The organism is Geomonas diazotrophica, assembly GCF_018919385.1.
GTDB classification, from domain to species: domain Bacteria; phylum Desulfobacterota; class Desulfuromonadia; order Geobacterales; family Geobacteraceae; genus Geomonas; species Geomonas diazotrophica.
Window position 1 is genome coordinate 1 of the sequence record NZ_JAHLMF010000014.1, and the last position, 114900, is coordinate 114900.

Consider the following 114900-nt stretch of genomic DNA (forward strand, 5'->3'; position numbering starts at 1 on the left):
GCTTCCTTCAGACCCCTCCTCGCGGAGACGCCCTTGCCGTCGGCTAGTACTTCGTTGACGCCGTCTCGCGACGGTGTTGGATTCTACGTACAGGGGACTTACACCCCATAAGTTCACGCCCATGCCGGGCGTACACAACGTCCTTGGACGCGGACGGCTAGCGCCGCCGGTCAAGAACGCCCCCGTTGGGCCGAATAAAACAGGAAGAAGGAGCGGAGGAGGTTTTATAAGTAATGTACGTTGAGTTTGAACTACCCGCAATTCCTGAGCATGCGTCTGATTTCGCGCAATATTGGCTCAAATCTTTGTTCATACAGTTTCCATCGAATAGATATCAGATTAATGCGTTGACCAGCACGTATGTTCGGCTAGTTGAGGCAGCGATCATTGAGTATCAGCTTGGAGCCATAAAGCTGGGAGAGTTTTGGGGCACACATTCGTCTTTTAACGTTGGGGCAATGCATAGGTCGGTGTCTCACTTTGAGACATGCATATCGAACATGTACCGTGCGACAAACTGCTTCCGCCGACTCAGGCGCGACAAGAACCCTTTGTCTCAGATGCTGAACGCCGAAAAGGCAAATTTCGCGACCGATTCAATTGCCGACAGATTTCGCATGATTCGCAATGAAATTCATCACCTTGAAGAATTGGTCATGAAGGAGCAGATCGCAGATGGACAACCATTTGCCCTCAAACCAGACGGCCCAGAAACTCCACATCCGACTGAGCCAAACCAGACCATAAAGACAATTGACAGGCTTGTTATTGGTACACGCGAAGTGCGGTTTGGTGAACTTACCGAATGGCTCTCAGAGATGGCGAACTTCGCAGTGAAGATTGCCGATTTCCTTCCCAGCAGTTGATCATATTCTGATAAAGCATAAACAGGGGCGGTATCGGGTCTTGAATTATAATGGGGACCGAGGGGACGTTGTTAGTATTTTCACTTTTGTCCTGGTTTCGTCACTATCAAATGTCAACATAACAACAACGTCAAACGGTCACAAGTGCGAAGGAGGCTTTTGCAACCGCAGGAGGCTTCACTCCGCCATCAGGCCACAAATGTCAAAAAATCAAGAACGTCCTCCCCTCTTCCTCTTTCCTTTCTTCCCCCCTCGTCACCCCTCTTCCTTGCATTGTGAAAGGTCTTCCGTTGACTTGTCCCAACCAACCACTAAACTCATAAGAATTACAAAAGACCAGCCGCAGCAAGGGTAATTGCGGCAATGCCATGAGGAGGTGTGAGATGAACAGACGGGCTTTTCTGAAAACCACTGTTGCAGGCTCCTTTGTCGTTGGCTTCGCTGGAACGGTTGCTGCGGCCGAGCGCTATTTTCCAGACCAAGTGGACACGAGGCTCTTCGAGACGATCAACAGGGTAAAGGACCCAACTAAAAAGACCCCGCTTGAGAAAAGCCATGCGCCTGTCATTACCGCGCCAGCCTCAGTGATGGCCGGCAAGCCTTTCACCGTGGAAGTATCTGTCGGTGAAGTGCTCCACGGCATGATGCCGGCCCACTGGATAGGCTTTATCGAACTCAGCCTTGGCAACGAGCCATGTGGAAGAGTGGACCTGCAGCCGAGGGGATACCTGGCACCGAAAGTCGCCTTCAACGTTGTGGTCCCCAAAGAGGCCGCACCGAGCGGGAAGGTGACCCTGGTGGCGAAACAGCAGTGCAACCTCCACGGTCTATGGGAAGGTACCCTCGATATCGCAGTGACCTGATCCCAGCCGACGCGAGGTGCACACCTCCATCTCATACCTGCCGGTTGTAGCGCGCGGGGATGATGTGGGTGATGAGGCCAAGCGGCATGCCAATTCAAGCGGGGAGCACACGGGAATTCTGGTGCCTGTCATGTCCAAAATTCCTGTTTGCTTTTTTAGCGGATAGGCAGATAATGACTCTTACCTGCTATGAAGACCATCGTACCGAAGGGATGCTAATCAACATCTCTATTGAATGCGCCAGCCTCCAGAAGCAGGGAAAAGCTCCCGCTCCACCAGCCATCGGTCCTGAAAAAGCCGACCGCTGAGCGTAGACAGTGCTAGCATTAAAAACGCTACGCTGCCGCCGGGAGCCATCACCGAAACTGCTTTGGTCAGAGACCGCACTCAGACTTGCCAAAAACAAGTCCAAGAACAGCGGCAACCTCCCAAAGCAGTTTCTTTTTTGTGCCCCCGTCGTTCGTTATCCCAGCGCATCCATATCCCTCAAGGCCTTTCCCATCTCAACTTGAATAGAAGCGCTCAACCTCCATCCATGCCTCATCTCCCCCCGGTGATAGATAGGGCCTGATCTCGGCACCGGTGGAAACTGCCATGCATCCCCCCACCGCCTCGCACCAAGAACCGCCTCCGACAGCTCCAACTGTTCGTTTTATAACCGATGACTCGTTTATCGCGATTGATGACTCGTCTATCGCGATTGATGACTCGTTTACCGCGATCGATGACTCTTCTACCGCGATCGATGACTCGTCTACCGCGTTTGATGACTCGTTTACCGCAGTTGGTGACTCGTGTATCGCGATCGACGACTCGTATATCACGATCGACGACTCGCATACCGCGATCGATGACTCGTGTAGCACGATCGACGACTCGTGAACCGCGATCGACGACTCGTGTACCGCGTTCGACGACTCGTGTACCGCGTTCGACGACTCGTGTATCGCGTTCGACGACTCGTGTATCGCGTTCCACGACTCGTGTATCGCGATCGACGACTCGTGTAGCACGATCGATGACTCGTGTAGCACGATCGATGACTCGTCTATCGCAGTTGATGACTCATTTATCGCGAGAAGTGACTCGAGAGGCTCGATGGGATTAGATTTCGGGGACAGGGAGGCGAAGTTTTTTGGAGAGCATATGACTTGTTGGAGGTGAGAGGACGATCTGGGGAAAACATGGGGGATGCTGGCGGCATCCCCCATGTTGGTTGTTGGATCATGATGGAGTGCCGCTGTCTCCATCTGCCGACTCAGCATCCCCTGCGATGCGAGCTGCGGCAGTTGCCTTGGCCCTGGCGTGACCTCTTCTTTCCTTGGTGAGATCGAATCCGGAGGCGATGAGGATCCCGGGATTGCACACCGCCATCATGTCCAGCAGAGCCGCGATCTGGTCCAGGTAGACCACAAGTTGTGCCTGGAGCCCCTCGCGTTCCGCTATCACCAGTTTACTGCCCAGCATCGACTCGTGGTACACCGCGTCGTGCTTGTCCGATGCCGAGAAATACGCTACGACAAGCGGTAGATTGTTCCCCCAAAATGAGTCGGGAAACCTCGTTTGGTCAGCCAGGGAAGCTCTCGTCCTCTGGTTGAACTCGTGGAACCTTGTTGCGGACAGGTTCCGGTAATCACGCAGTATTCGCTGACACTGACCTGTTGTCACTTGCACCTCCTTTCTTCGCAATTACGAAGTATGGTTGTTAATTAACCGCCACCAATTTAAACATTCTCTAGACTACAAGGTTGTGCAGGCAATGCAAGCTTTGCGGCGAAGAAAAATAAAAATCGGAGTAAGCAAATCCCCTGCGTCCCGCTTTGGTAAAGGGGGAGCAGGAGTTTACGTTCGGCGCTTGGCGGATAGCTTACGTGCGTTTATACAGCGTCGTTACCGGCCTGGTACCGAAAAAGGGAAACTCCGTGACGAGGTTTATCGGGGCTGACACTTGGGTGCGGGTGTGCCACTTGATCTATGGGGATTGGCAGATCAGTCGGGGTATGAGACCATTTGCAGAGTACGCAGTCGACTTTCGTGAAGTTTGCCTTCCAAACACGTAAATAACATAAATATAATGTATTACAATCTGCATTGTGTATACTTTTTTTCTCTGTTTATTCCTCACCTTATAGATCCTAAAGAAGCTCACCTCTCCTCTTATACCGCTCCCCTTCACCAAAGCTAATCGTTTTTCCCTTCATTTATTCACGTCTCCCACCGAAAGCAACACCAGCTTTCAACGCAAAATGAAGAATCTTCAGACGCATTCTACTAAAAAACCGCGCCGGGCTAATTTCTAAATGCCGCCCTCCCCTTCTCTTCGGTGGCGGCCCAAAGTCACGATACACGCGTCGGGGTGACGCCACCACTAAACCAGAAACAAGGACAGGAAGGTATGGAAATGAAACTCAAGGTAAAGGTAATGGTTGTTGTCACTGCCGCGGCGGTTCTGGGTGCCGCAGGTTCTCTCGCGACGGTGCGTGTATCCACGTCAGTCGGATTAGGCACCGGCGCAGTTGCATTCACTCTCATCCTCGCCCTCGGCGGGTACCTGGCGCGCACGGTTGCAGCAGAATGGGACCGAATCGTGGAGAACAGCGCCCGGACAATCGAGACGATGACGGGGGAGCTCGAAGCAGAGCGTGATCAACTCGTAGCAAACAACACGCAGACGGTGGAGAAATTGACGAGGGAGTTCGAAGCAGAACGGGCCTGCCTCATCGAGAAGAACGACTGGTTCCGCGCCATCATCGACGCGGTTCCGTTCCCGGTGCATGTGACCGACAACGACATGAACTGGACCTTCATGAACAAGCCGTTCGAGACGCTGCTGGTCCGCGAGGGGCGCATAAAGGACCGTGATTCCGCAGTGGGGCTTGCCTGCAGTAACGCGGCCGCCAATATCTGCAACAACGAGGGGTGCGGCATCAAGCAGCTCCACAAGGGGGTGAACGAGAGCTTCTTCACCTGGTGCGGCTCCGAATGCAAGCAGGACACTGCATTCCTGTTGAACGGCAAAGGGGAGAAGATCGGATTCGTCGAGACGGTGACGGATCTCACGGCGATCATCAGGAACCGCGACTACACCCAGGCGGAGGTGGAGCGCATGGCGGGGAACCTCACCAGGCTCGCGCTGGGGAACCTGGACCTCGACCTGAAGGTTGCGGAGGCGGACCAGCACACCGTGGTGGCGCGCGAAAACTTCGTGAAGATCAACGACAGTCTCTCCAAGGTGAAGGACGCTGTGGGTGCCATGATCGTCGACACGGAAACACTTGTGAACGCCGCCCTGGCCGGCGACTTCCAGACCCGCTCCGACGCATCCAAGCACCAGGGTGAATTCCGCGCGATCGTTGACGGGGTGAACCGTACCCTGGACGTGGTGGTGGAGAAGAACGACTGGTACGAGGCCATCATCGATGCGGTCCCCTTCCCGATTCACGTCACCGACAACGACATGAACTGGACCTTCCTCAACAAGCCTTTCGAGGCGCTGCTGGTCAAGGAAGGACGCATCAGGGACCGGCGCACCGCGCTGGGGCTTCCCTGCAGCAACGCGGCCGCCAACATCTGCAACACCGAGGGGTGCGGCATCAAGCAGCTGCACAGGGGGGTGCCCGAGAGCTACTTCGACTGGTGCGGCTCCGGGTGCAAGCAGGACACGACGTACCTCATGAACCGCAAAGGGGAGAAAATCGGCTACGTCGAGGTGGTCCAGGACCTGACGGCGATCATCAGGAACCGCGACTACACCAAGACCGAGATCGAGCGCATGGCTACCAACCTCCACCTCCTCTCGCAGGGGGACCTGGATCTCGATTTCGCCCTCACGCAGCCCGACCAGCATACCAAGGAGGCCCACTCCGACTTCATACGTATCAACGACAGCCTAAAAAGCGTGAAACTTGCCATGGATCGCGTCATCGGCATCACCAAGGAAATCGCCGACGGGAACCTGAGCGTTGAAGTCACGCCGCGCTCGGAAAAGGACGAGCTGCTCAAAGACTTGGCGGCAATGGTGCAGAAGCTCTCGGACGTGGTACTCGACGTGAAGCAGGCGGCGGACAACGTGAGCCTTGGGAGCAAGGAGCTTGCCGAGAACGCGGAGAACACGTCGCAGGGGGCTACCGAGCAGGCGGCCTCGGCCGAGCAGGCATCCTGCTCCATGGAAGAGATGAGCGCCAACATCAGGCAGACTGCGGACAACGCGATGCAGACCGAGAAGATCGCGGTGAAGTCGGCGGCCGACGCGCAGGAAGGTGGCAAGGCCGTTGCCGAGACGCTCGCCGCCATGAAGGAGATCGCAGGGAAGATATCCATCGTGGAGGAGATCGCGCGGCAGACCAACATGCTGGCGCTCAATGCGGCCATCGAGGCGGCCCGCGCCGGGGAGCACGGCAAGGGGTTCGCGGTGGTAGCCGCCGAGGTGAGAAAGCTCGCCGAGCGAAGCCAGAAGGCGGCGGGAGAGATCTCGACCCTCTCCACCTCCAGTGTCGAGATCGCCGAGAAGGCGGAAGCTCTCCTGGGCGAGATCCTGCCGAACATCCAGAGAACGGCGGAACTGGTCCAGGAGATCAGCGCGGCCAGCACGGAACAGGACGGCGGCGCCCAGCAGATCAACCAGGCGATACAGGTGCTGGACCAGGTGATCCAGAAGAACGCGACGGTGGCCGAAGAGATGGCCTCCACCGCCGAGGAGCTCTCCTCCCAGGCCGCCCAGTTGCAGAGCACCGTCTCCTTCTTCCAGGTCAGGGACAACGATGCCCCAGCGGGTCGGCTCGCGGAGGGAGTGAAGCGGCAAAGCGGCCGCGCCGCCGCGTCGATGACCTATGCGGCCACAGCCACCAAGGGTAGTCCCAAGGCGCGCGGCAAGCAGGCCGCCATCGACAAGGGAGTGGCACTGAACCTGGACCACAACGACTTCGAACGCTTCTAGGCGCGACCAAACGTAAGCGGCGCAGGCCCGGTGAAACGGACCTGCGCCGTTAAAATAAATATTTATTAATTACAATTGACATACGTAGATCTTATTCTATACTGCACAACTCCTACTCAACGAGCCACGACGTGCCGCAGCACGGAAGGAGTTATGCAATGGCAACCTGTAACGACTGCAGAGGTAAAAAGATCGTAACCTGTCCGGAGTGCGGCGGCACCGGCAATCTGTACTATGTCCCGGTGCTCGATATCTGGGAATCCGATTGCAGTGTCTGTCTCGGCAGCGGTACGATCAGTTGCCCTGCTTGCGAGGTGAGCCCGTTAGGTTCAGGGCTATCCAGGCCGCCTGCAGCCTGGCCCCCGCCCCCTGCCCCACCGGGGCTGTAACCTCCCCCAGAGCAAACGCAAAAGGGCCGGCAGATATTGCCGGCCCTTTTACATTGGAGTTGGATTGAACGTGCCTGTAAGTGGTCACCCCTCTCCGATTTCCCCTTTCGCCGTCCCCTCGCCTGAATTCTTGCAGATAGCATCCCCCTCACCCGCCTTTTCCCCTCTCCCGGAGGGCGAGGGGAAAAGGCGGGTGACAGGAGAAACAGCTTGGTCAGAGCGCCCAACGTCATGGTCTCGCGTGCGCGCACCAGGATTTAAACGTTGAACGTCGACCGGATTTACTGATGTATGGAGAGCTTCTTCATCAGATCGTAGAGGGTGGGGCGGCTCACGCCCAGCTCCTCGGCGGCCTTGAGGATGTTGCCGGACTGCCGCTCTATCGCGCTCAGGATCATCTCCCGCTCCATCCGCTCGCGCGCCTCCCTGAGGGAAAGGCTGTCGTTGCTGGGAGCCGGTATCGGCGGAGGCTCGAAATCGCAGCCAAGGTCAAGCGGGCCGATGCTGGAACCGTCGCACATGATGACGGCCCGCTGGATGCGGTTTCTCAACTCGCGCACGTTGCCGGGCCAGTCGTGCCGCTTCAGGAAGGCGACGGCGGCAGGCGACAGCCGCACCTTTTTCTTGTTCTCCTTGCAATAGAACTTAAGGAAATTGTCCGCCAACAGGAGCACGTCGTCGCCGCGATCCCTCAGCGGGGGGAGTTTGATGGTAACAACGCCGATCCGGTAGTAGAGATCCTCGCGGAAACGCCCCTCCTCGATCGCCTTCTGGATGTCTATGTTGGTGGCGCAGGTGGTACGGGCGTCGATAGGAATTTCCTCCCTTCCGCCTACCCGCTGGATGGTCCCTTCCTGCAGGAAGCGGAGCAGCTTCACCTGCAGGTTCACCGGGAGCTCGCCGATCTCGTCCAGGAAGAGGGTCCCCTTGTGGGCGTATTGGAGTTTGCCCCTCACCGCGGTATGGGCGCCGGTAAAGGCGCCTTTCTCATGACCGAAGAGCTCGCTCTCCAGGAGGTTCTCCGGGATGGCGCCGCAGTTGATCGCCACCAGGGGCCCCTTGCGGCGCAGGCTCGCCTCATGGATCGCGGCCGCCACCAGCTCCTTGCCCGTGCCGCTCTCACCGACGATCAGGATCGGCGCGTTGGAGGCTGCGACCTTCCGGATGGTGGTGTAGACTGCCTGCATCTCGGCGCATTTGCCGGTCATGCCCCATTGCTCTTCCGCTTCGCCGAGCGAGGAGAGCGCGCTGTTTTGCTCCTCGATGTTGGCGATGTGGAAGGCGCGCCCGATCATCACCTTCAACTCGGACAGGACCGGGGGCTTCGCGTAGAAATCGAAGGCGCCCATGCGCATCGCCTTCAGCGCGTTTTCCCGCTCGTTGTTGCCGGTCAGCATGATGACCTTGGTTACCGGGTTCAACCCCAGCATTTCGTCAAGGCAGCGAAACCCCTCTACCGAGCTGTCCGGGTACGGGGGAAGCCCCAGGTCGAGCACCACCACCGGGGGGTGCTCGCTCTTGAAAAGGGACAGAGCCTCCCGGGCATCGGCCGCCAAAAGCACCTGGTACTCCTGGGTCAAGCCCCATTTCAACTGCTGCCTGATATCCTCATTGTCATCGACAATTAGAAGCTTTCTCACCAACTCCTCCTTCACGCGGCCTTGATGACGCCGCCGGCCGAATCCTCCTCGGCAACGGGCAGGTGGACGGTGAATACGGTCCCCTCCCCTTCCACGCTGGAAACATCGATCCTGCCGCCATGGGCCGTCACGATCTGACGCGATTGGTACAGCCCGATACCGAGACCGGTCTGCTTGGAACTGCGGAACGGCACGAACAGGTCGTTTCTGATAAAGCGCGGTGACATGCCGCAGCCCTGGTCGGTTACCTTCACAAACGGGGTGCCGTTGCAGCCCACTTCCACCGCTATGGGAGCCTCGGGGGACGACGCCTCCACCGCGTTCAGGAACAGGTTCAATAGCACCTTCTGCAACTCCTCCCGGTCCCCCAGGACGATCTGCTGGCTTCCCTGCACAGAGATCACCCTCCCCTGCATCATCCCGGCACAACTCTGGGTGAGGGCAAAGAGATCCACCGGGCGCCTCTGCAAAAGCTCGCTCTCGCCCAGGTTGCGCAGCCGCCCGATCAGGTGGTGCATCTTCTTGGTGGTGTTACCCAGGCTGGTCAGCATGTCCTGCTGGAATTCCGGGTTGTCGATATGCTCCCGTGCGTTTTCGAGCACCAGCGAAATGGTCGCCGCCAGGTTCTTCAGGTCGTGCACCACGAAGGTCGCCAAGCCTCCCACGGCCTGCATGGCCTTGGACTGGGTGAGCTGTTCGGTGAGGCGCTGATGCTGCATGGCCACCGACACCTGCCGCGCGATGGTCTTCATAAGGTCGAAATCTTCATAGCGGTACTGCTCGTCGGGCACGACCTGCGCACCGAGCACGATGAAGCCGGAAAGCGCCTCCCCCTCGAAAAGTGGAACCACGAACGAGATGCCGTAGCGTTGGAGAAAGTCCCACTCCTGCTCGGTCAGGTCACGGTTGGGGTCGCTGCTGCAAAAGACCCATTGCCTCTCGCGCAGCGAAGTCAGGATCGGGTTGTCATCGCTGATGGTTTCCCGAAGCGGCTCCAGTTCCAGGTTCGAGGCCACGCAGTACCAACCACACCCCTGCTGGTGCTGGTAAAGGGCAGCGCCATGAACCCCGAAGATCTCGCAGTACGCGAGGAGCACCCTCCTGACCAGATCGTCTCCGTTTTCGAAGGTGGACAGCCTCTCGGTCAGCCCCAGCCACTGTGCCCGGTAGTCGTACTTGCTCTGGTAAAAGTGCTTGTGCAGCAGCACTTTCAGCTCCCGCTTGGCGCGGTCCGAGAGGAGGAGCAGCAGCAGCAGGATGCCCCCGATGAACCCCAGGGACAGGGTGAGCACCCGCGGGAACTGCGGTCCGAAATACTTCATCCCCTCGCCAAGCAGACCGAGCATGAGCAGGTAAGCGGAGACCGTCGCCACGACCACCGATTTCAGCACGACCGCCTGGGAGATCTTGACACGGGCGCTGCCGCGCCAGTGGGAACGGGCGTAGAGCATCATAACCGCGGCGATCGAGAAAAGCAGGGAGCGCAGCGGCGCAAGCTCAAGGTTGAGGGAGCGGTACAGCAGGGCGTTCGAATAGTAGAAGATGAGCACGGCGAGCATCGAGCCGAGCGCTACGATATCGAGCTTCACGCGCCACAGGGCCTCCGAGGAGGCGTTAACCAGGGTGGACTCGAAGTTGATCAGGGCCACGACCAGCAGCACCAGGATGGCGACATAGAAGTAATAGCCGACGTCGCCCAGAAACAGCACCGGTTCGGCGGGAAAATCCGGCGCGTAGTAGAAGGAAGCCGACGGCAGGAACGCGGGGACCAGCACCAGCAGTAAGCTGGCGCCGACCAGCAAGCGGTTCTTCAACGAGAGTCCCCGCTCCGGGATCTCTCGGGCGTAGGTGACGCTCAGCAGGAGCCAAAGAGACGGCAAGAGCGCCTCGACGAACAGGGCACACCGCTTCCACTCTATTTCCGGCCAGAAATTGTTCAGGGCGAAGAAGTCGAAAAGTTCCAGGACCGCTATGGTGAAAAAGGGGGCGGCAATATAGCTGAGCGTTCCGCTTCGTCTCTCCAGCAGCACGATGCGCAGCACGGATACCAGCAGCAGAAAGACTGAAATCAGCATAAGAGCCATCGTTGTCCCTCGGGCAAGGCCGGCAGCAAAGTTCTCCCCGGAGGCCCTCCCATCTGCTCCGACGGGTGAAGAATTAACTCAAAGCCCGTGCCGATGTCATTGGCGCTCGCTACGCGCCTGCCAGCAAGGGCCAACCGCCGGCAGCACAGGCAGAAAATACAGGCCAATGCCTGCTATACCTATACAGCCTAAGGCATAAATTGACAAGTGCTAATTGTTTGTGTTAAACACTCGAATGGCTGAGGTAAAATGTGAGCCGGAGGCACTGTGATGACTTGTCCTACATCGTCGAGAAATAAGCACGAATCGAATATCATTAGCAGCATTCCTTTCTTCTCATCTCTGACGCCTGACGAGGTGGACCAGGTGGAAAAACTGTTCAGAAAGAAGAATTACGAGAAGGAACAGATAGTGCTCTATGAGGAGGACACCTCCAGCTACATGTACCTGATCTATTCCGGCAAGGTGCGGGTAGTGAAAATGAACGACGAGGGGAAGGAGCAGATCATCACCATCCACAAGAAGAACGACTTCTTCGGAGAGATGTCGCTGCTGGACAACAAGACTTCCCCGGCCACCATCATAGCCCACGAGGACTCGGTGATCGGGCTCTTGCACAAGAGCGATTTCGAGCAGCACCTGATCCGCAACGACGAGATCCGAAGAAAGATCATCGAGCTGCTCTGCAGCCGGCTGCGCGAATCATGGGAGATGATCAAGATCCTCAGCTTCAACGCCGAAAACGCCCAGGACCGGGTGCTGTCCCTGCTGGACCGGCTGGGGGAGCTGTACGGAGTCCGGGACGACCGCGGCGTTATCATCGACGTGAAGATGACCCACCAGCAGATGGCCAGCTACGCCTCGGTCACCCGCGAAACCATGAGCCGGGTGCTGCGCAGCCTTGAGAAGTCGGATGTGATCAGCATCCTGGACAGCAAGGCGATCCTGCTCAACAAGAACTTCTTCGATACACGCAGCAACAGCAAGAGGCATTAAAACCCAGAAGACGTTCTACGTTCTGCGTTCAACTCCGCCTGCAACCGATGCTCCTTCGGTCGCAACGACGCCCCCATTTCCCTGCCCGGGCGCTACTTTTCTCCTGCAAATCCTATTGAATCTGGTTGCCGCTACCGTCGTACACCGCCGACAGTGCTACGCCGAACTCGCTCGCTTGAGCACCCACCGGCAGATTGGCGAAGGTCACGGTCATGATCTCGCCGGAGGCTATATTGCTGCTGGCGAGGATGAGGCTGTTGGCACCCGCGATGCTGGCGAGACCGCTGCCCGCGTAAGGCCCCGAGGTGCTGACCGCCGACAGGGTGGCGCCGGCAGGCATGGTCACCACGAAGTTCAGGCCGTAAGGGGCGGCAACCGGCAGCCCAGCCAGGGCCACGGTACCTACCGCGCCGGTGCCGCTCACCACGGTAGTCATGGTCGCGTAGACCGGGACCGTAACCGTTACGCCCGCGGATTGCCGCTCGTTATTGGCGGCGTCATAGGCCTTGGCGGTCCAGGTGTAACTTCCCCTGGCAAGAGTCGAGGGATCCCAGAGGTAGGTATAGGGAGCCGTACCGTCGCTCCCCTGCTTGACGCCGTTGAGGTAGAAGTCGACCCTGGTCACCCCGACGTCGTCGCTTGCGTCTGCGGTGACGGCGGTGATGCCGGTAACGGTCGAGCCGTTGGCCGGACCGGAGAGGAAGACGGTGGGAGCGGAGCTGTCCACATTTCCAGGGGGGGTCCCCCCTCCCCCGCCTCCGCAGGACGTAATCAGGAGCATGATCCCGCACAGCAGCAATCGTTTCAAAATCTCCATGGCTCCTCCTTCAGCTCCTGGTGCAGATCTGGCCACCTTTGAGCCGGTAGGTTCATCACTTGTTCCTCTCACAGCTTTCCGGTCAGTTTGGCGAGGATGACCACGACATCGCCGGTGTCGACCTTGCCGTTGGGCTGTGACTGGCCGTTCACGTAGGGTGCCAGGTCCAGGCGTTGAGTCTGCTCGACGGTGGGACTTAGCTGACCAGAGGCGACCTGCAGGGCAAGCTGCGCGTCTGCCAACGTAAGCGGAACCGCTGTCGAGGTGGAGGTGGAGGTGGAGGTCGAGGTCGAGGTCGAGGTCGAGGTCGAGGTGGAGGCCGAGGCGGTCTGGCTGGTACCATTATCTACTAGGACCGTCGCCGACGCAACGCTGCTGTTTCCGGCTGCATCGTAGGCTCGGGCACTGATGAGGTGGCTGCCGTTGGCAAAGCCGGTGGTATTCCAGGTATAGCTTACCGGGCTCTGGTTGCTGCTCAGCAAAAGCGTGCCGTCGATGGACAATTCGAGTTTGGCAACACCGAGATTGTCGCTGGCGGTTGCCGATACGTTGATCGTCCCGGCTACTGCAGCATCGGAAGGGGGCGCCGCCAGTGAAACGGTGGGCGAGATCACGTCCCCGACTACCGAAACGTTCACCGCTTTGGAGACAGCCTCATTACCCGACAGGTCAACCGCCCTGGCTGCAATGGCGTAGCTGCCAGGGGGGAGTGCCGCAGCGTTCCAAGTGTAGGTGTAGGGAGCGGTGCTGGTTTCATAGACCTGGGTGCCGTTCACCAGGAACTGCACCTTTGCGATGCCGACGTTGTCGGTCGCTGCAGCGCTGATGGCGATGGTTGTGGCTACGGAGGTGTTGTCGGCGGGCGAGGTTACGCTGACCACGGGGGGCAGTGTTTCGGGGATCTGTACGATGTTGGAGTAGACGCTCTCCTGTCCACCCGAATTGTAAGCGGTTACCGCGAAGTAATAGGAGTTGGCGGGGTCGAGCCCGCTGATGCTCGCCACGGTGACTTTACCGCTATCCACGGGGGCACTTCCTTCAACGGCTCCGGTTCCCTGGAAGGGAAGAGAGCTATTGTTGGCCTGGTAGTAAATGCGGTATCCCGCGAGATCGGCGTCCGGGCTGGGATCCCATGCCAGCGTCACCGCGGCGGCAAGGCTTGTATGAGGGGTGGCCAACAGCAATAACAAAAACAACGCGGACAGAGACAAAAAAACCGCCCTTCCAGATACTTCCATCGTTGACTCCCAAGGATCGGTCTGGGCCCTGTGCGTTTCTCGCCGGGAAGGAGGGAAAAAGAAAAGCCGGGACCGCAGCACCAGTACTTGGCATTTCGGCGACCCGGCTGTCTCAGAGAGACCCTGTAGGCTTTCCGTCCCACCCTCGCGGATGGTTTAGTATTATCGTCTACCTGTATTCGGTTGGATGGAGCACCCCACCGTCGGGTGGGCATAATATTTGATTTATAGTGAAAATCAACTCATCTGTTCCCATAAAACCGAGCACAGGATCTCATCCCGTGCCCGCTTCGTTCTCTGTCTACAAGCGGAACTACCTGGACACGGAGACCGCCTTGCTCCCCTTGTTTCCCGCAGCATCATACGCGTTGACGGTGACGGTATGGGTGCCGGCACCGACCTTGGCCGTTGCGCTGATGGAGCCCGAGTTGGTGCCCAACAGCAGCGCCCCATCCAGGAAGACCTCCATCCTGACCACGGCCACGTTGTCCTGGGCCGAAGCGGCGACCTTCAGGTTGGCGTTGTTGAGTACCAGTGAGGAAGGGGAGATGATTTTGACGCTTGGGGGGACAAGATCGTTGGCCACGTTTACGATCACGCTGGCGGAGCCGGCGTTTCCGGCAGCATCGGAGGCTATGGCGACGAGGGTATGGCTCCCGTTTCCGGCGCTGGCCGTATTCCAGTTGTAGTTGAGTGTCCCCTGGTTGGCGGCGTAGATAAGGGTCGAGTTGTCGTAAAGGGCGAAACCGGTCACTCCGACGTTGTCGGTGGCGCTGGCCGTCACTGCCACGGTGCCGCTTACCTGCTTGTTGTTGGTCGGCCCGGTTATGGTGACGGTCGGGACCACCGTATCACCGGCAACATAGACAACTTCCTCGGCGGTGCCCACGTTACCGGCTGCATCGTACGCCTTTGCTGTGAGGGTATACTGGCCCGGGGCAAGTGAGGCAGTAGGCCAGTTGAACGCATAGGGGGCGGAATTGCCGCTGGCCAGGAGGTTCCCGTTCACGTACAACTCCACGTTGCTCACCCCGACGTTGTCGACGGCGCTGACCCAGACCGCAACAGAGCCGGTCACGGTCGCACTCGCCGAAGGTGACGTGATCCCCACAACCGGAGGGACCATCTCTTTCACCTGTACGACGTTCGAGTAGACACTCTCGACGCCGCTGGAATTGTATGCGGTTACTGCAAAATAGTAGGAGCTGCCGGGATCGAGGCCGCTAATGGAAGCCGTGGTAGTGGTGGAGACATCGACAGGGGCCGCCCCTTCCACGGCGCCGCTGCCGATGAAAGGCTGGGACGAAGAGTTGGCCTGGTAGTAAATCCGGTACCCGGCGAGGTCGGGGTCGGAGGAAGGGTCCCACTGAAGGTTCACGCTGGAGGAGAAAGCTGCGACAGGAACAAGAACGAGAAAAAAGGCAATAACAAGCAACTGCAGAACATGCTGTGCTTTCAACACGGACCTCCACGAGAGGCGGAGCCCGTGCTCAAGACACAAAAAAACCGGGCACCAAGACCTGTAGTGCAGGCATTTCGGCGACCCGGCTGTCTCAGAGAGACCCTATAGGCTTTCCGTCCCACCCTCGCGGATGGTTTAGTATTGTCGTGTACCCAAATTGTAGGTTTCCTTTTATCAGAGCAGCGCAACAAAGTTGGTGATTTGAATCACAATCGAGGAAAATTATGTCCGTTTTTTAATCGATTAAACGGTTAGATGCCGTCACGCAGCCCCTGCTTGACCCCTCTCGGATATCGGATACGCTATTGCGGTGCAACAGATTATAAATAACCAACAAACCATCCTGTGCTTCCGTCCACCGACTCCCCGCCCCCGGAACTCGGTCGCGCTCAGGTTCCGCCCCCAGTAACAGCGATGCACACCGTTCCAATAAGCGGCATGACTCGAGTGAACAGCCGGTGGACCAATTCGGGCAGGGTCATGACCGGTACTGACAGAGCGCATATCTCTCTTTAGGAGAACGCCATTAGTGCGCTCACAACGGCAGGCTCTAACCAGCTAAACCCTTGACAAATAGAGAATAAAAGTCAAGAATTGTGTCAACCATCACCGGGCAGATTGCATTTTGTCTTTGTAAGATACAGCAGTTAGAAAAGGGAGAAGACCAGCCGCACTCGATCGACGCCACTTCATATCAGCCATGTTGATCCAGGCCACTGTCGACCACAAGCCGCTATGGGACGCATTTATGTCCCGCAGGAAGGAGCTGATCATGCGGAGCTTTTTTAGACGCGCCCTCGGGCAGATTCTGATAGACGGGAAATTCGTATCGAGGCGCGCCCTCAACCGCGCCCTGGAGCAGCAGAAACAGACCCACGAACTTCTCGGCGGGGTCCTGGTCAGGATGGGCGTCTTGAGTCCGAGCGACATCGGTGCCCCCCTTATGGTCCAGGAACACCTGACCAGCCTGGAAGACGCGGTCAAGCTCGCAGCCGGGCAAAGACAGCTTTTGGGCGCCCTGCTGGTGCAATCCGGAAAGATCACGGCCAGACAGCTTGACGAGGCGATAGCGGAGCAGCATCGAAGCGGCGAGAGACTGGGCCAGGTCTTCGTCCGCCTGGGCATGCTCACCGAGTTGCAGTTGAAAGGTCTATTGGACCTGCAGCACAACCAGGAAAGCCCGGCAAGCAACCCGCTGCGCTTGGGCGAATTGCTGGTGGCAACCGGCCAGATCAGCCGGCAACAGTTGGATCAGGCCCTGGCCAGACAGAAACAGACCGGCCAGCGGCTCGGTGAAGTCATCGTATCCGAAGGCTTCGCCCGCAAAAGCCAAATCAACCACGTGGTGCGGCTGCAAAAGCTCTGCGTCAACTCGGTGCTCGCCGCCATACTCTCCATGGGCGCGATGACGGCAACCGCCTCCGCTTCCACGGTTTCACTGCAGTGGGACCCCTCGGCCGACGCCTCGGTGGTGGGTTACAAGGTCCACTACCAGGCCGACTCCCAGACGACCCCATTTCTGGGGCCCGCCCCGATCGACGTGCAGACAGCAACCACGGCAAGCGTTGCCAACCTCGACCCGTCCCATTCCTACAGCTTCGCGGTGACCGCCTACGATGCCAGCGGCATCGAAAGCACATACTCCAACATAGTATCGGTGCCGGAGATGCAGCCCCCTGTCACCTCCATCACCTACCCCGCCACTTCAACCACGGTAGCCGGAGTCGTCTCGGTAACCGCGGATGCTACGGACAACGTCGGGGTGACCAAGATAGAGTTCTATGTCAACGGTGTCCTGAAGGCCACCGACACGGCGTCCCCGTATGTCTTTTCCTGGGACACCACCGCGCTTGCGCCGGGAAGCTACACCCTCATGACCAAGGCCTATGATGCGGCAGGCAACGTCGGCCAGTCCCAGAGCGTGACGGTAACCGTCGCCAACGACACCCAGGCACCCACAGTCTCTGTGACCTCGCCCAGCAACAACCTCACAGTAAGCGGTTCAGTGAGCATTGCCGCCTCCGCCACGGACAACGTGGGGGTGAGCCGGGTCGACTTCTACGTGAACAATGCTCTTCTGGGCAGCACCAATATGGCGCCCTATACCTATAACTGGAACACGAAGACCGTCGCGAACGGCGTGTACAACATCACCGCAAAGGCCTACGATGCCGCGGGGAACATTGGGCAATCGCAGATAACCACGGTCAACGTCTTCAACGACGTCACAGCCCCGGTCGTCACCCTCACCTCTCCGGCTGGTGGCTCAACGGTAAGCGGCACCGTGGCGCTGACAGCCAGCGCTACGGACAACGTGGGGGTGAGCAAGGTCGAGTTCTACCAGAGCAACACCCTCATCGGCACAAGCAGCGCAGCTCCCTACAGCTTCAGCTGGAACACCGCTCTGGTCGCCAACGGCACCTACACCATCACCGCGAAGGCTTACGACGCCGCAGGCAACGTGGGGGCGTCGCAAAGTGCAACGGTCACCGTCTCCAACGTCACAAGCGACACCATCGCCCCTTTGGCGTGGCTCACCTCGCCGGCTAACAACTCGATCGTCTCCGGCACTGTCACCATAAGCGGGGGGGGGACCGACAACGTGGGCATAACCAGGATGGAGTTCTACCAAAACGGCAAGCTGATGGGATCCAGCAGCACGGCACCCTATTCCTACAGCTGGAACACGACCGCCTACCCGGACGGAAGCTACACCCTGACCGCTAAGACCTACGACGCCGCAGGCAACGTGGGGCAATCGGCGAGCACGTACGTGACGGTGAAGAACACTACTAGAACGGGAAAGAAAAAATGAGCAGATGGTTGCGGCAACGGCATTTACCCGTTCCGTCCCCCCAAAATAGGAAATGATACCGTCCAGAGTGATGGGATAGGGAGAACAAAATGAGACCTAATCGTGTTGAGGCAATGCCCTCCAATCGACTCTACATTAATAAAAAATTCTGCCGGGTGATGACGTTTCTGGTGCTAGTCCTGATAGCCTCAAGCATAGATGTTCGTAGCCCGGTGTACTCAGCAGTTTTAAACCCGCCGAACGTTACCTCCATCACTGGCGAGCTAAAACATGACACTCTGGCAACCATCAACGGGATCTACTTCGGCCAGAAAGCGACACCTGCACCACTGGTTAGGGATGACTTTTCCGTTGGAAACAATGGTGACCTCCTCAGTGCCAGGGGGTGGTTGGTCGACAGCGACAATCCCGACTATGACAAGCCCCAGTTGAGCTCTGCAAAGCTCAGACACAGCAACAGCGTAAACTCCGCGAAATTCCATTTCACCAGGGCCACCTCTCCATTGCAGGATCTGGCATACAAGCAGGGCCTCCCGGTAACCGGCACAAAACGTTATGTGGACTACTGGATGTGGTACCAGATGCCTGTGCAGACATCGGGGCAACCCCAACACCAGCTCAAACTCCTTAAAGTCCAGACGGGAAACGGTTCCGCCGCCTCTGCGACTGGTGGGCCGGGGGTGGACGGGTACCCGTTGATCGACACCTACGCCTGGAGATATACAACTGGAAACAGAAGCACATATTTTCCGGTATTTGCAGCACCGTCGGTGGGCCCGTCCCTGTATTCTCCCATAAACTTTACCGATGGTGCATGGGTACACGTCCGGATGGCCATCGATGTAGGCACGGAAGGGGCGGCCAACGGAACGCTGAAGGTGTGGTTTGACGACACCCTGGTTATCAATAGAAGCGACGTGATGATGGTGGCCGCTGGATATGGGGCTCTCCCCTGGTTTAACAACTTACAGATCGGCAAGTACCTGGGAAACACCGACTACGACCCCCAAAGCGAAACCACCATATATTACTCTGAAGTCTACTACGATACGACGTGGTCCCGTGTGGAGATAGGCGACAACGCAGTGTACGACAGCTGCAAGCATAGGGAAATACAGGTGCCGCAGGGATGGAGCGACGGACAGATAACTTTCAAGGTGAATCAAGGCTCTTTCAGTAGCACTGAACCGGCCTATCTCTTCGTTATAGACGCTTTGGGGAATGTCAGTAATCCAATATCAGTGTCATTTAGCGGGCTGCCACCTGCACCGGCGAACCTTAAAGGGACCGTGATTCAGAAGTAAGGGTGTGGTCAGCGAGGAGGCTACGTTGGCGTTTAAAGCTCTTCAACGTTGAGCAAAAGAGTTGTTGACCAGCAAGTCGTAATGCCTGAACTCCTGCAGGACCGACGCATGTCTCAATATCGGGCCATAGCTTTGCTCGAGAGCAACGTTGTCATGCAAAGGGTTGATTTCTATCACAACTGGACCGGTGGCAGTGACCCCTATGTCGAGTCCCATGAACCTGAAAAATGGAAAAAACAGCTGTACCTCCTTAGCTAAGGCAGTCACTTTATCCCAGAACGGGATCTTGATGCTGTTGAACGGCTCTCCGGTTGCCGGATGTGTGTAGTAGACCCTACAATTGAAATCATTGGCGCGCTCCATGAGCGTTCCATCTTCTATATTGACTCCCACTGCAATTCCACCGGATGATAGATTGTCAACGTAAGCATCGCCAAGTCCAAAACGTATAAACGCCCCTACGATTATCACAGAGTTATCGTGGGCTAGAAGTGTTGCGACCCTGATGGTATTGAAAGCATTCGAAAGACGGTTAAACGATTCATGCTGTGCCAGGTACTCCTGAACGACGCATCTGGTCTTGATGACGTATTCTCCTACGGGAACTTTTCTTTCTTTGTCGGCAATGACGATCTCGCCATTGTCCTGAGAAGCCAGCAAGATACCGTGACCTCCGCTGCCTGCTACCGGTTTGATGATCATCCTTTCTCCCCCGCCGCAGGAGAACATCTCTCTCAACTTGGTGGCAAGGTCTTCCGTTGGATCGATGCAGCCGTACTGCCGAGGCAAGGGGAAGCCGCCCGCTTTGCAAAGCAGGTAGCAGACTTCCTTGTCCTCGAATAGGACTGAATATTCCGGCCTCTGGACGTGTCTGCTGAGCCGTTGTTTCTGGTAGGGATCGTAGATGGAACCGTAATATAACTTCCACTGCGATCTATCCAGTTCCCACAGTCGGCACAAGGAGTAATTGTCAGGATAGTATTTGAGCTTGAAAAATATGTAGAGCAGGTCGTAGGCCACTAAAAGCTTCGAACGCCGGCATTCCTCCCAACTGATCTTGAAGAAATAGTAGTACGGCAGTGCTGCAAACCTGATCAGGCGCCGTATATAGGGCGTCACCACCCCGGGCAACGATTTTATAGACTTGTAGCAGAAGTCGTAGAAGGATTCCAAGAGGTTAGCCGCTTTCATCACTGCACCTCCAGAGCCGCCTGGACGGACTGGAAAGAACTCTGCCACTTCACTTCGATCTCGTCTTTCATGACTTGGACCTCCCTTTGGCAGGCAGGAAGATTGTCCCGCACGAAGCGGATCCCGGCGGCGATCCCGTCTGTTGAATTCTCCACCAGTACGGCCCGATCGAAATAATCCGCAAGCACCGCCTTGTTGGACGTGATCAGTGGTTTAGCTGCCGACACAGCTTCATAGCAACCGCAGAGCATGCAATGATCGGCGGTGGTCAAGACCATAACGGCATTGACAGCATTGAGCATGTTTATGAATTCTTGTTCCGGGAGGAACCCGGTGAATCTGACGTTGGGAGGCAACGCTTCCGTCAGTTCGGGGAACAACTTCTTGAAGTTCCCCGTCACGTAAAGCGTAATGTCTTCACCGACGAGGCTTTGCATAGCCTGAAAGATCAGCCCGATCGGCTCATCACCCCCAAAGGATGAAATTGCAAGAACAGAGAATCCCTCTTGGAGCTCTGGACGTGCAGTAGGTGCCACATCAGGAAGTTTGTCCGGCAGGATTAAAGGACGACCGCCTGCATCGGTAACGAGTTGCGCAAGAAAGGTGTTGGTCACGATAGTAAAGTCGGCATGTTTCAAGGTGAAACGGTGCAGCAACAGGAACACCAGGTAATCTAAAGAAAACTCCCGTCCCCTGTTAAGGCGGAAAGTGGTATGCCTGTCGACAACAACCCTCCTTCCCGTGAAAATCCGATACAGACAAGCTACGGCTGCCAGGATCATCGAGGGATTTTGGACAAAGAGCAAAGACGGCCGAGATATCATCAGCAGCCGTATTGTCTTGAGACAGCAGGCGAGGTGCCTGAATGCCCCTGCCCCAGCGATCACGTGCAACTCGCATTGGAAAGCTCTCGCGAGTTCCACTGATCTTCTCTGATTCTCCCATGTTATCCAAAGGCGCGTCTCCAAAAGTACTCCCTCCTGTAGAGAGTCATATCAATCAATCATCTCAAAGTAGCTGAACTTCCTGCCCTCATCCAAAGGAATAGAGCCGAAAACCAGATCATAGCCGATCTCACCGTTTAGAATCTTGTCGAGCGGCGGCCGTATAGCTGCGACGAACTTTGCTTCATCGCCTACCAAGTCAACCTTTATCTCCAATCGGCCCTTGCTGTAGTAGATCTTGAAGCGCCTCACGTCAAAACCGCGCTGGCAGACCTCCTCGATGGCATAAGCCACGTAAACGGCGTGTAACCCTCCCCCCGTCGTTGGGATCAGCTGATTGATAGACCGTCCCTGCAAGGACCTAATAACGGGAAGAGCGCGTCCGCACTGGCAAAGACTGGCTTCGATGGTGGCAACATCACCGAGACGGTAATTGATCAACGGCATGACGCGGTTGTTGAGATCGGTGTAAATCACCTCGCCTTCGTGCCCGGGACCCACGTCCTGCCGCACTACGGAGTTGACGGAGACGAGATGCAGGGATCCCTGTTCGCACTGGAAGGCAAGAATATCCGACTCTGAGCATCCGTACTCGACAACGACCGGGCAGCCGAAGACCCTCTCGATGAACTCAGTCTGGAAGGTATGTATGGTCTCCGCGGTACAGATGACAGCCTTTAGTGGGAGTTTGGGCAGTTTTTCTTGATCGAAGAAAATGGCAGCCTGCAAAATCAAAGACGAATATCCATAGAAGTAACTGGGCTGATACTTTAACAGTGCCTCATACTCGGACATGTTTTGCTGCCTGTCCTTATGGTGGAAGCAAAAACGCTTTCGATTCAAAAGGAAATCCTTCAGCATGTAAGAAGAACTTGTTACGGGCCGCCCCCAGAATCGCGCCTCCTTGTCGCCAAGATCAATACCATGCCAGCCATACAAGTGATATCTCGTTGCCACTTGCCATGACAAGGCGTCGACGTCTACCCGCACCTTGACGGGATGACCAGTTGTCCCCGCAGTATCTCTTACCGCCAAAGTCCGGTCACCTGCGCTGCAGCGGTACAGTTGGTCGAGTTCCTGTTTTTCGAGGACTGGCAGCGACGCCAAGAAATCGGTGCCGGTCTTCTGTGCATCGCCCCCGTCTGTCAGTCGGCCAATATAAAATGGATTGCGATTGGCCGCGGAAATGATCGATGCGAGTTTAGCCTTTTGGATCTCGCCGACATTGCGGTATCCATCCTGCTCCTGAACTTTCAACAAGGCTGCAACTTCTTTATAGCGGATTCCCTTGGCCAAAAACACAGCAGGGAAGATTACGTACCTGTGCAAATAGCTGAACATAACATAGCACTCCAAATGAACCGGCTTCGATCACACATCATTTAGTATCTTATTCCAACCCTGTCATACGCGGACAGATGTCTGGCCATATTGGCCAAGGCTATGGTCACCCCAATGGCGAACCACCAGTAGATTTCGTAGAGATCCATGCCAAACATACCAAGCGCTAGCCGAATGGCTATGAAACAACTCGTTGCCAAGGCCACTTGCTTTATCAGCATCAGGTCCTGGTAAAGCTGCGAACTGGGATCGGGCAGAAGATGCAGGTTCGCGGCAGCCCAAACATGGATGCCACGCAGAGTCTTAAACAGGGAGAAAAGTAGCAAACAAAACACGATAAAGCCCTGGATGCCGAGATTGGTAGCTACTTCGAGATATAAGTTATGGGTATCCTGAAAACGCCCGAACTTCTCCATTCTGACCTTTGGAAACGCCGAGATGCCTATCCCCAGAGGGTGCTCCGCGAACACCTGGACTGCATCCTTTATGATCATGATCCTCGCCTCGGCCGAGTGCCCCTCTTTTTCTTGCTGGGTGAAGATGCTTTGGAACCTCTCGTAGTAATCTGCAGGCACGAGGGGCGCGCAAATGATCATTGCAGCGAAGGTGAATAACAATACCCTTTTCTTGTTTTCTGAAGCGAAAAGGACAAAAAGGAGGAAGATGATGAGACCGACATATCCGGTCCTGGAGCCCGTGTATAGTACGATGTTGAGAGAGAAAAGATAAAGAACCGCCAGGAGGGCCTTTACCTTCTTGTTCGACAAAGGCCAAAGAAAATGTACGAAAGGCAAGGTCCCCAAGGCCATTCCAGCCAGGGAGTTCGGGTGCGTGTAGAGCGGTGTTGTGCCGTGAAGTCTCATGATACCCTGGTTCTCCCACACCAGTGAACCCGTTACCCGCCCCAACAGCCCTTCCTGGCCCATCTTGAAACAGGCAAGCAGGAAAGCGGCCAAGAAAAATTTGAGGTGCCTAGGGCTTCTCACAAAACAAACGATGAAGAAAGCCAAGGCCGAAAACTTCAAAATGCGATCAACGAAGATGTCGTATGAGCGGTTAAAGTCGTGCGAGAACGGTAGTTGCACCAGCAATATCAAGAAATAAAGGAGGACATAGAACACCAGCTTATGATTCAGCTCAATTTTTGGGGTGAACACCACGGCAACGATGCCAAGAACAAAGGCATACCAGAATTCAAAACGAATAGCTCCCAACGCAGCAATGCGGTAACCTATCTGCAAATACCAGATAAGGACGTAACCGCAGAAAAAAGCGACAATAGGTGTGCCGATCCTGGGATATATTTCTTCACCGTAGACTGACGTTGTGCCTGTGTTATAAGATGTGAGCACCATCACCGTCGTACCTCACAAATCGAAAAACGATATTTGCCAGAAGATTCCGGCGGGATTGTCTCCAGTTCCACAAACCTGATATTTATATTTCCAAAGGTATTACAAAGAAATTCGGCAAGCTGCTTCTGAACCTCCGGTTCATAGCCGTGCCCGGTAACAAGATTGACCGTGAAAGAATCGATTGAGTGCTGAACTATCTGCATCTGGTCAAGCCCCTTGTACTTCGTCAAGGTATTCTCTATCAATGAAATGCCGGCGACACGGGAACCATCGGGTTTGACCAGGAAGTCCGCTGTCCGTCCCACCACTTGCTCCATCAGGGGAAATCCCCTGCCGCAGGAGCACTTGCGTCCGGAAGGAACCCCGACATCTTCAACCCTGTACCTTACAAAGGGCATCGCATAGTTGATGAGGTCGGTGATCACCAGGTTCCCTGCCTCCCCCCCCCCCGCAGCGGTACCGTCTTCCTTCAAAAATTCAACGAACAGATGGTCCGTATTCAGGTGCATTCCCTGGTGCTCCTCACACTCACACCCGATCAGGCTCACCTCTTCACAACCATAGCGGTCGGTCACCTTTACCTGGAAGACGTCCTCGATGTACTGCCGCTCGTGCGGGAGCAGCATCATCGATGTGGAAAGGATCCCCTTGGGCCTCAGATGCTCGATTTTCAACTGACGCAGGTATCTCGCCAGCAAAAAGATGGAATGCGCGTGGCCAAAGAGCAAGGTCGGCTTGACGGCCTCCCACTCGCGAACAAAGGCGGTCACTGATGCGTTGTTCACACACATTGTGTCGAGATAGATAACCGGGCCCAGCAAAGTGTCCTTAATCCTTTCCTTCAGGGTGGTGGGAAGCTGAGGGTTGCCCCAAACTGCAGCTATCGGCTCTCCTACTTCCCATCCCGTCCACCTGTCATGACGTCTGGCGCAGGCATTTCGCAACTCGCTGCACTCTTCGGTGATATAGATATCCAGGCTTTTGCCCGTGGACCCCCCTGTTTTGAAGTGCATCAGCCGGTCAATGTCATATCCGTTACTGATCATTCTAGCGGAGTTCTCACGAATTTCTTTTTTGGTGAGAACGGGAATTCTTTTAAAGTCGTCCAAGGTCCAGGGTCTGCCGGTCGAAAAACCTGCCTTCTCGAAGCGTTGACTGTAAAAGGCGTTTTCCTTGCCGGCAAATTCGACAAGTCTTTTCAGCTTTTCTTGCTGACGGTCCTGGAGCTCTTTCTCAGTCAGGAATTGTGACTTTTCCAGTTCCCGCCAGTAAGAGCGACGCGGACTCCTCGTATAGTGGCAGTACAAGGGGTCGAAAACGTTCTTCCTCAGGAAGTTCATGAAGCTCATACTCTCCCCCCTCCCCCCTGAACCAGTCGCCGGTAAAGAGCGAGGTGTTCGTCCGCCATCTTTTTGATGCTGAACCGGTCGGCAAACAGCCGCGCCCCGTTCTGGCCGAGTTCCCGTGCATGGTCCCGCTGGGACAAGAGAAGCCTCAGTTTTTCCGCCAGCCCGGTGACGTCTCCCACGTCCACCAGGTACCCGTTGACGCCCTCCGCAACAAGCTCAGGGTTGCCTCCGGTCCTGGTACAGATCACGGGCTTGCCGCACCCCATGCACTCGATTATGGCATTGGAAAGCCCCTCGGATTCGGAACACAACACCGCGACGTCGAGGTCGGCTATCACGGGCAAGACGTCGCGGACGCTTCCCAGGAAATGGATCCTCGAGGTCATCCCCAACTCCCCAGCCAGCTTCCTCAGCGATGATTCCTCAGGTCCGTGCCCGGCAAGAACCAGATGCGCCGCCGGGAATTCCCCCGCCACCAGGTGAAAGGCCCGGATCAGGTCCTGGTGCCGCTTTATCCCGTCGAGGTTTGCTACCATCCCCACGATCGCGTCACCTGCGCCAAGCCCCAGCGAGCCCCTCAGACCGCCCCCCATGGCGGCTGCAAAGCGCCCCATGTCGATCCCGTTATAGATTACGTGAACCTTCGCCAACGGGTACCTTTCCCTTTGATTGACGTTCGCCTTCACCGCATTGCTGTTTGCAACCATGCCGTCGACGAACAGATTGCTCAGAAACAGGCACGCGAGTTTCGCCGGGGTGTACCAAAACCCCATGTCACGCCGGGACGAAACGACTCTGCCCCCCCCCAACCTGGCGAACAATGGCGCGAGGATCGATGCATCGTTGAAGAAGATATGCACTACATCGACCTTTTCGCTGCGCAGCTGTCGCGAGAAGGAGAGCATCGCCGCCAGTGCCTTCACTGAAAAGATCTTTTTGATATCCAGACAGCTTATCTTGAATGGATAGTCTTTGAGGTTGCGTGTGTAGGAGGTTTCCCTCAGAACGACAACCTGGGGATCGATCTCGTCACGACTGAGGGAATTGATCAGGTTGATGAACTGAACCTCGGTCCCTCCACCGGACGGGCCTCTGAAGTCATCCAGTATAAAAACAATTCTGAGTCGTCTAGGTATCATAGCGCCTTTAGTGGCTGTAGAGTTGGTTGGCAAGCTTGTTCACGGAGTCGTATCTGCCAACGCCGGTTCGCGGTATCTCGAAGACCGGTTCGTTGGTCCACGGCTTCGCCTTGGTTGTCACGCAGCTCCTGAATCCGAGGCCTTGAATGACTTCGATGGCTTCGTTGTCATAGTCCCCGTTGGGGAACGCGAAGTGCTCGACGGCTGCCGAGGTCCAGTTTTCCAACAGCTCCCTGCATTGGGAGACGGTCGCCCCGATTTGGTCGCGGGAGAGCGACGGCAACAGGCTGTGACAGTGAGTGTGCGCACCTATGGTCACCAACGGCGAGCGCGACATCTCCTTAACCTGCGCCGGCGTGAGATGCCTCAACACCCGTTCCGGTGCCGCATCCGCCTGCGTCAGAAGCGACTTGACGGCAGGCTCCAGGTCGGTGCGGGGTAGTTTCTTCAAGTCCTGAAGCAGGCCCTGTATGTGGTCCCACTTGCGCTCCCCCTTGGCATGACGGCTGACACGATACTGCTTCCCCGTGAACGCGGACAGGTCTACCCGATACTCCTTCGGAGCCTGAAGCGACTCAATGACATCGTTGAACCAGTAATTTCCGTTGCCCTGGCACCCCCTGGTCGCCACATACACCGTTACGGGGAACTGATATGCCTGGACAATGGGGAAGACCACCTCGTAGTTTCCGGCGTATCCGTCATCGAAGGTCACCACCATGAAGTCCTCGCGCAGCGGGTTTCCCGAGGCTTGCAGGGAGAGGGCGTCGTCCAGTGCTATGACGGTGAAGTTCTCCTTGAGGAACTTGACCTGCTTGGCAAACTCCTCTTCCCGCACCACGGTCCAGGCCTCGATGGCGCAAGCAGCCGGCAGTACCTCGTGGTACATGAGCAGGTTGATCGAACCGCGGCTGCCCTTCAGCCTGTTGATCCCGGCAGCCGCCTTGTATAGGAGATCCTTCAAGGTCTCACCTCTGCCCACTACATGATCTCCGCATCACCGAAGGTGATGTTCCATTTGGAGATGTCATAGAGCCCCTCAGGGGCCACTCTCCCCGATCTGACCAGCAATCCTTGCCCCTGGTGGCCGGACCTCATCCGGTTGGTGATGAACTGCCCCGTGACGCTCCCCGGGTAGGTGTGCCACATTTTCAGCTTGAAGTCGCACCCCAGGCTGCGCAGATGGCAAAACAGAAAATCCAGGGTCGGCTGCACATCATCCAACCACAGAAAGTCGCAAAGGACGAACTCGCGGCTGCGGCTGTCGATCCTGATAATGGCGACCTTGGTCACCCGCCCATCGGCCCGGGCGCCTATGTACCGGTACTGGTTGAAAGGATGACGCTGGTAACGCCATTGCAGGTACCCGAAGCTGCGCTCCACGGTGAAACCGCACCGGCTCAAGGCGCTGAGGCTAAAGGGGAGATCCCGCAGATCCTCGAACTCGAGCTCGACAGCAGGCTCCGCCTTTGCGGCGCGGTAATGGCACCTGCTCAGGAGGTAAAGCGCCGCCTGCCTGGAAAAGAGCCGGGTCCAGCCGACCTGGTACACGTAATCCCTGAGCGTCCCGATCTGCCGCCACCCGTTCCTTATGAAGCCCCCCCTGGACAAGTCGTTGGCAAAGTTGAAATAGAAGTCTATGTCCTTGAAACTCTCCAGCCCGTGCTTCAGAAGGCCCGAGAAGACCCCTTTTCCCCTGAAATCGGGATGCACGACCGGATCGACATCGCGGCCGGCGACATAGGAGCAGTCGCCGAACAGCGCCTTTTTCCTGATCACCGCGTACATCCCCACGATGCGGTCGCCGCACTCGGCAACGGCGATCCGGGACGGCGCGAGCAGGTTTTCCAGGTGCAGCCACCCAAAGCGCCTGGCATCGAACTCGTCGGTATGGCCGGTTCGCAGCAGTTCGAGGCAGTTGCCGAAATCCGCAGGGGCATAGTCGCGATATATCAGGTCAGACATGCCACACCTCTGATCATCCACCAGTTAAAGACTCCCCGCCGTAGAGCTTCCACAAGAAGTCTTCCCGGTCCTCGGTCACCCCCATGCGTGGCAGCATGTGACGGTCCCACCGCTTCAGGTCGATGCCGAAGACGGCGCCGGCATAGTGCTGGCGCACGCTGCCGAGAACGGCTTCGTTGATGTCATGCGGGCTGCTGTTGGGATAGCAAAAGGTGCTGACCTCGCAGCCCAGTTGTTCTTCCAACCGCCTCTTTGACAGCCTCACTTCCCGGTCCAGTTCCTCCAGCGGCACCCGGGACAGGATGGGGTGGCTCACGGTGTGGGAGCCGATCTCGATCCCGTGAGAGCCGATGTCACGAAGCTGGTCCCAGGTCACCGCCTCATACTCGGATGGGGGGTGCGGCGGCAGCACCACGCCAAGCTGTGCCAGGACCGAACCGATAAGCGCCTTTCGCTCGTGGTCGGCCACCTTCAGGCAATGGGAGCTTACCGCGCTCCACGCCTGCCTCTTCGCGTCACCACCATGCAGAGGGAAGCTCGCGACTCCGTCGCCGAGATCGAGTGTCAGGCTATCGGCATGGGTCACGGAAAAGGCATGTTCCAGCATATCCGGCCACAGCCACACGTGCCGGTCGATGAACCCGGTCGTGACATAAAAGGTGGCGGGCAAGCCCCGCTTTGCCAGCTCGGGGAAGGCGATGTCATAGAAGTCCCGGTAGCCGTCGTCTACCGTCACTATGGCGCTTTGCTTCGGCCATCGTCCGTGCCGCTCGAAATGCCCCAGGCACGCGGCCACCGTCATGACATCGAACCCGCTCCTCAACTGCTCCAGCTGCCAGATGAACTCGTCAACAGCAAGAGCATCGCTTCCCGGCTGCCGGGAGCGGGCGAACCTGTGGTAGACGAAGATCTTGGGGAAGTCGCCCGTGGCGCTGTTCAGCAAGCCCCGAAGCATCCTGTTGCCGACGATGGCCGTCTTGATACTGTTTTTAACCTGCCGCATCACTGTCTCGGAGCCCCATTCTCTTTTCGTCGAAGACGATGAAATCCCGGCTCGATCCATAATGGATAATCTTTGCGGGAATACCGACTGCTACCGCGTTGTCGGGCAAGTCCTTGGTGACGACTGCGTTGGCACCGATGGCGACGTTGTTGCCTATGTTGAGCTTGCCGAAGATCTTGGCGCCCGGAGCTATGTAGACGCGGTTACCGATGACCGGGGTGTGCTGTTCGCCTCCGCGGCCGGCCTGGCCGATGGTCACCCCCTGGGAGATGTTGCAGAATTCCCCCATGACGGTGCGAGTGGAGAGAATGACCTGCCCGAAGTGCCCGATGTAGAGGCCTCTGCCGATTCTCGCGGTAAAGGGGACCTCCATGCCCGTCGCCACTTCGGCGAACTTTTGCAGTATGGTCAGGAAGGGAAGAGCGAGCTTTGGAAGCCCTCCGTACCTCTCCCTGTTCCTCACGCACCAGAATCCTGCTCGGTACACGATTAAAGTCCATATCGCCTGAGTCAGAAGGATTATCTTTATCTTCTTTATCAGCGAGATGTCGGGAGAATCTTCCTCGTCGTAGAAGTAACGATAAAGATCGTACTTCAGATATTGTTCGCGCCCCTTGTCCATAAGACGTTCCTTTTGAGTGCCGCTTACCCAATTATAACCTTGACCAGTGTTTTCCAAAACTGCAACCTGTCGGGTCTCATCTTGAGAGCGCGTACGGCTTGTGTCATCGCCTCGCTTTTAGTACCGTTCTTAAGCTCCAGCAAGGCATAGTCGGCATACAGGAGCGCCTTGGCCTCATCGAGAGTTTTGGCGGGCACGGCGTCCGGATACGCCCTCTGGAATTTTTCCAGGATCTTCTCCGCGTTTTTCAGGCGCTTCACCTTTTGATGCGACATCTGGTTCTCCCAGAGCCGGTAGGAATAGGTCTGCTCGGGCAAAAACCTGAACCGGTACCGCACCGAAATCCTCAACCACAAGTCCCAGTCGATCCCCATGGCCAAGGCCTCGTCAAATCCCCCGACCTCGTCGATCACCTCTTTTCGGACCACGGCCGAATTGAAGTTGACGAAGTTGCTCAGGAGCAGCTTCGCGGTGATGTCGCCGTCGTGATACTTTCTCTCGATATAGGGGAGGACAGCTCCGGAACCGTCTATGTACTCCGCATCGGAGTAAACCACCCCCGTCCTTTCTGATGCCACGAAAAGCGGCAGCTGCCGCTCCAGCTTGTTCGGTTTCCAGAGATTGTCCGCGTCCACAAAAGCGACGAAGGCGCCCTTGACCTCGGAAAGCCCACGGTTCTTGGCGACGGTTTGCCCGCAGTTTCTTTCCAGCCGGATGTACCTTACGCGCGGCTCCGCGGCAAAGCGCGCCATGACCTCGGACGTATTGTCGCTGGAGCCGTCATCCACCACGATGAGCTCGAGATTCTGGTACGTCTGCCCCAGAACGGATTCCACAGTCAAAGGGAGGTACTGCGCCATGTTGTACGTTGCCGTGACTATACTGACCAGACCGTAATCTACCATTGCTGACATCTCCTCTATCGCTCACCGGAACCGGGAGCATACCGTGGCGGCTAGCGGCATCACCCCGCCGCTGCCGACCGGTAAAATCGGGACTTGAACTGGGTGGTGAAATGCCCCCTGGTGTCGGCGGGCAGGGTGAGGAACCAGACCGCGGCGAGGTAGATCGCCCCGCCGCAGGCAAGCTGCAGGATCAACATGACATAGCCGGAAACCGGGAACAGCCGGGCGAGCAGTTGCGCCGCAGCGACAAAAAAAAGCAAGGGGAGCAACAGCCGCTGCAGCGTCTGCCGGGCGTAATCGCGCAATGAGAGCTTCATCAGCCGGCAGGTCATCACCAGGGTGACCAGGTTGCCGACCACCATGGTAACGGTCGTGCCCAAGGCCGCCCCGGCCACCCCCCAGACCCGGGCACCCGCGATCCCCAGCGGGATGCTGAGCGCGGACATGACGAGCCACACAAGCGCACTGCGCCCGTGCTGCCCCTGGGCCGTCAGCATGCGGAAGGCGTTGCTGGCCAGGGCGTCGGCGACAAGCCCCACCAGCAGGCAGTAGAGCACCCACCGCCCGGCCACGGCGTAGGACCTGCCGATCCAGAGGGCGAGAAAGGTTTCCCCGTAGTAGAAGATGGCGACCGGCATGGCCAGCGTGACGATCTGCAGCGCAAGCGACGTGTTGAGCCACGACGTCACCAGCTCGTCGTGCACCCCCTTGCCATAGGTGGAGCTGAAATAGGGGGTGAGCGGAAAGCCTATGGCAAGCGCGAGGCCCTTGGCGTAGTCGATGAGGCGGTTGGGCATGGCGAAGTAGACTATGGTCCCAAGCCCGAGCACATGACCGATGATGAAGGGGACGCTCTGGTTCTGGAGGCGCCCTGCCACCTGCATGGTGGCATTCTTGACACCGAAGGAAAACAGTTCCCCGAGCTTGCCCCAGCTGACCGCCGAGCGGGACATGCGGGGAAGCTGCGGATCGAGCTGCACCGCCGCCGCGAACAGCAGGAGTTGCACCAGGGAGAAAAGCGGCTCCAAAAGGGCCAGTACGATCAACCCGCGCCCGGCGTACATCCTGAGGAGATAAAAGGTGAGGACGGCTCGCAAAAGCGCCAGCCCCCCCCGGGAGAGGTTGATGAAATAGTGACGCTGCACCCCCATGAGCGTGGCGATGAACACCTGCTGCGGCAGCACCAGCGCGGCGTTAAGGCCGAAGAGGAGAAACACGGTACCGATGTTGGCGATCTCGCCGGTTTCCTTCCCGCCGACCAGGTAGGGGAAATAGCCGAGCAGGATGAAAGCGAGCACAACCGCGACGCCGACGGCCAGAAAGAAGGCGAAGGAGGTGCTCATGGTACGCCGCATGTCGTCCCTGTCCTCCTTGCCGCTGGCGACGGCGACGAAACGCACCAGCGCAGGCCCCACCCCCAGGTCGAGCAGCCCCATGTACCCCACGACGCTCATCACCAGTTCCCATACCCCGTAGTCGCGGTTGCCGAGGGCACGGATGACGACCGGGCTCATCACGAACGCCACCAGGATATTGACGGCGTAAAGGATGACACCGGAACAGGAATTGAGGATCAGCTGCTTCTTCACGGTCGCTCCGACTCGTCAGGCGAGGACGGTACTCATACCAGCCCCGCGTAGATGGAAAGATATTTCTGTGCCATGGCCCTGCTGGAAAACCGCTCGGCGACCATGGCGCCGGCGGCGGCTACCCTCTGCGCGGCTTGGGCGGGATTGCCGAGGACGGCCCGGATTCCGTCGGCCAGCGCAGCGCTGGAGCCTGGCTCGACGAGGACTCCGCAGTTTCCCTCCTGCAAGACACCGGGTATCCCCCCCACCCGGCTGGCTACTATCGGCACGCCCGCCTGCATGGCCTCCAGCAGCACCATGGGAAGCCCTTCGGTGCGGGAGGGCATGGCGAAGACGCCGAACATGGGGATATACCGTTTGCCATCGCGGAGGTAGCCCGGCATGAGGAGCCGGTCGGCCACACCGAGCCGGCGTGCCGCTGCTTCCAACCCACCCCGCTCCCCCCCCTCTCCCAGGATGACCAGGCGGAGGTCGAGCCCGCCGGCAACCAGGGCAGCAAGCGCCTCGAGCAACAGGTCGAACCCCTTCTCCGGTGACAGCCTCCCCAGCGCTCCAATAGTGCACCCGCCCGTGATGAAGGAGACGAGCGCAGGATCGAGCTCTTCCTGGTCCGGCTCCCCCGGCCCAGCGATGCCGTTCTCCACGATGGCGGTGGTCCCGGTAGCCAGGGAACGAAGCCGGGGGTGTTGCAGCATCACCGCGCTCACCAGGACGACGCGGTCGGCACCGTTGAGCGCCAGGGCGTCCAGGCGTTCGTAGAGCAGCATCCGGTTGAGCCCTCCGGTCCAGGTCCAGCCATGTACCGTGCTTACCAGCGGCAGCCGGCGCAGACAGCGGGGGAGCAGGCCGAAAAAGATGTTCCCCTTGTACCCGTGGGAGTGGAGCAGGTCGACCCCCTCCCGGCGGGCATAGCGCAGGATGGAGAGGACTCCGGCCGGGTTGGGACCGGGCCGCATGCGGAAGGTTTGGACCCGGAGACCGAGCCGCGCCCCTTCCCTTTCGATCTGTTTCTCCAGGCAGCCAGGCTCGCCGATGCTGGCGAGGATCGGCTCCAGCCCCAGGGCCACCTGCTCCCGCATCAGGTTGAGCAGCATCGTTTCCGCCCCGTACAGCCCGCCGCTGTCTATGACGTGCAGGATCTTCATGTCACCCCTTGCGCGGCGCCCAGAGGACCTGCTTCTTGCCCAGCAGGAACTTGCCGCAGGCGTGGGCGGCGGCGATGTTGAGGAGGCAGAAATACCTGCCGAGGGAGAGCAGGCGGCTGCCATAGCCGGCACGCTCCAGGAAACGGGAGCAAAGGGCCAGCAGGTACAGGACGTTTTGCGCCAGGAAAAGCACCCGGTACGGCCAACCGCCGCCCAAGAGCATGGCGTTGGCCAGGTAGGCGACGGCGAGAAAAACGAAGCAGAGGTAGCGAAGCACCTTGTGCGACCAAAGCTGCCAGGAAAAGAGCGGGTAGCGCAGCGGGTTCAAAAGCGTCCTCATCTCCCACAGGGCCCAGAAGGCCCGCAGCGAGACCCGCACCCGCATCCGGTACTCGTCGGCGTCCTCCTTGAGGGCCTGTTCGCACAAGAGCGCCTTCGGCTCGTACACCACGCGGTACCCCTGTTCCACCACCCGCAGCGGCAGCACGAAGTCGGGGAGGAGGTCCGGGTTCATGGGGCGGTACAGGGAGGCCCGCACGGCATCGATGCCGCCGTCCACGCCGACCACGGAGCCGACCCGGGTCTCCAGAGCCCGCAGCAGGTTCTCGTAGCGCATGTAGGCGCCGCACCCCTCCCCTACCCCGGTCCCCTCCTCGTTGGCGTAGACCATCTGCCCGGTGACATAGCCGACCGAGGGATCGGCGAAGTTGGCAACCACCTGTTTCAGGGCATCGGGTGCGTAGAGCGAGTTGGCGTCGGAGAAGACCACGATCTCGCCGCGGGCGAGGGGGACGGCAAGGTTCAGGGCGCTGGTCTTGCCGGCGCGGGGCTCCTGCCGCATGAGCCGGACGCCCCGATCGGCGAACCCGGCGACGATGGCGTCGGTGCCGTCGGTCGAGCCGTCGGAGACCACCATGATCTCGAGCCTTTCCCGGGGGTAGTCCAGGACCAGCTTGTTCTCTACGGTTGCGGCGATGACCTGGGCCTCGTTATAGGCCGCGATGACGACGGTGACGGAGGGTTCCCCCCCCCCTTTGCTCACCTCGCGTCGCACGACCATGCCGAGGCACGCGGCGGCCAGGGGATACCCGAGGTAGGTATAAAAGATCAGCAGGAGCGAACCGAAGAAGAGTGCTTCCAGCATCAGGAATGTCCTTTGTCCTCCATCTGCCTCACGTAGCGCACGAACTGGGGGTAGAAGTCGTCGATGAACCGGAAGATGCGCTGCCGTGCCGCCTCGGGGGTGCCGGCGCCGACCGGAGCGCTCAGCCTGACGAAGGCGTTGTCCTCCCCCCGCCCGGATATCCTGTCCATCAGCATGGCCAGTTTCTGGGAGTGGGTGTTGGCGGTCGCCTTGTCGTTGACCTGGAACCAGTAGACGATGACCTGCTTCTCCCCCTGCAGTTCGGCCACCATGGACGAGTAGGAGATGGTGTACTGGGGGTGGCTGGTCAGGCGGTAGCTCCCGCTGTCGCGCTGGCCGATGGTCCACCCCTGCCCCTGGAAACAGACCAGGGGGTCGTGCGCCGCGCCGACCTTCTTGGCGCTGCGGTAATAGCCGACGTAGAGGCTCAGCTCCCCGCGATCGCGCTGGTAGGCCTGGAAGAGGAAATCGTCCAGGTCGAGGGCCTTAACCACCTTCTGGTCCATGGCGAGTCTCTGGGTGCACTGCCAGGAGCCTATGTTCGCAAACGCCGTGGCGAGCGGCTCCTTGCCCCCCGGGGGGGCCTTGCGGGTGGCCGAGTTCGCCCCGAGCGCCGCCAGGATGAGCAGCACGCTCAGAATAATCAGCCGTGCCGGTTTCAACGCTCGCATAGGGCAAGCCCCCTTCCGCAAAGGACGAAGAGTCCCAGGGCCGCCAAGAACACGGCCAACCCCAGCATGGTATGAGCGGCGCCCTCGGACAGGTCGAGGTGGCCGTAGTGGAACACGGTCACCAGGACGAAGACCCGCAGGATGTTGACCAGTATGGCGATGGGAACCGCCAGCACGAACAGGATCGCCCGCAGGGCCGTCGAGCGCAGGGTGAGGTAGGAGACCACCGCGCCCAGGGTAAGCAGCGCCATGATGGAGCGCAACCCGCTGCAGGCCTGCACCACCTCGAAGCTCCCACCCGGGAGATGGATCACGTTCCCCTCGTGGTAGATCGGGACACCGAAGAGCGCGGCGAGCGCGACGCTCACCTTGGCGACGATGAGCTGCAGAGGGATGGTCAAGGCGGCGATCACCTGCGCCGGGACCGGGACCATGAAGAACAGGAGCAGCAACGGGAACAAAGACACCCTGAAGACCCGGTAGCCGCATAGGTAGATGGTCCCCCCCCAGATGAAGAAGATCATGGAGAGGGAGACCGCGGTCTGCATCTCGGCCCTGCGGGCCACCACGTAGCAAAGAAGCGACAGCGCCGAAAGGACAAGTCCCGATCCGGCGCCGGCAAGCGGCTCGGCGGCGAGACGGGCGCGGTTTTGCCAGAGAAAATAGAGGGCTATGGGGATCACGGCGAAGCCGTGCGAATGGTCGTCTGAGCCGGCCCAAGCTCGCACCAGCCCGGAGAGCACCGGGAGGTAGGCGTACAGGAACGCCCCAGCGAGGATCGCCGAGAAAACCGGGATTGTCGGGTTCATCTTTTCGCTCATTGCCACAGTATCCTCTGCCATGTCTCTTCCATCCCGGGCCGCACCGCCCCCCCTTCAGGCCGGAGCATCCAGAAGGTCGCGCAGCCTGCCGAAGCCGAAGTCGCCCAGCAGCCGCACCAGGCGGGCCTGGGTCTTGTCCAGGTTAAGGTAGTGGCGGAACCGGCTTTTGGCACCGGCGCCGGCCATCCTGGGCTGCTCCGGATCGAGCTCCCAGGGATGCAGGTAGAAGACGAAGGGGCGCCCCTCGCCGCTGTTGATACGATTCAACCCCCACTTCGTGAAGCCGTAGGGGAAGAAGCGGAAGTACCCCCCACCGGCGATCGGTATCCCCATGCCGAAGAGGCTCAGGGTGGTGATGGGGAACTCCACCAGATCGCCCCCGCTCTCCCCCCCGAACAGGATGGGGGATTCCCCCGGCACCGGTTCCCACCTCTCCGTCCCCCGCCTGAGCAGGAACGGAAAACGCGGCCAATCCGGGATGCCGTAAAGGTCATGGCGCACGGGAAAGACGCTCGAATCGTAACGGTAACCTGCCTCGGCCAGTTCGTCGAAGGCCCAGTGCGTGCCATGCGCGATGGAGTAGCTCGGGGCGCGATAGCCAAGCACCGCCTCCCCGGTCAGATCCTCAAGGAGCGCCTTACTCACCCGGATGTCATCGCGGAAGGCGGTGCGCCCCAGCAGGTTCACGCGCTGGTGGCCATAGCCGTGGCAGGCGACCTCGTGACCGGCGCGCCGGATCTCGCGCACCAGGCCCGGGCAGCGCCTGGCCACCCATCCCAGCACGAAGAAGGTCCCCCGGACGCCCCGCTTTTCCAGCAGCTCCAGGATGCGCCTCGTGTTCCGTTCCACCCTGAGGGGATAGTCGTCCCAGCGATCCCGGTCCACGCAGCCCTCGAACGCGGAGACCTGGAAGTAATCCTCGACGTCCACAGTCAGGGCGTTGACGACCTTCATCTCGTGAGCCTCAGTTCCACGATGACCCGGTTCACCTCGACGCTGTCGGCCGCGCTGTCCAGGTGGTTGCGGTAGCTTATGTGGGTGTAGTTCGTTCCCAGCACCGCTTGGCTGGAAAGCGCCCAGTCGAGCCCGGCTCCCCCCACCAGGTGGTAGGGGCGCTCACCGACCAGGTCGCCGTCCAGACGGTCCCCGGAAAGGTTGAGCGACAGGGCCACCCCGTCACGCAGGTCGTAACGGCCGGAAAGCCCCAGCAGCACCTTGCGTTGCACGTCGCGCACCAGCACCTGCTCCTTTTCGTACTTGGAGTAGGAGGCGTTGAAGCTGGCAAAGCCGCGTGCGAAGGCGCGGCTCAAGGTGGCGTAGTGGCTCACGTTCCTGGTGGATAGGGTCTGCGGGTCCTCGGTGTACTGCACCTTGGTGCCGACCGCGGCGGTCAGGACGCCGAAATCCCGGCCGGCCCCGACATCCCAGAAGGGATCGCTGCTATTGACCCCGCTGTCGAAGCTCTGCCAGTCGTAGCCGAACTTGCCGTACAGGAAGTTGCCGGTGCCGTAGTCGTAGCGAAGCCCGGCATAGACCTCCTGGCGGTCCAGGGCGTCGGTGCTGGACGCCACATGGGCAAAGGAGTAGGCGGCCGAAAGGACGAGCCCCTGGGACAGCTCCCGGCTCCACTCCGCGTAACCGTCGTGCTCGGTCTTGTCGATCCCCGTGCCGCTCCAGTATCGGGTGTCCCGGTAGCGGTAACCGGTCTTCAAGGTGGAGTCGCCGGGGAGGTGCCAGCTGAGGTACGGCGAGATCTGGGCGTTGTTCTGGAGGGTCTGGTTCACCACCAGACTCTCGTTCACCACGTCGCGCGCCACGTTGGAGGAAACCCGGCTGTACGTGTCGGAGAGATCGAGATGGAGGAAGTCGTCGAAGAAGACGAAGCCCCCGTTCATCGAGGCGCGGTGGTCCAGCTCGTATGTGCGGCTGTTCTTGGCGTAGTAGCGGTAGTCCAGGCCATAGGAGAGATCGGTCTTGAAACCGCCCCCCCGGGCCGAGAGGGCCAGGTTGGGCTGGACCCTGGTGACGAAGTCGGTCTTCTGGGCGCGGGGGCTCTGGAACAGGTTGTCGTTGTACTCCTCGCCCAGGATGATCGAGGGGGTGAAGCGGAAATCTGCGGCCCGAGCCGGTGCCGCAACCAGCAGCGCCAGCGCCCCGGCCGTAGAGGCGACGGTTAAGATAGCGGTTCTCATTTCTTACCTCCCATGCCGACCCCATCCATCAGACGCCGGGCGAAGCCTGCAGCGGGGCGGTCCGGCGCAGAAAGGGCCAGCCCCTGGACGGCGCTGGACACGGTGGCGAGGCGCTCGCCCAGTTCGGCGACCCGTCGTTCCTGCTCAGCGACCCGGTGCGAAAAGTCGGCCTGCATCTTCTGCATGGTCTCGGCTACGCTCTTCAGCGCCTGGGGAAGCCTTGCGGAAAGCTCGTTCTCCATGGTCTCCAGGCGCCGCTCTATGCGTCCGAGCGCCTCCTCCCCCGCAGCGCAGGCGACGACGCCTCCTTCCGGCGGCAGGTCGGGACCTCCCCCCCAGTAGGTCCTCTCGAAGTCGAGGTCGGCTCCCACCTCCTCGGTCATCTGGGCGGTGACGGTGCGGACCTCGTCCGCGAAGGCGGCGAGCATGAGGAAATCGCAGATGATGTTCACCAGGCGCGGGATGCCGCGGCTGAACCGGTAGATGAGCTCCACTGCCTCCTCGGTGAAGTGGACCGCCTCGGCGTTGCCGGCGACCTTCATGCGGTGCAGGATGTAGGCCTGGGTCTCGTCCAGTGACAGGGCGTGCAGGTGGCAGCTCACGCTGATGCGCTGGCGCAGCTGCATGAGCCCCGGGCTCGCCATGGTGTCGCGCAACTCGGGCTGCCCCACCAGGATGATCTGCAACAGCTTGTTGTGCGAGCTCTCAAGGTTGGACAAAAGGCGCACCTCCTCGAGGAGGTCGGCCTCCAGGTTCTGCGCCTCGTCGATGATAAGGATCGGGTGATTGCCGGCGGCGTACTGCCCGAGCAGGAAGTCGTTCAGGTCCCTTATGAGGGAGACCTTGTCCTTGCCCGCCACCTCCATGCCGTACTCCTCGTTGATCATGGCCAGGAGCTGCTCGATGCTGACCCGGGTGTTGAACACCTTGGCGAGCACCACGCGCTCGTACTTCTTGCCGATCAGGTCCCGGATGAGCGTGGTCTTGCCGCTCCCCACGTCGCCGGTCAAAAGGAGGAACCCCGCCCGCTCCCTGATGCCGTAGTCGAGGTAGGTGACCGCCTTTCGGTGCGACCGGGAGAGGTAGATGAAATCCGGGTCAGGCACCAGCTCGAACGGTTTCTTGTCAAAGCCGAAAAATTCCAGATACATGGTCTGTCGCCTCGCTGGCTACGGCTTCCCCTGGTAATGCTTGTAGTAGGAGTAGCGCTCCTCATGCCCGACGTTGTCCGCGGCGTTGTAGACCACCCCCAAAAGCCCCGGCCCCTTCACCGCCTCGTACGCCTCCAGCACCTCGTCCTGCGAGGCGAGCCGCTCCCTCACCACGAGCAGCACCCCGTCCACGATGTTGGCCAGCGCTCGGCTCTCCGCGAACGGGAGCAGCGGCGGGGTGTCGAAGATGAGGTAGCGGTCCGGGTAGCGGTTCTTCAACTCGTCCACGAGGGCGCGCATCTTCTGCGAGGTGAAGAGCTCCACCGGGTTTTCCACCCGGCTTCCCGAGCGGATCAGCGAGAGCTTGCCCAGGCCGGTCTGCACGATGGCCTGCGGAATCTCCGCCGTCCCCTTGAGGATGTCGGCGAGCCCCACCCCCTGCTCTACCTCGAGGTAGTGGTGCAGCGAGGGGCGACGCAGGTCCGCGTCGACCAAAAGCACGGTGTGGTCCAGCCCCTGGGCGAGGCTCACCGCGAGGTTCAAGGCGGTGAGACTCTTCCCCTCGTTGGGGACGGAACTGGTCACCATGATCGCGTTCTTGAAGGGATGCCCGTCGGTCAACTTGACCAGCACCGACTTCAGCTTGCGGTACTCCTCGGCCGCCGGGCTGTGGGGGTCGAGGAGGTTCACCAGGAAGGGGTGCTTGGGGGACAGCACCCGCTCGGGGGAGACCTGCGGCGGAGCGCTTACAGGAGCCGGGGCCGAGAGGTGATGCTGCCGGTCGACCTCGGGCGCGCCCCCCTCGCCCGGTTGTTGCGGGAGCCCTTCCTTTCTCAGCTGGGCGGCTTTTTCCATCGCCATTTCTATTCTGCTCATAAAGACCTCTCTGCCGCCGCGACCCCCGCGCGGGGTGGGCGGCGCCTCGCTAGTGCATCATCCCCTTGATCCCCTGGCTGACCGGCGCCAGGTGGTCCAAAAGCCTGTCCATGTAGGGCAAATCCAACAGCTCCATGGCCGGGAAGACCAAGAGGAGCAGGAAGTAGACGGTGGCCACGGCGAAGACACGCATGGTCCTTCTGCGCAGCTTGAGCGCCTGCTGCAGGTCCAGCATGCGCGGCACCACGGCCAGCACCGGCGCACCCAGTTCCTTGATGAAGGAAACCTCCTTCACCGAGCCGTCCACCTGGTCCCGTAGCGCCAGGAAGCCGAGCCCCCCGACCACCCCCCCCAGTATCCCCGCCAGCATGATCATGAGCCGGTTGGGGCTCGACGGCTTCTCCGGGAGCACGGCCGGATCGACGATGCGGAAGGTGGTCGACTTGTCCTGCACCTCCATCTGCTTGGAAACCTCGGACTGGCCGTGCCTCGAGTAGAGCTGGTCGTAGATCTTCTTCTGGTTCTCCCGCTCGACCTCGAGTTTCGCGAGCCCGGCCTTCGCGCTGGGGACGCTCTGCAGGATCTGCTTGTTCTGGGAGATGTAGCGCCTAAGCCCCGCCTCGGCGTTCTTCAAGGCGGAGACCTCGGAATCGATCTTGGCGATTTCCTGGGGGTCAAGCGGCTGCGGCTCCCCCCCCTTTCTCGCCTTCAACTGCTCCTTGACCGTCTCGATGTCGCTCTTCACCGTCAGCACCTCGGGGTAGCTGTCGGTGTACTGCACCCTCAGGTCGTCCAGCCGCTTTTGCAGCGCGAGCAGCTTGGACTGCAGCGGGTCGTTGGCCTTGCGGGTCACCTGGCGCATCCCCTCCAGCTGCCTGCGCCTCAACTCCAGGTCGTAGAGCTTTTGCTGGGCGAGGTTGATCTCCTCGAAGAGTTTCCCCTCGTCGATGGAGATGACCCCCCCCTTTTCGCGCTTGTAGGCGTTCAGGTCGTTCTCGGCCTTTTGCAGCTTCACGTTGAAGGCCGCGATCTGCTCGGAGAGGAACTTGGTGGCGTCGTAGGATTCGCCCCTCTTGGAGGAGGTGTTCTGCTCTATGTACAGGCGCACCAGGGTGTTCACGAAGTCGCGCGAGATCCTGGGATCGCTGTGCACGAAGGAGATGATGAAGAGGTTGTTCTTCTCCTTCACCTTGACCGTGATGTTCTTTTGCAGCTCCTTGATGAGTTCCTCGTTGTTCGCCTCCTTGCCGAGGTTCATGTCCAGGCTCTCCATGGTCTTGGTGAGCAGGGCGCGGCTGGTGATGGCATAGGTGAGGACGTTGATGGTGTCATCCATGGAGGGGGTCACGGTGATCCCCTTGACCAGCTCGCTGATCACGTTCTTCTCGATAAAGACCGTGCTCGATGACTCGTACTTCCTGGGCAAGAGGTAACTCACCGCGAAGACGACGGTCATGATGACGAGGGCGCAAAGGACGTAGAGTTCCTTGTGCCTTGCCACGAGCTGCATGTATTTCCTGTATTCGGATTCCTGCACGGCTACCCCCTTCAGCCTAGAAAAAGGCTTCCTTCACCAGGACGTAATCCCCGGCCTTCAGGTCGATGTTCTGGGAGAGGTCCCCCTCCTTGAAGAGCTTCTTGGCCTTCACCTCCAGGGAGCGGGACTGGTCCCCCTCCTTGCGGCGCACCACCACGTCGTTTTGGTCCGCGAACTTGGTGAAGCCGCCCGCCTCCAGGATCGCCTCCATGACCTTCATCCCCTCGCGGTACTCGACGGACTTGGGGGTGTTGACCGCCCCGAGGACGTAGACGTTTCGGTCGGTCAGAAGCGGCACGAACAGCGAGTCGTTGGTCTCGAGCGCCAGATCCTGGCTCGTATCCCCCTGGATGAAGAGCCGGTGCAGATCGACCTTCAACTTCTTGCCGTCGCGCAGCAGATAGGCGTTTTTCAAGTCGGCGGATTTCACCTCCGGAAGCATGCACAAAAGCTGCAAGAGCGTGGTGCGCCTGGAGAGGTCGTACACGTTGGCCTTCACGCCGGAGCCGAAGATGTACACCTTGGAGTTGGTGATCTCGCGCACGGTGACCGTGACGATGGGGTTCTTCACCAGCTCCTTGAGCCTCCCGGCCAGGTGAGTCTGCAATTGGCTCGGGGTGCTGCCGCTGGCGACCACCTCGCCCAGGCCGGGGACGGTGATCTTGCCGTCGGGGCGCACCCGCACCGGGAAGTTAAGCTCCTTCACACCCCATACCGCGATATCCAGGGCATCCCCCTCGCCGATCACGTAGTCCCCTCCCCACACCGAAAGCGGGAAGCAGCACAGCGCCAAAAGCAAAAGAAACCAGTACCTCGTTCTCATGACATCCTCCTTTAAACTCATCTCCCCCGCCCGAACAGGACCACCTTCACCGTCTCCATGATGATCTGGGTGTCCAGGAAGACGGAGAGGTTCTTGATGTAGTACAGGTCGTAACGGAGCTTCTCGATGGCGTCCTGCACCGTCGAGCCGTAGGGGTAGCGCACCTGGGCCCAGCCGGTCAGGCCGGGCTTGATGGTGTGCCGCTTGGAATAGTAGTAGATCTCCTGCTTCAGGCGCTCCACGAACTCCGGACGCTCCGGCCTTGGCCCGATGAAGCTCATCTCGCCGCGCAGCACGTTGAAGAGCTGCGGGATCTCGTCGATGCGCGAGTTCCTCAAGAAGGCGCCGACCCGGGTGATGCGGGCGTCGTTCTTCGCGGCCCAGACCGCCCCGTCGCGCTCGGCGTCCTGGCACATGGAGCGGAACTTGTACAGGGTGAAGGTCTTCTCCCCCAGCCCCACCCGCTCCTGGGCGAATAAGATCGGCCCCGGCGAATCGAGCTTCACGGCGAGGGCGATGAAAGGAAACGCCGGCGCCGCCAGCAAAAGGCCGATCAAAGAGAACATGATGTCTACGCAGCGCTTGTAGACGTTGACGAGGGCGGTGCGATGGAAGCCGCGGGAGAAGATGATCCAGCTCGGGGTCATCTCCTCCAAAAGGAGCTTCCCCTGCACCATCTCGTAGAAGGTCGGGGCGTCCAGGACCTCGATGCCGTTTAGCTTGCAGCGCATCATCTCCTGCAGCGGGAGCACCCCCCTCCTTTCGGTCAGCGCCACCACGATGGTCGAGGCCTTCTGTTCCCGCGCGGCCTGGAGCAGATCGTCGTTTTTGGGGAGGATCTGGGAGCGGAACAGCTCGGGCTGGTGCACGGTCTGCTCCGGGCGGTGCCTCTCGTCGCACTCGAGGAAGCCCGCCAGGGTGAAAGAGCCGCTTTGGGAGCTCAGCAGCCCCCCCAACTGGCAGGCGAGGTCGCCGGTACCAAGGATCAGCACCCGGTGCGCAAAGGGGACCCTGCGGGCCCCGATACCGGAGATCGCGTACCAGGTGAACTGCAGGATGATGAAGAAGCCCAGGGCGAAGAAGAGCACCCCTTGCCCCAGCATCAGTTCGGGAGACAGGTAATAGACCACGGACAGGAAAAAGAACGCGGCACATCCCGCCTGTACGCAGGTCGCCAGGATGTCCCGCTTGCGGCTCTCCCTGGGAAGGGTGTACACCTCCATGAGATAGGAAGAGAACAGGACCACGGCAACGAAGAGGGCCGCGGCCATCATCGCCTGGTCGGGCTGCCACTCCGTGTTAAGGACCAGGTCGCCGAACCTGACCCACGCGGCCAGGATGAGGGCCGCCAGGGCGAGCAGGCCGTCGATCAAGATGTAGAAACAAACCCGAAGATCCATAGGCTGCCGTACCGTTTCTCCCTGTGCCAGCGCCGTGCGGCGAGAGCGCTGCTATTTCTTCAACTGTGCCAGCAGCGTCTGGGCCGCCTTCCGGTCCGGGTACTCCCCGAACGAAAGCGACTCCTGCAGCGCCTGCTGTGATTTGACGCGGTTCCCCGCCTGGTGATAGGCAAGGCCCAGGTGGTAACGGACCGTAGGGTCGCGCGGCATGAGGTTGGCGGCCCGCTCAAGCACCTTGACGGCATCGCCGCTGTGCCCGTTGCGGTACAGGGCATAGCCGAGGGTGTCCATCACCCCCGCGTTTCCCGGCTCCAACCTGAAGGCCGTGATGGCATACCTGAGCGCCTCCTCCTTCTTCCCATACCCCTCAGCACAGAGATAGGCGAGGTTGTTCAGGGCCGGGACGAAGGAACCGTGTTCCTCGACGATCGAGCGGTAGCGGGAGACGGCCTCCTGCTTTTTGCCTTCCCCCTCGATGAGGCTCGCCAGGGCGAACCCGGCCGCCGCGGAATCGGGCTGGACCTTCAGCGCATCCTGGAAGGCGGCCTGCGCAGCCGGGTACTCCTTCCTGGCGCGGTGCAACTCGCCCAGCATGATGAGCGGCTCGGCGCTCTTGGGCTCCGCCTTGGCGGCCCGGCCGGCCTGCGCCAGAGCCGAGGCGGTATCCCCGGTAAGCTGGTAGACGCTCGCCAGGACGAGGTAGCCTCGGGCGGAGGTCGGATGGCGCGCAATCAGCCTCTGTGCCTGCTGCACCGCGTTGTTCCCTTGCTTGAGGGCCGTGTACGCCTTGATCTTCAAGGCAATCCCGCGGTCCGGGTCGAGGGGCTCCATCTCGTCGGCGACCTGGAGCACCTTCTTGTAATCCTTCAGGGTCAGCAGCAGGAACCCCTTCGCCTCCCGTGGAACGACCGCGCGCTGGTCGGACTGCACGGCCTCGTCGAGCACGGCCAAGGCTTTGCCGGGGTTGTTTTTCTTCTGGTGGTAGGCTGCCAGCGCCACCCACGCCTCGGGAACCCCGGTCCGCGTCGCCTTTTGGTAGTAGGAAAGCGCGTCGTTGTCCTTGCCGGACAGCTCGCTCAGGGCGGCAAGGCCCAGCAGGGCGCGCAGGTTGCCGGGCACCTTGTTGTGGAGCTCGGTGAGTTCTGCCATGGCCCTGCCGTAGTCGGCCCGGGTGGCGTACTGCGCGGAGAGGTTCAGGTAGCTTGCCGGGAAGAGGGGGTCGACCCGCTTCGCCTCGGTGAGGCTTTTCACCCCCGCCGCCTGGTCCCCCTTGCCGAACTGAAGTCCGGCCAGCGCGTTGTAAATGAGAGCGTCCCGCCTGCCCCCGTTGAGCCCCTCGCGCAGCACAGAGATCGCCTTGTCGGTCCTGCCCTGGCGCTGGTGGTAGGCGGCTAGAAGCAGCCTGCTGTTCAAAGCGTCGGGAGCCGCCCTGACCGCCGAGGCGAGTTCGGTCTCACCCTCGGCCCCCTTTCCCCTGCTCAAGTAGAAGGCTCCCTTCTTCAGATGCGCCTGCACCAGCTTGGGATCGAGGGTGGTGGCGCGGTTCAATTCACGCATGCCGTCCTCGAACAGCCCCTGCTGCAGGTAGGCGTTTCCTAGCAGGTTGTGGGCGACTGCATCGGAATCGTCGGCGGCGAGCACCTTCTTTATCTCTGAAACGGCGTCCTCGACGTGCTTCTGGGCGAGCAGTATCTGCGCAGTCATCAGACGCGCCTGGCGTGAGGAAGGGGACTTGTCCAGGATGATGCGGAACTGGCTTAGTGCGTTCTCGAGCTCGCCCTTGCTGTAGTAGCTCAGCCCGAGAAACTGGTAACCGTCCATGCTGGGAGCGAGCTTCACCGACTGTTGCAGCTGCGTGATGGCGTCGCCGTAGGCCTTGCGGTAGTAGCTCACCACCCCCTTGAGACGGTATCCCTCCCCTCTCTTGGGGTATTCCTTGATCATCCGGTCCGCCACTGATTCCGCACTCTCAAGCCGGCGGCGCTCCACCTCGATCAGACCCAGCTTGTACTGCGCGTCCAGGCGCGACGGATCGAGCTGCAGGACCTTCTGGTAAAGGGTCCCGGCGCGGTCCATGTTGCCTGAGCCGGCCTCGAGGCCGGCCAGCATGAACAGGGCCTTGAAGTTCTTGGTATCGAGTTGTACCACCTGGTTCAGCAAAGACTTCGCCTTGTCGGTGTGCTTGAGCACCAGGTGCACCGAGGCGAGTTGCACGAGCGTGGAAGCGCGCCTGGGGTCGGCGGCGAGCGCCCGCTCCAGGAAGCCAAGCGACTCCTGGTACTTGCCGCGCACGGCATAAGCCCCCCCCACCACCTCGAGCCCCTCCGGGTCCCCGGGGCGGCGAGCCAGGTATTTCTGCGCCGTGTCGTAGGCATCGTCACCCTTGCCCATGATCACGTAGAGCCGCGCCAGCTCGAGCAAGGCGGCATCGTGCGACGGGTTCTGGGTGAGCACCTTGAGGTACTCCCTCTCCGCCTGGTCGTTCTTACCCAGATCCGCATACGCCTTGGCCAGTTGCAGACGTGCATCGTAGTAGTTGGCGTCCTTCTCCAGGGCGTTCTTGAAGTAGACCACCGCTCCGGCAGGATTGGCGGCTTTCAGTTGTTTGACCCCCTCCTCGTAGAGAGTTTCCTTGGTCTTGCTGCCGCACCCCGCGATGACCAGCAGCGCCAACAGTATCACAACGACTACTTTCATGGGTCAACCTCCAGACGCCTCCCGGCCTAAAAACCGAAGAATTTTTAAATTAAAACTTACTGTCGGTTTTCTTAACAGAATGGTGTCTCTTTTTTCAAGCCTATTCTCGTCTTCTCCCACCGTCACCCGGCAAAGCGCCCAACCTACGCTTTACCGCCGCATTCCGCGTCCATCCCGTCCAGGGATTCCGGCCGCCCTCCGCTGCGGCGCGTGGCCACGGCAAAAAGCAGAATCAACCTAAACCGGGAAAAGTACGTCTTTTCCGCCCGGCGCACCCGCGCCGGGAAAATCGTGGCTCCTGTCGATAATTTTTACACAACGGCGCGCCACTGCAAGCCGCGCGGCCCTTTATGAGCTATATCTAATTGTTCTCCCGGCAATGGCACCGCTCTTGCTTTATGTGCGTTTCAATTAATTTTTGCAAATAAGGTGAGGTGGACACATGAAAGGCATGGCGGCATTCATAGCAGGAACCCTGCTACTGCTGGCGACCGAGTACGCCCAGGCGAGCTACATCACCCTGAGCACCACGGATCTGCTGCTGGCGGAGGCGGTCCAGACCAACACCGACGCGTCGAACAGGGGGGATTTTCAGGTGGTTAATTTTTCGCCATCGGGGGTGCTCTTCACGCAGAACATGTCCAGACCATGGAGTGCGGGGGGGGATCCCTTCTACGTTTACTGCTACATCGGCGTCGACGCGGACCTCGTCGGCAAAAGCGACCTAACCGGGGTCGATAGCTTCGAACTGCAGTTGGCGAACGTGAACAACAGTCCCTGGGAGCTCGCGTTGTTCGTGCAGGCGGCGGGGCAAGCGCATCTGACGGAGTACCAGGCGATCCAAAACCACCGCACCCCGCTCTTCGAGCATTTCGCCTTCGACCTCGCCTCGCTTGGCTCTGACGCCTCGGAGATCGAATTCCTGGGCCTCGCCGTGCGCAGCCTGCTGACCGGCAACCCGAGCAACCCCGACGCCTACCACGTGATGGCGGCACCGGTCCCGGAACCGGGCACCGTGCTGCTACTTGGGCTTGGCTGCTTCTGCCTCGCCATCTATGGCAAGCGTCGCAAAAACGCCTGATGCAACAAAGAGGGGAGCGACGCCGCGAGCCCGGCTTTTTTTCAGCCGGCCGATGGACAGGCGGGCGGCGGTATGATAGACCCCTCATCCATGAGAGCCTTTGCAACGGTAAAGCAGTGGCCCGACCGGGGAGCGCTGCCGCGCGTGCTCCCCTTCGCGCTGTTCATCGCCTTCGTCGCCCTGGAAGAAGGGGCGCGTACGGCAGCGCTACGGCAGTGGTTCGTCCTGCCGGAGCCGGTGCTTTACGCGCTGTACCCCGTGAAGGCATGTTCCGTCGCGGCGCTGCTCTGGCTGTGGCGTGGCAGCTATCCGGAACTGCACCTTAGGGACCTCCTCGACCTGAAGAGGTCCACCTTGGCAGTAGTGATCGGCCTGATCACCTTCCTGGTCTGGATCAACCTCCAGGTGACGCTGCCCTTGGTGGGGGGGGCAGCGGGGTTCGACCCGACGCTGCTGCCGGAGGGCGCGCCACGCCTGGTGCTGACCGCGGCACGTGTGGCGGGTGCCGTGCTTGTGGTGCCGGTCATGGAAGAGCTCTTCTGGCGCTCGTTTCTGCTGCGCTACCTGATCCACCCGGACTTCGAGTCCGTTCCCCTGGGGAGCTTCAGCTGGAGTTCCTTCCTCGTAGCGAGCGCACTCTTCGCCCTTGAGCACCATTTCTTTCTTGCCGGCCTCGCCGCCGGTGCCATCTACAACCTGCTCCTCTACCGTACACGCAGCCTCGTTCTTTGTGTCATGGCCCACGCCGTAACCAACCTCGTCCTCGCCATGTACGTCCTGCACAGTGGCAAGTGGTACTTCTGGTAGTCCCCGATCGCGGCGGTTCGATAACAGTGTAAAATTTCGCGACAGTCCGTACGTGGCTTATCCGGCGCCCCTGCCCGGTCATGGCGCCGGGCTCCAGATCGCGCGAAACCTTTAACGCGCAGAGTTGCCGTCCCTCTCCCTGGTATCCCATCGCCTTGGTTCCGCATGATCCTGGTGTCGCTAAAGCTTACACCCGTTTATCCATCCGCAGTCCGAATCAGGCCGATATCGTGTTTTTTCAGGGAGTTAATCGAGTTGGTTCCACTATTGCAACCAAGCCAACAAGGGAAATTGCAACGAGGGTATCGAGGCGATGAGGTAAGCAGTATCAGGCCGACATCAAAAGGAGGCAGACCATGAGAGCACGTAGATCATCATTAGCGCAGTTTATATTGCTCGGAGCCGCACTTATGTTGTCATTTGGAGTAGCCGTTGCACAGGCTACCATTGTCGATTTGACGACTTATGGGTCCAGCGGGACCGTGAACGGAGCCCTTTTCTACCAGACTGATCCCAGGCCCACCGGCACCGGCTACATCGATCCCTTCCTGAGGCTTGGAACCGGGACCAACAACTACGAACAAGGGTACAACACCAGCGCGCGCCCCTTCCAGTATGACCAGAAGGAACCGCTCAACTACACCCACGACCTGATGCTCGGCGCCGTTCCGATCGTCAACAAGAACGGGGTCGACTACCGCGAATTCCTACTCGACATCAACCAGATCAACAGTGGTACCGGGGCGCTCCTCTCTTTGGATGTACTGCAGATCTTCCTGAGGAGTTCGGCGTTCACCGACAGCGACATCACCCACCAGGGCAACAACTACACGTTCCCTAGCCTTGGCACCATGGTTTGGAACCTTGACGACGGTGTCGACAGCTACATCAAGTTGAATTACGACCTCAACACCGGCAGCGGTTCCGGCGACATGCTCTTCTACGTCCCCAACTCCCTGTTCACGGGCTACGGCGACAGCACTGCGCTCTACCTCTTCTCCGGTTTCGGCACCAACTATGAGGCCAATGACGGGTTCGAGGAATGGTGGGTAGGTAAAAGTGCTCCGGTACCGCCGGTTCCGGAACCGGGAACCATGATCCTGCTGGGCGCCGGCTTCCTGAGCCTCGCCATCTACGGCAAACGCCGCAGAAACAACGCATAAGAGAAGATGCAAGATTGAAAAAAAGCGGGGGCCGCAAAGGCCTCCGCTTTTTTTTGCCTGGAGTACAAGGATCGGCAGCCCGGATGCCGCCGCTGTCGGCATCCCTTACACCGTTTTGGGCCGGTCCGGCAAAGTGTGCAGACCCGCGAGAGACGCACCCGTGGGCACAGTAAATGTTAATTGATGAATTTTAAAATTTTCGATGTGATTCAGGAGGATGTTATGGGAAAGATGCTGCTTACTGTCCTGGTGCTTGGTCTTTTGGGCGTCGCGCGCCCCGGCTTCTCGTACTCGCTGATTTCGGACTCCGCCCAAGTCGGCGGCAGCGATAACCTCCTGCAGTACGCCGACCTTTCCAACAGCAGCCAGGCCGAGATCGACTGGATCCAATCGTTCTTTCCCGATGCCTCGATTTCGCTCAAGCAGGAGGACTTCCAAGGCGGAGACTGGCAGAAGGTCGACTACGGCGATCTATGGCCCCTGTACCTCACCACATCTCCGACTATTTCCTGGTTAAGACCGGCAACACCGGCACGTACACCCATTACCTCTTTGAAATTCTCGATGACCCGTCCTGGGCGGTGATCAGCCTGTCCGACGTCAACATTCGCGGGGTGGTTGGCATCTCCAAGATCAGCTACGTCGACGAGATCGCAACCACACCGGTTACTGAGCCAGGGACGGCCCTACTTTTGGCGACCGGGTTTATGGGGCTTGCCTGGTACGGCAAGCGCCGCAGAGGTAGCCGCCTCTAGCCCGAAAAACAAAGCGGCGGGAGTTGCTTTGGCAACTCCCGCCGCTGCCGGGTGTTAAAGATCCCGACAAAGCCATGCCTCCCTGTAAAGGAAACCGACGGCCGCCCCCTCAGGCCACCGCGCTGCCAGGATGTCTTCTTTCCGGACCGGCATAGCTTTTGTGGATTTTCGGCGACCGGACCGGGTCGACCCCCACGATGACCCATCCGGACGAGCGCAGGAACCTGGCGACGACGCCGGCCTCGATCAGGCTGTCGAGCATGTAGTCTTTGACGTAGTCGTACCTCTTGTTTGTCCAATGCACTTGAACCAGCATAACTGCCCCCTCGCACTGCAGCTTTGGTCAACTCAGCGCAGTTTCTGGTTGGGACTCCTCGCTTGAAATAATTGCAATTTTCAGACCCGCCTTACCGAAATTCGCAGCTTATCTTGGGGGGTTACCACGACGGGGCTAGAACTGACCAAGGACGAGCCGGGCCTGTCTTGATGAATTGGCGAGGGGGGGCTGCGCTTCCTGCTGGGCCAGGACAAGCCGCTGCATGTTGGTGCCTTCCTGCCGGAGATCGACGGCGGCGGCACCGTCTCCACCCGCCGCGACGGTCGCGCCAGGCGATGCGGGGTGAACACCGTTTTCGGCGCTATCCTGGAGCAGGCGGCACACCGGCGGAAGCTGTGATTTTTTCATAGCCGCTCCTTATCGGTGAAGCGGCGGGATGGCCAGGCCATCCCGCCAGGACAAGCTAGAACAGTTTGAGGATGGACTGGGCCGCCGCTGAGGAGAGGCTCAAAGAGGTGGTGCCCAGCGACTGGCGGGTCTGCAGCATGAGCATGTTCGCCCCTTCCTCGTTCATGTCGGCGAGGGTCAGGTTGTCGGCGCCGGTCTGCAGTGTGTTGATCATCTGGTCCGTGAAGCTCTGGCGCGTGGTGATGATGTTGAGGTTGGCGGCCAGGGCCTGCGTATTGACCCTCAGGGTCGAGATGGCGGTATCCATCTTCGCGGTGTCGGTGGTGATGTCGGAAACGGTCTGCCAGTTGCCGCTGGCCGCAGAAAGGCTCAGGCCGTTCGAGTTGGCCAGGAAACCGACGACGTCGAGGGTGGAGCTGGCGTCCTCGTTGAAGTTGACCGTGAGGGTGTTGATGTTGCTCAGCAGGTTCAGCCCCCGGTAGCCGGAATCCGAGGAGAGGTTGTCGATCTGGCTACGGATCGTGTTGTACTGGTTGGCGAGCTTCGACTGGACGTTGGTGTCGCTGGTGGAGAGGGCGGATTGGGCAACCCCCTTGGCGGCGTTTATGAGGCCCGTGATGGCGGTGATCCCCGCGTTGGTAGCGGTGACCGTCTGCACCGCTTCGGACATGCCGTCCTTGCGGTCGGAGAGGTCGCTGGCGCGCTGGTTGGCGTTTTGCGCGGCGAAGTAGTTGGTCGGGTTGTCCAGGGCGCTGTTGACCTGCTTGCCCGACGACAGTCTCTGCTGGGTCCGGTTCAGCAGCTGGCTGGTGTTCTGCAGGTACAGCAGGTTGGTCCTCATGCCGGCGGTCAAAGAGATATCACTTACTGTCATGGCGTTACTCCTTTTCTGGGCGACCCGGCGTTCTGCCGGTGGTTTTCCAACCGTTTGCTTGCCTCGCACGGAAAAAGGTCGCAGAGTGGCCAGTTCGGCGCCCCCTCCGCAGGCACGATAGTCTGCTTATCGACCTCGGGAAGTATAACTTAAATGTTTTTTAATTCACAAAAATCAATTCTGGATTCGAGAGGAGGCGAGGATAACGGCGGGGAAACGGGTGCGGAATCCGGCGCCCCCCGCAGCGGGGAGGCGCCGGGAAGGGTGCTAGGGGGAATGCTCGGGGAAGCGTACCACCACCTCCCCGTCTTCGGGGACAGCCGTCGACTTGCGGCGGTTGGCGCCGCCGGAGAAGAGGAGATAGCCGTATTTGCCGTAGTGGGTGACCTTGGGGGCGTACAGGGCAGCTGCTGTTGGCGACCCCGGCTCGAACAGCGCAACCACTCCTCTTGCGGGCGCGCTGCGCTGCAGCACCGTGAAGCGCAGGGTATCGGGTGGTCCGGCCTCTCCCGCGGGGTTGACCGGTTCCGCACCGGGGGGCAGGAGCGAGGCGTCGCGGGGGAGGCCGCAAAAGAGCAGGTCGTGCCCTGCCGCCTGCTCCGGCCTCAGCTCCGCCTCGTCGACGACACCCGCCCTCCCTTGGGAGAGGGAGGCAAGAAAGCCCCTGAAGCTCCCCCGGTCGACCCGGCAGTTCCGTGTCACGACACCGAGGAGTTTGCCGGACCCCTTGATGCTGTTCACCGTGGCGGGGATCTCGCCGGGAGCGAGGATGCGGAAGATCTCGGCATCCGGGTCGAGCAGCAGCCGCTGCGGTTTCGCCGGCGCGGCAAGGTCGAACGAGGTGGCATCCTGCGCCTGAACCGGCAGCTGCCAGGCAAGCGCGCCCGCCGAAGTCTCCAGGCGCAGCGGGACCTTCTGCGCGAAGTACGGGGGGGACTGCCTGACCCTTCCGATCACCTGCCAGCCGACTCCCAGGCGTCGGCTCTGCGTGCCGTCCAGGGCGAGCCTCGGTCCCCCCTTGCGCTCGATCAGCATACGGATCTCCGCGAGATCCTTTCCGGATGCCTGGGAGAAGGCGCGCAACAGGTCGCTCCAGGAGGCGGAGCGGTACATCCGCTGCCGCGCCAGTTCACGCAGCGCGCCGAAGAAGGCCTCGTCACCGATCCGGGACCGGATCATGTGAAACACCATGGCGGCCTTGCCGTAGCCGATGGCCCGGGAGGCGGGATCGTTGCGGCTTACGAAGGCGGTGAGGGCAAACTCGTTTTCAGGGGTGACCAGCGAGGCGTAGTCGATGAGGAGCTGCCTGCGGTATTCAGCCGCCTCGGCCTGCGAACGGCGCTCCTTCAACAGGTAGTCGGCCAGATACGTCACCAGCCCCTCGCACCAGTTCCCTTCCGACAGGTCGACATCGATCCCGTTGCCCCACCAGGAATGCGCGATCTCGTGCGGCAGGCTGGTGTCCACGATGAAGGGGAGCCTGATCACCGCTCCGCCGAGGAGGGTGAAGGAGGGGAACCCGTACCCGGTGGGAAAGAAGTTTTCCACGACTGCGAACTTCTCGAAGGGAAAGGTGCCGAAGAGCTCCTGGTACGAGGCGAGGTACTTCGCAGCCGCATCGAGGTAGCGCGGCGCGAGCTCGGCGTTGTCCGGATAGAAGTAGCTGTAGAGCGTGATCCCCGCAGCCTTGCGCTCCTCGACGAGGTAAGGGCCGGCGCTCAGCGACAGCTCACCGACGGGCCTTTTTTCCTGCCACACGGAACGGGTGGTGCCGCCGGAAGTTTGCCTGGAAAGGCGGGCACCGAAGGTCACCGCCTCTGTTCCGGCCGGCGCCGAGATGGCGATCATGCGGCTGGCCGGGACCTGTTCCGGAACGGGGTACCAGTTGGCGCCCCCCCCGAGGAAGGTCCCCTCGCTGCCGATGGCTGCGTTGACGCCATAGCTTGGGTCCTCCCCGGCCGCGGGATGCCGGGAGACCTGGTCGTTGAAGCTCGCGCGGTACGAGATCGCCAGGGAGTTCTCCCCTGGCGGGAGTTCCAGATCGATGGCGCCGGAGCGGAAGGTGAAGGGAAGCTCGCGGTTGCCGCAGCGCACCGACTCAACCTTGGCCTGGCTGGCGAGTCTGAGACGGACCGCGCGGCTTCCGGGGGCGAAAACGATCCGGCTTTCTCCGGCCAGTTCGTGTCGGGGAGGATCGAGACTGACCGCGATCTCCTGGCTGATCACGGCGGGAGCCCCGGTTGCGGCGGCAAAGCTTGGGAACGCCGCCAGAGGCAGCAAAACCAGCGATAACAACAGGGGAACCACCCTCACATGAACCTCCCGCCGACGCGGCACCCCGCGCCCTACGCCTCTTGCGCCGCCTGGCAAGAAGCAATTTAAGTTTGTGATCTTAGCGCCGTTGGTGTAGGCTGCGCCTTCCAAACCAATCGGACCGAGGACCTCAGATGACCATGCCCAAGACCATCGCCCTGTTCTTCGTCATCCTCTGCACCTTGTCTCTCCCCTTAAGCGCCCACGCAGGCCAGACTATCACCCGCGTCGGCGACCGGCAGGCAGTCACCCTGCAGCAGCTCTGCGCCAAGGCGGAGGCGGCCGACCTGGTGATGATCGGCGAGGTGCACGACGCGGTTCAGCACCACGACCTTCAACTGGCGGTGATCCGAGAGCTCAGGACGCGAAAGCTCCCGCTGGCCATCGGCGTCGAGGTGATGCAGTCGGACAACCAGAAGGAGCTGGACGCCTTCATGGCGGGAACCATGTCCGAGGCCGATTTCCGGCAGGTTTTCGCCAGGAACTGGTCCTACGACTGGCGCCTGTACCGCGACATCTTCATGTTGGCGCGGGAGAACAAGATCCCGATGATCGCCCTGAACGTCCCCAAGAAACTGGTGATCAAGGTATCGCGCCAGGGCTACGCGTCGCTCACCCCCGAGGAACGCACGACCCTCCCCGAAGGGACCACGTGCGACATCAACAACCCGCATACCGAGTTCCTGAAGCAGTCGTTCGGGGAGGTCTTCAAGCGCGTTACCAAGGGGCGTATCTTCGAGTACTTCTGCGAGGCGCAGACCCTGCGCAACTCCGGCATGGCGATGAACATCAGTCAGTACGTGAAGACGGCGCCGAAGACCAAGATCGTGGCCCTTACCGGTATCTGGCACGGCGTGAAGAACGCGGTCCCGGAGCAGCTCGCGCGCAGCGGCACCAAGCTCTCCAGCCTTGTGGTCATGCCCGAGATAAAGGAGTTCAGCGCCGGCAAGGCCTCGCCCGATGCCATCGACTACCTGGTCAGCTTCCCCTCCCCTTGAGGGGAAGCTTGGCCACATTAAGGCCATTCCCCTCCGATTGCAAGTTTTCCCTCAGAACAGCTTGTTCCACATCAGCGTGACGCCGTTGCCCGAACGGCCGTTGCGCATCACCCCCGACTCCCAGCTCCAGGCCAGGTAGAGCGACGAATCCCAGAAAAAGGCGCTGTCCAGGGCGACCGTAGCGGCTGCTCCGTGCATCTCGTCGAAGTCGACCCGGTCGTTCCCCACTGCGGTGGAGCGGTCCGCCCAGACGTAGGAGCCGAGGGTGCTGAGGTACAGGAAGAAGGTGAGCTCGCGACGGTAACCGGCGCTGGCGCTGGCGTAGCCGCGCGCCAGCACCCGGTCGTAGATCACTCCGGAGTAGTGCGGCCAGGCAAGGTCGTACTGCTCGCTCGGGAAGGGACCCCCGTTCAGGCGGAAGGCGTTGAAGCGGTCCCCCCTCCCCTGTGCGGTGAAGCCGCCGTAGAGGCTGAACAGGAGACGGTTACGCTCGGACAGCCCCGGCACCCCGCCCGCCGCGACCAGGTGTCCCTCCACCTGGGTATAGTCGCGGTTGCCCCCGTCGGCACTGCCGGCCTCCCCGCGCCACGTGTCCCGGTGCAGGTGGTCGACGTCGAACCCCGCGGCCATCCCTAGATGCGGCAACTCCAGGAGGTTTCGGCGCATCCCGTCGTAGCGGCAGCGCAGTCTGGCGCCGTAGAGGGGAGTGTTGGGAGGGACCCAGAGCCCGGGTGCGCTGTCCGTCTCGCGGTGCGCGTAGAAATAGCCTCCCCGCGCCACCAGCTGCACCCTGAGGTCGTTGTCGACCTGGAAGGGGTAGACCGGACGGCGCCAGCCAACGCCGAGCGAGCCGAGCAGGATCCCATGATAGAGCGCGGTGCCGCGGATCTCGTCGCCGTTGCGCAGCTCCCTTCCCGCCACCGGCGGCGTGTCGTTCTCGAACTGGGCCACCAGGTCCCATCCCCCGAGGTCGCGCAGGTAATCGAGCTCGTTCACGAAGACCGCCACCATGGCCCGCCGGTAGCTGCTGTCTGCGACGCGCCGATGGTAGAGGGCGGCCGCCGGGATGATCGGGCTCTCCCCTTGGGCGGGCGCAAGCAGCGAGGCGCCCACGGTAATGGAGGTCATGTCGGCGCGTTCCACCGCGGGAATGTCGACCCGCTGCCCCATGAAGGTGACCCGCTTCGCCTCGCCGGCAAGCGGCGTGTGGTACGCCGTTTCCTCCGCCGACCAGCAGAGCGAGCACCCCAAAAGGAGCAGGCAGGCAGTAACGATGCCCCTCGGGAGCGTCGCGCCCGGACCATGCCCCCCTCTTGCTGAGCCCCATGCATCGGGGCTCCCTTCTCCGCCCCCCCCTCCCCCGCCACTTCGCACCAGCCTCCACGCCGTAACCCACTTTGTTCGCGCGACTTTGTTTGCCATGGCTCCCTCCGTTTGAGTTTGGCTTGCGCTGCACCACCTGGAACACCGCTACACTATAATTTGAAAATTTTACTACTCAAGGAGGGAGTTCCCGCTCGATTTTGGTGTTGACAGAGAGAGGTTACCATCTGGTAAGGTTGTCATCAGATAACCAGGAGGTGGTACTGATGGAGCAACTGACGCCACGACAACAGGAGGTGCTGGACATCGTTTCCAGGCATATCGAGACCTACGGCTACCCCCCCACCCTGCGCGAGATCGGCGCCAAGCTCGGGGTTAGCGGGACCCTCGGGGTGCTGAAGCATCTGGAGGCCCTGGAGCGAAAGGGGTATCTGCGCCGCCAGGAAGGTAGCACCAGGGGGATCACACTGAACCGGCAGGGGCAGGGGGCGAGCCTCCCCATCGTGGGGACCGTGAGGGCCGGGGCGCTGCACCCCGCCATCGAGGACATCGAGGGGCACTTCACCATCGACCGTTCGCAGCTGGACAAGGGGGGGACCTTCTTCCTGCGCGTAAAGGGGGATTCCATGATCCACGCCCATATAAAGGAGGGAGATCTCGCTCTGGTGCGCCCGCAGCCGGACGCGAACAACAGGGACATCGTGGTCGCCATGGTGGCCGGCGAGGCGACCCTGAAGAGGTTTTACCGCGAGGCGAACAGAATCCGCCTGCAGCCGGAGAACCCCAACTACGATCCCATCTTCGTCCAGGAGGGTGACGGCGAGGTATCCATCGTCGGGAAAGTTGTTGGCATCTACCGGCAGATGGAGTAATTTCATGCAGCGCCTTTGCGACAGCATAAGGGTGGCCGCCATCTTCGCCCCAGGCGCCGGAATCCGCCCGGTCTGGTTCGAGTGGCGCCGGCAAAAGCGCGCCGTCACCCGCCTCTCCTACTTCTGGACGGACTCCTTGGGAGGCGCGACCCGCCTGCACTTCGCGGTCTGCGACGACAGCAACCTCTACGAACTGATGTACGACACCTCCGACCAGAACTGGACCCTCGTGGGGGTCGAGGAGCAGTAGGACTTGGCAGAGAACCGGATCATCCTGCACATCGACATGAACGCCTTCTTCGCCTCGGTGGAACAGCAGTCGAACCCCGCCCTGCAGGGGAAACCCGTGGCCGTGATCGGCGCGGCCAAGCGCACCATCATCACCACCTGTTCCTACGAGGCGCGCGCCTTCGGGGTCAGGACCGGGATGAACAGCTGGGAGGCGCGCCAGAAGTGTCCGGAACTCATCTTCGTGGTCGGCAACAACAAGAAGTACAGCTACACCTCGAAGCAGATCATCGGCATCATGCGCGAGTACACGCCGCTCGTGGAGGTTTTCTCCATCGACGAGGCCTTTCTGGACGTGACCGGGTGCCTGAGCCTGTTCGGCTCACCCGAAGGGATCGCCGGGATGATCAAGGAGCGCATCAGGGAGCGTTTCGGCCTCACCTGCTCGGTAGGTATCGCGCCCAACAAGCTCCTCGCCAAGCTTGCCTCGGACATGCAGAAGCCGGACGGGCTCACCGTGATCCCCCCGGAACGGGTGGCTCAGGTCATGGAACGGCTGCCGATCCAGCAGCTGTGCGGCATCGGGGCGAAGACCCAGCAGCAGCTGGCGGCCTTCGGCATCAGGACCTGCGGCGAGTTGGGGAGGTTCCCGGTCGAGATTCTGAAGAAGAAGTTCGGAGTGACCGGGGAGCGGCTGCATTACATGGGGCTTGGGGTGGATGATGCACCGGTGGTCCCCGAGGAAGAGGCCGAGGAGGTGAAGAGCGTCGGTCACTCCACCACGCTGGACGCGGACCTTTGCCAGCGTTCGGAGATACTGGCGGTGCTGCTGCAGCTCTCGGAGATGGTGGGGCGGCGGGCCAGGAAATACCGCGTCACGGGCAAGACCGTTACCCTGACCGTCCGCTACCCGGACTTCACCACCTTCTCGCGCCAACTCAGCCGTTCGGTGCCCACCAATAACAGCGACGAGATCTACCGGGACGCCGTGCAGATCCTGGATCAGCTGGAACTTGCCCAGGCGGTGCGCCTGCTGGGGGTGCGCATCACCAACCTCTCCCACCAGGCGGAACAGTTGCCCCTGTTCGAGAGCGAACGGAAAAAGGCGCTCGTGGCGAGCGCCATGGACCACGTCAACAACAGGTTCGGGGATTTCTCGGTCACCTTCGGCACCCTGCTGGGGAAGGAGTGCGGCGCCAAGGTGATCTCGCCGGCCTGGAGACCGGAAGGGGTGCGCAACGTCGACGCGGACTGAGCGTCGCGCCGCGGGATGGAGATAAGGGGGAGCGGTCGCGTCGGCTGAAACCGCGCCCGGGGTGTCCGCGCAGTCACAGCCTCCTGATCAGTTCCACCAGGAGCCTGCCGTTGGCCGCCGGATCGAAATATTGCCTGCATTTGGCCGCCCCGCTCTGGCCGATTTTGGCCGCGGTCTCCGGGTGGTCGAGGCAGTACTCCAGGGCTCCGGCGATGGCCACGGCGTTCCCCGGCTCGACGATGATGGCGTCCTCCATGTGGCTTAAGTAGCGCCGCACGTCCCCGACGTCCGAGACGATCACCGGGTTGCCGGTAGCGAGGTACTCGCCGAGCTTGAAGGGGAACCCGGCGTTGGCGTAGGTCGAGCCGGTCCGGGTCACGCACAGCACGTCGGCGCCCTGCAGGAAACGGTAGAACTCGGCGTCATCGAGGTATCCCACGTACCGTATGGCCGGGTTCGCCGCGATGCGCGCTTGGTAGTTCTCGACGCTCCCCCCCGTGCCGCAGAGCATCAGCTGGCAGTTCCCCTTCTTCTGGTGCACCTTTTCGAAGGCTTCCAGGAGGAGCTCGATGCCATCCTTCTTGGCAAACGACCCCGCGTAAACGAACTTCATCGGTCCCGGCTCCCTCCCCCCCGTCGCACACAGATCGCAGCGAGCCGAGATAGGAATGAGGCAAAGCGGCACCGAGAGCGCTATCTTCTTGCCGTAGAGCGACCTCAGGTAGCTGGAAATGACCACGACCCCGTCAGCGAGCCCCAGGAGATACCGGTCCAGGATCTCGCCGGCCAGCCACTTCAGCTTGCCCGGAAGGGTCAGTTTGTCATCGATGTAGGTGTTGTCCTCCACGATATCGAAGACGACCTTGTATCCCAAGCGCTTCCCCGCCACGATGAGCAGCACGTTTTCCGCGGTCACGCCGCCATAGCAGTACAAAACGTCCATCGCCCCGTCCGTCCGCCACTTCTTCAACATGCCGATTCCGTTCCAGTGGTACCAGAACAGGGCGACCGGCAGTCTCCAGTCGAGCTTCAGGTCCGCGCCGATGCGCCGGTACTCCGTCCCCTGGTGGTTCCCCCCCTGTCCCCCAGGCGTCCCCTCACCCGTGGGCCGCAGCTGCAGCACCCTGGTAGTCGCCGGGAAAGCCTGGAGATGATCGATGAAATGCTGGATCCTCTTGGTGGAAGCCATGCCCGAGGGGTAACCGAACCTCCCCATGAACACTACGTTGAGACCGATTGCCATGACTAGCTCTCCCCTTGTTCAAAACCCCGGAACACCGGTTGGGACCTGGTCCCAGTAGGTGACCGAGCCGTTGTGCCAGCGTACGATCTGGACGCTCTCGTCCTGCGAGATGACGATCGCGATGGCCTGGTGCAACCGCTGGCAGAGCCGGTATGCGGCCCGGTGCCTGGTGCCCACCCCCTCGCTCAGTACCGGTTCGCACTGCTCCCCCTCGGTGTCCAGGGCGTGCGCCACCATCCCCACGCTGTCCAGGTCACCTGAGATGACGCCGCCGAAGCCGAGCAGTTCCTGGCGCTTGGTGATGACCACCGCGCCGTCCACCGCGGAGAGCGCCGCGATGAAGTGAGCCACGTCGAAGATCGCCTCGTCGAGGAGGGCGATGTTCTCGTTCTTGCTGTCGACGTACTCGTGCCATCCCACCATCCTCCCCTCGGCAGCCGCGTCCACGTTGATCTCGGCCAGGGTGTTCATAATGCGCAGGGTGAGGGAGAGGAAGCGCTGCCGCGAATCGAACTCCAGGAACTGGTACTTCAAGGCCAGGTACTGGTTCTGTTCCATGATCTCCTCGGCCATCTCGGCCGGCAGATACACCAGCAGGCCGCCATGGTTGGAGTTCCTGATCACGCTGATGATGCGCCGGATGGCCTGCTGACCGATCTTGCTGCCGAACTGGGGGTCGAGATCGGCCCAGGGACGCTCGGCGCGCTGCCGTGCCTTGCGGTGCAGGGCGAAGGTCTCGTCGTTCAGGGAGGCGAGGCTCTTCGTCATCCAGTCGGAGTTGAAGACGTCCAGGGTCGGGCAGTTGATCTGCCCCCCGTTCAGCGAGGCGATGATCTCGTCCCCGATGCAGACCGAGATCTGCCCCGGCCCGGTGACGTAGACCACCAGGCTGGGTGGCATCGGGGGAGAGGTCTTCCTGCCGCCGTACACGGCATGCATCCAGCGGGTCCCGGAGTGGAGCAGTCCCCAGATCTGGGCGCCGAGGACGGGGTCGATGAAGATGCCGATCAGGGTCCGGTAGAAATCGGCGGCGGGCGCCAGGCGGTGCAGTTCGTACTCGTTGAAGGGGCGCGTCCTGGAGAAGACGAGGCGGTGCATCCCGGTAGGAGGCCCTTCCTGGGCCGCGAAGAGGTAGGAGTCCCTGATGATCAGCCGGAACATGACCGGGCGCTCCTCCTCGCGCAACAGGCTCGCCTGGTAGCAGGTGGATATCACCTGCTCCAGCAGCGCGCGCTCGGGGAGCTGAAGCTTCCCCTGCTCGGCCCCGGGGCAAACCCGGTCCAGCAAAGCCTCGTCCCGCCCCCGGGCGTAGATGAAGGCGACCAGTTCCCTGGGGTAGCTGTGTCCCTCTCTCATGGCAGCCTCCGCCCCCTCACAGGCACCAGACCCGGATCCCCGCGGCGGCCATCTGACGGCTGTCGTAGATCCCCTTCACGTCGATCAGGACCGGGTTCTCGACCATGAGACTCGCGAACTTGGCGGGGGTCCACTGCCGGTAGCTATCGTGCGCCACCGCGACGACGACCGCCACGGCAGGCTGCAACCGGTCCGGTGCCTTGAGCGTCACGCCGTAGGCACTCCTGGCCTCCTGGGGATCCGCCATCGGGTCGCAGACCTGAACCTTCAGGCCGTAGTCCCCCAGCTCGGTCAGGATGTCCACCACCTTGGAGTTCCTGAGGTCCGGGCAGTTCTCCTTGAAGGTGAGCCCAAGCACCGTCACGTAGGAGCCGAGCACGTGGTGCCCCGCCCTGATGATCTCCTTGACCGCACGCTGCGCCACGAATTTCCCCATGCCGTCGTTGATGCGCCGCCCGGCGAGGATGACCTGCGGGATGTAGCCGATCTTCTCGGCCTGGTAGGTGAGGTAGTAGGGATCGACACCGATGCAGTGCCCCCCCACGAGCCCCGGCTTGAAATTCAGGAAGTTCCACTTGCTCCCCGCGGCGGCCAGCACCTCGCCCGTGTCGATGCCGAGCCGGTCGAAGATGAGGGCCAGCTCGTTCATGAGGGCGATGTTCAGATCGCGCTGGGTGTTCTCGATGACTTTGGCGGCCTCCGCGACCTTGATGGAGGGGGCCCGGTGCACCCCCGGGACCACCACCTCGGAGTAGACCGAGGCGACCACGTCCAGGGTACGGGTGTCCTGGCCGGAGACCACCTTGAGAATGCTGGTGAAGGTGTGTTCCCGGTCGCCGGGGTTGATCCGCTCCGGGCTGTACCCCACGGTGAAGTCCTCGGGGCTTTTCATCCCCGAGACCCGCTCGAGGATCGGGAGACAGATCTCCTCGGTGACCCCCGGGTACACCGTGGACTCGTAGACGACGATGTCCCCCTTCTTGAGCGCCTTCCCCACCGTCTCCGACGCGCTGCACAACAGGGAGAGGTCCGGCTGGTTGGCCGGATCGACCGGGGTGGGAACGGCCACCACATGGAAATCGGCCTCGCGCAGGTCCTCGATCCTGTTGGTGTAGCAGATATCCGCGCCGACGAGCTCCTCGGCGGCCACCTCGCCGGTCCGGTCGCACCCCGCGCGCAACTCGTCGATCCTTCTCGTGCTGATGTCAAAGCCGATGGTGCTGCGCACCTTGCCGAACGCCACCGCCACCGGCAGCCCGACGTAGCCGAGCCCCACTACCGAGATCTTACGTCCATGCCCCATGCCGCACCTCCCTTGCCGGCATCCCATTGGTGCCGGTCCGCTCCCGCCTGCGTCACGTTCGCCCCGCTGCAGCCGATGAACGGAGGCCGCCGGGGGGCGCCGCAAAAAACATTAGGCAATTTTAAGTTATTTGTCGTAAAGCTCCAGAGAACGAGTGCAAAAAATGCTTTTTTTCGCCTCCGCAGCCCCCAGGGCGCCTCCCCCTCCCCGGGACCGGAAGCTTCTCTACCGCGCAGGGCAGGGAAGCTTTACATGGACCCTCGATTTTGCTAAGATGCCCCGCGTTTCTCTTCCCCCGAAAAGGTTTCCAAATGTCTGAAATGACGCCCATGATGCGGCAGTTCCTCGAGATTAAGGCAGAACACCCCGACGCCATCCTCTTCTTCAGATGCGGCGACTTCTACGAGATGTTCCTGGACGACGCGGTGAAGGCCTCCCGCATCCTCGGCATCACCCTCACCTCGCGCAACAAGAACGCCGACGGTTCCGAGGTCCCCCTGTGCGGAGTCCCCTACCATTCCTGTGCCCCCTACATCGCCAAGCTGGTCGAGGCGGGGGAGAAGGTCGCCATCTGCGAACAGGCCGAAGACCCAAAGCTCGCCAAGGGGATCGTCAAGCGCGAGGTGGTAAAGGTGATCACGCCGGGGCTCGTGGTTGAGGATGCCTCGCTTTCCCCCAAGGAAAACAACTATCTCCTCGCCCTTTGCTGCGACGGCGAATGCTACGGCATCTCCTACCTGGACCTCTCTACCGGCGAGTTCCGCGTCACCGAGCTCTCCGGGCTGCAGGCGGCGCTGGCCGAGGTGGCCTGCATCGCACCGCGCGAGATCATCCTCCCCTCCTCCTTCCGGGAGCCCCAAAGGTCGAAGGAGATGGCGCCCGTCGCCACCGACCGGAGCGTCACCTATTTCGAGGAGTGGGTCTACGACACCGATTACTGCAACCGCCTGATCGGCAACCAGTTCAAGGGAGCCAGCGCCGAGGCCCTTGGGTGCCACACCCTCCCGGTCGCCCTCCTCGCCGCGGGGGCCGTGCTGCACTACCTGGTGGACACCCAGAAGGGGAACGCCCCGCACGTCACCGGGATCACCCCCTACAACCAGAACCAGCACCTGCTCCTGGACGAGTCGACCCGGCGCAACCTGGAGCTGACGCAGACCATCTCCGACGGCAAGAGGAAGGGGTCGCTTTTGGGGCTCATGGACCGGACCGTCACCGCCATGGGGGGGCGAAAGCTCAAGCAGTGGATCAACTACCCGCTCATGGACCAGGAGAAGATCCGCGGGCGCCAGGACGCGTTGCAGGAACTGATCGAGTTTCCCGGGGTGCGCGCCGAGCTGAAGACGCTTCTGTCCGGGGTCTACGACCTGGAGCGGCTGAACGGGCGCATCAGTCTCGCCTCCGCCTCGGCCAAGGACCTGGCCGCGCTCAAGGCGTCGCTCTCCCGGCTCCCCGCCATCAAGGACCAGGTCGCCGGCTGCGCCGCCCCCCTTTTGAAGGAGCTGGACGGCGGCATCGACCCGCTCTCAGAGATCTGCGACCTGATCACCCGCGCCATCGTGGAGGATCCCCCCTTCGTCCTGCGCGACGGCGGCATCATCGCCGACGGCTACAACGCCGAGCTGGACGAGCTGCGCGCCATAAGCCGCGAGGGGAAGGGGTTCATCGCCCGCCTGGAGGCCCAGGAGAAGGGGCGCACCGGGATCGCCTCGCTCAAGATCCGCTACAACAAGGTGTTCGGCTACTACATCGAGGTGACCAAGGCCAACGTCTCCGCCATCCCCGAGGACTACATCAGGAGGCAGACCCTCGCCAACGCCGAGCGCTACATAACGCCGGAACTCAAGGAGTACGAGGAGAAGGTGCTCGGCGCCGAGGACCGCATCAAGGAGCTCGAGTTCAACCTGTTCCAGGAGGTGCGCGAGGCGGCCGCGGCGCAGGGGGAGCGGATCGCCAGGAGCGCCGACCGGCTGGCCTGCCTGGACGTCCTCGCCTCCCTCGCCGAGCTTGCCCACGACAAGGGGTACTGCCGGCCCGAGGTGCACGAGGGGAGCGAACTCTCCATCACCGAGGGGAGGCACCCGGTCATCGAGGACATGTACTCGTCCGAGCGCTTCGTCCCCAACGACACGCTGCTGGACAACGGCGAGAACCAGCTCATCATCATCACCGGCCCCAACATGGCCGGTAAGTCGACCTTCATGCGCCAAGTGGCCCTGATCACCCTGATGGCGCAGATGGGGAGCTTCGTCCCGGCCGAGAAGGCCCGCATCCCGCTGGTGGACCGCATCTTCACCCGCGTCGGGGCCTCGGACAACCTGGCCCGCGGCCACTCCACCTTCATGGTGGAGATGATGGAGAGCGCCGCCATCCTCAGGGGGGCCACGGCGAAGAGCCTGGTGATCCTGGACGAGATCGGCCGCGGCACCTCCACCTTCGACGGGGTCTCCATCGCCTGGGCCGTCGCCGAGTTCCTGCACGACAACAAGGCGCACGCCGCCAAGACGCTCTTCGCCACGCACTACCACGAGCTCACCGAGCTCGCCGTAACCCGCCCCGGCATCAAGAACTTCAACATCGCGGTCCGCGAGTGGAACGAGCGCATCATCTTCCTGAGGAAAATCGTTCCCGGCGGGGCCTCGCACTCCTACGGGATCCAGGTGGCGCGCCTGGCCGGGCTCCCGCAGGCGGTGATCGACCGTGCCAAGGAGATCCTCACCAACCTGGAGAAGGGGGAGTACGGCGAGGGGGGCGTGCCGCGACTGGCGCGCGGCAAGAAAAACCCGCCACCCTCCCCCCAGCTCTCGCTCTTCGATGCGGGCGAGGACCTGATCAGGGAGAGGCTGAAGGGTGTGGAAGTGGCGCTGCTGACGCCGCTCGAGGCGCTTAACCTGGTGGACGAACTGAAGAGGATGATCTAGATGACACCGAGAGGTCAAGGCGCATGAAGCGCAGGGAATTCGTCAAATACATCGGGCTGGCCGCCCCCTACTACCGCTGGGTCGCCTGCCGGGCGCTGGCGGCGCAGGGCTCATTGCTCCTCTCGCCGCTTTGGACCGGATCCGCGCAGGCCGCCGGAGCGCCCCTGGTCCCGGTCACGGAGCTGAAGCACTGGTCCACCCCGGACTACACCAGGGTCTCCATCACGCTGGACCAGGAGGTGCGCTTCGAGCACCACAAGCTCCCCAACCGGCTCTACCTCGACCTGCAGGGAACGCACCTCAACGCCGGCGTCAAGGACCTCAACATCGGCGACGGCCTTTTGAAGAGCGTGCGCATCGCCCAGTTCGCGGCCTCCACGGTGCGCGTGGTGCTCGACCTGGACAGCATCAAGGAATACAAGGTCTTCACCTTCTCCGACCCCTTCCGGGTCATCGTGGACGTGAAGGGGGAGCGCAGGCAGGAGATCTCCGCGTCCAAGGAGGTCATCGAGAGCGCCCCATCGGAGCCGAAGAACGTGGAGAAGGTCAACCCGCCCGAGAAGGCCAAGCCGGTGGAGAAAGGGAAACAGGCGAAGTTCAAGCCGGGACGGATCCGCAGGATCGTGATCGACCCGGGGCACGGCGGGCACGACCCGGGCGCGGTGAGCCCGTCCGGGACCAGGGAAAAGGACATCGTGCTGCAGATCGGCCTGGACCTCGCGCAGAAGGTCCGCGACGAACTGGGTATCGACGTCGTCATGACCCGTTCCACCGACGTCTTCATCGAACTGCAGGAGCGCACCGCCATCGCCAACAAGGTGGGGGCCGACCTCTTCGTCTCGATCCACGCCAACGCCTCGCTGAACCGCGCCGCCAACGGCATCGAGACCTATTACCTGAACCTGGCCAAGACCGAGAAGGTGGCCCAGTTGGCGGCCAAGGAGAACGGCACCTCGTTGGAGAAGGTGAGCACGCTGCAGGCGATCCTCTTCGACCTGATGGCCAACTACAAGCTGAACGACTCGGCGCACCTGGCCGACGAGGTTCAAAAGGCGCTCTACAAGAAGGCGCTGACCGGCTACCCAACGGTGAAGAACCTGGGCGTGAAGCAGGGGCCGTTCTACGTCCTGGTGGGCGCCACCATGCCCAGCATCCTGGTGGAGACCGCGTTCCTGAGCAACGAACGGGACGAGCAGAAGCTCAAGGACCCGCACTACCAGGCGCTCACCGCCGACGGTATCCTCGCGGGAATCAAGGGGTACATCACCTCACTGAACAAGGGGTGATCCCACCGGGGCTAAAACGCAAAAAGGCCGGCAAATGCCGGCCTTTTTTATTGTCGCTGGTTCTCCTTGCTACTGTCCGGTCGCCACCGTGGAGCCGACCACCTCCACGCCGAAGTCGGCGGCCTCTTTGGGCACGTTGGCGAGGGCCACCACGAAACCGATGGATTGCTCCGGCTTGACGCCGAGGTTGGAGAGCGAGTCGCCGAACTGGTTGTTCATGATGGACTCGATCTTTGCCATGGGAAGCGTGCTCAGCTGTTCGGTCGAGAGGCGGTTGCCGCAGTAGGCGGTCTTTTGCAGCAGCACCTTGCCCGCCTTGTCGAAGATGCTTACCTTCACCTGGATGGAGGCGCGCGCCTTGCGGTAGGAGTTGATTGCCTCGCCGTTCACGACGAACAGTTCGCCGGCCTCCTTGTTCTGGTGGAAGGAAGCCAGGGCATTCTTGATGGTGATGCGCCCCTCCTCGGGGACCTCGATGCCAAACCACTTGGCAACGAAACCGATGCCGTACTGGTCGAGCTTCTTCATCGCCTCCGGACCGCTTTGCAGCAGGTAGAGCCCCGCACCGCTCAGCGCCAGCACCACGACCACGCAGATCCCCACGATGGCGATGGTGATGACGGAGCGCCCCTTGCGCCTGGAAGAGATCGACAGCGGAGGAAGTTCCTCCTCGACCCCTTCCTCGGGGACGGCGCCGGCAAAGGACTTGTCGCCGAAGCTGAAGTCCAGTGAAGACTTGGCGGCCGGTTTGGGCTCGGAGGGCTCGGCGGCGGGGGCTGGCGCCTCTTTGGCTTGGGCAGCACTGACTGCAGCGGCAGCACCTACCAGTCCCGCAATGGCAGCAGCTGCCGGGGCAGTCCCCTCGGTCGCAGGCGCGGCCTTGGGCGTTTCGGAAAAGGAGAAGTCGCCGAAGCTGAATTCCTCGTCCTGCGCAGGCGCAGCACCCTCCCCCTTCTCACTCTCGGGGGCGAAAGTGGTCGGCTCAGCCGTCCCCTCCCCGGGCGCCTCGGCCGCCACGGCTTCCTCCTCAAACGAGAAGGATCCCGCCTCCGGACCGGCAGGTTCTTCCGCTGCGGGCGCCGCAGGCTCCTCAAAGGAGAAGTCACCGAAATCAAACGAATCTGCGGCAGCCGCAGGGGCAGGCTCTTCCTTGGGGGGGGCTGCCGTCTCCTCGAAGGAGAAGTCGCCGAATTCAAGCGCTTCGGCGGCAGGAGCAACCTCCTCCTTGGCAGCAGCAGGCGTTTCATCAAAGGAGAGCTCACCAAAATCCGCTGCGGCAGGTGTTTCTGGGGAAGGCTCCTGGACCGGTGCCGGGCTCTCGTCGAAGGAGAACTCGCCGAAATCAAAAGCGTCCGCAGCGGGCTGGGCGGCAGCGGTCTCCTCCTTAGCAGCGGACGAGGGTTCATCGAAAGAGAGTTCGCCGAATTCGAGCACATTTGTTGCTGCCGGAGCGGCCTCAACCTTGCCCGCGGCAGGCTCTTCGAAGGATAACTCGCCAAAGTCGAGGGGGGACTCTGCGGCCGCCGGCGCGGGTTCAGCTTTGGCCGGGGCCGGCGTCTCGTCGAAGGAGAGCTCGCCGAAATCAAGATCCGCAGCTGCCGAGGGCTTCGGGGCCGGGACGACGGGCTCCTCGCTGAACTCGAACTCGTCGAACCCGCCTTCCGCAGCGGCAGGGACTTCTTTGCCGGCCGCCATGCCGGTCTCGACGTTGATAACACCGAAATCCAAATCGTCCGTGCCGGCAGCGGGTTCGGGGCCGGGGCCGGGCTCGGGCTCAAAGCCGAACCCCGCCAGGTCGTCCTGCTTCGGCTGGGCGGCCTCAGCACCGGGTTCGGGAGAAGGGGTTTCCTTGCCAGCCTGCGCGGTGGCCGGTGCCTTTTCGGCCTGCACCGCGGCTGAAGCCCCGAGTCCGGATAGCAGGGCGTCGAAGTCCGACTCTTCAGCCTTCTGCTCGGCACCGGCCACGAAGACGTGTCGGCACTTGGAGCAGCGGACCTTAACGCCGCCCGGCTTCAGCTTGGAATCGTCCAGCCTAAACTTCGTATTGCATTGGTCGCATTGGAGAATCATCGACCCCTCCGGAATGTTTTGGATCTTCCATTAATTTTCTCAACGGTTTCCTATAACAGAAGCAAATTATAGTGTCAATCATTCTGGTCGCTCCGGCACCTTTGTGGTATAAATAGCCGGTGTGCCGCATCCCAGCGATAATTCAAGAGGAACACCATGAGACGCCTACCCTTTGCATACTTTCTGCTCCTGCTCGCCACCCTGAGCCGTGCCGCCACCGCCTCAGCAGCACCGGAACTGCTGGTAGAGCGGGGAAGTTTCAATTTCGGCACCGTTGCCCAGGGAAAGAAAGTCCAGCATACCTTCACCATAAGAAATAACGGCGACGCCCCCTTGCAGATCAAGAAGCTCGACGCCTCCTGCGGCTGCACCGCCGCCAAGCCCTCGGCCTCCGTGGTCTCCCCCGGCAAAAGCGCCGAGATAGAGGTCAGCTTCGACTCCAGCTCATTCTCCGGCAAGGTCGCGAAGACCGTGACCCTGACCAGCAACGCCGGCAAGACCCCGATCTACACCTTCACCATCGAGGGAACGGTGCTCGACCAGCTGCAGGTAACGCCCCGGCAGGTGAGCCTCGGCGTCGTGAGTAGCAGCACCCCCACCCAGGCCAAGATAAGCGTCGCCAACCACAGCAACGCGACCGTGAAGCTGCTGAACGTAAGCGTCACCTCCACCTCGCTGCAGATCAAGCCCACCATCAAGAAGGGAGAGCTTAAGCCCGGGGAGACCGGCACCATCGAGATCTCGGTGCTGGCGAAGCCTGAAGCCAAGATCCTGAGCGGGTACCTGCATATCACCACCAGCCATCCGCAGAAGAAGGAAATCACGGTTCCCGTCTACGCCTCGATCCCGAAGTGAGCATGGGAATGGGTAAGCCGCTTTTTTTAAAGTTTCATCTTGAGTTGGTTTTCAAAATAGTGTAGTAATGAGTTCTTTCCCGGGCGGGTAGCTCAGTTGGATAGAGTACTGGCCTCCGAAGCCAGGGGTCATGGGTTCGAATCCCATCTCGCCCACCAACTTAAATCGGTATGAAAACGAGGAATGCTCCGGACGTGTGTTTGCAAAAGTGCAAGCGCTCCCGGAGCATTTTCATTATCCCTCCATCGCTTCCTCACATGCTGGTTGCCACCCCTTCCTATTCCTGCCACAGGTAGCGTCCCCTTACGGACCAGGCCGCTGCCAGGAGAGCTTCCATCAACCCGATGGCGGCTCCCCCTCGTGCTCGGGGATTGGGCCACATTGTGGCCGCCTCCTTGCCGGCTCCCCCCCGTTGTCCCCCCCGTTTGTCACACTCTGCCAAAATCCTTCATGAACATTTCGACGAACTGTAACGAAGCTGTAACATCGATGGCCCAAGCTGTTGGCGTATGTAAAACGTCCCCCCCGGAGCACCGGCAACCGCCCCTGTCCCGGAGAAGCATATCCCTGGAGGATAGAAGTGGAGTTAGAGATGCGAACTTCCTGCTGCACCAATGAGACGGAAACGGACCGCGCAGCCGCGGCACCCAAAAGCCCCCAGCCTGCTATAGCCAAGAAGCTCGGCGGCGACTCGATCTTTCGTTACCTGACCACCTTTTTCGCTTTCAGCATCCTCGCGATACTGGCGCTCATGCTCTACGAAATGGCCGGCGAGAGCTTGCCCGCCATCAGGGAGTTCGGCTGGAAGTTCGTGAGCTCGAAGGATTGGGACGCGGTGCAGGGAAGCTTCGGAGCGCTACCCTACCTGTACGGGTCGGTGGTCTCCTCGGTCCTGGCCCTCCTGCTCGCCACCCCACTCAGCATCGGCGCCGCGCTCTTTATAACCGAAATCGCCCCAGGGCGCCTCGGGTCCGTAGTGGCACCGCTGGTGGAGCTTCTGGCCGCGATCCCCTCGGTGATCTACGGCCTTTGGGGCGTGCTGGTCATGGCGCCCTGGCTCCAGAGCACGGTCCAGCCTTTCCTCATCGAACACTTCGGCTTCATCCCGCTCTTCGAGGGGGCCCCGTACGGCGTCAGCATGCTGGCGGCGATCTTCATCCTGATGATCATGGTGGTGCCGATCATCACCTCGATCACCCGGGAGGTGCTGCTGGCGGTGCCGCAGAGCCAGAAGGAGGCCGCCATCGCACTGGGCGCCACCCGCTGGGAGACCATCAAGATCGCCATCCTCCCCTACGGCAAGTCCGGCATCCTTGGTGCCGCCATCCTGGGGCTCGGGCGTGCCATCGGCGAGACCATGGCCGTCACCATGGTGATCGGCAACGCACCCAACATCTCGCTGTCGCTGCTCTCCCCCGCCTACACCATGCCGAGCGTGATCGCCAACGAGTTCGCCGAGACCACCTCGAAGCTGCACGCCTCCGCGCTCATGGAAATCGGCCTGATCCTGATGGTGGTCACCCTGATCGTGAACGCGATGGCGAGGCTTTTGATCTGGAGCGTGTCCGGACGAGCCAAGGGAGGTGCGGCATGATGCAGAGCGTTACCTACCGCAAGATGAAAAACCACCTGATGAGCGGGCTCATGCTCGCCTGCACGCTGGCCGTGCTGGTACCGCTGGGTCTCATCTTCTTCCACATCCTGAAGATGGGGGTCAGCTCGCTCTCCCTCGACTTCTTCACCCACGTCCCCGCGCCGACCGGCGAACCCGGAGGGGGCATGGCCAACGGCATGGTCGGCTCGGCTATCATGATCGCGGGAGCTTCCCTGATCGGGCTCCCCGTCGGCATCCTCGGCGCCATCTACCTGTCCGAGTTCGGCGGCTCCAAGGTGTCCACCCTGATCCGGTTCGCCGCCGACGTCCTCTCGGGCACGCCGTCCATCATCACCGGCATGGTGGCCTACACGCTGCTGGTTGTACCCATGAAGGGCTTCTCCGGCCTGGCCGGATCGGTGGCGCTCGCCATGATCATGATCCCGATCGTCTTACGCACCACCGAGGAGCAGTTGAAGATGGTCCCCGGCTCCCTGCGCGAGGCGTCGCTCGCCCTCGGCGTCCCCTTCTGGCGTACCAGCCTCAAGGTGACCCTGCGCAGCGCGCTCTCCGGCGTCCTAACCGGTGTACTCCTCGCCGTGGCAAGGATCGCCGGCGAGACTGCGCCGCTCCTGTTCACGGCGCTCGGCAACCAGTTCTGGAGCAAGAACGTCATGCAGCCGATGGCGGCGCTCCCCCTGCAGATCTTCAGCTTCGCCATCGCCCCCTACGAAGACTGGCACCGACTCGCCTGGGGCGGGGCCCTGGTGCTGGTGACGGTCATGTTCGCCCTGAGCCTCACCGCACGCTACTTCGGCAGAACCCGGCAGGCGGGATAAAAAACAGGTTGAGGTTGAGGTTGAGGTTAAGGTTAAGGTTGAGGCCGTGGATTGCGAGGAGCCTTCCCAAGCATCGACTTCAGCAGAATTCGAGAGGAAACAGATGAACAACAAGGTACAACTGGAACAGGTCAACATACACTTCGGCAAGACCCATGCGGTGCGCGACATCAGCATGACCTTCCCGGAACACAGCGTCACCGCCATCATCGGGCCGTCGGGCTGCGGCAAGTCGACGCTCTTGCGCTCCATTAACAGGATGCACGACCTGGTCCCGTCGGCGCGGGTCACCGGCAAGATCCTGGTGGACGACGGCGACATCTACGACAGGGGAGTGGACCCGGTAGCCATCCGCCGCCGCGTCGGCATGGTGTTTCAGAAGCCGAACCCGTTCCCGGCCATGTCCATCTACGACAACGTGATCGCCGGCTACAAGCTCAACGGCAGGCTGCCGCGCGAAGAGGCGGACGAGATCGTCGAGAGCTGCCTAAAGCGCGTGGCGCTCTGGGACGAGGTGAAGGACCGGCTTAAGAGCAACGCCATGATGCTCTCCGGCGGGCAGCAGCAGCGCCTTTGCATCGCGCGCACCATCGCCGTCAAGCCGGAAGTGATCCTCATGGACGAGCCCGCCTCCGCCCTCGACCCCATCTCGACCCTGAAGATCGAGGAGCTGATCGAAGAGCTCAAGGAACGCTACACCATCATCATCGTCACCCACAACATGCAGCAGGCCGCCCGCGTCTCCGACTACACAGCTTTCCTGTACATGGGGGACCTGGTCGAATGCGGTGAGACCAAGAAGATCTTCACCACCCCCGAGCAGAAACAGACCGAGGACTACATCACCGGACGTTTCGGCTAGATCCAGAAGACGGAAGTTCATCATCGAAGACAAACCGGAGACAACTATGGAGAGAGAACATTTCAGCAAGCAGTTCGACAACGAACTGAACGAGATACGTGAAAAACTTCTGGAGATGGGTGGCAAGGTCGAATCGATGATCGCCAACGCCATGAAATCCCTGGTGGAGCGGGACACCGAACTGGCGGAGCGGACCATAGCGTTCGACCACGAGATCAACACGCTCGAGATGGTGATCGACGAGAAATGTCTCGAGGTGCTCGCGCGCCGCCAGCCGGCGGCACGGGACCTGCGCTTCATCACCCTGGCCTTGAAGATCGTGACCGACCTGGAGCGGATCGGCGACCAGTGCGCCAACATCTGCAAGCGAGCCCGGGAGCTGAACCAGGAGCCGTCCTTGAAGCCCTACATCGACCTGCCGCGCATGGCAAAGAGCGCGTCCGACATGGTGAAGGAGGCGCTCGACGCCTTCGTGCGGGGGGACGATGCCCTGGCGATCAAGGTCTGCCAGGACGACCAGTGCGTGGACGAGCTGAACGAGCAGATCCAGCGGGAGCTACTGACCTTCATGATGGGGGACCCAAAGACCATCAGCCGCGCCATGAAGATCATCCATGTCTCCAAGTGCCTGGAACGCATCGCGGATCACGCCACCAACATCGCCGAGATGGTCATCTTCATGATCAAGGGGAAGGACATCCGCCACACCATCGCATGACGGTCCTGATACATCTCCGGCAGCGCAAAGGACCGCAACCGCGGTCCTTTTTCTTTGCCCCTCCCCTTCTGCCCCCCCATCAAGCCGGCCGGAACAGGCGGCCGCCCGCACGAGCAGCCACCTGCTCATTGTCACTGTTGCTTTTTCCGGTCAGCAGGAAATGGCGGGCAAGGCGTGAACGCGCACCGTGGCTATATCTGGTAATCCTCCACGAAAACCCGCATCTTGCGCGGCCTCGCATAGACATGATCGCCTACCTTCAGTTTGAGTCGCTCCGCCTCTTCTCGCGGCAGCTCAGCCTCTATGGACCGGTCACCGTCATTAAGCGCCAGGTCGGCGCGCACCATGGCCCCTACGGAGAGCAGGTAACGCACTTCCGCTTTGATGCCCCCCGAACCAGCATTGTCACGCTCTATGGCTATGTCGTGCGAGCGGACGTACCCTACCGCCGGGGCGTCGTGCGCCGACGCGTTCTCTGGTGACGAGACACGAAAACCGGCCATCTGGGCAGTCCCCTCGTGCACCCTGCCATGGAAGAGGTTGACGCTGCCAAGGAAGTCGTAGACGAAAGGGGTGGCCGGGCGGTCATAGACCTCGGAGGGGGTACCCTGCTGCTCGATGCGCCCCCCGTTCATGACCACGATCCGATCGGCGACCTCGAGCGCCTCCTCCTGGTCGTGGGTGACGAAGACGCTGGTGACGTGGATTTCGTCGTGCAGGCGCCGCAGCCAGCGGCGCAGCTCCAGCCGCACCTTGGCATCGAGCGCCCCGAACGGCTCGTCGAGCAGGAGCACCTGCGGCTCGACCGCCAGGGCACGGGCCAGCGCCACGCGCTGGCGCTGGCCGCCGGAGAGCTGCGCCGGGTAACGGTCGGCAAGGTTTTCCAACTGAATGAGCTTGAGCAGGTTGTGCACCCTGTCCCTTATCTCCTGTTTGCCGGGGCGGCTCTTCCTGGGCTTTACCGTCAGTCCGAAGGCGATGTTGTCGAACACGGTCATGTGCCGGAACAGTGCGTAGTGCTGGAAGACGAAGCCGACCTGGCGCTCCTGGACCTGGCGCCTTGTGGCCTCCTCGCCGTCGAAGAGGATCCTGCCGCTGTCCGGACTCTCCAGCCCCGCGATGATGCGCAAAAGCGAAGTCTTTCCCGAGCCAGACGGCCCGAGCAGGGCCACCAGTTCCCCGGAAGGAACCTTGAGGCTCACGTCCTTCAACGCGGCAAAGGTGCCGAATGATTTGCTTACCGCTTCGATTTCGATGCTCATGGGGTTACCTTTCTGTTTCTGCTGCTGCGATCGTCTGCCGCATCTCCCATTCGGACACCGTCTTCACCGCCAGGGTCACCAGGGCGAGCAGGGCCAGAAGTGAGGCCACCGCGAAGGCGGCGGCGTAGCTGTACTCGTTGTAGAGGATCTCCACCTGGAGCGGGATGGTGTTGGTGGCGCCGCGCACGTGGCCGGAAACGACCGAGACCGCCCCGAACTCCCCCATCGCCCTCGCGTTGCAGAGGATCACGCCGTAGAGGATGCCCCACTTGATGTTGGGGAAGGTGACCCTGAAGAAGGTCTGCAGCCCGTTGGCCCCAAGGGTCAGCGCCGCTTCCTCCTCCTCGCGCCCCTGCGACTCCATGAGCGGGATCAACTCCCGCGCGATGAACGGGAAGGTGACGAATATGGTGGCGAGGATGATCCCCGGGGCCGCGAAGATGATCTTGATGTCGTGCTCCTGCAGCCAGGGTCCGAGCCATCCCTGCAACCCGAAGATCAGCACGTAGATGAGGCCGGAAACGACCGGCGAGACCGAGAACGGAAGGTCTATCAGCGTGATCAGGAAGCTCTTGCCGGGAAAGCTGAACTTGGCGATGGCCCAGGCCGCGACGATGCCGAAGAAGAGGTTCAACGGCACGCAGACCGCGGCGGTGATCAGGGTGAGCCGGATGGCCGAGATGGTATCCGGTTCCTTGAGCGCGGCGAGGTAGGCCTCCCATCCCTTTTCCAGCGCCTGCGTGAACACCGCGGCAAGCGGCAGCACCAGGAACAGCGCCAGGAAGCCAAGGGCTATGGCGATCAGCAGCGAGCGCACCCAGGCAGGCTCCGTGACCGCCCCCCCTTTCCTCTCAATTTTGTGAAGCCCCTCACCAACCATATCCTATCCCTCCCGGCGCCTAGGCCCGTTTATTCCGCGAAACGCCTGCTCCATTTCTGCAGCAGGTTGATGCAGAGGAGCATGACGAAGGAGACCACCAGCATGACCGTGGCGATGGCGGTGGCGCCTGCGTAGTCGTACTGTTCCAGCTTGGTGATAATGAGCAGCGGCGTGATCTCGGAGACCATGGGCATATTGCCGGCAATGAAGATGATGGAGCCGTACTCCCCGACCGCGCGCGCAAAGGAAAGAGCGAAGCCGGTCAGGATGGCGGGGAGCATTGTCGGGAGCAGAACCCGGCAAAAGCTCTGCCAGCGGTTGGCACCGAGGCAGGAGGCGGCTTCTTCGATCTCCTGGTCCAATTCCTCCAGCACCGGTTGGACCGTCCGCACCACGAAGGGAAGCCCGATGAAGACCATGGCGACGGCGATCCCGAGGGGGGTGAAGGCGACCTTGACGCCGCGCGGCTCCAGGTAGCGCCCCAGCCAGCCGTTTTGCGAGTAGATGCTGGCAAGCGTGATACCGGCGACTGCCGTGGGCAGGGCGAAGGGGAGGTCCACCAGCGCGTCAACCAGCTTCTTGCCGGGGAAGCGATAACGCACCAGCACCCAGGCCACCAGCACCCCGAAGAACGCGTTGACGAGTGCGGCAGCTAGCGAGGAACCGAAGGTAACGCGATAGGAGGCCAGCACCCGCGGCGCGGTGACTGCAGCGACGAAATCAGCCCAGCTGAGGGTGGCCGTCTTGAAGAAAAGGCCGGAGAGCGGGATGAGCACCACAATGCTCAGATAGAAAATGGTGTACCCGAGCGCCGGAGCGAACCCCGGCACTACCTTGTTTTTCCCGCTCACCCCAGCCATGTTCCTTCCTCCTACGACACCCCCGCTTGCCGGGTCCAAATGAAATAATCAGAGACAGTGACCCAAAGCGATACCCATGAACAGCCCCTCGCCCCGGCCTCTTGAAAGGTGATTCCCTTTGAGCAGCTGGACAGCTACTTGGCGCCGTAGATCTGGTCGAAGACGCCGCCGTCGGCGAAGTGGGTCTTCTGCGCCTTGCGCCAGCCACCGAAGGTGTCATCGATGGTTACCAGCTTCACCCGGGGAAACACCTTGGCGTACTTCGCGGCCACCTTCTTGTCACGCGGACGATAGTAGTGCCTGGCGGCGATCTCCTGTCCTTCCTGCGAGTAGAGGTACTTCAGGTATTCCTCGGCCAACTTGCGGGTCCCCTTCTTGTCGACGACCTTGTCGACGACGGCGACCGGCGGCTCTGCCAGGATGCTGACCGACGGAACCACGATCTCGAACTTGTCCTTCCCCAGTTCATTCACGGCAAGGAAGGCCTCGTTCTCCCAGGCAAGCAGCACGTCCCCCTGGCCGCGCTGCACGAAAGTGGTGGTGGCCCCCCGGGCTCCGGAGTCGAGCACAGGTACGTGCTTGAAGAGTTCTCCGACGAACCGTTTCGCCTTCGCCTCGTTGCCCCCCTTCTGCTTCAAGGCGTACGCCCAGGCGGCCAGGTAGTTCCAGCGGGCGCCGCCCGAGGTCTTGGGATTGGGGGTGATCACCGCGACGCCCGGCTTCACCAGGTCGTTCCAGTCGTTGATCTTTTTCGGGTTCCCCTTGCGCACCAGGAAAACGATTGTCGAGGTGTACGGAGCGCTGTTGTTGGGAAGCCTCTTCTGCCAGTCGGCCGGGAGGAGCTTCGCCTTGTCGCTGATCTCGTCGATATCGTAGGCCAACGCCAGGGTGACCACGTCAGCCTCCAGGCCGTCGATCACCGCCCTCGCCTGTTTGCCGGAGCCGCCGTGGGACTGCTTGAAGGTGACGTCCTGCTTCCACTTCTTGGCAAACGCCTTGTTGTAGTCCTGATACAGCTCGCGGGTCGGGTCGTACGAGACGTTGAGGAACTGCTGCGCCGCGAAGGCGGTGAGGGGAAGTGCTGCGATGAACAACAAGATGGTTACGATACTGGCTGTTTTATTCACGATGCCTCCGTCTGCTTACTCTACAGATTTAGTGGATTATCAAGGCACAAAAAAATGCCGTTGATTCAGATGCAAAAATTGACCGGCTTTGGGCGGAAGTGCGCAACTTCAGGGCGGCTAGGTGGCTTTCGTCTTCACGACTTTCTCTTGCAAGCCTCGGATCGGGCTGCTCGTGCTGACGTTAAACCGGTGAAACATTTTACGGTATTTCACCGTGTTTAAACCTAAACACAACACGATTTTTTTAGTAGGGTTTTTATACTCGCGGCTAAAAACTTTGTCAACCATTTTTATAAGCTTTGAAAAAACACGGTGGCTAAGGCAAAAAAAAGGTGTGCCGGCATAACGCCGACACACCCAGGGTACTCCAGTAACTGCTTGTTGCTGCTGGCTACTTGATGCTCTTGATGGTCTTCTGCACCATCTTCACCACGCTCTCGGGAAGCGGCGCGTAGAGCATGGGGGCGGCCATTTTCTGCCCTTTCGTCATGCTCCAGTTCAGGAATTCGACCAGCTTCTTCCCTTTGGCCGGGTCCTTCTGGTTTTCGTAAACCAGGAGCCAGGTGAAGCCGACCACCGGGTAGGCATCTTTGCCCGGCTGGTTAACCAGGGAGATGCGGTAGTCGGCGGGCATCCCCTTCACTGCTGCCGCCGCTGCAGCAGAGGTGGACTTGATGGAGGGTTCGACGAAGACGCCTGCCTTGTTCTTCAGCGAGGCGTAGGGGAGTTTGTTCTCGAAGGCGTAGGCAAGCTCGACGTAACCGATGGAGTACGGGGTGGTCTTGATCTGGCCGGCGATCCCTTCGTTCCCCTTGCCGCCCAGACCGACCGGCCACTTAACCGAAGCGCCCTTCCCTACCTTCTGCGCCCATTCGGCGTTTACGCCTGCAAGGTAATCGGTGAAGATGCTGGTGGTGCCGCTGCCGTCGGAGCGGTGCACGACGATGATCGGCTTCGCCGGGAGGTTCACCCCTTTGTTGTCATCGGCGATCCTCGGGTCGTTCCACTTGGTGATCTTGCCGAGGTAGATGTTGGCCAGGTCCTCGGAGTTCAGTTTGATGCCGGAGGGAACGCCCGGGAGGTTGTAGGTCACCACCACGGCACCCATGACGGTCGGGATGTGGATCAGCTTCCCCGGAGCACCCTTCAGCTCGGCATCGGAGAGGAACTTGTCGCTGGCACCGAAGTCGACGGTCTGGGCGGTGATCTGCTTGATGCCGCCGCCGCTGCCGATGGACTGGTAGTTGAATTTCACGCTCTTGTCGACCTTGGCGTACTCACTGAACCACTTGGAGTACAACGGGTACGGGAAGGTGGCTCCGGCGCCGTTGATCAGGGTCTCGGCCGACGCCTCGCCTGCTGCGCCGACTGCGGCAACCAGGGCAAGGGCAAGGAATGCTTTCTTTATGGTCTGAATCATCTTCTCCTCCTCTTTGGTTTTGAGGAGACTATAGCGGCGTTATGTTGCAGTCCGGTTACAACCGCAGCAAGAGTTTGTAAAAGTGAACGCCGAATCTGGCAGCAGGGCCGAGTGCGCCGGCGCCAGGATCCGCAAAGCTGATCGATCAGAGAATGTAATCCGTTGAGAGGAAGTGGGACTTTCTCTCCTTCACGATCCCGGTGATGATGTCGCGGTTGGCGTCGGTCTCCCGCGCCGCCACGACGATCCGGATCGAGAATACGCGCAGGGCGTCGGCGACGGACTGGGTCCCCTCGGCGGAGTTCTTGCGGCCGTTGAAGGGGAAGCTGTCGGGGCTTCTCTGGCACTTGCTGTTGATGTTGATGCGGCAGACCTGGTTCACCAGGGCGTCGATCAGTTGGGAGAGCTGCTCCTCGTTCCTGCCGAAGATGCTCGCCTGCTGGCCGTAGTTGGATTGCACCACGTAGTCGATGGTCTCCTTCAGGTCGTCATAGACCACGACCGGGACCACCGGCCCGAACTGCTCCTCGTGGTAGACCCGCATCTGCGGGGTCACCGGGTAGAGCAGGGCCGGGTAGAAGAAGGAGCCGCTCCGCGTGCCGCCACCGGGGTTCACCACCCGGGCGCCGTGCGCCTCGGCGTCGCGCAGAAGCCCCTCCAGGTATTCCGGCTTTTCCGGTTCGGGAAGCGCCGTGATGGCGACACCCTCCTGCCAGGGGACCCCGCACTTGAGCGCCGCGATACCCTGCGCCATCCCCTCCAGGAACCGCTGCGCGGTCTTTCTGTGCACGAAGATGATCTTCAGCGCGGTGCAGCGCTGGCCGTTGAAGCTGAGCGCACCCGAGAGGCACTCCTCGACGGCGAGATCGAGGTCCGCGTCGGGGAGGATGATGGCCGGGTTCTTGGCGTCGAGCCCCAGCACGCAGCGCAGCCGGTGCGGGCGGGGATGGCTCGCGCGCAGGGCGTCCGCGACCTTGCTGGTGCCTATGAACCCCAGGACGTCGACGCGGCCGGTGGCCATGAGCGGGGGGAGCACCACCTCGCCGTCGCCGTACACCGTGTTCACCACGCCGGCCGGGAAGCAGTCGCGGAAGGCGGCCAGAAGCGGCTCGAAGAGGAGGACCCCGAAGCGGGGGGGCTTGAGGATGATGGTGTTCCCCATGACCAGCGACGGGATCAGCGTGGTGAAGGTCTCGTACAGGGGGAAGTTGTAGGGCCCCATGCAGAGCACGACCCCCAAGGGCGCGCGGCGGATCTGCCCGATGATCCCCTGCTGGATCACGAAACGGGAGGAGACCCGGTCCAGCTCCTTGAGCGCCTCGACGGTGTCCTTCAGGTAGGCGAGTGCGCGATCGAATTCGGCCTCGGCCTCCTTGAGAGACTTGCCGATCTCCCACATGAGGAGCTTCACCACCTCGCTGCGCTTTTCCTTCACGGCGCGGCTGAAGCAGGTTACGCAATGGATGCGCTCCCCCACCGACATGGTGGGCCAGGCTCCCCGACCGTTGTCGTAGGCGTCAACGGCGACGTCGAGCGCCTCGAGCGAGGCGGCGACGGAAAGGGCAGGCGCCTCCCCTACCCTCTGCGCCTCGGGATGCGCGCCGTTTAGCACCCGCACCGGCGAGAGCACCTCCTGCATGGGGCCTTCCCAGCGGCGCAGTTCGCCGCCGATCAGGTAGTAGTCTTGGCGGATCGGGTTTTCTATGTGGTACGGGGCGGGGATTTCCTGCGGCAGCGGGGACAGACCTGCGATCTTCTTCTTCACTTTGCCTTCCTTACTGACAGACGTAATTGCCGGATTCAGCTCCGGTCTCCGGGTGACGCCAAGCGTCACTCACAGCTATACGCCAACATAAAAGAAGGGTCAACCTGTTTGATGGTTGTCGCGTTCTACAGACCGTACCGATTGCGCAATGACAAAGCGCCAGTATACTCCTTTGGGTCTGAACGTTTTTGACAGTGGCACTACAATCGGAAAAGGAGATCTGGATATGGGATCAAAGGGACGTGAAATAGTCGGCATGAACGTCGATGAACTCCTTACACTGCTGAACCGCGCCTTCTGCGACGAGTGGTTCGCCTACTACCAGTACTGGCTGGGCGCGAAGCTGGTGAAGGGGCCGATGAAGGACGCGGTCGGAGCGGAACTTTTGGTGCACGCAACCGAGGAGCTGGCCCACGCGGACCTGGTGGCGCTGCGCATCATCCAGCTCGGGGGAACCCCGGTCACCAAGCCGGAGGAGTGGTACAAGTTCACCAACTGCGGCTACGATGCGCCGGACGATCCTTTCGTGAAGACCATCCTGGAGCAGAACATCAAGGGGGAGCAGTGCGCCATCGGCGTGTACAAGAAGCTCCTGGACCTGACCCGCGAGAAGGACCCGGTCACCTACAACATGGTGCTCACCATCCTTCAGCAGGAGGTCGAGCACGAGGAGGACCTCCAGGCGCTTTTGGAAGACTACGACCTGCTGATCGGGGCGATGAAGGGGTAGTCCCCTAGTTCATGCACCGGTAAGAAAAAAGCCCCGTCCATGCTGGCGGGGCTTTTGTTTTTTCTCAGCCGAAACAGCAGAGGAGCTATACCTTCACGAAACTTTTGAAAAGACTTCGGCGGCCCACTGGTTCAGGCTCATGCCATGGGCCTCTGCCATCATTGCGGCACGGGCGTGAACCTCGGGGGGAAGCCGCAGCATGACTTTCCCTGAATAAGGCTTGTGAGGTGCCCTCTTTAGTTTCTCACAGGTTGCAAGATAGTCGTCCACGGCCTCCTCGAATGCCAGCCGCAGTGCCTTTACAGATTCTGCGTGAAAGCCAATGACGTCCTTGATGCCTGCGATGCGGCCAATGAAACAGGCATCTTCATCGCTGTACTCGATCCTCGCTGCATATCCCCTGTACGTCATAGTGCTCATGGTTTGACTCCTGCATTTTCCAGGAAAGCTCTCGCGTCCCTAACTTGGTACGGCTTCGCCTCCTTTGCCGGGTGAGGCCGGTGAAAAGTGGCAACAACACCATTGAGAAAGAAACGGACCCGGGACCCGCCCCCTTCGATGGTTTGCGCACCTAGCGCTATGAACAATGCCTCGATGCGGCGCCATTCCAGACCCGAAGGGACAGGATGTATAAAAATAGCTTCTAGGGTTTGGCGATGGCTTTTGTTCATGACGTTAGCATACTTGAGCCAGGCCAGGGTTGCAATCACAAAGTGATATCACTTGCTCCTTTTCCGATACGGTTCAACATGCAAAATGGCAGGATCTGCGGCTTCGTTGTCCTTGAAAGGTGAGCCGGTGTTGTGCAATGATCCCGACAGGCTAGCGGGAAGCAGGAACGGGAGGTGCCATGAACGGGACAATCATCATAGCGGTCGCCGCTTACGAAGGGGCGGAACTTCTGGACGTCACAGGACCGATCGAAGTCTTCAACATGCTGAACCGCTGCCTGGCCGAATCCGAGCCGCAGCGCCCGGGGTACCGCATCGTCATCCTGGCGGAAAAGGCGGGACCGTTTTGCACCTGCCCGGGAGTGCGCATCGTCGCGGACCACGCATGGGAGGATCTGCCGGAACAGGCGGACACCATACTGGTGCCCGGGAGCCCGGATGACGCGCTGGAGCGGGCCATGAAGGAGCAAAGGTTGCTGTCCTGGCTCGCCGCGCAGGGACCGCACGCACGGCGCCTCGTTTCGGTCTGCACCGGTTCGCTTCTTTTGGCAGAGGGGGGACTCTTGAAGGGAAAACGCGCCACGACGCACTGGCTCGACCTGGACCGGCTGCGCAACTACCCGGGGGTTCATGTGGAAAACGACGCCATCTACACGCGCGACGGGAAGGTGGCTACCTCGGCCGGGGTGACCGCGGGTATGGATCTGGCGCTCGCCCTGGTAGAGGAGGATTTCGGCAGGAAGACGGCACTCGCGGTGGCAAGGCGCCTGGTGATGTTCCTGAAAAGGCCCGGAGGCCAGGCCCAGTTCAGCACACAGCTCAGGGCCCAGATGGTCGAGGGGGGGCAGCTCGCACCGCTGCTCGCCTGGCTCAGGGAAAACCCGTGCGACAAGGCGACTGTGGAGGATCTGGCACAGCGGGCGGCGATGAGCCCGCGCAACTTCGCCCGGGTGTTCCTGCGGGAGACCGGGAAGACACCGGCCAAGTATCTGGACCAGCTCCGGTTGGAGCGCTCGGTCGCGTTGCTGGAAGAGACCACCCTGCCGCTGGAACGGGTGGCCCGGGAAAGCGGCTTCACCTGCGCCGAACAGATGCGGCGCGCCTTCGTCCGGGAGATGGGAGTCACCCCCCTCGCCTACCGGACGCGCTTCTGACGAGGAGGTTCACATGCGATATCTGCTGGCCAAAGGGGAAGTGGTAACGATCAAGGCCGACGACGCCGTCGAGTCGCTCGTTCTGGTCGCCGGAGAGGTATGGCTGACCCGCTCCTCGGACACCCGCGACTACTGCCTCAAGGAGGGGCGACGCCTGACGGTGGCCCGGGGCGAGACGCTGATCATCGAGGCCCTTGCCCCCTGCACCCTGGCCATCACCTGCCGGGAACTCCGCGCCGGCTTGCGCATCACCATGGCTTGGCACCGCACCTCCCCCCGCACAGCCTGAGCTCAGCTCACCCCTTGACCGCCGGGGCGACCGGCCAGCTGATGATGAGCACCCCGAGGATGCAGGTCGCGATCCCCACGAGCCGCAGCCAGTGCATCTCCCCCCCCAGGAACCAGTAGGAGAGCAGCAACACCAGGGCGGACTGGCAGCCGATGATGGCCAGGGCGTACCCCGCGTTGGCGCTCGAGGAGGTGGCCAGGAACATGGCCCAGTTGCCGAGCACGCTGCAGGCTCCCGCCGCAAGGAGCAGGGGCACGGCGGATTTCCAGGCCGGCCACATCCCCCAGTCCCCGGCCGACCACGCTGCGAAGCTGACCGTGAGCACCAGCGAGAGCACCAGCATGGAGAACTGGACCGAAACGCCGCGTTTGACGGCTGCGGTCATGAACAGCACCATGAAAGCGAAGCTCACCAGCGCGGTGAGGGCCTGGGTTACGTAGTTCCACATGGCTGACCTCCTTTTGTGCTACGAAGAGCCTCTGCGCTCCAGTACCTGCCGGATGGTCCGCCCCAGGGTCCTCATGGTGTAGGGCTTCATAAGGCAGGCCCGGATGCCGTGCTCGGCATCCTTTTCATCGACGGTCTCTTTGAACCCGGTGCAGAGGATGACGGGAACGTCGGGTCGCAAAGCCGTGATCTCCCGCGCCAACTCCCTTCCGGACTGCCCCGGCATGGTGAGGTCGGTGATCACCAGGTCGAAGCCGTACGGTTCGGCCCGGAACAGATCGAGGGCGCCCGCGCTGCTGATGGACGTGACCACGCTGTAACCCAGATTCTCCAGGATCCCCTGCCCCAGGACGGTGAGGGATTCCTCGTCGTCCACGAACAGGATCCGCTCGTTCCCCTGCAGCAGTTGCTCCGGCACTTCCTCCTCGCGCTTGATCTCCAGTGAGACCGCCGGGAGAAAGACCTCGAAGCAGGTGCCCGCCCCCGGCTCGCTGTGCACCGCTATCGCGCCGCCGTGGTTCTTGACGATCCCCTGTACCACGGCGAGACCGAGGCCGGTCCCCTCGCCTGCAGGCTTGGTGGTGAAATAAGGATCGAAGATCCGCTCCAGTACCCGGTTTTCCATGCCGCGACCGGTGTCGCGCACGCAAAGATGCAGGTGTTCCACGGGATCGAGGAAGGGAAAAGGGGCGAGCTGGGGAGAGCCGGGCGGTACCACCCGGAGCGACACGGTCATGCGCCCACCGTTGGGGAGCATGGCGTGGGCCGCGTTGGTGCCGAGGTTCATCAGCACCTGGTGCAACTGCGTGGGGTCGGCGAATACCTTGTCCTCATCGGGGGGTACCTCGACCTCCTTGATGATCTCGATGGAGGCGGGGAGCGAGGAGCGGAGCAGGCGGCAGGCGTCGTCGAGGATGGCAACCAGGTGCACCGCCTTTCTTTCCTGCTCACTGTGCCTGCTGAAAGTGAGGATCTGGCGCACCAGGTCCGCCGCCCGCTGCGCCGATGTGAAGACCTGCTCCATCTCCGAGCGTCCCACCCCACCTTCCGGCACCTTGTGCAGCACCATGTCCGTGAAGCCGAGGATGGAGGTGAGGATGTTGTTGAAGTCGTGGGCGATGCCGGCGGCCAGCGTCCCGATCGCCTCCATCTTCTGCGCCTGGCGCAGTTCTTTCTCGGTCCTGCGCAGCTCCGCCGTCCGTTCCTCGACCCGCTTTTCAAGCAGATCGTTCGCCTCCAGGACCGCCCGCGTCGCCACCTCGGCCCGTTCCTTGGCCTCCACCAGCTCCTCGGTCCGTTCGCGTACCAGTTCCTCCAGGTGGTCCCGGTACTTGATCAGCTCGGCCTCGGCCACCTTCTGCTCGGTGATGTCGGTACCGCTCCCTATCCAGCGCACGATGCGACCTTTTTGATCCTTCTGCGGGACCGCCCGGGACAGCACCCAGCGGTATTCCCCGTCGAAGCGCCGGTTACGGTGCAGACAGCTGTAGGGCTCTCCCGTCGCGAGGGAGTGCTGCCACTTTTGCGCGGTGATGGCAACGTCGTCGGGATGGATGATGCTGCGCCACGGTTCCGGGTCGGGCTCCCCGGGAACGAGGCCGTTGAACTCGTACCAGCGCAGGTTGGCGAAGTCCTGGGCGCCGTCGGGCGTGGCGGTCCAGACGATCTGGGGGATCGTATCGATGATGAAGCGATAGAGTTTTTCGGTAGGGTGGAGAGTATCGGTCACTCGGCCCTCTGTTACAGACAAACTCTTACATAGGGATCAGACGAGCGGCTACTGGTGTTGGGAAAATATACAGAGCTTTTAGGACAGTTCAAGCCTCTTTCTTTGTTTATTGATGATGAAGCAGAGGCATTGACTGAAAGATACAGAGGCGCCGGGGTAGGAACCTTGCAATCGCCATCTCACTTCAAAAGAGTGTGCTCCAGGAGAATCTTGAGCCCTATCAGGCAGAGCACCACGCCGCCGCAGACCTCTACCCGCCTGCCCCAGTTATCGCCCAGCCTGCGCCCCAGGAGCATCCCGGCGACGGTCAGCACGCCGGCAACCAGGCCGATGATCACCGAAGGAACCCATACGCTCACCCCGATCATCGCCAGCGACAGCCCGACGGCGAAGGCGTCGATGCTGGTGGCGACCGAAAGCATCACCATGGTGAGCCCCTTGGTCGGGTCCGACGGGGAAGCGTCCTCCTCCTCTTCGAAGGCCTCGACGATCATCCTTCCGCCGACGTAGGCCAGGAGGCCGAAGGCGATCCAGTGGTCATAGGCGGTGATCCATTTCTGGACCGTGAGGCCGAGCAGCCACCCCGCGATGGGCATGAGCGCCTGAAACAGGCCGAAATGGAAACCGAGCCGGAACAGGTGACGGCCGGTGATCGGGTTGAGCACCGCCCCCGTGGCCAGGGCCACCGCGAAGGCGTCCATGGCCAAGGCCAGGGCGATGCCGAAGATGCTGATCCAATCCATTAAGACTCCACTTTCTTTAAACGTTCCTGACCGGATACAACAGTCACGCCTCCGCGCGCGGCAGCGCCGGGGGGAGTTGTGCATCCTCCCTCCCCCTGGGCATAGCAACCGCGTGACGACATAGCCGATGGCAGCGCCCTCCCCCGGCCTGAGCCCTCCCTCACCCGGGGGAGAGGGGATGGGACGAGACCGGGGTGTGGCTAATAGCCGTAATCGAGACTCTGGATGCGGGAGACCCGGCCGTCCTGCAGCTCCAGTTGGTACTGGAACTCGTTGGGGCCGAAGTTGAAGATCCAGTTGTCGACGATGATGTTGGTGATACTCCTGGTCGGGCCGGACTGCTCCTTCTGCACCACCTTCTTGGAACTTTGACTGGTCGTGGCGGGTTGGCCGCACTTGGCGAGCACCTCCCCAGCGGAGTCCCCGACGGACACGATGCCGCCTTTGCAGCGCACGGTCTCGCTGTCGGCAAACGCGGGGGCGGACAGCATCACGACGGCAGACAACGCGGCGGTCAGGTGAAAGGCTGTTTTCATCTCAATCCTCCTGATGCTCCTGTTGGCAAAACAGATAGGAATATAAGGTACAAGCGATATTTTGCAAAGCGCTAATTACGCGGCGCGCCTGCGGATGAGATGGACGGAGGTGGCCTTGAAGGAGGCGTAAACCTCCTTCCCCTCGCACAGTTCCAGCTTGGCGAAGGACTCGCGGGTCACGTAGGCGGTGAGCATGAAGCCGCAGTCGAGCCTCAGTTTCAAAAAGGGCCCCATCGAAGAAACCTCGACCACCCGGCCGGGATAGAGGTTGCGGGCGCTGGTTTTGGGGTCGGGGTGGCTGACGCTCACGGTGACGTTTTCCGGTCGGATGCAGCAGTAGACCTGCGCGCCCGGCCGTTCGTCCCCCACCGTGTCGACCTCGCGACCCGCCACCTGTACCGCGATCTGCTGCTCGTGATTGCTTTTGACCTCCCCCTCGAGGATCGTTTCCATACCGACGAAGTTGGCCACGAACTCGTTGACCGGGTGGTTCATGACCGCGGCCGGCGTCCCCTGCTGCACGATGCGGCCGCCGTTCATCACCACGATGCGCTGCGACATCCTGAGCGCCTCGGACTGGTCGTGGGTGACCAGGATGGCGGCGATCCCCCGGTCCCGGATGATCCGGTCCATGTCCTCGGTGAGCGCCTGCCTGGTGGGAGGGTCGAGGTTGGCGAAGGGCTCGTCGAAGAAGATCACCTCGGGTTCCACGGCGAAGGCGCGGGCCAGGCTCACGCGCCGGGCCTCACCGCCGGAGAGTTTGCGCGCCGAGCGCTCTGCCATGTGACCGAGGTTGAAGCGCTCCAGGTAGCTGGCGACCCGCTTCTTGATCTCGCCGCGCCCCATTCCCCGAAGCTTCAGGCCGCTTGCCACGTTGTCGAAGACGGTGCTGTCGAAAAGGAGCGGGTCCTGCAGCACCATGGCGGTGCGGCGGCGCAGTTCCAGCCACTGCGAACTGGACGCGACGGTGCTCCCCCGGTAGCAGACGGAACCGCTTTGACGCTTCATGAGCCCCATAAGCGACAGGAGCAGGGTCGACTTTCCCGCACCGTTTGGGCCGATCAGCGAAACGAATTCATTTTCGGACAAAGAAAAAGAGGGTATGTCGAGTACGGTCACGCCGCCTCGATCAACCCTCAGCTCTTTCAGGTCGAGCACGTTTTGCGGCTTCGTCATCTGGGCCTTTCCCGCTGCTGGATGTAGGTGAGGAGGTAATTGACGGCGAAGCAGAATAGCAGAAGTATCACGGACAGGGCAATGGCCATGTCGAAATTCCCCCTGCCGGTCTCCATGACGGTCGCCGTGGTGAGCACCCGGGTGTACCCCCTGACGTTGCCCCCTACCATGATGGAGGCGCCCACCTCGGAGATCACCCCGCCGAAGCCGGCCATGACCCCCGCCATGAGCGGCAGCCGTGCCTCCTTGATCAGCATCCAGACCAGCTGGGTCCGCGTGGCGCCCAGGGCCAGGATCTGCAGCCTGAGGCTGGCCGGGAGGTTCTGCATGGCGCCGATGGTGACCCCCATGACGATGGGAGTCGCGATCACGGTCTGCGCGATGACGATGGCGGTCGGGGTGTACAGGAGCTCCAGGTACCCCAGGGGACCGTTTCTCCAGAGCATGATGGAGACGAAGAGGCCCACCACCACCGGCGGCAGCCCCATGCCGGTGTTCACCACGCTGACCAGGATCTTCTTGCCGGGGAAGCTGGTGAGCGCCACCAAGGTCCCCACGGAAAGACCGATCAACAGCGAGAAGAGCGTGGCGAGCCCGGAGACCTTGAGCGACAGCAGGGCGATGCCCAGCACCTCGCGATCAAACGACGCGAGGAGCTGGAACGCCTTTGTCAGACCTTCGAGGATCACGTCCATTTACAGCCCCAGGGACTCCGGTTTCTTGCCTGCATCCGGGAAGAAGAGCGGGGAGCCGAACTCCTTCTTGCCGAAGGTGGAGATGATCTCCTGGGTCTTCTTGGAGACCATGAAGTCGGCGAAGGCCTTGGCGCCGGCATTGTTCACCTTGGGCCACTTGGCCGGGTTCACCTCGATGACGTGGTAGATGTTGAGGAGCTTGGGCTCACCCTGGACCATGATCTCGAGCCCCAGGTGCGCCTTCTTGTTGAGCGCCAGGTAGGTGCCGCGGTCGGCCAGCAGGTAACCCTTCTTCTCGGCGGCGACGTTCAGGGTCTCGCCCATGCCCAGGCCGGTCTGCTGGAACCACTTCTGCCCTTCCGGGTTGATGCCGGCGGCCTTGAAGAGCCCCTTCTCCTTGGCGTGGGTACCGGAGTTGTCACCCCTGGAGAGCCACAGGGCGTTGCTCTTGGCGATGGTCTTCAACGCGTCTGCCGCGGTCTTGGCGCCGCGGATCCTGGCCGGGTCGTTGGCCGGTCCCAGGACGATGAAGTCGTTGTGCATGACGAGCTTCCTGTTCACGCCGAAGCCGTCGGCCATGAATTTTTTCTCCGCATCCGGGGAGTGCACCAAGAGCACGTCGGCCTCCCCCTTCTCGCCCATCTTCATGGCCTGGCCGCTCCCGACCGAGATGGTCTTCACGAAATAGCCGGTCTGCTTCTCGAAGATCGGGATCAGCACGTCCAGAAGGCCGGAGTCCTGGGTGGAGGTGGTGGTGGCCAGGATCAGGTTCTTCTGCTGAGCCCCCCACCCGGTGGAAACCGTGGCGACCAGGCTGAGCAGGAACAGGACAACAAAAAGGGGCAACGTTCTGAAAATTTTGGACATCGTCAAACTCCTTCTTTTTGATTTACCTAATTGCGTCAAGCGTTATGGTGCTTTCGCTACAGCGGTTAACCTTAAAAAGGGGAACGGCGAACCGCCCCCCAATCGCTTCAGCTCACCCCGAGGATGACGCTGGAGGCTTTGAACAGGGTGCAGGCGTGCGAGCCGACCTTGAGCCCGAGGCTCGTGCCGCTGTCATGGGTGATCACGGCGCTTATAGTGTTGCCGCCCCCCACTTCCACGTCGACCTCGGTGGAAACGGGCCCTTCCACGATCTTGGCGACGGTGCCGCACATGACGTTGCGGGCGCTGATCTTCGCGTCGTGCAGGTCGGAGCCGACCATGACCGAGCTCGCCTTGATGATGGCGTAGGCCGAGCTCCCCTCCTTGAGGGCAAGGTTCTCGACGGCTCCGTTGGTGATGACGGCGACCAGCGGCGCGCCGCCGGTGAGCACCAGGGTCACCTCCGCGTTCACCGCCCCCTTGGTGATCTTGGCGATGGTTCCGGACAGGACGTTACGGGCACTTACTTTCATGGATATCCTCCGTAAAAGCTGGTAGAGACTCGCACTGTCGCCGAGCCTTCCCTCGAGATTCTCCAGGAACCGGCGATGTTCTTCCTGGAGCACGCCGTACTGCTGGACCACTTCCTTCCCGTAGGCGGTGAGGGTCGTCCCCCCGCCGCCCCGCCCGCCGGTCACCCGCTCCACCAGCGGCTTTTCGGCGAGGTTGTTGATCATGTTGACCAGGTCCCAGGCGTTCTTGTAGCTGATGCCGACTGCCTTGGCCGCCTTGGTGATGGAACCAAGCTCGTCGATCTTCTGCAGAAGCGCAATCCGGTCCAGCCCCAGGAACTTCTGCTCATCCTTGTGAAACCAGAGAGCCCCTTCGAGCTCAATGCCGCGTTTTGTGCCACGACTCAATTCACACCTCGTTCAGGAGCAGAGACTGTGACAAGTTCCTCACAGGGATCTGCCGATGTCTGCCCAAGTATACGATCATATCAGTGAGAGTAAAGCCGGCCCCTGACAGCGACTGACACATCTCCCACGCCATCCCACCAGTCGGATTATCGTTATATCATAAACACCATAGCGTAGACAAAAAAAGTGAGAACCCGTCCCGTATACCTTTTTTCACACAAAAGATCGGGTGGTTAAAGGACCAGAAATGGCGATGCCGCCGGGTGACACCGGCTCATTCGCCGGCGTTGGTAGCGGAGAGGAATTCCGAGCGGTTCCAGGTGGTCATGCAGGAAGGGTGCGCCGGGTCGGGATGGCAGAGGTAGATCTCGTCACCGGGATAACCGGCGACCTTCAGTCCGGCCGAACGGAGCATCGCCTCGACGCCGGCGTGGTTCGCGATCCACCAGTTGGTCGGGTCCCCGGCGAAGCGTTCCTCGATGAAGGCCATCTTGGGCCACCCCACGCCCAGCAGCGCGTCCCGTTCGTTGATCCAGAAGTCGGCCTGCCCGGCGACCTCCCGGCCGGGCATGGTGATGGTCTGGAACAGCATCATGCCCGCCGTCTTCTGCGCCACGATGTCGAGTGCCAGCATCGGGTAGCGCAGGTGGTAGAACACCCCCATGAACAGGACCAGGTCGAACTTTCCCTTCACCCGCGCCAGGTCGTAGACCTGCATCTGCCGGAACTCCACCAGGTCCTGCAGGGCGTACTGTCCGGCCGCCCAGTTTGCCTGGTCCAGATAGTGGCTGTCGCAGTCGATGCCGAGCACCCGGGCGCCGCGGCGCGCCAGCTCGAACGAGTAAAAGCCCGCGTTGCAGCCGATGTCGAGGGCACTCCACCCGGTCAGGTCCTCCGGGATGCAGCCCGCGATCTCGCGCCACTTGAAACCGGGGAAGTCCCCCAGGGAATGATCCGGGGCCGTCTCGGTCCCGTCGGGCAGGTGCAGGTTGTGGAACCAGGGGGAGAGTTCTCCGATGTCGTCTTCCAGCGTTCTCGGTTTGGCGTGGGTCATGCGGGCACCTCGATTTCGTTTTACTCGCCGGGACAGGGGCTCGGCGGGACCGGGGCGACGAGTCACAGTGTGGCCAGGTACTCCTCCAGTTCCTCGGCGCGGCAGGCGGCCGAGTGGGACCGCAGCACACGGGTGCGGGCGCGCTCCCCGATGGCGCGGCGCTCCTCGTCGGGGAAACGCTGCAGGATACGCAGCATCTCCTGGCTGCCGGAAGCGAGCAGGATCTCCTTTTCCGGCACGAGGAACTGCTCCAGTCCCGGCCACCGGTCGCTCACGATGGGGACCGCGCAGGCGGCGGCCTCGAAGAGCCGGACGCTGGGCGAATAGCCGGCCACCTGCATCTGCTTCCTGGTCAGGTTCAGGGTGAAACGCTGCGAACAGTAGAACTCGCTGTGGCACTCGGGGGGGAGATGCTCGATGCGATGCGTGTTCTTTGGCCACGTGAGGTCCGAGGGGTACTGCGCCCCGGCGACAACGAAGCGCCCTTTCTCCCATGAGGCGGCGGGCCGGCAGAGCAGCTGGTCCAGGCCGGGCTGGCGGTCGCGGCTGTAGGTGCCGAGATAGCCGAGGTCCCAGCGCGGGGTGATCTGCATCGGGTAATGCACCATGGGATCGACCGAGCAGTACAGGGCGCGCGCCGCCCGCGAACCGTAGTGGCGCTCGATGTGATCCAGGGTCGGTCCGCCGGTGAAGGAGAGGTAGAGGTCGTAACAGGGGATGAGGTCCTCGCTGAGGTACTGGCACTCACCACGGGCCAGGGCGGCCAGGGTCACCGTGGTGTCGATGTCGTAGAAGGCCTTGATCCCCTTGGCGTGCTTGGATACCCACTTCCCCACTTCGATCCCCTGGTAGACGTAGGAGCCGACGATGACGCAGTCGGCGTCGCTGATCTCGGGACCGTACTCGGCCAGCAGTTCGTCCAGCGACCTGTATATCAGCGTGTTGCAAAAGGGGGGCTCGGGGAGGTCGCGGTGGGTCTCGTACCACTGCGCGTCCCGCTCCAGGAACAGGATCTCGTGGCCGCGCTTGTCCATCTCCCGCAACAGCCCGCGGTAGGTGGTGGCGTGGCCGTTGCCCCAGGACGAGGTGATGGACAGACCGAAGACGACGATCTTCATGGTGCCCCCCCGATGTACGCCCGGCGGATCGGGCCGCAGGCGAAGATCTCCTGGAACTGCCTGGCACGGTGCGCGTAGGTATGGGAAAGAAAGAATTCCTCGACCCGGTGCTCCCGGTCCGGCAGGCGGTTGCCCAGAAAGGAGAGGTCCGCCTGGAACCGCGGCTCCGGCGGGACGGGGAAGTGGGCGTCGGGTTCGTAAAAGGTGATGCGGTGACCCAGGCGGGAGAGCGCCCGCACCATGCCGCGGTAGTAGGTGGCTGCGCCGTTCCAGTAGGCGGAGACCAGGCTCGAGGCGAAGAAGGCGATGGTAAGAGGAGCAGCCATGGTGGTTCCTTTCAGGAAAGAAGTTACGCAAAGCCACGCGAAACAGGCGCGAAGTGGGCGAAGAAAGCTTGTCCTTTTTACCCAAAAAGCTCTCTTTCCGTTCTTAGCGGTTTCTCCGCGTTTCTTTGCGCTGCCGCCTTTAAAGCGGCTGGGAGAGAAGCGCTTTACCCTCCAATGCCGAGCTCGCGGCAGATGGTCAGCAGCTCCTGGACGCGGTGGCGACAGGTATGCCGGGCCAGGATGGTCTCCCGGCCGTGGTCTGCCAGGCTCTGCGCCCGCTCCGGGTCTTGCAAAAGGGCTTGCATCTGCCGCTCCATCTCCTTGCCGTCCCGGGCGTAGAGAAGATCTGCGCCATCGGTGAAAAGCCGGTCGCTGTCGATCCAGGGCGCCGACAGCAGCGGGATACCGCAGGCCAGGGCCTCGAAGGGGCGGATGGTGGGTATCCCCGGCAGCGACTCCAGGTAGGGGCGGTGCGGGATGTGGACCGTTCTCCGGCTCGTAGACCGTCACCCGGTGCCCGAGCTGCCCAAGCTCCGTGACGATGCCCCGCAGGAAATGGGCGTTGCCGTGGTTCCAGTCGGACAGGATGGAGTGGTAAAACATCACGATGCGCATGATTCAGCGTACCTCCGGTGGAGTCGTGCCGCAGAGCCGGGCGTACAGGGAGAGATAGCCGGCGGTCATCCTGGCGGCGGAGAAGCTGCGGCTTCTCTCCAGCGCCTTCTCCCTGAGGCTCGCCTGACGGTTGCGGTCGGCGCAGAGCGCGCACAGCTGCTTTTGCAGCTCCAAAGCCGATTCGGGATCCACGAACAGGGCAGCCCCGTCCCAGAGCTCGCGCAGGCTGGGGATGTCCCCCAGTACCAGGGCGCAGCCGGAGAGGGCCGCCTCCAGGACGGTGAGCCCGAAGGGCTCGTAGCGCGCCGGGAGCACGTAGATGGCGGCGGCGGTGTACCAGGGGGCCAGCGACTCAGGCTCCAGGAAGCCGAGCCGGTTCACGCCGTCGACGTTGGCCGCCCCGCCGCCGGGCTGGTTGATCTCCCCCGCCACGTACACCGGCCAGGGGAGGTCGTAGGCGTTGCGCACCAGGGCGCCGATGTTCTTGGCCTCGTCCCAGACCCTCCCAACGGAGAGGATGAAATCCTCCTTCCTGCCGGGGCGGAACCTGGTGCGGCCGCGGGCGTTGTAGACCACCTGCGCGTCGGGAAGCGGCAGGTAGAGCCTCCTGATGCACTCGAGCATCGCCGAGGAGGGCGCGGCAACCAGGTCCGCCGCGGCCAGCCCACGGGCGACCCGGACCCGGTATCCTTCCAGCCGCTGCGGTGCCTGTTCGCCGCGCACCGCCTCCCACCAGGAAAGGACGCAGGAGTGGGCCACCACCAGGCAGGGGGTGCGCCAGGGGAGCGCCGCGTGGACGTAACCGTTTAGGTGCACGAGGTCCGGCTTCAGCTCCGCCTCCAGGGAGAGGAGCCAGTCGCCGCTCATTTCCACGTCGGCCCAGGGATCATCCATCCACTCCAGCCGGTAGCCGCTCTCGAACAGCGTGACGTTCGCCTCGTCGGCCACCTCCCGGCGCTGCCCGGGGGAAAGAGGCCGCCCCATGGTGGCGAGGGCGATGCGCACCCCGTGTGGGGCCAGGCCGCGGCTGAGCTCCAGGGCGTAGTTCCAGACCCCGCCGATCGGATCGGCGGTCATCAGTATCAGCCCCGGCGCGTTCGGGGGGGCGTGCTGGCTTGCTCCTGTGGTGGGAACCGCATTGTTCATGAATAAAAAATCCCGGCTGCACCCTTGTTGAACAAACACCCGAAATATTAGCTCCTAACGCCTTGCCATCTCATGAGTCCGTGATGCCGCTCCGGTAAAGGGACACCCGTCCCCTTCGCCTTCCTCCGCGGGAAGGGCACCGCTCAAGAGCCGCCCGGCGCGGCTTATCGTCTTATCTGTGTATCGACGTATCTATTTACCAGTTTACCTTTGTTACCTTCCGTTGGCCGCGTCGAGCACCTCGGCCACCCGGACCAGTTGCTCCGCCTGAGGATCGAAGGCGCCCCCTCCTAATCTGAGCTGACGCGCCCAGGCCACCGCGCACCTCCCTCCCCAGTCGTCCGGGGGAGCGGCGATGGTCTCGGCAGCCGTGCCGCGGAAGCGCTCGGCCACGAACAACCATGGCCGCCGGGTGGAAACCGATGAAACCGCCCCCCGTGACAAGAACGCTCCCTGCCAAAAGCTCCTCCCCTCAAGCGGTTAGACCTTTGCGGTAGCGGTCATCTAATTAGACAAAAGTTTATTGATTTAAATTAATAAAACCCAATACTAGCAGTGACGGATTTTCTGTCAAACTCCCCGCACAAAAAAATCGCATTTTTCTCCAGTAAGATGGCGGACATGTCCCCTCCCCGGCACATGATCGGCTTTTCAGTTGCGTCAATCGGCCCCCCTCGGCACGGGAAGCCGAGGCACATGAAGGATGCCCCCCGCCCAATCGGTTTTAAAATTCGCGGAGTGTGTTATTTTAGAGCGTGTTAATTTTTTCTGACAGTAACGGCGTCGGAGGCGGCGATGACTGCAATGCAGAGAAGGGTACCCATCGGGGCGGAAACGGTACCGGGAGGGGTGCACTTCAGGGTCTGGGCGCCCGGCCACCGGGAAGTCGAGGTGGTGCTCGAAGGCACCCCGACGCCGCAGGCGACGGCGCTCTCCCCCGAGGAAGATGGATATTTTTCCGGCTTCTGCAGCGAGGCGAAGGTCGGCTCGCGCTACCGCTACCGCCTGGACGGCGCGGATAGCTTTCCTGACCCTGCTTCCCGCTTCCAGCCCGAGGGCCCCCACGGCCCCTCCCTGGTAGTGGATCCGGCGAGCTTCACCTGGAGCGACGAGGGGTGGCCCGGCGTGGAGCGCGAGGGGCAGGTCATCTACGAGATGCACCTGGGGACCTACACCATGGAAGGGACCTGGCGCGCCGCAGCGGAACAGCTCCCTGCGCTCAAGGAACTGGGAGTCACCCTGGTCGAGGTGATGCCGGTGGCCGACTTCCCCGGCAGATTCGGCTGGGGGTACGACGGGGTGAACCATTTCGCCCCCACGCGGCTCTACGGAGAGCCGGACGACATGCGCCGCTTCGTGGACCGCGCCCACGCCCTGGGGCTCGGCGTCATGCTGGACGTGGTCTACAACCACTTCGGCCCCGAGGGAAACTACCTGGCTCATTTTTCCGAATTCTATTACGGGGCGAACGAGAGCGATTGGGGCAAGGTGATGAACTTCGACGGCAGGCACAACGCCCCGGTGCGCGAATTCTTCATCGCCAACGCCGCCTACTGGATCGACGAGTTTCACCTGGACGGCCTGCGTTTCGACGCCACCCATGCTATCATAGACAACTCGGACATCCACATCCTGGGGGACATCACGCGCGGCGCCAGGGAATCGGCCAAGGGGCGCAGGTTGCTCCTGGTGGCGGAGAACGAGGGGCAGGACTACCGCTGCCTGCGCCCGAGGGAGGAAGGGGGCTTCGGCATGGACGCGGTCTGGAACGACGACTTTCACCACAGCGCCCACGTGGCCCTTACCGGGTACCACGACGCCTACTACTCCGAGTACTTAGGCTCCCCCCAGGAGATGATCTCCTGCGCCAAGTGGAGCTACCTCTACCAGGGGCAGTTCTATTTCTGGCAGGGGAAGCGTCGCGGCTCCCCCACCCTCGGCATCAGCCCGAACAGCTACATAAACTACATCCAGAACCACGATCAGATCGGGAACTCCGCCTGGGGGACCCGGATCGACAGGCTCACCAACCCGGCCGCCCTGCGCGCCATGACCGCGGTGCTCTTCCTGCTCCCCCAGACCCCGATGATCTTCCAGGGACAGGAATTCTCCGCCAGCGCCCCCTTCCTTTACTTCGCCGACCTGAGCAGCGAGACCTCGCAGCAGGTCCACGCCGGGCGCATCGAGTTCCTGAAGCAGTTCACCAACGTCGATTCCCCCGAGGTGATCGACACCATCGACAAGCCCTACGAGCTGGAAACCTTCCAGCAGTCCCGCATCGACCTCAGGGAGCGCGAGCGTCACCACAAGGTCTACGCGCTCTACCGCGACCTGATCAGGCTGCGGCGCGAGGATCCCGTCTTCAACCGCGGCTACGCCTGCCACATCGAGGGGGCGGTGTTGGGGAGGGGAGGCTTCCTGCTGCGCTACTTCCTCGGCGAGGAGCAGCGCCTGTTCCTGGTCAACCTGGGGCGGGAGCTGCACCTGGCGCCCATCCCGGAGCCGATGCTGGCGCCACCGCTTGGCTGTACCTGGGAAATGCTCTGGAGCAGTGAAAAGGTGGAGTTCGGCGGTTCCGGGACACCGAAGCTCGACATGGAAAAATTCTGGCGTCTGCAGGGATATGCGGCACTGGTGCTGATTCCGGTCCCCGAGGGAGGTAACGAACCATGACCACGGTAACGCGGGAATACCGTCTCGACCGGCACGACGAGGAACTGAGGACACGGCAGATGCTGGAACAGGAGTGGCTTTTGACCAACGGCCTTGGGGGGTACGCCTCGGGGACGGTCTGCGGGGCGCTGACCCGGCGCTACCACGGCCTGCTCATCGCGGCCTACCCTTCGCCGATGGGGCGCATCGTGATGCTGAACCGGCTCACCGAGGCGATCAGGTTCCCGGACGGGAGCATGGTCCGCTTCGGCGGGGACCAGAAGGAGTCGGGGCTCGAGTTCCACGGCATGGAGTACCTGACCGGCTTCAGGCTCGAGGACGGCCTCCCGGTCTGGCGCTACAAGGTGAACGGTACCGTGATCGAGAAGCAGCTGGTCATGGTGCACCGCCAGAACACGGTGCACCTGATCTACCGCCTCCTCTCCGGCGAGAAGATGGTGCGCCTCAAGCTGCAGCCCTACCTGCAGTTCCGCCCCCACGACGCCTCGGTCGACGTCGCCTCGGACGATCCCTACATGTTCACCGCGGTGCAAAACCGCTACCAGATCGCCTCCGGCGCCAATTCGCCCCAACTGAGGCTGGTGATCAACGGCGGCAGGGGGAACTTCACCCTGGAGGAAAAGCACAATACCGACATCTTCTACGACGTGGAAAGCGCCCGGGGGTACGATTCCCTGGGAACCCTCTGGACCGCCGGCTACTTCGCCGTAGATCTCGGCATCGGGCAGGACGCGGCCCTCACCGCCTCCACCGAGACCTGGGAGACCATCGCGGCCCTCTCGCCGGCGGCAGCCCTCGAGATGGAAAGGGAACGGCGCCGGCTCCTTTTGGCCGCGGCGGACCCCAGGGCGCGCCAGGGGCTTCCCGCCGAGCTGGTGCTCGCCACCGACCAGTTCATCATCACCCCGGCAGGGCGCCACAAGGACAGCGTGCGCGCCCACGCCATGGGGGACGAGGTCTGCACGGTGATCGCCGGCTACCACTGGTTCACCGACTGGGGGCGCGACACCATGATCTCGCTTGAGGGGCTCACCCTCGCCACCGGCCGCCACACCGAGGCGGGGTGGATCCTGCGTACCTTCGCCCACTACGTCAAGAACGGCCTGATCCCCAACCTCTTCCCGGAGGGGCAAAACGAGGGGCTCTACCACACGGCGGACGCGAGCCTGTGGTTCTTCCACGCGCTGAGCCGCTACCTGGAATACACCAACGACCGGGCCACGCTGAACATGATCATGCCCCAGATGCGGGAGATCATCGACCGGCACCTCTCCGGCACCAGCTTCGGCATCGGGGTCGATTCGAGTGACGGACTCTTGAAACAGGGGGCAGAGGGATACCAGCTCACCTGGATGGACGCCAAGGTGGGGGACTGGGTGGTCACGCCACGCCGGGGGAAGGCCGTGGAGCTGAACGCGCTCTGGTACAACGCCCTGCGCCTTATGCAGCAGTGGACCGAGCAGCTGGGGGACGAGCGGTACTCGCGGCAGCTCGGTACCTTTGCCGACCAGAGCTACCGCTCCTTCAACCAGCGCTTCTGGTACGCCGACGGGGGCTACCTCTACGACATCGTGGACGGCGAGCTGGGCGACGACAACGCCTGCCGCCCCAACCAGCTCTTCGCCATCTCGCTCCCCTTCCCCGTGCTGGAGCGGGACCGCTGGCCACAGGTGCTGGAAACGGTGCGTCAGCGCCTGCTGACGCCGGTGGGGCTGCGCACCCTCGCCCCTGGACACCCCGACTACAAGACGACCTACCACGGCGACCTCAGGGCCCGCGACGCCGCCTACCACCAGGGGACCGTCTGGCCCTGGCTCATCGGCACCTTCATCGACTCGTGGATGAAACTCTACCCGGACCAGGTCGGCGCGGCGCGCAGCTTCCTGGACGGCCTGGTGCAGCAGTTGAACCAGCAGTGCATCGGCTCCATCAGCGAGATCTTCGATGCCGAGCACCCCTACAACCCCAGGGGGTGCATCGCCCAGGCCTGGAGCGTGGCGGAGATGCTCCGCTGCTGGCTCAAGACGGCGCAGTGACGCAGAGTCCATCACTGACAAGCAAAAAGCCCCCTCCCTTTTGGGAGGGGGCTTTTTTTGCCCCTACTTGGTGATAAGGTCGTTCTTCACTTCCTTCACCCCCTTGACGCCGCGGGCGATTTCACCTGCCCGTCTCGCGTTCTCAGCCGAATCCACGAAGCCGCTCAACTGCACCACCCCCTGGTAGGTGGTGACGTTGATCTGGAAGGTCTTCAGCGCCAGTTCGTCGAAGATGGCGGCCTTGACGCGGGTGGTGATGGCCGCGTCATCCACGTACTCCCCTGCGGTTTCGTGCTTGGTCGTGTGGGTGTGGGTGCAGCCGACGAAGCAAGTGAGCAGGCAGGCACAGACAAGGACCGTGATGATGCGCTTTGTTTTTGCCATGACGATCTCCTTTCTCGCAGATAATTTGTCAGCCGGAAACCGGTTAAGGATAACCAATCAAACAGGGGAGTCAAGAACCTGCAGCGGGGCACATTTGAATTTTCCAATCACGAATTTATACTTGGCGGGTGGTGTGAGGGGGAGAAAACAGTGTCGATGGAGGTGATTTATGAAGCAGGTGTTACTGATACTTTTTCTGCTGCTGGTGGTCGGGACGGACCAGGTGATGGCAGTGGACGCCTCCATCTGCAACCCGGGCTCGGACATCCTCTACTATCCCAACGGGGATCTGAAGTCGTGCAACCTCAAGGACAGCACCAGGCTGAGCGGCGTGACCTGCAATCAGCTTTCCAACGCCGAGTTCTACGAGCTGGGGATGCTGAAAAGCTGTGTCACCAAGAATTTTTTCAACTATGAGGGGTTGATCTGCAACGAGTACAGCGCAATCAGCTTCTACGAATCGGGCAAACTGGAAGGGTGTGTCCTGGCCACGCGGGCTGAGGTGGACGGCAAGATGTGCGTGGAGCAGCAGCCGATCACCCTGTTCGAGACCGGCAAGTTGAAATCCTGCAGCGCGCCGCGCTAGGCGGCCCCCGCCAGGCGGCGCATCACCAGCTTCATGTCCTCCCAGACGTGGCGTTTGAGCGCCTCGTCGGCCAGGAGACTTTCCGGGTGCAGGGTCGGCATCACCGCCCTCCCCCGGACGTCCTGCAAACTGCCGCGCACCTGCTCCAGGGTTGCCTCCCCCCCAAGCAGCAAACGGGTTGCCTCTTCCCCCAAGGCGACCACCACCTCCGGCTCCACCGCAGCGATTCGCTGCGCCACCTCTCGGGCGACTGCCGCGGAATCCCCTGCACTATCGAAGCTGACCAGGCAGACCTGGTCGGTCCGGAACTTCATGGCAACTACGATCTTCGCCAGGAGCTCGCCGGCCGCACCCGCGAAGCCACCTCCGCTCATGAGGAAGAGAAGACGGGCGTGCGGGTCACCCTCCTGGCGGCAGAAAGGTGCGGCTGTCTCGTCGGTCCCGGCGGGAGGCGCGGAAACGGCGGCAGGAGACGGGGCGACAGGCGCAGACGGCGCGGCGGCCAAAGCCACGGCTGTAGCCGCGGTGGCTGACGCTGGAGGCGCCACGGTCGGGGTGAGGGCGCCGAAAGCGAGTTCATCCAGACCGCTGTCGGCCAAGTCCGTCAGGTACCCCTTCAGCGAGCGTAACAGCAGCTCCCGCTCCTCCATCTCCGCCATCCTAAACCCCTTTACATTTCCGGTTTCATTAACTATGCTCGAAGGCATGCCGCTTTTACTTCTCGTCACATCCCTGCTGGTCTTTGCGCTCCCTGAACAGGCCCTCGCCTGGGGGGCCGGCGTGCACCTTCAGCTCGGCATGAACGTGCTGAACAACCTGGACGCCCTGAAGCCGGCCGTTGCCGCCATCATCTCGGCACATCCCTACGATTTCCTCTACGGCACCATCGCCGCCGACATCACCCTGGGCAAGAAGTTCACCCACTACCTGCAGCACTGCCACCGCTGGCGCATCGGGCACCGGGTCCTTGACAAGGCGGGCGATCCCGCCCAGCAGGCCTGCGCCTACGGCTACCTCTCCCACCTGGCCGCGGACTGCATCGCCCACAACTACTACGTCCCCTACAAGGTCATGCGCAGCTTCTCGTCGCTGACCCTGAAGCACGCCTACTGGGAGATGCGCTTCGAGAACTACGTGGAAAAGGAGATCTGGGAGACCGCAAAGAAGGTTTCGCTGGAACATTTCAGCAGCAACGACCAGTTACTGCGCAAGGTCCTCTCGGATACCATCTTCTCCTTCGGCACCAACAAGAAGATCTTCAACTCCATCCTGCTGGTGAGCCGCCTGGAGAAGTGGCAGAGCATACTGCAGACCCTGTCCGACACCTCGCGTTACGCGCTCGAGGAAAACGACCGGGAGGAGTACATGCAGCTGGCCCAGGAAGCCGTTTTCGACTTCCTGAACAACGACGACTCCTCGCGCTTTTTCCACGCCGATCCGACCGGTGAAAGGGCGCTGGCGGCGGCGGAAGCGGTGCGCAAGAACCTGCGGCTTTTGTACCGTACCGGCAAGATCACCAAGCAGCAGGCCTACGCCGAGCTCGACGAGCTGAAGCTGAAACTCAAGGAAGCGATCTGCGAGCCGGAACTGCTGCTGCAGATCCTCTCGAAGTAGCACCCTCTCGAAGCAGCTCCCTCCGCTTCTACTCCCTTCCCCGAAGGGGGAGGGTCCGGGAGGGGGACGCTTCAGGGCGAATGATCATTCGCCCCTACAGCGGCTTCTATCCCTTCGCTGCGCGCTTCTCCCCCAGCAACGTTTCCACGTTTTCCAGGATCACACCCGCCAGGTCTTCTTTTTCCATCATCGGAAGTTCTTCGACCCGGCCGTCGCTGAAGAGCAGCTTCGCGATGTTGGTGTCCACGTTGAAGCCGGCACCTTCCTGCGAGACGTCGTTGGCCACCACGAGGTCCAGGTTCTTGGCCTTGAGCTTCGCCCCTGCGTGGCGCAGCAGGTCCTGCGTCTCGGCGGCGAAACCGACCAGGATCCGCTCCCCCTTGCCGGCTCCCAGTTCCGCAAGGATGTCCGGGTTCTTCTCCAGTTCGATGCAGAGGCTCTCCTGGCTCTTCTTCATCTTTTCGCCGGCGCGTGTCCTGGGGCGGTAGTCCGCCACGGCGGCCGCCTTGATCACGATGTCGATGCGGGAGAGGCATCCCTGCACCGCGTCCCGCATCTCCTGCGCGCTCTGCACCCGGATCACCTCCACCCCGACCGGGGGTGCCAGGCAGGTCGGCCCGGTCACCAGGGTCACCGCCGCCCCCCTAAGGCGCGCCTGGCGCGCGATGGCGTATCCCATTTTCCCGGAGGAGTGGTTGCTGATGTAGCGCACCGGGTCGATCTCCTCGAGCGTCGGCCCAGCCGTGACCAGGATCCTCTCTCCCGCCAGGCGCTTCGGGGTCAGGGCCGCCACGGCCTCCTCGAAGATCACCTCGGGTGCCTGCAGCTTCCCCTCCCCTTCGTAGCCGCAGGCGAGCATGCCGCAGGCGGGGGCGACGAAGAGGTAGCCGTGCTCCTTGAGGCGCGCCTCGTTCTCACGGTAGATCGGGTTGCGGTACATGTTGACGTTCATGGCGGGGGCGATCAGGACCGGCGCCCTGGTCGCCATGACCGTGGTGGTCAAGAGGTCGTCCGCGATGCCGTGGGCTATCTTGCCGATGACGTTGGCCGTCGCGGGGGCGATGATGTAGAGGTCGGCACGGTCTGCGAGCGCGATGTGCCCTATCTTCTCTTCCGAAATCAGGTTGAAGAGCTCCAGGTGCACCGGGTTCCGGGACAGGGTCTGGAAGGTGAGCGGCGTTACGAATTCCGTGGCCGACTTGGTCATCACCACGTGCACGTTGGCGCCCGCCTTCACCAGGAGGCGCAAAAGCTCCACCGCCTTGTAGACCGCGATGCCGCCGGCAACCCCGAGAACGATCTCCTTGCCTTTCAGCATGTGCTCCCCCTACTCGTTGAGGTACGGGTTGAAGCGCCGCTCCTGCCCGATGGTGCTGGAGGGGCCGTGTCCGGGCCAGACGATGGTGTCGTCCGGCAGCGGCATGAGCTTATTCTTGATGGCGTCGATCAGCTGGCCGTGGTCCCCCCCGGGGAGGTCGGTGCGGCCGACCGAGTCGGCGAACAGGGTGTCCCCGGTGATCAGCAGCTTCTCGTTGGCGAGGTAGAGGCAGCACCCTCCCTGGGTATGCCCCGGGGTGTGCAGCACCTCGATCTCGCGCCGCCCGAACTCGAGCTTCATGCCGTCGGTGAGGAAAGCGTCCGGCTCAGGCGAGTTCTCTACGTTCAGCCCGTACTTCTGGGCCGAGCGCGCGGCATTGAGGAGGAAGGGGACGTCCTCCTTGTGGGCAAGAAGCTGCGCGCCGGTCTTCTCCTTCAACGCGCGGTTGCAGCCCATATGGTCGAAGTGGCCGTGGGTGTTGATGATGTACTTGACCTTGAGCCCGAACTCGGCGATCGCCGCCAGGATCATCTCGCAGTCGGCACCGGGATCGACCACGATCCCCTCGTTACTCTGTTTGTCACCCAGGATGAAGCAGTTCACCCCCAAGGGGCCCACCACTATGGTCTCAAACAACATGGCAATTCCTCCGTGCTGGAAGCCCCTGGTCTTTGTGCTGAGGGGCTATCCGGTAGATGCGGTATGCCATCACTTCTTCAGGATGGCGAAGGGGTTGTTGCTGAAGGACTTGCGCCCCTGGTCGCCGCCCCGCTGTTCCTGGCGCGGCTTTTCCGGCGCGGTCCTTTCCGGCTCGCTCATGTGCGGGGCGGGAGCGGGCACCGTTTCCGGTATCAGCTCGGAAGGCTCCAGGCCGTCGGGAAGCACCACGGACCCGGGAGCCTCGGCCGACTCCCCTATCCCCTGCGCCGCGAGCGGCTTCTCCTTGAAGAAGTAGCGGTCGTAGAGGCGGTGGTACGAGGTCCAGCGCGACGGGTTGTCCGGCTCCTTGCGGATGTGGGTCCTGATGCCGTTGATCTTGGAGTCCAGGTCGTCCAGGTAGTTCAGGATGGTTGCCTCAAGCGTCTTCGGGCGCTTGGGGGAGCCATACTCGTACTGGCCGTGGTGCGACAGGATCATGTGCTTTAACAGCATGGCGAGCTCGACCGGGAATCCGGGGAGCAGCGCGATCCGCTCCTGCAGCATCTCAACGCCGATGGTGATATGGCCGATGAGCTTACCCTCGTCGGAGTAGTCAAAACAGCGCAGGTAGGTCATTTCCCGCACCTTGCCGATATCGTGCAGGAGCGCTCCGGCGATGAGGAGATCGCGGTTCAGCCCCTGGTAGAGCGGCACCATGGCGTCTACCAGCTTCGCCACGGCGAGCGAGTGCTCCAGGAGCCCCCCCAGGTAGACGTGGTGCATCCCCTTGGCCGCCGGAGCGGTGCGGTACTGGGCCATGAGTTCCGGGTCCTCGAAGAAGGAGCGTAAAAGCCGCGCGAGGTCGGGGTCGGTGAGGCTTCCCACCAGGGCGTGCAGCTCGGCAACCATGGCCTTGATGTCGCTGTCGGTCTCGGGGAGGAAATCGGCGAGTTGGACCGTTTCCTCGGGGACCCGCTTCAGCTCGGAGATGATCAGCTGCATCTTGCCGAGATAGACGCTCGCCTTCCCCTTCACGGCCAGGAAATCGTTGCGATCGAACAGGGAGCCGACCTGGTCGGCGTTGTCCCAGATCTTGGCATCCACCTCCCCGGTCTTGTCCATCAGCTTCAGGGTGAGGTACGGCTTGCCGTTCTTGGCCATGGCGACGATCTTTTCCTTGACCAGGAAGACCGCTTCGACGATGTCGCGGTCCTTTATTTCGGCAACGGTTTTTTTCAAAGTAAGGCTCCTTGTAATGAAAGCCCCGTGCTGGGGCAGCCGGTTCCGTTTTTTTGCGGATACTCCGCGTTCTTTGCGATGCAGCTTTCAGCTAGCGGCGATCCGTGCCGCGATGGCGTCGGCCACGCGTATGCCGTCCAGTGCGGCGCTCATGATGCCCCCGGCATAGCCGGCCCCCTCCCCGGTCGGGTAGAGGCCGCGGTGGCTTAAGGACTGCAGGTCCGCTCCCCGCACGATCCGCAACGGTGCGGAGGTCCGGGTCTCGACCGCGGTGAGGGTCGCCTCGGCGCTGATGAAGCCGCGCATCTTGCGGTCGAAATGCTCGATCCCCTCCCTGAGGGTCGCGGCGACCGGCGCCGGGAGGAGGGAGGCCAGGTCGTATTCGGTGACGCCGGGACGGTAGCTGGAGAGGATCCTCCCCCCGCCCCTGCCGATGAAGTCGAGCAGGCTCTGGGCCGGCGCACGGTACCCCTTTCCGCCTGCAACGAAGGCGCGTCGCTCCAATTCGCGCTGGAACTCGACTCCCGCCAGCGGGGAGTTCCCGGTGAAGTCGGCCGGTCCCACGGTGGCCACCAGGGCGCTGTTGGCGTAGGGGCCGTTGCGCCGGTAGCCGCTCATGCCGTTCACAACGACCTGGCCCGCCTCCGAGGCGGCCGCCACGACCACCCCGCCGGGACACATGCAGAAGGAATAGGCGGAGCGCCCGGTCACCTCGTTGTTGTAGGTCTGGGCGTATTCGGCCGGCGGCAGCGATGGATGCGCGTTGCGGCCGTACTGGATCTCGTTGATGAGGGCCTGCGGATGCTCCACCCGGAGCCCCACTGCGAAGGGCTTCTGCTCCAGGGTGACCCCGAGCTCGTTAAGCAGTGCGTAGGTGTCGCGTGCGCTGTGCCCGGGCGCCAGCACCAGTGAATCGCAGGGCTCCTCGTCGGTGTCGTTCACAACGACGCTCTTCACGCCCCCCTTGGCGATCCCGATGCCGGTCAGCCGGCTCTCGAAGCCGATCCGGAACCCCGCCTCGATCAGGCGCTCCCGGATGCCGCGCACCACCGCGCGCAGCCGATCGGTGCCGATGTGGGGCTTGGCGGCGTAGAGGATCTCGGCGGGGGCGCCGAAGTCGACCAGGCGCTCAAGCACCCAGCCGCAGTTGGGATCCTTCACCCTCGTGGTGAGCTTGCCGTCGGAGAAGGTCCCGGCTCCCCCCTCGCCGAACTGCACGTTGCTCTGTTCGCAAAGCTCGCCCAGGCGCCAAAAGCGCGCCACGTCCGAGGCACGCCGGTCCACGTCGCGCCCGCGCTCAAGGACCCGGGCGGTGAGCCCGTATTCGGCGAGCCGCAGGGCCGCGAAGAGCCCCGCCGGCCCCATGCCGACGATGACGATGCGCTCCGGGGAGGCCAGTTTCGGGAAGCGGCGAGGCTCTTCGGCCTCGACCCGCGTCAGGTCGCCGCAAGGGCGGACCCGCGACTCGTCCCCGAGGGTCACCCGGACCGTGTACACCAGCTTGATGGCACCCTTTTTCCTGGCATCGACGCCCTTTCTAACCAGGGCGAGCGCCGTGATCTCGGATTCGCGCACACCCAGCTTGGCCGCGGCCAGCGGGCGTAGCGCACTCTCCTCCACCCCCGGGTTCAGGGTGAGGTTGCGTAGCAGAAATGGCATGGGGTGTCCGTCAGGCGGCGCCGGTATCGCGCCGTTTTCTTTCCAGGAGCTGTTCAACGATGATGACGATGTCCAGCGGTGGGGTGGATTTAGGGATGTGCACCTTGGCGCCCATCTCGGGAATGGGGTGCTCGTGCGGGGCGCCCTGGAACATGGAGGTCAACAAGATGATGATCGGGTCCGCCTCCTTGGCCAGCCTCCCGATCTCCAGTGACGCACTCACCCCTCCCATCCGGGGCATGACCAGGTCGAGTATGACGGCATCGAAGGTCCCGGCGGCGTAGGCCTGCACCCCTAGGACGCCGTCCTCTGCGGTCGCTACGGAGAAGCCCGCGCCCCTGAAGGCATCGGACATCACCTTCAGGAAGAACTTGTCGTCGTCTACCAGGAGGATTTTGCCCCTGTTCTCTGCTGTCATTTCGACCTCAAGGCATGATTGAATGCGCTATCATACAGAAATGCGGCCGAAAAGAAAAGTGGAAACCGCCTTTTACCTCGGTGCGTTGAGCGGCAGGCGCACCGCGAAGGTGGTGCCGCTGGGGTCGCTCTTCTCCACCTCGATTTTCCCCCGGTAGGTCTTGACGATGCGCAGCACCACCGAGAGTCCGAGCCCGGTGCCCCGGCTGTTGGTGGTGAAGAAGGGATCGAAGATGTTGGGGAGGTTCTCCGGCGGGATGCCGGGGCCGGTGTCGGAGACCCTGAGCTTGATGTAATCCTGGTCCTGGTCCAGCTCCACGGTGAGGGTTCCATCCTCGGGCATGACGTGGATGGAGTTTAAGAACAGGTTGGTGAAGATCTGCTCGATCTCCATCGGGTCGGCCTTGATGGCCGGGGGGATGTTCCTGAAGTCCCGGACCACCTTGATCCGTTTCTGGCGCAGCTGCGGCGTGAAGGCCTCCAGGGTGTGCTCCAGGATGCGGTCCATCCTGACCTCGCTGATCTCGAACCTCGGGCGCTTGGAGGCGTCCAGGAGCTTCCCCAGGATGTTGTCGATCCGGTCCACCTCCTTGAGGATCTTCTCCACGTACTCCTGACGCTCCGGCTCGTCCAGCCCCCCCTTGATGAGCTGCACGAAGAGCGCGATGGAGTTGAGCGGGTTGCGGATCTCGTGCGCCATCCCGGCGGAGAGGTAGCCCAGGGAGGCGAGCTTTTCCGACTGGACCACCTCGGCCTGGGCACGGGAAAGCGCCTCGCTCTTCTCCTGCACCCGGGCCTCCAGCTCGCGGTTCCAGTCCGCGATCTCGGCCAAAAGCCTCTCGCGCTCGCTCAGGAGGGCCTTGTTCTGCAGCTCTATGCCGCGCAGCTTCAGGACGCTCTCGATGCGCTCCACGAGGTCCTGGTTGTTGAACGGCTTCAGGATGTAGTCGGAGGCGCCGGCCTTCATCAGCTCGACGGCGATCTCCTCGCTCCCCTTGCCGGTGAACATGATCACGTAGGTGTCGGGGTAGAGCCTCTTGATCTCCTTGAGCGCGGTGAGACCGTCCATGTTGGGCATCATGTAGTCCAAAAGGACCAGTTCGGGGCGCTCGACCTCGATGGTCGAAAGCCCCTCCTGCGCGCTCAGGGCGGTGAAGACTTGGTAGCCGCGGTTTTTCAGGATGATGCCGGTGAGATCGAGGATGACCTTCTCGTCGTCGACGATCAGCACGCGGCCGCGCGGCTCTTTCTCCGTGTTGGTCATATCGGGGCCTGCTCCTTCCGATTAGGATCGCATTCGTCAAAAAAAAGGGGCAGCAAACGCTGCCCCGCATGGATGTATGCCGCTGCCGTCAGGGGAGCCTGACGGTAACCACCGGGCAGGAAGCCTTTCGCACCACGCGCTCGGCGGTGGAGCCGAACAGCAGGTGGTCGATGCCGCTTCTGCCCTGGGTGCCCAGCACGATGCACGAGGAGCCGTCGGTCTCGGCCCGCTTCAGGATCTCCTCCCACGGCACGCCGGTCACGATCGTCGTCTCGTAGTTGTTGAAACCGGCGACGTTGTTGGCGACGAAGGTCGCCATCATCTTCTGCGCCCCCTCCTCGATCTCCTTCTCCAGGTTTTCGAAGGAGACGTGCGGGACGTAGAAACCGCGCAGGTCCACCGGTTCGTTGATGACGTGAATGATGGTCAGCCGGCCGTTGAACTGCTTGGCCAGGGTGAGCGCGTACTCGAAGGCGTGGTCGGAGTTTTCGGAAAAATCGGTGGCGAAGAGAATCTTGTCGAAGCTTGGCATCTGCTCCCCCCGTTCAGCCATGTGGTCAGTGGCTCGTTTCCTTGAAGATCTTTTTCAGGATCGACTTCAGCTCGTCGATCTTCACCGGCTTGTTGATGTACTCGAAGGCGCCCAGGTTCATCGCCTCTATGTAGGATTCCACGCCGCCGTAGGCGGTGATCATGATCACGTTGCTCGCCGGGTAGCTGCGGTTCAACTCCTTCAAGAAGGTGATGCCGTTCATCTCCGGCATGTTTATGTCGGTGACGATCAGGTTCACCTCCTGCTCGCGCAGGTAGTTGAGGGCCTCGAACCCGTTTGCCACACTGTCTACCAGGAAACCTTCCTTGGCCAGCAACCGGGAGAGGCCGATGCGTGCATTCTCCTCGTCGTCTACTACAAGTATTCGCTTCGGCTGCTTTGGCAAGATCGGCTCCAGATTCTTATTAAAAACCGCAGGATTGATTCTAACACTGCGAGTAGATGTGTCAAGCGCGGTTGCGCGCTAGGCGCGCGATTATCTGACGATGGGCTAACTCCAGGTGTCACAAGGATTCCGGCGAAAGCGGGGAAAGGGTCTCCCCCCGCATGGGGTGGCGTCCCTCCGGCAAGGTTCACATTAAGTGAGGTCGGCGTCACTCATAAAAGGGGGCGCTTAGTTGCCGTCAGGGCGCCGGTTGATCACTCTTCAGTTCCACATGCGCCGGTTTGCCCGCTTCACCCAGGGCCTTCAGCGGCCGGCCGTTGAACTCGGCCTCGACTGCTCCGCCGTCGCCTAAGTCCAGCGCGAAGGAGCGCTGCCCCTTCCACTCGATGATGTCGCCCGCTTTCAGGTCGTAGCGCTGGGAGATGCTGTCGTCGATGGTGATGCTGAGCCAGCTGTCGCGGTTGAAGCGGAGCTTAAGCACGATCCCGCTCTGCTTGCCGGCGGGTGCCGCCGGAGCGGTCTCGGTCCCGGACGGCGACGGGGCGGCTGCGCTGTGCGCGCTGCTGACCGGCTTCTGTACGGGTTGAGCGACCGGGGCCGGCGCCGGGGGAGCGGCCGGGGCCGGAGCGCTCGGGGGGAGCTGCACCCTGGGCTGCTCACCCTCGGTGAAGAACAGCGCCGCGATCACCACCGCGCCCAAGAGGAGGGCTGTAACGATCCAGCGGCCGGGGTTGCGGAACCGGGCCCGTTCCAGAGTATCGATCCCGGTCTGCGGGGCAATGCCCTGCGCCCCCGGGGCGCTCGCTTCGGGTTGGGCTCCCGGAGGGGGGGCGAGCCCCTTCTCGTAGCGCGCCACCACCTCGTCCCCGGAAAGGGAGAGAAAGCCTGCGTACAGTCTCAGAAAGCCCTTGATGTAGGCGGCGTTGGGGAGCCTGTCGAAGTCCCCCTGTTCGATGGCGGCAAGGTAGTTCTTGCCGATCTTGGTGACGCGCGAGGCTTCCTCCAGCTCAAGCCCCTTCGCCTCACGGACACTGCGCAGGTACTCCCCGACCGGTGCCTCCGCGCTGCTTTCAACCTCTGGCTCAGCCACGTTACCTCACCTTGAGCAGATCCAGGTACTCCCTGGAGAGCTGCCCCATCTCGGAATCGGGGGCGATACGGACCACTTCCTGGAAGGCGCTTTTGGCTGCGTCGGCGTCCTTCAGCTTCATCTGGGCAAGCCCCATGTGGTAGTGGGCGCTCGCGTAGGAACGGTTCAGGCGCAGGGCCTTTTGGTACTCCTCAACGGCAAGTTCGGTCTTGTCCATGGCGAAGTAGACACGCCCAAGGTTCACCCTGGTGCGCGGATCGCTGCCGTTTTTGGCGACCAGGCCGCGCAGCACGGCCAGGGCCTGCTGGTAGTCCCCCTTGCCCAGGTAGGCGAGCCCGAGGTTGCCGGCGGCATTGTCCTGCCCCTGAAAGAAGAGGTCCTCCTGCACCGTTTTGAACTGGGCGATGGCGTCGTCCCAGCGCTTCATCTCCAGGTAGTTCACGCCGAGGTTGTTGCGCGCCTCGGAGTAGTTTTCCCGCAAATCGAGGGCCTTCAGGTACTTGGCCTCCGCCAGTTCGTAGCGTCCCTTGCGGAAATAGGTAAGCCCCAAAAGGTTCAACAGCTCGGGGTCTTTGGGTGTGAGCTTCTCGGCCTCGGTCAGTTCCTGGAGCGCGCCGGTGTAGTTGCTCTCGGCAAAGAAGGACTGCCCCATCTGGTAGTGATAGATGGACTTGTTCTTCTCAGCCTGGCTCAAGGCGCATCCCGAGGCAAGGAGGAGGAGGGCAACCGGCATGAAGGTTCTGGGACGGATCATACACCTCACGGTAAACTCGCGGAAATACACCCGGAAAAATTAGCAGATATGATCATCGTTGTCAATGAGGACCCCCTTAACGGCGCCACCGGGGCGGGGCATTACAGCTCCCCCACTCCCTGGAAATGGGTCATGTTCTTGAAGCTGCGGTAGCGCGCCTCGATCTCCGGGTAGGTCAGGGTCTTCAGACGATCGAGACTGAAGGCCTCGACGTTGAAGGAGGCCATCACCGAGCCGAAGATGATCGCCTGGCGCACCCCCTCGTCGGAGAGGTTGCCGGTGTTGGCCAGATACCCCATGAAGCCGCCGGCAAAGGTGTCCCCGGCCCCGGTCGGGTCGAAGACCTCCTCCAGGGGATAGGCGGGCGCCGCGAAGACCGAGTGGCCGTTGAACATGAGCACGCCGTATTCGCCGCGCTTCACGATCAGGTTCTTGACCCCCAGGGCGATGATGGAGCGGGCGGCCTTGACGAGGTTCGCCTCGCCGGAGAGCTGGCGGGCCTCACCCTCGTTGATGATCAGGAAGTCGACCCGGCTGATCACCTTTTTGAGCGCCTCGATCTTGGAGGAGATCCAGAAGTTCATGGTGTCGCAGGCGACCACGCGCGGCTTCTTCACCTGGTTCAGCACCTCCATCTGCAGCTCGGGGTCGATGTTGGCCAGGATCAGGTACTGCGCGTCGGCCCAGGACTCCGGGATCACCGGCTTGAAGCTCTCGAACACGTTCAGGTGGGTTTCGAGGGTCTGCGCCTCGTTGAGGTCGTAGCCGTAGCGCCCCTTCCAGTGGAAGGTCTTGCCGGGAACGCGGGAAAGGCCGGTGAGGTCGATGTTTCGCGAGGTGAGGAAGCGGGTGTGTTCTTCGGGGAAGTCCTCCCCCACCACCGCGACCAGGTTGACGTCGGTGAAGAAGCTGGCCGAGGTGGAGAAGTAGGTGGCCGAGCCGCCGAGGACTCGGTCTCTCTCCCCGAACGGGGTCTGCACGGAATCAAGCGCGACGGATCCAACGACGAGTATGCTCATAAAGCCTCCGGTGTGCTGCGGGATCAGGGTTGGTTCGAGTTGCAGGGGATGACCGGGGCCGCCTGCTGGCACCGGCGGCTCCGGCTTTAGTGTTACAGGTACTTGCCGAGGATCAGCTCCAGGTTTTCCCTGGTCTCCACCGGGATCACCGAGGTGTCGCTGATCACCGCGTACTTGAGGGCCTCGCCGCAGGCGCAGCCGCGCCCCGCCGCCACGCGGGCAACGGCTTGTCGGATGATCTTCTTGGCGGTGGCGACGTTGTTCTTGATGATCTCGATGATGGCCTCGACCGAGACGTCGTCGTGGGACTCGTGCCAGCAGTCGTAATCGGTGGAGAGGGCGATGACCCCGTAGCAGATCTCGGCCTCGCGGGCCAGTTTCGCCTCAGTCAGGTTGGTCATGCCGATGATGGAGGCTCCGAAGGAGCGGTACAGGTGGCTCTCGGCGCGGGTGGAGAAGGCCGGCCCCTCCATGCAGACGTAGCAGCCACCCTTGTGCACGGTGGCACCCACCTCGCCGGCGGAGCGGTACAGGATCTCGGAGAGCTCGCCGCATACGGGATCGGCGAACTGGACGTGGCCGACCACGCCGTTGCCGAAGAAGGTGTCCTTCCTGAAGCCGCGGGTGCGGTCGATGAACTGGTCCGGCACCACGATGTGCCCCGGGACGATCTCCTCCTTGAGGCTCCCCACCGCGGAAACCGAGATGATCCGGGTCACGCCGAGCTTCTTCATGCCGTAGACGTTGGCGCGGTAGTTCACCTCGCTGGGGGTGAAGCGGTGTCCCTTGCCGTGACGCGGCAAAAACACCATCTGCACGCCGTCCAGCGTGCCTGTCACGTATTCGTCGCTGGGACGGCCGAAGGGGGTATCCACCGTGACCTGGGTCACCCCGGTCATCCCTTCCATCTCGTACAGGCCGCTGCCGCCGATTACCCCGATTACCTCGTTAGCCATAGCTCCCTCCAGCGTCATTGAATATATAGTAGGTACTGTTCGGCGTTTCCCCTGCGCCGCGTTAATCCTTCTGCATCTGGTCCAGCTTTCCCTTCAGCTGCCCGCAGGCGGCG

At 61.6% G+C, this 114900-nt stretch carries 105 protein-coding genes, 1 tRNA gene, 1 pseudogene and 2 riboswitches (1 of these 109 only partly in view); of the genes and pseudogenes, 30 read left to right on the plus strand and 77 right to left on the minus strand.

Annotated elements, in window-relative coordinates:
- The first annotated feature begins 233 nt into the window (after positions 1-233).
- Both KOM00_RS15310 and KOM00_RS15315 read left to right on the plus strand, forming a co-directional pair.
- Positions 234-866, plus strand: a complete 633-nt coding sequence (locus KOM00_RS15310) for a hypothetical protein (protein ID WP_216499810.1) — start codon at positions 234-236, stop codon at positions 864-866.
- Between the two features lie 383 nt (positions 867-1249).
- Positions 1250-1729, plus strand: coding sequence for a class II SORL domain-containing protein (locus tag KOM00_RS15315; RefSeq protein WP_216499811.1), 480 nt, complete (start codon positions 1250-1252; stop codon positions 1727-1729).
- 503 nt (positions 1730-2232) lie between these two features.
- On the opposite strand, the gene KOM00_RS15320 is transcribed toward KOM00_RS15315, so the two are convergent.
- On the minus strand, positions 2233-2979 hold the full coding sequence (locus KOM00_RS15320; RefSeq protein ID WP_216499812.1) for a hypothetical protein: 747 nt from the start codon (positions 2977-2979) through the stop codon (positions 2233-2235).
- On the minus strand, positions 2954-3196 hold the full coding sequence (locus KOM00_RS20715) for a hypothetical protein (protein ID WP_236026999.1): 243 nt from the start codon (positions 3194-3196) through the stop codon (positions 2954-2956). The genes KOM00_RS15320 and KOM00_RS20715 overlap by 26 nt, the downstream gene beginning before the upstream one ends.
- A 1639-nt stretch (positions 3197-4835) precedes the next feature.
- Between KOM00_RS20715 and KOM00_RS15330 the strand changes: the two genes are divergently transcribed.
- Positions 4836-6665: a methyl-accepting chemotaxis protein gene (locus KOM00_RS15330; RefSeq protein ID WP_437178067.1), complete on the plus strand. Its 1830-nt coding sequence runs from the start codon at positions 4836-4838 to the stop codon at positions 6663-6665.
- Positions 6666-7335: 670 nt separating this feature from the next.
- Here the strand turns inward: KOM00_RS15330 and prsR are convergent.
- The gene (gene prsR / locus KOM00_RS15335) at positions 7336-8694 is read right to left on the minus strand and encodes a PEP-CTERM-box response regulator transcription factor (RefSeq protein WP_216499815.1); all 1359 of its coding nucleotides are present in this window, start codon (positions 8692-8694) and stop codon (positions 7336-7338) included.
- 11 nt (positions 8695-8705) lie between these two features.
- Complete coding sequence (prsK, locus tag KOM00_RS15340) at positions 8706-10769, minus strand: XrtA/PEP-CTERM system histidine kinase PrsK (RefSeq protein WP_236027001.1); 2064 nt, start codon at positions 10767-10769, stop codon at positions 8706-8708.
- A gap of 375 nt (positions 10770-11144) precedes the next feature.
- Here prsK and KOM00_RS15345 point away from each other — a divergent pair, with 375 nt between their 5' ends.
- Entirely contained in the window at positions 11145-11774 is a 630-nt protein-coding gene (locus KOM00_RS15345; RefSeq protein WP_239027511.1) for a Crp/Fnr family transcriptional regulator, read from the plus strand.
- A gap of 112 nt (positions 11775-11886) precedes the next feature.
- Here KOM00_RS15345 and KOM00_RS15350 read toward each other — a convergent pair whose 3' ends face one another.
- From KOM00_RS15350 to KOM00_RS15360, 3 genes are all read right to left on the minus strand, one after another.
- Positions 11887-12591: an Ig-like domain-containing protein gene (locus KOM00_RS15350; protein ID WP_216499818.1), complete on the minus strand. Its 705-nt coding sequence runs from the start codon at positions 12589-12591 to the stop codon at positions 11887-11889.
- Between the two features lie 68 nt (positions 12592-12659).
- Positions 12660-13829: an Ig-like domain-containing protein gene (locus KOM00_RS15355; RefSeq protein ID WP_216499819.1), complete on the minus strand. Its 1170-nt coding sequence runs from the start codon at positions 13827-13829 to the stop codon at positions 12660-12662.
- Positions 13830-13923: 94 nt separating this feature from the next.
- Positions 13924-14000, minus strand: a riboswitch (cyclic di-GMP riboswitch).
- A gap of 142 nt (positions 14001-14142) precedes the next feature.
- A complete protein-coding gene (locus KOM00_RS15360) occupies positions 14143-15207 on the minus strand; it encodes an Ig-like domain-containing protein (RefSeq protein WP_239031628.1) in 1065 nt (354 codons plus the stop codon).
- 157 nt (positions 15208-15364) lie between these two features.
- Positions 15365-15441, minus strand: a riboswitch (cyclic di-GMP riboswitch).
- Positions 15442-16063: 622 nt separating this feature from the next.
- Between KOM00_RS15360 and KOM00_RS15365 the strand changes: the two genes are divergently transcribed.
- Together KOM00_RS15365 and KOM00_RS15370 are read left to right on the plus strand one after the other, a co-directional pair.
- On the plus strand, positions 16064-18106 hold the full coding sequence (locus tag KOM00_RS15365) for an Ig-like domain-containing protein (protein ID WP_216499821.1): 2043 nt from the start codon (positions 16064-16066) through the stop codon (positions 18104-18106).
- 89 nt (positions 18107-18195) lie between these two features.
- The gene (locus KOM00_RS15370) at positions 18196-19410 is read left to right on the plus strand and encodes a hypothetical protein (protein WP_216499822.1); all 1215 of its coding nucleotides are present in this window, start codon (positions 18196-18198) and stop codon (positions 19408-19410) included.
- Positions 19411-19452: 42 nt separating this feature from the next.
- Here the strand turns inward: KOM00_RS15370 and KOM00_RS15375 are convergent, their stop codons facing one another.
- The 24 genes from KOM00_RS15375 to prsT form a co-directional block, all read right to left on the minus strand.
- Complete coding sequence (locus KOM00_RS15375) at positions 19453-20601, minus strand: sugar-transfer associated ATP-grasp domain-containing protein (RefSeq protein ID WP_216499823.1); 1149 nt, start codon at positions 20599-20601, stop codon at positions 19453-19455.
- On the minus strand, positions 20601-21524 hold the full coding sequence (locus KOM00_RS15380; protein WP_216499824.1) for a glycosyltransferase family protein: 924 nt from the start codon (positions 21522-21524) through the stop codon (positions 20601-20603). Before KOM00_RS15380 ends, KOM00_RS15375 begins: the two co-directional genes overlap by 1 nt.
- A gap of 72 nt (positions 21525-21596) precedes the next feature.
- Positions 21597-22886, minus strand: coding sequence for a phenylacetate--CoA ligase family protein (locus tag KOM00_RS15385; protein ID WP_216499825.1), 1290 nt, complete (start codon positions 22884-22886; stop codon positions 21597-21599).
- 41 nt (positions 22887-22927) lie between these two features.
- The gene (locus tag KOM00_RS15390; protein ID WP_236027015.1) at positions 22928-24241 is read right to left on the minus strand and encodes an O-antigen ligase family protein; all 1314 of its coding nucleotides are present in this window, start codon (positions 24239-24241) and stop codon (positions 22928-22930) included.
- Positions 24241-25590, minus strand: coding sequence for a phenylacetate--CoA ligase family protein (locus KOM00_RS15395; RefSeq protein ID WP_216499827.1), 1350 nt, complete (start codon positions 25588-25590; stop codon positions 24241-24243). The genes KOM00_RS15390 and KOM00_RS15395 overlap by 1 nt, the downstream gene beginning before the upstream one ends.
- Positions 25587-26729 carry a glycosyltransferase gene (locus KOM00_RS15400; RefSeq protein ID WP_216499828.1) on the minus strand — a complete coding sequence of 381 codons (1143 nt, stop codon included), beginning with the start codon at positions 26727-26729 and terminating at the stop codon, positions 25587-25589. The genes KOM00_RS15395 and KOM00_RS15400 overlap by 4 nt, the downstream gene beginning before the upstream one ends.
- A gap of 7 nt (positions 26730-26736) precedes the next feature.
- Positions 26737-27693, minus strand: a complete 957-nt coding sequence (locus KOM00_RS15405; RefSeq protein WP_216499829.1) for a polysaccharide deacetylase family protein — start codon at positions 27691-27693, stop codon at positions 26737-26739.
- A gap of 17 nt (positions 27694-27710) precedes the next feature.
- Positions 27711-28694, minus strand: a complete 984-nt coding sequence (locus KOM00_RS15410) for a GNAT family N-acetyltransferase (RefSeq protein WP_216499830.1) — start codon at positions 28692-28694, stop codon at positions 27711-27713.
- A 13-nt stretch (positions 28695-28707) separates the two neighbouring features.
- The gene (locus tag KOM00_RS15415; RefSeq protein ID WP_216499831.1) at positions 28708-29697 is read right to left on the minus strand and encodes a polysaccharide deacetylase family protein; all 990 of its coding nucleotides are present in this window, start codon (positions 29695-29697) and stop codon (positions 28708-28710) included.
- Positions 29684-30319, minus strand: a complete 636-nt coding sequence (locus KOM00_RS15420; protein WP_216499832.1) for a serine O-acetyltransferase — start codon at positions 30317-30319, stop codon at positions 29684-29686. The genes KOM00_RS15415 and KOM00_RS15420 overlap by 14 nt, the downstream gene beginning before the upstream one ends.
- Positions 30320-30342: 23 nt before the next feature.
- Positions 30343-31224, minus strand: a complete 882-nt coding sequence (locus tag KOM00_RS15425; RefSeq protein WP_216499833.1) for a glycosyltransferase family 2 protein — start codon at positions 31222-31224, stop codon at positions 30343-30345.
- 59 nt (positions 31225-31283) lie between these two features.
- Positions 31284-32813: a lipopolysaccharide biosynthesis protein gene (locus KOM00_RS15430; RefSeq protein WP_216499834.1), complete on the minus strand. Its 1530-nt coding sequence runs from the start codon at positions 32811-32813 to the stop codon at positions 31284-31286.
- Positions 32814-32845: 32 nt separating this feature from the next.
- Positions 32846-33958, minus strand: a complete 1113-nt coding sequence (locus tag KOM00_RS15435; protein WP_216499835.1) for a glycosyltransferase — start codon at positions 33956-33958, stop codon at positions 32846-32848.
- A gap of 1 nt (position 33959) precedes the next feature.
- Positions 33960-35102, minus strand: a complete 1143-nt coding sequence (locus tag KOM00_RS15440; RefSeq protein WP_216499836.1) for a glycosyltransferase family 2 protein — start codon at positions 35100-35102, stop codon at positions 33960-33962.
- Positions 35102-35773, minus strand: coding sequence for an exosortase C-terminal domain/associated protein EpsI (locus KOM00_RS15445; RefSeq protein ID WP_216499837.1), 672 nt, complete (start codon positions 35771-35773; stop codon positions 35102-35104). The genes KOM00_RS15440 and KOM00_RS15445 overlap by 1 nt, the downstream gene beginning before the upstream one ends.
- Positions 35761-36615, minus strand: a complete 855-nt coding sequence (gene xrt, locus KOM00_RS15450; RefSeq protein WP_216499838.1) for an exosortase — start codon at positions 36613-36615, stop codon at positions 35761-35763. The genes KOM00_RS15445 and xrt overlap by 13 nt, the downstream gene beginning before the upstream one ends.
- Before the next feature lie 33 nt (positions 36616-36648).
- The gene (locus KOM00_RS15455) at positions 36649-37548 is read right to left on the minus strand and encodes an XrtA system polysaccharide deacetylase (RefSeq protein WP_216499839.1); all 900 of its coding nucleotides are present in this window, start codon (positions 37546-37548) and stop codon (positions 36649-36651) included.
- The gene (locus KOM00_RS15460; RefSeq protein ID WP_216499840.1) at positions 37545-38786 is read right to left on the minus strand and encodes a TIGR03016 family PEP-CTERM system-associated outer membrane protein; all 1242 of its coding nucleotides are present in this window, start codon (positions 38784-38786) and stop codon (positions 37545-37547) included. Before KOM00_RS15460 ends, KOM00_RS15455 begins: the two co-directional genes overlap by 4 nt.
- Positions 38783-39937 (minus strand): XrtA/PEP-CTERM system-associated ATPase, encoded by a 1155-nt coding sequence (locus KOM00_RS15465; protein WP_216499841.1) that lies wholly within the window; start codon positions 39935-39937, stop codon positions 38783-38785. Before KOM00_RS15465 ends, KOM00_RS15460 begins: the two co-directional genes overlap by 4 nt.
- Before the next feature lie 18 nt (positions 39938-39955).
- Positions 39956-40813 carry an XrtA-associated tyrosine autokinase gene (locus KOM00_RS15470; RefSeq protein ID WP_216499842.1) on the minus strand — a complete coding sequence of 286 codons (858 nt, stop codon included), beginning with the start codon at positions 40811-40813 and terminating at the stop codon, positions 39956-39958.
- A 49-nt stretch (positions 40814-40862) separates the two neighbouring features.
- Positions 40863-42350 (minus strand): XrtA system polysaccharide chain length determinant, encoded by a 1488-nt coding sequence (locus KOM00_RS15475; RefSeq protein ID WP_328758639.1) that lies wholly within the window; start codon positions 42348-42350, stop codon positions 40863-40865.
- A gap of 16 nt (positions 42351-42366) precedes the next feature.
- The gene (locus KOM00_RS15480) at positions 42367-43173 is read right to left on the minus strand and encodes a polysaccharide biosynthesis/export family protein (RefSeq protein WP_236027002.1); all 807 of its coding nucleotides are present in this window, start codon (positions 43171-43173) and stop codon (positions 42367-42369) included.
- A 17-nt stretch (positions 43174-43190) separates the two neighbouring features.
- Entirely contained in the window at positions 43191-44573 is a 1383-nt protein-coding gene (locus tag KOM00_RS15485) for a TIGR03013 family XrtA/PEP-CTERM system glycosyltransferase (RefSeq protein WP_216499843.1), read from the minus strand.
- 51 nt (positions 44574-44624) lie between these two features.
- Positions 44625-47270: an XrtA/PEP-CTERM system TPR-repeat protein PrsT gene (gene prsT, locus KOM00_RS15490; RefSeq protein WP_216499844.1), complete on the minus strand. Its 2646-nt coding sequence runs from the start codon at positions 47268-47270 to the stop codon at positions 44625-44627.
- Between the two features lie 442 nt (positions 47271-47712).
- Between prsT and KOM00_RS15495 the strand changes: the two genes are divergently transcribed.
- From KOM00_RS15495 to KOM00_RS15515, 5 genes are all read left to right on the plus strand, one after another.
- Positions 47713-48351, plus strand: a complete 639-nt coding sequence (locus KOM00_RS15495) for a PEP-CTERM sorting domain-containing protein (RefSeq protein WP_236027003.1) — start codon at positions 47713-47715, stop codon at positions 48349-48351.
- Between the two features lie 72 nt (positions 48352-48423).
- Positions 48424-49158, plus strand: a complete 735-nt coding sequence (locus KOM00_RS15500; RefSeq protein ID WP_236027004.1) for a CAAX prenyl protease-related protein — start codon at positions 48424-48426, stop codon at positions 49156-49158.
- 482 nt (positions 49159-49640) lie between these two features.
- Positions 49641-50321, plus strand: coding sequence for a PEP-CTERM sorting domain-containing protein (locus KOM00_RS20720; RefSeq protein ID WP_328758642.1), 681 nt, complete (start codon positions 49641-49643; stop codon positions 50319-50321).
- A 222-nt stretch (positions 50322-50543) separates the two neighbouring features.
- Positions 50544-50906 carry a hypothetical protein gene (locus KOM00_RS15510; RefSeq protein ID WP_216499845.1) on the plus strand — a complete coding sequence of 121 codons (363 nt, stop codon included), beginning with the start codon at positions 50544-50546 and terminating at the stop codon, positions 50904-50906.
- A complete protein-coding gene (locus tag KOM00_RS15515) occupies positions 50903-51076 on the plus strand; it encodes a PEP-CTERM sorting domain-containing protein (protein ID WP_216499846.1) in 174 nt (57 codons plus the stop codon). Before KOM00_RS15510 ends, KOM00_RS15515 begins: the two co-directional genes overlap by 4 nt.
- A gap of 109 nt (positions 51077-51185) precedes the next feature.
- Here the strand turns inward: KOM00_RS15515 and KOM00_RS15520 are convergent, their stop codons facing one another.
- The 4 genes from KOM00_RS15520 to KOM00_RS15535 form a co-directional block, all read right to left on the minus strand.
- A complete protein-coding gene (locus KOM00_RS15520; protein ID WP_216499847.1) occupies positions 51186-51392 on the minus strand; it encodes a GSU3473 family protein in 207 nt (68 codons plus the stop codon).
- Between the two features lie 135 nt (positions 51393-51527).
- Positions 51528-51761, minus strand: coding sequence for a hypothetical protein (locus KOM00_RS15525; RefSeq protein ID WP_216499848.1), 234 nt, complete (start codon positions 51759-51761; stop codon positions 51528-51530).
- A gap of 55 nt (positions 51762-51816) precedes the next feature.
- Complete coding sequence (locus KOM00_RS15530; protein WP_216499849.1) at positions 51817-52635, minus strand: flagellin N-terminal helical domain-containing protein; 819 nt, start codon at positions 52633-52635, stop codon at positions 51817-51819.
- Positions 52636-52902: 267 nt separating this feature from the next.
- Positions 52903-54948, minus strand: a complete 2046-nt coding sequence (locus KOM00_RS15535) for a M1 family metallopeptidase (protein WP_328758643.1) — start codon at positions 54946-54948, stop codon at positions 52903-52905.
- Positions 54949-55082: 134 nt separating this feature from the next.
- Between KOM00_RS15535 and KOM00_RS15540 the strand changes: the two genes are divergently transcribed.
- Entirely contained in the window at positions 55083-55946 is an 864-nt protein-coding gene (locus tag KOM00_RS15540; protein WP_236027006.1) for a ChaN family lipoprotein, read from the plus strand.
- Between the two features lie 51 nt (positions 55947-55997).
- On the opposite strand, the gene KOM00_RS15545 is transcribed toward KOM00_RS15540, so the two are convergent.
- Positions 55998-57368 (minus strand): porin, encoded by a 1371-nt coding sequence (locus tag KOM00_RS15545; RefSeq protein WP_216499850.1) that lies wholly within the window; start codon positions 57366-57368, stop codon positions 55998-56000.
- Positions 57369-57535: 167 nt separating this feature from the next.
- Between KOM00_RS15545 and lexA the strand changes: the two genes are divergently transcribed.
- Genes lexA through dinB form a run of 3 tightly spaced genes read left to right on the plus strand, consistent with a single transcriptional unit; the run spans position 57536 to position 59624 of the window.
- Positions 57536-58141 carry a transcriptional repressor LexA gene (lexA, locus tag KOM00_RS15550; protein ID WP_216499851.1) on the plus strand — a complete coding sequence of 202 codons (606 nt, stop codon included), beginning with the start codon at positions 57536-57538 and terminating at the stop codon, positions 58139-58141.
- 4 nt (positions 58142-58145) lie between these two features.
- Positions 58146-58391 carry a hypothetical protein gene (locus KOM00_RS15555; protein WP_216499852.1) on the plus strand — a complete coding sequence of 82 codons (246 nt, stop codon included), beginning with the start codon at positions 58146-58148 and terminating at the stop codon, positions 58389-58391.
- A gap of 3 nt (positions 58392-58394) precedes the next feature.
- Positions 58395-59624: a DNA polymerase IV gene (gene dinB / locus KOM00_RS15560; RefSeq protein WP_216499853.1), complete on the plus strand. Its 1230-nt coding sequence runs from the start codon at positions 58395-58397 to the stop codon at positions 59622-59624.
- Between the two features lie 73 nt (positions 59625-59697).
- Here the strand turns inward: dinB and KOM00_RS15565 are convergent, their stop codons facing one another.
- From KOM00_RS15565 to KOM00_RS15575, 3 genes are read right to left on the minus strand one after another with little or no spacing between them, the layout of a single operon-like run.
- Positions 59698-60867, minus strand: a complete 1170-nt coding sequence (locus tag KOM00_RS15565) for a glycosyltransferase family 4 protein (protein WP_216499854.1) — start codon at positions 60865-60867, stop codon at positions 59698-59700.
- An 18-nt stretch (positions 60868-60885) separates the two neighbouring features.
- The gene (locus KOM00_RS15570) at positions 60886-62223 is read right to left on the minus strand and encodes a putative sensor domain DACNV-containing protein (RefSeq protein WP_216499855.1); all 1338 of its coding nucleotides are present in this window, start codon (positions 62221-62223) and stop codon (positions 60886-60888) included.
- 16 nt (positions 62224-62239) lie between these two features.
- Positions 62240-63526, minus strand: a complete 1287-nt coding sequence (locus KOM00_RS15575) for a nucleotide sugar dehydrogenase (RefSeq protein ID WP_216499856.1) — start codon at positions 63524-63526, stop codon at positions 62240-62242.
- Positions 63527-63837: 311 nt separating this feature from the next.
- Here KOM00_RS15575 and mutS point away from each other — a divergent pair, with 311 nt between their 5' ends.
- Entirely contained in the window at positions 63838-66447 is a 2610-nt protein-coding gene (gene mutS / locus KOM00_RS15580; RefSeq protein WP_216499857.1) for a DNA mismatch repair protein MutS, read from the plus strand.
- Positions 66448-66470: 23 nt separating this feature from the next.
- Complete coding sequence (locus KOM00_RS15585; protein WP_216499858.1) at positions 66471-67733, plus strand: N-acetylmuramoyl-L-alanine amidase; 1263 nt, start codon at positions 66471-66473, stop codon at positions 67731-67733.
- Positions 67734-67802: 69 nt separating this feature from the next.
- On the opposite strand, the gene KOM00_RS15590 is transcribed toward KOM00_RS15585, so the two are convergent.
- On the minus strand, positions 67803-69803 hold the full coding sequence (locus tag KOM00_RS15590; RefSeq protein WP_216499859.1) for a DUF3426 domain-containing protein: 2001 nt from the start codon (positions 69801-69803) through the stop codon (positions 67803-67805).
- 156 nt (positions 69804-69959) lie between these two features.
- Between KOM00_RS15590 and KOM00_RS15595 the strand changes: the two genes are divergently transcribed.
- From KOM00_RS15595 to phoU, 6 genes are all read left to right on the plus strand, one after another.
- On the plus strand, positions 69960-70658 hold the full coding sequence (locus KOM00_RS15595; protein WP_216499860.1) for a DUF1573 domain-containing protein: 699 nt from the start codon (positions 69960-69962) through the stop codon (positions 70656-70658).
- Positions 70659-70739: 81 nt separating this feature from the next.
- Positions 70740-70816, plus strand: a tRNA-Arg gene (locus KOM00_RS15600).
- 434 nt (positions 70817-71250) lie between these two features.
- Positions 71251-72252 carry a phosphate ABC transporter permease subunit PstC gene (gene pstC, locus KOM00_RS15605; protein ID WP_236027007.1) on the plus strand — a complete coding sequence of 334 codons (1002 nt, stop codon included), beginning with the start codon at positions 71251-71253 and terminating at the stop codon, positions 72250-72252.
- Positions 72249-73091 (plus strand): phosphate ABC transporter permease PstA, encoded by an 843-nt coding sequence (gene pstA / locus KOM00_RS15610; RefSeq protein ID WP_216499862.1) that lies wholly within the window; start codon positions 72249-72251, stop codon positions 73089-73091. The genes pstC and pstA overlap by 4 nt, the downstream gene beginning before the upstream one ends.
- Before the next feature lie 103 nt (positions 73092-73194).
- Complete coding sequence (gene pstB / locus KOM00_RS15615; RefSeq protein WP_216499863.1) at positions 73195-73953, plus strand: phosphate ABC transporter ATP-binding protein PstB; 759 nt, start codon at positions 73195-73197, stop codon at positions 73951-73953.
- A 46-nt stretch (positions 73954-73999) separates the two neighbouring features.
- Complete coding sequence (phoU, locus tag KOM00_RS15620; protein ID WP_216499864.1) at positions 74000-74671, plus strand: phosphate signaling complex protein PhoU; 672 nt, start codon at positions 74000-74002, stop codon at positions 74669-74671.
- 191 nt (positions 74672-74862) lie between these two features.
- On the opposite strand, the gene KOM00_RS15625 is transcribed toward phoU, so the two are convergent.
- The 6 genes from KOM00_RS15625 to KOM00_RS15650 all read right to left on the minus strand — a co-directional run bounded on the left by KOM00_RS15625 (position 74863) and on the right by KOM00_RS15650 (position 81985).
- Positions 74863-75933: a sulfate/molybdate ABC transporter ATP-binding protein gene (locus KOM00_RS15625; protein ID WP_216499865.1), complete on the minus strand. Its 1071-nt coding sequence runs from the start codon at positions 75931-75933 to the stop codon at positions 74863-74865.
- A gap of 4 nt (positions 75934-75937) precedes the next feature.
- The gene (gene cysW / locus KOM00_RS15630) at positions 75938-76813 is read right to left on the minus strand and encodes a sulfate ABC transporter permease subunit CysW (RefSeq protein ID WP_216499866.1); all 876 of its coding nucleotides are present in this window, start codon (positions 76811-76813) and stop codon (positions 75938-75940) included.
- A 29-nt stretch (positions 76814-76842) separates the two neighbouring features.
- Entirely contained in the window at positions 76843-77673 is an 831-nt protein-coding gene (gene cysT / locus KOM00_RS15635) for a sulfate ABC transporter permease subunit CysT (RefSeq protein ID WP_216499867.1), read from the minus strand.
- A 134-nt stretch (positions 77674-77807) separates the two neighbouring features.
- Positions 77808-78800, minus strand: a complete 993-nt coding sequence (locus tag KOM00_RS15640) for a sulfate ABC transporter substrate-binding protein (protein WP_216499868.1) — start codon at positions 78798-78800, stop codon at positions 77808-77810.
- A 391-nt stretch (positions 78801-79191) separates the two neighbouring features.
- The gene (gene pstS, locus KOM00_RS15645; RefSeq protein ID WP_216499869.1) at positions 79192-80220 is read right to left on the minus strand and encodes a phosphate ABC transporter substrate-binding protein PstS; all 1029 of its coding nucleotides are present in this window, start codon (positions 80218-80220) and stop codon (positions 79192-79194) included.
- Between the two features lie 145 nt (positions 80221-80365).
- Entirely contained in the window at positions 80366-81985 is a 1620-nt protein-coding gene (locus KOM00_RS15650) for an NADP-dependent glyceraldehyde-3-phosphate dehydrogenase (RefSeq protein ID WP_216499870.1), read from the minus strand.
- 226 nt (positions 81986-82211) lie between these two features.
- Between KOM00_RS15650 and KOM00_RS15655 the strand changes: the two genes are divergently transcribed.
- Entirely contained in the window at positions 82212-82715 is a 504-nt protein-coding gene (locus KOM00_RS15655; RefSeq protein WP_216499871.1) for a ferritin-like domain-containing protein, read from the plus strand.
- A 93-nt stretch (positions 82716-82808) separates the two neighbouring features.
- Here the strand turns inward: KOM00_RS15655 and KOM00_RS15660 are convergent, their stop codons facing one another.
- The gene (locus tag KOM00_RS15660) at positions 82809-83135 is read right to left on the minus strand and encodes a type II toxin-antitoxin system HicB family antitoxin (RefSeq protein ID WP_216499872.1); all 327 of its coding nucleotides are present in this window, start codon (positions 83133-83135) and stop codon (positions 82809-82811) included.
- Positions 83132-83386 carry a type II toxin-antitoxin system HicA family toxin gene (locus KOM00_RS15665; RefSeq protein ID WP_216499925.1) on the minus strand — a complete coding sequence of 85 codons (255 nt, stop codon included), beginning with the start codon at positions 83384-83386 and terminating at the stop codon, positions 83132-83134. The genes KOM00_RS15660 and KOM00_RS15665 overlap by 4 nt, the downstream gene beginning before the upstream one ends.
- A gap of 179 nt (positions 83387-83565) precedes the next feature.
- Here KOM00_RS15665 and KOM00_RS15670 point away from each other — a divergent pair, with 179 nt between their 5' ends.
- Positions 83566-84540, plus strand: coding sequence for a GlxA family transcriptional regulator (locus tag KOM00_RS15670; protein ID WP_216499873.1), 975 nt, complete (start codon positions 83566-83568; stop codon positions 84538-84540).
- A 13-nt stretch (positions 84541-84553) separates the two neighbouring features.
- Positions 84554-84829 carry a DUF2917 domain-containing protein gene (locus KOM00_RS15675; RefSeq protein ID WP_216499874.1) on the plus strand — a complete coding sequence of 92 codons (276 nt, stop codon included), beginning with the start codon at positions 84554-84556 and terminating at the stop codon, positions 84827-84829.
- Between the two features lie 7 nt (positions 84830-84836).
- On the opposite strand, the gene KOM00_RS15680 is transcribed toward KOM00_RS15675, so the two are convergent.
- The 14 genes and pseudogenes from KOM00_RS15680 to KOM00_RS15745 form a co-directional block, all read right to left on the minus strand.
- Positions 84837-85277, minus strand: coding sequence for an EamA family transporter (locus KOM00_RS15680; RefSeq protein ID WP_216499875.1), 441 nt, complete (start codon positions 85275-85277; stop codon positions 84837-84839).
- Between the two features lie 18 nt (positions 85278-85295).
- A complete protein-coding gene (locus KOM00_RS15685) occupies positions 85296-87005 on the minus strand; it encodes a hybrid sensor histidine kinase/response regulator (protein ID WP_216499876.1) in 1710 nt (569 codons plus the stop codon).
- Between the two features lie 179 nt (positions 87006-87184).
- The gene (locus KOM00_RS15690; protein ID WP_216499877.1) at positions 87185-87748 is read right to left on the minus strand and encodes a manganese efflux pump MntP; all 564 of its coding nucleotides are present in this window, start codon (positions 87746-87748) and stop codon (positions 87185-87187) included.
- Positions 87749-87948: 200 nt separating this feature from the next.
- Positions 87949-88284 carry a DUF2845 domain-containing protein gene (locus KOM00_RS15695; protein WP_216499878.1) on the minus strand — a complete coding sequence of 112 codons (336 nt, stop codon included), beginning with the start codon at positions 88282-88284 and terminating at the stop codon, positions 87949-87951.
- A 75-nt stretch (positions 88285-88359) separates the two neighbouring features.
- Positions 88360-89460, minus strand: a complete 1101-nt coding sequence (locus tag KOM00_RS15700) for an ABC transporter ATP-binding protein (RefSeq protein ID WP_216499879.1) — start codon at positions 89458-89460, stop codon at positions 88360-88362.
- On the minus strand, positions 89457-90155 hold the full coding sequence (locus KOM00_RS15705; protein ID WP_216499880.1) for an ABC transporter permease: 699 nt from the start codon (positions 90153-90155) through the stop codon (positions 89457-89459). Before KOM00_RS15705 ends, KOM00_RS15700 begins: the two co-directional genes overlap by 4 nt.
- On the minus strand, positions 90156-91022 hold the full coding sequence (locus tag KOM00_RS15710; protein ID WP_216499881.1) for a substrate-binding domain-containing protein: 867 nt from the start codon (positions 91020-91022) through the stop codon (positions 90156-90158).
- Positions 91023-91129: 107 nt separating this feature from the next.
- Complete coding sequence (locus KOM00_RS15715; protein WP_216499882.1) at positions 91130-91942, minus strand: TOBE domain-containing protein; 813 nt, start codon at positions 91940-91942, stop codon at positions 91130-91132.
- A gap of 274 nt (positions 91943-92216) precedes the next feature.
- Complete coding sequence (locus KOM00_RS15720; RefSeq protein ID WP_328758648.1) at positions 92217-93062, minus strand: TIGR04290 family methyltransferase; 846 nt, start codon at positions 93060-93062, stop codon at positions 92217-92219.
- Positions 93059-94114 (minus strand): CgeB family protein, encoded by a 1056-nt coding sequence (locus KOM00_RS15725; RefSeq protein WP_216499884.1) that lies wholly within the window; start codon positions 94112-94114, stop codon positions 93059-93061. Before KOM00_RS15725 ends, KOM00_RS15720 begins: the two co-directional genes overlap by 4 nt.
- Positions 94111-94440, minus strand: coding sequence for a CgeB family protein (locus tag KOM00_RS15730; RefSeq protein ID WP_236027009.1), 330 nt, complete (start codon positions 94438-94440; stop codon positions 94111-94113). Before KOM00_RS15730 ends, KOM00_RS15725 begins: the two co-directional genes overlap by 4 nt.
- 164 nt (positions 94441-94604) lie before the next feature.
- Positions 94605-94925 (minus strand): annotated as a pseudogene (locus tag KOM00_RS15735) (glycosyltransferase family protein); the annotation flags it as partial.
- A 133-nt stretch (positions 94926-95058) separates the two neighbouring features.
- The gene (locus tag KOM00_RS15740) at positions 95059-96201 is read right to left on the minus strand and encodes a glycosyltransferase family 4 protein (protein WP_216499885.1); all 1143 of its coding nucleotides are present in this window, start codon (positions 96199-96201) and stop codon (positions 95059-95061) included.
- A 213-nt stretch (positions 96202-96414) separates the two neighbouring features.
- Entirely contained in the window at positions 96415-96600 is a 186-nt protein-coding gene (locus KOM00_RS15745) for a hypothetical protein (RefSeq protein WP_236027010.1), read from the minus strand.
- 396 nt (positions 96601-96996) lie between these two features.
- On the opposite strand from KOM00_RS15745, the gene treZ reads away from it, so the two are divergent.
- Positions 96997-98874, plus strand: a complete 1878-nt coding sequence (gene treZ / locus KOM00_RS15750; RefSeq protein WP_216499886.1) for a malto-oligosyltrehalose trehalohydrolase — start codon at positions 96997-96999, stop codon at positions 98872-98874.
- Positions 98871-100910 carry an amylo-alpha-1,6-glucosidase gene (locus KOM00_RS15755; RefSeq protein ID WP_216499887.1) on the plus strand — a complete coding sequence of 680 codons (2040 nt, stop codon included), beginning with the start codon at positions 98871-98873 and terminating at the stop codon, positions 100908-100910. The genes treZ and KOM00_RS15755 overlap by 4 nt, the downstream gene beginning before the upstream one ends.
- Before the next feature lie 63 nt (positions 100911-100973).
- Here the strand turns inward: KOM00_RS15755 and KOM00_RS15760 are convergent, their stop codons facing one another.
- Positions 100974-101294 carry a BON domain-containing protein gene (locus KOM00_RS15760; protein ID WP_216499888.1) on the minus strand — a complete coding sequence of 107 codons (321 nt, stop codon included), beginning with the start codon at positions 101292-101294 and terminating at the stop codon, positions 100974-100976.
- Between the two features lie 169 nt (positions 101295-101463).
- Here KOM00_RS15760 and KOM00_RS15765 point away from each other — a divergent pair, with 169 nt between their 5' ends.
- Positions 101464-101880, plus strand: coding sequence for a hypothetical protein (locus tag KOM00_RS15765; protein WP_216499889.1), 417 nt, complete (start codon positions 101464-101466; stop codon positions 101878-101880).
- Here the strand turns inward: KOM00_RS15765 and KOM00_RS15770 are convergent.
- On the minus strand, positions 101877-102539 hold the full coding sequence (locus KOM00_RS15770; RefSeq protein ID WP_216499890.1) for a uracil-DNA glycosylase family protein: 663 nt from the start codon (positions 102537-102539) through the stop codon (positions 101877-101879). The genes KOM00_RS15765 and KOM00_RS15770 overlap by 4 nt on opposite strands.
- Positions 102540-102585: 46 nt before the next feature.
- Between KOM00_RS15770 and KOM00_RS15775 the strand changes: the two genes are divergently transcribed.
- Complete coding sequence (locus KOM00_RS15775; protein WP_236027011.1) at positions 102586-103494, plus strand: zinc dependent phospholipase C family protein; 909 nt, start codon at positions 102586-102588, stop codon at positions 103492-103494.
- A 106-nt stretch (positions 103495-103600) separates the two neighbouring features.
- Here KOM00_RS15775 and coaBC read toward each other — a convergent pair whose 3' ends face one another.
- The 13 genes from coaBC to rlmN all read right to left on the minus strand — a co-directional run.
- A complete protein-coding gene (coaBC, locus tag KOM00_RS15780) occupies positions 103601-104812 on the minus strand; it encodes a bifunctional phosphopantothenoylcysteine decarboxylase/phosphopantothenate--cysteine ligase CoaBC (protein WP_216499892.1) in 1212 nt (403 codons plus the stop codon).
- Positions 104813-104821: 9 nt separating this feature from the next.
- Positions 104822-105451, minus strand: a complete 630-nt coding sequence (locus tag KOM00_RS15785; protein ID WP_216499893.1) for an MBL fold metallo-hydrolase — start codon at positions 105449-105451, stop codon at positions 104822-104824.
- Between the two features lie 69 nt (positions 105452-105520).
- Positions 105521-106690, minus strand: a complete 1170-nt coding sequence (locus KOM00_RS15790) for a 3'-5' exoribonuclease YhaM family protein (protein WP_216499894.1) — start codon at positions 106688-106690, stop codon at positions 105521-105523.
- A gap of 87 nt (positions 106691-106777) precedes the next feature.
- A complete protein-coding gene (locus tag KOM00_RS15795) occupies positions 106778-108349 on the minus strand; it encodes an NAD(P)/FAD-dependent oxidoreductase (RefSeq protein WP_216499895.1) in 1572 nt (523 codons plus the stop codon).
- Between the two features lie 10 nt (positions 108350-108359).
- Entirely contained in the window at positions 108360-108767 is a 408-nt protein-coding gene (locus tag KOM00_RS15800; RefSeq protein ID WP_216499896.1) for a response regulator, read from the minus strand.
- A gap of 72 nt (positions 108768-108839) precedes the next feature.
- Positions 108840-110030: a hybrid sensor histidine kinase/response regulator gene (locus KOM00_RS15805; RefSeq protein ID WP_216499897.1), complete on the minus strand. Its 1191-nt coding sequence runs from the start codon at positions 110028-110030 to the stop codon at positions 108840-108842.
- Between the two features lie 88 nt (positions 110031-110118).
- Entirely contained in the window at positions 110119-110562 is a 444-nt protein-coding gene (locus KOM00_RS15810) for a universal stress protein (RefSeq protein WP_216499898.1), read from the minus strand.
- 25 nt (positions 110563-110587) lie between these two features.
- Positions 110588-110968, minus strand: a complete 381-nt coding sequence (locus KOM00_RS15815; RefSeq protein ID WP_015719816.1) for a response regulator — start codon at positions 110966-110968, stop codon at positions 110588-110590.
- A 238-nt stretch (positions 110969-111206) separates the two neighbouring features.
- Entirely contained in the window at positions 111207-112058 is an 852-nt protein-coding gene (locus KOM00_RS15820; protein ID WP_216499899.1) for a helix-turn-helix domain-containing protein, read from the minus strand.
- Between the two features lies 1 nt (position 112059).
- Entirely contained in the window at positions 112060-112812 is a 753-nt protein-coding gene (locus tag KOM00_RS15825) for a tetratricopeptide repeat protein (protein ID WP_216499900.1), read from the minus strand.
- A gap of 101 nt (positions 112813-112913) precedes the next feature.
- On the minus strand, positions 112914-113831 hold the full coding sequence (locus KOM00_RS15830) for a PfkB family carbohydrate kinase (protein WP_216499901.1): 918 nt from the start codon (positions 113829-113831) through the stop codon (positions 112914-112916).
- A gap of 92 nt (positions 113832-113923) precedes the next feature.
- Complete coding sequence (gene mtnP, locus KOM00_RS15835) at positions 113924-114787, minus strand: S-methyl-5'-thioadenosine phosphorylase (protein ID WP_216499902.1); 864 nt, start codon at positions 114785-114787, stop codon at positions 113924-113926.
- A gap of 61 nt (positions 114788-114848) precedes the next feature.
- Positions 114849-114900, minus strand: partial view of a 23S rRNA (adenine(2503)-C(2))-methyltransferase RlmN gene (gene rlmN, locus KOM00_RS15840; RefSeq protein ID WP_216499903.1) — the 3' portion only. It continues 980 nt past the right edge of the window; 52 of the gene's 1032 nt are visible here — the last part of the coding sequence; its start codon lies off the right edge, out of view — the gene reads right to left on this strand; its stop codon occupies positions 114849-114851.

Excerpts from the sequence above, each read along its gene's own strand:
- mtnP (WP_216499902.1), bottom strand. The coding sequence starts at position 114,787 with ATGGCTAACGAGGTAATCGGGGTAATCGGCGGCAGCGGCCTGTACGAG.
- KOM00_RS15765 (WP_216499889.1), top strand. The coding sequence starts at position 101,464 with ATGAAGCAGGTGTTACTGATACTTTTTCTGCTGCTGGTGGTCGGGACG.
- KOM00_RS15425 (WP_216499833.1), bottom strand. The coding sequence starts at position 31,224 with ATGGTAGATTACGGTCTGGTCAGTATAGTCACGGCAACGTACAACATG.
- KOM00_RS15670 (WP_216499873.1), top strand. The coding sequence starts at position 83,566 with ATGAACGGGACAATCATCATAGCGGTCGCCGCTTACGAAGGGGCGGAA.
- KOM00_RS15455 (WP_216499839.1), bottom strand. The coding sequence starts at position 37,548 with ATGAAGGTCGTCAACGCCCTGACTGTGGACGTCGAGGATTACTTCCAG.
- KOM00_RS15770 (WP_216499890.1), bottom strand. The coding sequence starts at position 102,539 with ATGGCGGAGATGGAGGAGCGGGAGCTGCTGTTACGCTCGCTGAAGGGG.
- KOM00_RS15660 (WP_216499872.1), bottom strand. The coding sequence starts at position 83,135 with ATGAGCACTATGACGTACAGGGGATATGCAGCGAGGATCGAGTACAGC.
- KOM00_RS15575 (WP_216499856.1), bottom strand. The coding sequence starts at position 63,526 with ATGGGGCATGGACGTAAGATCTCGGTAGTGGGGCTCGGCTACGTCGGG.
- KOM00_RS15445 (WP_216499837.1), bottom strand. The coding sequence starts at position 35,773 with ATGCGAGCGTTGAAACCGGCACGGCTGATTATTCTGAGCGTGCTGCTC.
- KOM00_RS15725 (WP_216499884.1), bottom strand. The coding sequence starts at position 94,114 with ATGAAGATCGTCGTCTTCGGTCTGTCCATCACCTCGTCCTGGGGCAAC.
- KOM00_RS15690 (WP_216499877.1), bottom strand. The coding sequence starts at position 87,748 with ATGGATTGGATCAGCATCTTCGGCATCGCCCTGGCCTTGGCCATGGAC.
- KOM00_RS15570 (WP_216499855.1), bottom strand. The coding sequence starts at position 62,223 with ATGAGAGAGGGACACAGCTACCCCAGGGAACTGGTCGCCTTCATCTAC.
- KOM00_RS15775 (WP_236027011.1), top strand. The coding sequence starts at position 102,586 with ATGCCGCTTTTACTTCTCGTCACATCCCTGCTGGTCTTTGCGCTCCCT.
- KOM00_RS15315 (WP_216499811.1), top strand. The coding sequence starts at position 1,250 with ATGAACAGACGGGCTTTTCTGAAAACCACTGTTGCAGGCTCCTTTGTC.
- KOM00_RS15520 (WP_216499847.1), bottom strand. The coding sequence starts at position 51,392 with ATGCTGGTTCAAGTGCATTGGACAAACAAGAGGTACGACTACGTCAAA.
- KOM00_RS15700 (WP_216499879.1), bottom strand. The coding sequence starts at position 89,460 with ATGACGAAGCCGCAAAACGTGCTCGACCTGAAAGAGCTGAGGGTTGAT.
- KOM00_RS15355 (WP_216499819.1), bottom strand. The coding sequence starts at position 13,829 with ATGGAAGTATCTGGAAGGGCGGTTTTTTTGTCTCTGTCCGCGTTGTTT.
- KOM00_RS15420 (WP_216499832.1), bottom strand. The coding sequence starts at position 30,319 with ATGGACAAGGGGCGCGAACAATATCTGAAGTACGATCTTTATCGTTAC.
- KOM00_RS15390 (WP_236027015.1), bottom strand. The coding sequence starts at position 24,241 with ATGGTGCTCACATCTTATAACACAGGCACAACGTCAGTCTACGGTGAA.
- KOM00_RS15530 (WP_216499849.1), bottom strand. The coding sequence starts at position 52,635 with ATGACAGTAAGTGATATCTCTTTGACCGCCGGCATGAGGACCAACCTG.
- KOM00_RS15330 (WP_437178067.1), top strand. The coding sequence starts at position 4,836 with ATGGCGGGGAACCTCACCAGGCTCGCGCTGGGGAACCTGGACCTCGAC.
- cysW (WP_216499866.1), bottom strand. The coding sequence starts at position 76,813 with ATGGTTGGTGAGGGGCTTCACAAAATTGAGAGGAAAGGGGGGGCGGTC.
- KOM00_RS15830 (WP_216499901.1), bottom strand. The coding sequence starts at position 113,831 with ATGAGCATACTCGTCGTTGGATCCGTCGCGCTTGATTCCGTGCAGACC.
- KOM00_RS15525 (WP_216499848.1), bottom strand. The coding sequence starts at position 51,761 with ATGAAAAAATCACAGCTTCCGCCGGTGTGCCGCCTGCTCCAGGATAGC.
- KOM00_RS15710 (WP_216499881.1), bottom strand. The coding sequence starts at position 91,022 with ATGTCCAAAATTTTCAGAACGTTGCCCCTTTTTGTTGTCCTGTTCCTG.
- KOM00_RS15595 (WP_216499860.1), top strand. The coding sequence starts at position 69,960 with ATGAGACGCCTACCCTTTGCATACTTTCTGCTCCTGCTCGCCACCCTG.
- KOM00_RS15545 (WP_216499850.1), bottom strand. The coding sequence starts at position 57,368 with ATGGCAAACAAAGTCGCGCGAACAAAGTGGGTTACGGCGTGGAGGCTG.
- prsT (WP_216499844.1), bottom strand. The coding sequence starts at position 47,270 with ATGAAAGTAGTCGTTGTGATACTGTTGGCGCTGCTGGTCATCGCGGGG.
- KOM00_RS15370 (WP_216499822.1), top strand. The coding sequence starts at position 18,196 with ATGAGACCTAATCGTGTTGAGGCAATGCCCTCCAATCGACTCTACATT.
- KOM00_RS15320 (WP_216499812.1), bottom strand. The coding sequence starts at position 2,979 with ATGGAGACAGCGGCACTCCATCATGATCCAACAACCAACATGGGGGAT.
- KOM00_RS15440 (WP_216499836.1), bottom strand. The coding sequence starts at position 35,102 with ATGCTGGAAGCACTCTTCTTCGGTTCGCTCCTGCTGATCTTTTATACC.
- KOM00_RS15460 (WP_216499840.1), bottom strand. The coding sequence starts at position 38,786 with ATGAGAACCGCTATCTTAACCGTCGCCTCTACGGCCGGGGCGCTGGCG.
- KOM00_RS15375 (WP_216499823.1), bottom strand. The coding sequence starts at position 20,601 with ATGAAAGCGGCTAACCTCTTGGAATCCTTCTACGACTTCTGCTACAAG.
- KOM00_RS15555 (WP_216499852.1), top strand. The coding sequence starts at position 58,146 with ATGCAGCGCCTTTGCGACAGCATAAGGGTGGCCGCCATCTTCGCCCCA.
- phoU (WP_216499864.1), top strand. The coding sequence starts at position 74,000 with ATGGAGAGAGAACATTTCAGCAAGCAGTTCGACAACGAACTGAACGAG.
- KOM00_RS15395 (WP_216499827.1), bottom strand. The coding sequence starts at position 25,590 with ATGAGCTTCATGAACTTCCTGAGGAAGAACGTTTTCGACCCCTTGTAC.
- xrt (WP_216499838.1), bottom strand. The coding sequence starts at position 36,615 with ATGGCAGAGGATACTGTGGCAATGAGCGAAAAGATGAACCCGACAATC.
- KOM00_RS15795 (WP_216499895.1), bottom strand. The coding sequence starts at position 108,349 with ATGCCATTTCTGCTACGCAACCTCACCCTGAACCCGGGGGTGGAGGAG.
- KOM00_RS15540 (WP_236027006.1), top strand. The coding sequence starts at position 55,083 with ATGACCATGCCCAAGACCATCGCCCTGTTCTTCGTCATCCTCTGCACC.
- KOM00_RS15810 (WP_216499898.1), bottom strand. The coding sequence starts at position 110,562 with ATGCCAAGCTTCGACAAGATTCTCTTCGCCACCGATTTTTCCGAAAAC.
- KOM00_RS15760 (WP_216499888.1), bottom strand. The coding sequence starts at position 101,294 with ATGGCAAAAACAAAGCGCATCATCACGGTCCTTGTCTGTGCCTGCCTG.
- coaBC (WP_216499892.1), bottom strand. The coding sequence starts at position 104,812 with ATGCTGAAAGGCAAGGAGATCGTTCTCGGGGTTGCCGGCGGCATCGCG.
- KOM00_RS15310 (WP_216499810.1), top strand. The coding sequence starts at position 234 with ATGTACGTTGAGTTTGAACTACCCGCAATTCCTGAGCATGCGTCTGAT.
- KOM00_RS15625 (WP_216499865.1), bottom strand. The coding sequence starts at position 75,933 with ATGAGCATCGAAATCGAAGCGGTAAGCAAATCATTCGGCACCTTTGCC.
- KOM00_RS15755 (WP_216499887.1), top strand. The coding sequence starts at position 98,871 with ATGACCACGGTAACGCGGGAATACCGTCTCGACCGGCACGACGAGGAA.
- mutS (WP_216499857.1), top strand. The coding sequence starts at position 63,838 with ATGTCTGAAATGACGCCCATGATGCGGCAGTTCCTCGAGATTAAGGCA.
- KOM00_RS15730 (WP_236027009.1), bottom strand. The coding sequence starts at position 94,440 with ATGGCTGCTCCTCTTACCATCGCCTTCTTCGCCTCGAGCCTGGTCTCC.
- KOM00_RS15805 (WP_216499897.1), bottom strand. The coding sequence starts at position 110,030 with ATGACCAACACGGAGAAAGAGCCGCGCGGCCGCGTGCTGATCGTCGAC.
- KOM00_RS15435 (WP_216499835.1), bottom strand. The coding sequence starts at position 33,958 with ATGAAGATCCTGCACGTCATAGACAGCGGCGGGCTGTACGGGGCGGAA.
- KOM00_RS15655 (WP_216499871.1), top strand. The coding sequence starts at position 82,212 with ATGGGATCAAAGGGACGTGAAATAGTCGGCATGAACGTCGATGAACTC.
- pstC (WP_236027007.1), top strand. The coding sequence starts at position 71,251 with ATGCGAACTTCCTGCTGCACCAATGAGACGGAAACGGACCGCGCAGCC.
- KOM00_RS15800 (WP_216499896.1), bottom strand. The coding sequence starts at position 108,767 with ATGACAGCAGAGAACAGGGGCAAAATCCTCCTGGTAGACGACGACAAG.
- lexA (WP_216499851.1), top strand. The coding sequence starts at position 57,536 with ATGGAGCAACTGACGCCACGACAACAGGAGGTGCTGGACATCGTTTCC.
- KOM00_RS15365 (WP_216499821.1), top strand. The coding sequence starts at position 16,064 with ATGCGGAGCTTTTTTAGACGCGCCCTCGGGCAGATTCTGATAGACGGG.
- KOM00_RS15470 (WP_216499842.1), bottom strand. The coding sequence starts at position 40,813 with ATGAGCAGAATAGAAATGGCGATGGAAAAAGCCGCCCAGCTGAGAAAG.
- pstB (WP_216499863.1), top strand. The coding sequence starts at position 73,195 with ATGAACAACAAGGTACAACTGGAACAGGTCAACATACACTTCGGCAAG.
- KOM00_RS20715 (WP_236026999.1), bottom strand. The coding sequence starts at position 3,196 with ATGCTGGGCAGTAAACTGGTGATAGCGGAACGCGAGGGGCTCCAGGCA.
- prsK (WP_236027001.1), bottom strand. The coding sequence starts at position 10,769 with ATGCTGATTTCAGTCTTTCTGCTGCTGGTATCCGTGCTGCGCATCGTG.
- KOM00_RS15480 (WP_236027002.1), bottom strand. The coding sequence starts at position 43,173 with ATGAGAACGAGGTACTGGTTTCTTTTGCTTTTGGCGCTGTGCTGCTTC.
- pstS (WP_216499869.1), bottom strand. The coding sequence starts at position 80,220 with ATGATTCAGACCATAAAGAAAGCATTCCTTGCCCTTGCCCTGGTTGCC.
- KOM00_RS15500 (WP_236027004.1), top strand. The coding sequence starts at position 48,424 with ATGATAGACCCCTCATCCATGAGAGCCTTTGCAACGGTAAAGCAGTGG.
- KOM00_RS15385 (WP_216499825.1), bottom strand. The coding sequence starts at position 22,886 with ATGTTCAGCTATTTGCACAGGTACGTAATCTTCCCTGCTGTGTTTTTG.
- KOM00_RS15785 (WP_216499893.1), bottom strand. The coding sequence starts at position 105,451 with ATGTTGTTTGAGACCATAGTGGTGGGCCCCTTGGGGGTGAACTGCTTC.
- KOM00_RS15740 (WP_216499885.1), bottom strand. The coding sequence starts at position 96,201 with ATGAACAATGCGGTTCCCACCACAGGAGCAAGCCAGCACGCCCCCCCG.
- KOM00_RS15565 (WP_216499854.1), bottom strand. The coding sequence starts at position 60,867 with ATGGCAATCGGTCTCAACGTAGTGTTCATGGGGAGGTTCGGTTACCCC.
- KOM00_RS15415 (WP_216499831.1), bottom strand. The coding sequence starts at position 29,697 with ATGCGGCAGGTTAAAAACAGTATCAAGACGGCCATCGTCGGCAACAGG.
- KOM00_RS15695 (WP_216499878.1), bottom strand. The coding sequence starts at position 88,284 with ATGAAAACAGCCTTTCACCTGACCGCCGCGTTGTCTGCCGTCGTGATG.
- KOM00_RS15495 (WP_236027003.1), top strand. The coding sequence starts at position 47,713 with ATGAAAGGCATGGCGGCATTCATAGCAGGAACCCTGCTACTGCTGGCG.
- KOM00_RS15665 (WP_216499925.1), bottom strand. The coding sequence starts at position 83,386 with ATGAACAAAAGCCATCGCCAAACCCTAGAAGCTATTTTTATACATCCT.
- KOM00_RS15485 (WP_216499843.1), bottom strand. The coding sequence starts at position 44,573 with ATGGATCTTCGGGTTTGTTTCTACATCTTGATCGACGGCCTGCTCGCC.
- KOM00_RS15680 (WP_216499875.1), bottom strand. The coding sequence starts at position 85,277 with ATGTGGAACTACGTAACCCAGGCCCTCACCGCGCTGGTGAGCTTCGCT.
- KOM00_RS15350 (WP_216499818.1), bottom strand. The coding sequence starts at position 12,591 with ATGGAGATTTTGAAACGATTGCTGCTGTGCGGGATCATGCTCCTGATT.
- KOM00_RS15410 (WP_216499830.1), bottom strand. The coding sequence starts at position 28,694 with ATGTCTGACCTGATATATCGCGACTATGCCCCTGCGGATTTCGGCAAC.
- KOM00_RS15465 (WP_216499841.1), bottom strand. The coding sequence starts at position 39,937 with ATGTATCTGGAATTTTTCGGCTTTGACAAGAAACCGTTCGAGCTGGTG.
- treZ (WP_216499886.1), top strand. The coding sequence starts at position 96,997 with ATGACTGCAATGCAGAGAAGGGTACCCATCGGGGCGGAAACGGTACCG.
- cysT (WP_216499867.1), bottom strand. The coding sequence starts at position 77,673 with ATGGCTGGGGTGAGCGGGAAAAACAAGGTAGTGCCGGGGTTCGCTCCG.
- pstA (WP_216499862.1), top strand. The coding sequence starts at position 72,249 with ATGATGCAGAGCGTTACCTACCGCAAGATGAAAAACCACCTGATGAGC.
- KOM00_RS15825 (WP_216499900.1), bottom strand. The coding sequence starts at position 112,812 with ATGATCCGTCCCAGAACCTTCATGCCGGTTGCCCTCCTCCTCCTTGCC.
- KOM00_RS15585 (WP_216499858.1), top strand. The coding sequence starts at position 66,471 with ATGAAGCGCAGGGAATTCGTCAAATACATCGGGCTGGCCGCCCCCTAC.
- KOM00_RS15675 (WP_216499874.1), top strand. The coding sequence starts at position 84,554 with ATGCGATATCTGCTGGCCAAAGGGGAAGTGGTAACGATCAAGGCCGAC.
- KOM00_RS15510 (WP_216499845.1), top strand. The coding sequence starts at position 50,544 with ATGGGAAAGATGCTGCTTACTGTCCTGGTGCTTGGTCTTTTGGGCGTC.
- KOM00_RS15590 (WP_216499859.1), bottom strand. The coding sequence starts at position 69,803 with ATGATTCTCCAATGCGACCAATGCAATACGAAGTTTAGGCTGGACGAT.
- KOM00_RS15705 (WP_216499880.1), bottom strand. The coding sequence starts at position 90,155 with ATGGACGTGATCCTCGAAGGTCTGACAAAGGCGTTCCAGCTCCTCGCG.
- KOM00_RS15400 (WP_216499828.1), bottom strand. The coding sequence starts at position 26,729 with ATGATACCTAGACGACTCAGAATTGTTTTTATACTGGATGACTTCAGA.